This window comes from Methylomonas sp. MED-D (assembly GCF_050276835.1).
Taxonomy (GTDB): domain Bacteria; phylum Pseudomonadota; class Gammaproteobacteria; order Methylococcales; family Methylomonadaceae; genus Methylomonas; species Methylomonas koyamae_A.
The window spans coordinates 2,178,943-2,294,285 of sequence record NZ_CP189965.1; the positions used below are offsets into that span (position 1 = coordinate 2,178,943).

99 protein-coding genes, 2 tRNA genes and 1 riboswitch (2 of these 102 only partly in view) are annotated in these 115,343 nt (G+C 54.6%); of the genes, 52 read left to right on the forward strand and 49 right to left on the reverse strand.

The window, feature by feature from the left end; all coding sequences use genetic code 11:
* Positions 1–155, reverse strand: partial view of a PAS domain-containing protein gene (locus ACQE3E_RS09655; RefSeq protein WP_427501559.1) — the 5' end (the start) only. Its footprint begins 3,529 nt before the window's first position; the window shows 155 of its 3,684 coding nt (coding positions 1–155); the start codon lies at positions 153–155; its stop codon lies beyond the left edge, outside the window.
* 1,142 nt (positions 156–1,297) lie between these two features.
* Positions 1,298–1,375, forward strand: a riboswitch (cyclic di-GMP riboswitch).
* Positions 1,376–1,494: 119 nt separating this feature from the next.
* Here ACQE3E_RS09655 and ACQE3E_RS09660 point away from each other — a divergent pair.
* Positions 1,495–2,274, forward strand: a complete 780-nt coding sequence (locus ACQE3E_RS09660) for a hypothetical protein (RefSeq protein ID WP_427501560.1) — start codon at positions 1,495–1,497, stop codon at positions 2,272–2,274.
* A 551-nt stretch (positions 2,275–2,825) separates the two neighbouring features.
* Here the strand turns inward: ACQE3E_RS09660 and ACQE3E_RS09665 are convergent.
* On the reverse strand, positions 2,826–3,500 hold the full coding sequence (locus ACQE3E_RS09665) for a TetR/AcrR family transcriptional regulator (RefSeq protein ID WP_071159550.1): 675 nt from the start codon (positions 3,498–3,500) through the stop codon (positions 2,826–2,828).
* 162 nt (positions 3,501–3,662) lie between these two features.
* On the opposite strand from ACQE3E_RS09665, the gene ACQE3E_RS09670 reads away from it, so the two are divergent.
* The 7 genes from ACQE3E_RS09670 to ACQE3E_RS09700 all read left to right on the forward strand — a co-directional run bounded on the left by ACQE3E_RS09670 (position 3,663) and on the right by ACQE3E_RS09700 (position 14,801).
* The gene (locus tag ACQE3E_RS09670) at positions 3,663–4,424 is read left to right on the forward strand and encodes an MlaA family lipoprotein (protein ID WP_281023010.1); all 762 of its coding nucleotides are present in this window, start codon (positions 3,663–3,665) and stop codon (positions 4,422–4,424) included.
* Between the two features lie 223 nt (positions 4,425–4,647).
* Positions 4,648–5,286, forward strand: a complete 639-nt coding sequence (locus tag ACQE3E_RS09675) for a TetR/AcrR family transcriptional regulator C-terminal domain-containing protein (RefSeq protein WP_427501561.1) — start codon at positions 4,648–4,650, stop codon at positions 5,284–5,286.
* The gene (locus tag ACQE3E_RS09680; RefSeq protein WP_427501562.1) at positions 5,283–6,749 is read left to right on the forward strand and encodes an efflux transporter outer membrane subunit; all 1,467 of its coding nucleotides are present in this window, start codon (positions 5,283–5,285) and stop codon (positions 6,747–6,749) included. The genes ACQE3E_RS09675 and ACQE3E_RS09680 overlap by 4 nt, the downstream gene beginning before the upstream one ends.
* Positions 6,746–7,873, forward strand: coding sequence for an efflux RND transporter periplasmic adaptor subunit (locus ACQE3E_RS09685; protein ID WP_427501563.1), 1,128 nt, complete (start codon positions 6,746–6,748; stop codon positions 7,871–7,873). Before ACQE3E_RS09680 ends, ACQE3E_RS09685 begins: the two co-directional genes overlap by 4 nt.
* A gap of 151 nt (positions 7,874–8,024) precedes the next feature.
* Positions 8,025–11,129: an efflux RND transporter permease subunit gene (locus ACQE3E_RS09690; RefSeq protein ID WP_427501564.1), complete on the forward strand. Its 3,105-nt coding sequence runs from the start codon at positions 8,025–8,027 to the stop codon at positions 11,127–11,129.
* A 133-nt stretch (positions 11,130–11,262) separates the two neighbouring features.
* Positions 11,263–12,180: a phosphate/phosphite/phosphonate ABC transporter substrate-binding protein gene (locus ACQE3E_RS09695; protein WP_427501565.1), complete on the forward strand. Its 918-nt coding sequence runs from the start codon at positions 11,263–11,265 to the stop codon at positions 12,178–12,180.
* 17 nt (positions 12,181–12,197) lie between these two features.
* Positions 12,198–14,801: an ATP-binding protein gene (locus tag ACQE3E_RS09700; protein ID WP_427501566.1), complete on the forward strand. Its 2,604-nt coding sequence runs from the start codon at positions 12,198–12,200 to the stop codon at positions 14,799–14,801.
* 78 nt (positions 14,802–14,879) lie between these two features.
* On the opposite strand, the gene ACQE3E_RS09705 is transcribed toward ACQE3E_RS09700, so the two are convergent.
* Complete coding sequence (locus ACQE3E_RS09705) at positions 14,880–15,689, reverse strand: response regulator (protein WP_064031760.1); 810 nt, start codon at positions 15,687–15,689, stop codon at positions 14,880–14,882.
* A gap of 140 nt (positions 15,690–15,829) precedes the next feature.
* Between ACQE3E_RS09705 and ACQE3E_RS09710 the strand changes: the two genes are divergently transcribed.
* Positions 15,830–16,393 carry a DUF447 domain-containing protein gene (locus tag ACQE3E_RS09710; RefSeq protein ID WP_313728209.1) on the forward strand — a complete coding sequence of 188 codons (564 nt, stop codon included), beginning with the start codon at positions 15,830–15,832 and terminating at the stop codon, positions 16,391–16,393.
* Entirely contained in the window at positions 16,390–17,100 is a 711-nt protein-coding gene (locus ACQE3E_RS09715) for a (5-formylfuran-3-yl)methyl phosphate synthase (protein ID WP_313728208.1), read from the forward strand. The genes ACQE3E_RS09710 and ACQE3E_RS09715 overlap by 4 nt, the downstream gene beginning before the upstream one ends.
* Positions 17,101–17,192: 92 nt before the next feature.
* Here ACQE3E_RS09715 and ACQE3E_RS09720 read toward each other — a convergent pair whose 3' ends face one another.
* Positions 17,193–18,500: a DUF3422 family protein gene (locus ACQE3E_RS09720; protein WP_427501567.1), complete on the reverse strand. Its 1,308-nt coding sequence runs from the start codon at positions 18,498–18,500 to the stop codon at positions 17,193–17,195.
* 408 nt (positions 18,501–18,908) lie between these two features.
* On the opposite strand from ACQE3E_RS09720, the gene ACQE3E_RS09725 reads away from it, so the two are divergent.
* The gene (locus ACQE3E_RS09725; RefSeq protein ID WP_157198016.1) at positions 18,909–19,082 is read left to right on the forward strand and encodes a hypothetical protein; all 174 of its coding nucleotides are present in this window, start codon (positions 18,909–18,911) and stop codon (positions 19,080–19,082) included.
* Positions 19,083–19,178: 96 nt separating this feature from the next.
* Here ACQE3E_RS09725 and ACQE3E_RS09730 read toward each other — a convergent pair whose 3' ends face one another.
* Entirely contained in the window at positions 19,179–19,520 is a 342-nt protein-coding gene (locus tag ACQE3E_RS09730) for a hypothetical protein (RefSeq protein WP_313728205.1), read from the reverse strand.
* 404 nt (positions 19,521–19,924) lie between these two features.
* On the opposite strand from ACQE3E_RS09730, the gene ACQE3E_RS09735 reads away from it, so the two are divergent.
* From ACQE3E_RS09735 to pnp, 8 genes are all read left to right on the forward strand, one after another.
* Positions 19,925–20,000: transfer RNA gene (locus ACQE3E_RS09735), tRNA-Phe, on the forward strand.
* Between the two features lie 143 nt (positions 20,001–20,143).
* Positions 20,144–20,629 carry a ribosome maturation factor RimP gene (rimP, locus tag ACQE3E_RS09740; RefSeq protein ID WP_313728204.1) on the forward strand — a complete coding sequence of 162 codons (486 nt, stop codon included), beginning with the start codon at positions 20,144–20,146 and terminating at the stop codon, positions 20,627–20,629.
* The gene (gene nusA / locus ACQE3E_RS09745) at positions 20,619–22,130 is read left to right on the forward strand and encodes a transcription termination factor NusA (protein WP_064031754.1); all 1,512 of its coding nucleotides are present in this window, start codon (positions 20,619–20,621) and stop codon (positions 22,128–22,130) included. The genes rimP and nusA overlap by 11 nt, the downstream gene beginning before the upstream one ends.
* A 14-nt stretch (positions 22,131–22,144) precedes the next feature.
* Positions 22,145–24,814: a translation initiation factor IF-2 gene (gene infB / locus ACQE3E_RS09750; protein WP_427501568.1), complete on the forward strand. Its 2,670-nt coding sequence runs from the start codon at positions 22,145–22,147 to the stop codon at positions 24,812–24,814.
* A complete protein-coding gene (gene rbfA, locus ACQE3E_RS09755; protein ID WP_427501569.1) occupies positions 24,815–25,213 on the forward strand; it encodes a 30S ribosome-binding factor RbfA in 399 nt (132 codons plus the stop codon).
* Positions 25,213–26,124, forward strand: a complete 912-nt coding sequence (truB, locus tag ACQE3E_RS09760) for a tRNA pseudouridine(55) synthase TruB (protein ID WP_427501570.1) — start codon at positions 25,213–25,215, stop codon at positions 26,122–26,124. The genes rbfA and truB overlap by 1 nt, the downstream gene beginning before the upstream one ends.
* Before the next feature lie 105 nt (positions 26,125–26,229).
* Positions 26,230–26,499 (forward strand): 30S ribosomal protein S15, encoded by a 270-nt coding sequence (gene rpsO / locus ACQE3E_RS09765; RefSeq protein ID WP_064031750.1) that lies wholly within the window; start codon positions 26,230–26,232, stop codon positions 26,497–26,499.
* Positions 26,500–26,582: 83 nt separating this feature from the next.
* On the forward strand, positions 26,583–28,661 hold the full coding sequence (gene pnp / locus ACQE3E_RS09770) for a polyribonucleotide nucleotidyltransferase (protein ID WP_409521087.1): 2,079 nt from the start codon (positions 26,583–26,585) through the stop codon (positions 28,659–28,661).
* A gap of 706 nt (positions 28,662–29,367) precedes the next feature.
* On the opposite strand, the gene ACQE3E_RS09775 is transcribed toward pnp, so the two are convergent.
* The 9 genes from ACQE3E_RS09775 to ACQE3E_RS09815 form a co-directional block, all read right to left on the reverse strand.
* On the reverse strand, positions 29,368–30,054 hold the full coding sequence (locus ACQE3E_RS09775) for an HIT family protein (protein WP_313728200.1): 687 nt from the start codon (positions 30,052–30,054) through the stop codon (positions 29,368–29,370).
* A gap of 7 nt (positions 30,055–30,061) precedes the next feature.
* A complete protein-coding gene (locus ACQE3E_RS09780) occupies positions 30,062–31,846 on the reverse strand; it encodes a hypothetical protein (RefSeq protein WP_313728199.1) in 1,785 nt (594 codons plus the stop codon).
* Positions 31,847–31,867: 21 nt separating this feature from the next.
* On the reverse strand, positions 31,868–32,956 hold the full coding sequence (locus tag ACQE3E_RS09785; protein WP_313728198.1) for a dTMP kinase: 1,089 nt from the start codon (positions 32,954–32,956) through the stop codon (positions 31,868–31,870).
* 1,476 nt (positions 32,957–34,432) lie between these two features.
* The gene (locus ACQE3E_RS09790; RefSeq protein ID WP_313728197.1) at positions 34,433–35,782 is read right to left on the reverse strand and encodes an autotransporter outer membrane beta-barrel domain-containing protein; all 1,350 of its coding nucleotides are present in this window, start codon (positions 35,780–35,782) and stop codon (positions 34,433–34,435) included.
* A gap of 131 nt (positions 35,783–35,913) precedes the next feature.
* On the reverse strand, positions 35,914–36,987 hold the full coding sequence (gene modC, locus ACQE3E_RS09795) for a molybdenum ABC transporter ATP-binding protein (RefSeq protein ID WP_313728196.1): 1,074 nt from the start codon (positions 36,985–36,987) through the stop codon (positions 35,914–35,916).
* Positions 36,984–37,670, reverse strand: coding sequence for a molybdate ABC transporter permease subunit (gene modB / locus ACQE3E_RS09800; RefSeq protein ID WP_071159510.1), 687 nt, complete (start codon positions 37,668–37,670; stop codon positions 36,984–36,986). The genes modC and modB overlap by 4 nt, the downstream gene beginning before the upstream one ends.
* Positions 37,671–37,672: 2 nt before the next feature.
* Positions 37,673–38,443, reverse strand: a complete 771-nt coding sequence (gene modA, locus ACQE3E_RS09805; RefSeq protein WP_064026032.1) for a molybdate ABC transporter substrate-binding protein — start codon at positions 38,441–38,443, stop codon at positions 37,673–37,675.
* A 310-nt stretch (positions 38,444–38,753) separates the two neighbouring features.
* A complete protein-coding gene (locus ACQE3E_RS09810; protein ID WP_071159892.1) occupies positions 38,754–40,259 on the reverse strand; it encodes an alginate export family protein in 1,506 nt (501 codons plus the stop codon).
* A gap of 352 nt (positions 40,260–40,611) precedes the next feature.
* Positions 40,612–40,953 (reverse strand): cupin domain-containing protein, encoded by a 342-nt coding sequence (locus tag ACQE3E_RS09815; protein WP_313728194.1) that lies wholly within the window; start codon positions 40,951–40,953, stop codon positions 40,612–40,614.
* A 30-nt stretch (positions 40,954–40,983) separates the two neighbouring features.
* On the opposite strand from ACQE3E_RS09815, the gene ACQE3E_RS09820 reads away from it, so the two are divergent.
* Positions 40,984–41,628, forward strand: coding sequence for an HvfX family Cu-binding RiPP maturation protein (locus ACQE3E_RS09820; RefSeq protein WP_083386115.1), 645 nt, complete (start codon positions 40,984–40,986; stop codon positions 41,626–41,628).
* Positions 41,629–41,632: 4 nt separating this feature from the next.
* Here the strand turns inward: ACQE3E_RS09820 and ACQE3E_RS09825 are convergent, their stop codons facing one another.
* The gene (locus tag ACQE3E_RS09825) at positions 41,633–41,932 is read right to left on the reverse strand and encodes a DUF2288 domain-containing protein (RefSeq protein ID WP_064026028.1); all 300 of its coding nucleotides are present in this window, start codon (positions 41,930–41,932) and stop codon (positions 41,633–41,635) included.
* A gap of 87 nt (positions 41,933–42,019) precedes the next feature.
* Between ACQE3E_RS09825 and ACQE3E_RS09830 the strand changes: the two genes are divergently transcribed.
* Positions 42,020–42,727 carry a hypothetical protein gene (locus ACQE3E_RS09830; RefSeq protein ID WP_313728193.1) on the forward strand — a complete coding sequence of 236 codons (708 nt, stop codon included), beginning with the start codon at positions 42,020–42,022 and terminating at the stop codon, positions 42,725–42,727.
* Here the strand turns inward: ACQE3E_RS09830 and ACQE3E_RS09835 are convergent.
* Positions 42,712–43,263, reverse strand: coding sequence for a DUF1415 domain-containing protein (locus tag ACQE3E_RS09835; protein WP_064026023.1), 552 nt, complete (start codon positions 43,261–43,263; stop codon positions 42,712–42,714). The genes ACQE3E_RS09830 and ACQE3E_RS09835 overlap by 16 nt on opposite strands.
* Before the next feature lie 48 nt (positions 43,264–43,311).
* Between ACQE3E_RS09835 and ACQE3E_RS09840 the strand changes: the two genes are divergently transcribed.
* Positions 43,312–44,103 carry a thermonuclease family protein gene (locus ACQE3E_RS09840; RefSeq protein WP_313728191.1) on the forward strand — a complete coding sequence of 264 codons (792 nt, stop codon included), beginning with the start codon at positions 43,312–43,314 and terminating at the stop codon, positions 44,101–44,103.
* Here the strand turns inward: ACQE3E_RS09840 and ACQE3E_RS09845 are convergent.
* The 14 genes from ACQE3E_RS09845 to queF form a co-directional block, all read right to left on the reverse strand.
* Positions 44,100–44,408 carry a hypothetical protein gene (locus ACQE3E_RS09845; RefSeq protein WP_313728190.1) on the reverse strand — a complete coding sequence of 103 codons (309 nt, stop codon included), beginning with the start codon at positions 44,406–44,408 and terminating at the stop codon, positions 44,100–44,102. The genes ACQE3E_RS09840 and ACQE3E_RS09845 overlap by 4 nt on opposite strands.
* A 433-nt stretch (positions 44,409–44,841) precedes the next feature.
* Positions 44,842–45,345: a thiol peroxidase gene (gene tpx, locus ACQE3E_RS09850; RefSeq protein ID WP_313728189.1), complete on the reverse strand. Its 504-nt coding sequence runs from the start codon at positions 45,343–45,345 to the stop codon at positions 44,842–44,844.
* A gap of 66 nt (positions 45,346–45,411) precedes the next feature.
* A complete protein-coding gene (der, locus tag ACQE3E_RS09855) occupies positions 45,412–46,803 on the reverse strand; it encodes a ribosome biogenesis GTPase Der (protein ID WP_313728188.1) in 1,392 nt (463 codons plus the stop codon).
* Between the two features lie 3 nt (positions 46,804–46,806).
* Positions 46,807–48,018 carry an outer membrane protein assembly factor BamB gene (gene bamB, locus ACQE3E_RS09860; RefSeq protein WP_064026013.1) on the reverse strand — a complete coding sequence of 404 codons (1,212 nt, stop codon included), beginning with the start codon at positions 48,016–48,018 and terminating at the stop codon, positions 46,807–46,809.
* A 36-nt stretch (positions 48,019–48,054) separates the two neighbouring features.
* Positions 48,055–48,690, reverse strand: a complete 636-nt coding sequence (locus ACQE3E_RS09865) for a YfgM family protein (RefSeq protein ID WP_313728187.1) — start codon at positions 48,688–48,690, stop codon at positions 48,055–48,057.
* Positions 48,691–48,703: 13 nt separating this feature from the next.
* Positions 48,704–50,011: a histidine--tRNA ligase gene (gene hisS / locus ACQE3E_RS09870; protein WP_313728185.1), complete on the reverse strand. Its 1,308-nt coding sequence runs from the start codon at positions 50,009–50,011 to the stop codon at positions 48,704–48,706.
* A 7-nt stretch (positions 50,012–50,018) separates the two neighbouring features.
* The gene (gene pilW / locus ACQE3E_RS09875; protein ID WP_313728184.1) at positions 50,019–50,786 is read right to left on the reverse strand and encodes a type IV pilus biogenesis/stability protein PilW; all 768 of its coding nucleotides are present in this window, start codon (positions 50,784–50,786) and stop codon (positions 50,019–50,021) included.
* Entirely contained in the window at positions 50,776–51,897 is a 1,122-nt protein-coding gene (rlmN, locus tag ACQE3E_RS09880; RefSeq protein WP_064026005.1) for a 23S rRNA (adenine(2503)-C(2))-methyltransferase RlmN, read from the reverse strand. Before rlmN ends, pilW begins: the two co-directional genes overlap by 11 nt.
* Positions 51,872–52,303 carry a nucleoside-diphosphate kinase gene (ndk, locus tag ACQE3E_RS09885; RefSeq protein WP_064026003.1) on the reverse strand — a complete coding sequence of 144 codons (432 nt, stop codon included), beginning with the start codon at positions 52,301–52,303 and terminating at the stop codon, positions 51,872–51,874. Before ndk ends, rlmN begins: the two co-directional genes overlap by 26 nt.
* Positions 52,304–52,456: 153 nt before the next feature.
* The gene (gene secD / locus ACQE3E_RS09890) at positions 52,457–54,304 is read right to left on the reverse strand and encodes a protein translocase subunit SecD (protein WP_071159494.1); all 1,848 of its coding nucleotides are present in this window, start codon (positions 54,302–54,304) and stop codon (positions 52,457–52,459) included.
* Positions 54,305–54,379: 75 nt separating this feature from the next.
* Positions 54,380–54,721, reverse strand: coding sequence for a preprotein translocase subunit YajC (gene yajC / locus ACQE3E_RS09895; RefSeq protein ID WP_064025993.1), 342 nt, complete (start codon positions 54,719–54,721; stop codon positions 54,380–54,382).
* Positions 54,722–54,820: 99 nt separating this feature from the next.
* Positions 54,821–55,681, reverse strand: a complete 861-nt coding sequence (gene asd / locus ACQE3E_RS09900) for an archaetidylserine decarboxylase (RefSeq protein WP_427501571.1) — start codon at positions 55,679–55,681, stop codon at positions 54,821–54,823.
* A gap of 3 nt (positions 55,682–55,684) precedes the next feature.
* Complete coding sequence (locus ACQE3E_RS09905; RefSeq protein WP_064026042.1) at positions 55,685–55,963, reverse strand: EscU/YscU/HrcU family type III secretion system export apparatus switch protein; 279 nt, start codon at positions 55,961–55,963, stop codon at positions 55,685–55,687.
* 13 nt (positions 55,964–55,976) lie between these two features.
* Complete coding sequence (gene queF, locus ACQE3E_RS09910) at positions 55,977–56,366, reverse strand: preQ(1) synthase (RefSeq protein ID WP_064025988.1); 390 nt, start codon at positions 56,364–56,366, stop codon at positions 55,977–55,979.
* Between the two features lie 460 nt (positions 56,367–56,826).
* Between queF and ACQE3E_RS09915 the strand changes: the two genes are divergently transcribed.
* Positions 56,827–57,498, forward strand: a complete 672-nt coding sequence (locus ACQE3E_RS09915; RefSeq protein WP_427501572.1) for a TVP38/TMEM64 family protein — start codon at positions 56,827–56,829, stop codon at positions 57,496–57,498.
* Positions 57,499–57,599: 101 nt separating this feature from the next.
* On the opposite strand, the gene ACQE3E_RS09920 is transcribed toward ACQE3E_RS09915, so the two are convergent.
* The 5 genes from ACQE3E_RS09920 to ACQE3E_RS09940 form a co-directional block, all read right to left on the reverse strand.
* Positions 57,600–58,517, reverse strand: coding sequence for a TIGR03118 family protein (locus tag ACQE3E_RS09920; protein ID WP_427501648.1), 918 nt, complete (start codon positions 58,515–58,517; stop codon positions 57,600–57,602).
* The gene (locus tag ACQE3E_RS09925; RefSeq protein ID WP_427501573.1) at positions 58,518–58,739 is read right to left on the reverse strand and encodes a hypothetical protein; all 222 of its coding nucleotides are present in this window, start codon (positions 58,737–58,739) and stop codon (positions 58,518–58,520) included. It lies immediately after the preceding gene.
* A gap of 263 nt (positions 58,740–59,002) precedes the next feature.
* Entirely contained in the window at positions 59,003–63,601 is a 4,599-nt protein-coding gene (locus ACQE3E_RS09930; RefSeq protein WP_313728179.1) for a beta strand repeat-containing protein, read from the reverse strand.
* Between the two features lie 423 nt (positions 63,602–64,024).
* Positions 64,025–65,527 (reverse strand): TIM44-like domain-containing protein, encoded by a 1,503-nt coding sequence (locus ACQE3E_RS09935; protein WP_427501574.1) that lies wholly within the window; start codon positions 65,525–65,527, stop codon positions 64,025–64,027.
* The gene (locus ACQE3E_RS09940; protein ID WP_064025983.1) at positions 65,524–66,147 is read right to left on the reverse strand and encodes a TPM domain-containing protein; all 624 of its coding nucleotides are present in this window, start codon (positions 66,145–66,147) and stop codon (positions 65,524–65,526) included. Before ACQE3E_RS09940 ends, ACQE3E_RS09935 begins: the two co-directional genes overlap by 4 nt.
* Before the next feature lie 59 nt (positions 66,148–66,206).
* Between ACQE3E_RS09940 and ACQE3E_RS09945 the strand changes: the two genes are divergently transcribed.
* Positions 66,207–67,226 carry an SPFH domain-containing protein gene (locus ACQE3E_RS09945; protein WP_313728177.1) on the forward strand — a complete coding sequence of 340 codons (1,020 nt, stop codon included), beginning with the start codon at positions 66,207–66,209 and terminating at the stop codon, positions 67,224–67,226.
* Between the two features lie 144 nt (positions 67,227–67,370).
* On the opposite strand, the gene ACQE3E_RS09950 is transcribed toward ACQE3E_RS09945, so the two are convergent.
* From ACQE3E_RS09950 to mobA, 6 genes are all read right to left on the reverse strand, one after another.
* Positions 67,371–68,240, reverse strand: a complete 870-nt coding sequence (locus ACQE3E_RS09950; RefSeq protein WP_071159474.1) for an AraC family transcriptional regulator — start codon at positions 68,238–68,240, stop codon at positions 67,371–67,373.
* A gap of 352 nt (positions 68,241–68,592) precedes the next feature.
* Complete coding sequence (locus ACQE3E_RS09955; protein WP_313728175.1) at positions 68,593–68,850, reverse strand: hypothetical protein; 258 nt, start codon at positions 68,848–68,850, stop codon at positions 68,593–68,595.
* An 884-nt stretch (positions 68,851–69,734) separates the two neighbouring features.
* Positions 69,735–70,337, reverse strand: a complete 603-nt coding sequence (locus ACQE3E_RS09960; protein WP_313728174.1) for an REP-associated tyrosine transposase — start codon at positions 70,335–70,337, stop codon at positions 69,735–69,737.
* Between the two features lie 52 nt (positions 70,338–70,389).
* Complete coding sequence (locus ACQE3E_RS09965; protein WP_313728173.1) at positions 70,390–72,744, reverse strand: AAA family ATPase; 2,355 nt, start codon at positions 72,742–72,744, stop codon at positions 70,390–70,392.
* A 188-nt stretch (positions 72,745–72,932) separates the two neighbouring features.
* A complete protein-coding gene (locus ACQE3E_RS09970; protein ID WP_313728172.1) occupies positions 72,933–74,216 on the reverse strand; it encodes a DUF2130 domain-containing protein in 1,284 nt (427 codons plus the stop codon).
* A 75-nt stretch (positions 74,217–74,291) separates the two neighbouring features.
* Entirely contained in the window at positions 74,292–74,879 is a 588-nt protein-coding gene (gene mobA / locus ACQE3E_RS09975) for a molybdenum cofactor guanylyltransferase MobA (RefSeq protein WP_313728171.1), read from the reverse strand.
* A gap of 17 nt (positions 74,880–74,896) precedes the next feature.
* Here mobA and ACQE3E_RS09980 point away from each other — a divergent pair, with 17 nt between their 5' ends.
* From ACQE3E_RS09980 to ACQE3E_RS09990, 3 genes are all read left to right on the forward strand, one after another.
* Entirely contained in the window at positions 74,897–75,355 is a 459-nt protein-coding gene (locus tag ACQE3E_RS09980; protein WP_313728170.1) for a DUF302 domain-containing protein, read from the forward strand.
* A 28-nt stretch (positions 75,356–75,383) separates the two neighbouring features.
* Positions 75,384–75,785: a hypothetical protein gene (locus tag ACQE3E_RS09985; RefSeq protein WP_064025956.1), complete on the forward strand. Its 402-nt coding sequence runs from the start codon at positions 75,384–75,386 to the stop codon at positions 75,783–75,785.
* 382 nt (positions 75,786–76,167) lie between these two features.
* Entirely contained in the window at positions 76,168–77,913 is a 1,746-nt protein-coding gene (locus ACQE3E_RS09990; RefSeq protein ID WP_313728168.1) for an LTA synthase family protein, read from the forward strand.
* On the opposite strand, the gene ACQE3E_RS09995 is transcribed toward ACQE3E_RS09990, so the two are convergent.
* Positions 77,849–78,475 carry an alpha-ketoglutarate-dependent dioxygenase AlkB family protein gene (locus tag ACQE3E_RS09995; protein WP_313728167.1) on the reverse strand — a complete coding sequence of 209 codons (627 nt, stop codon included), beginning with the start codon at positions 78,473–78,475 and terminating at the stop codon, positions 77,849–77,851. The genes ACQE3E_RS09990 and ACQE3E_RS09995 overlap by 65 nt on opposite strands.
* Complete coding sequence (locus ACQE3E_RS10000) at positions 78,472–80,130, reverse strand: putative transporter (RefSeq protein WP_071159449.1); 1,659 nt, start codon at positions 80,128–80,130, stop codon at positions 78,472–78,474. The genes ACQE3E_RS09995 and ACQE3E_RS10000 overlap by 4 nt, the downstream gene beginning before the upstream one ends.
* A 208-nt stretch (positions 80,131–80,338) precedes the next feature.
* Here ACQE3E_RS10000 and ACQE3E_RS10005 point away from each other — a divergent pair, with 208 nt between their 5' ends.
* Both ACQE3E_RS10005 and ACQE3E_RS10010 read left to right on the forward strand, forming a co-directional pair.
* Positions 80,339–80,905 carry a c-type cytochrome gene (locus ACQE3E_RS10005; RefSeq protein ID WP_064025431.1) on the forward strand — a complete coding sequence of 189 codons (567 nt, stop codon included), beginning with the start codon at positions 80,339–80,341 and terminating at the stop codon, positions 80,903–80,905.
* 293 nt (positions 80,906–81,198) lie between these two features.
* The gene (locus ACQE3E_RS10010) at positions 81,199–81,912 is read left to right on the forward strand and encodes an EF-hand domain-containing protein (protein ID WP_313728166.1); all 714 of its coding nucleotides are present in this window, start codon (positions 81,199–81,201) and stop codon (positions 81,910–81,912) included.
* Between the two features lie 135 nt (positions 81,913–82,047).
* On the opposite strand, the gene ACQE3E_RS10015 is transcribed toward ACQE3E_RS10010, so the two are convergent.
* Complete coding sequence (locus tag ACQE3E_RS10015; protein ID WP_313728164.1) at positions 82,048–83,595, reverse strand: ATP-binding protein; 1,548 nt, start codon at positions 83,593–83,595, stop codon at positions 82,048–82,050.
* Positions 83,596–83,599: 4 nt separating this feature from the next.
* Entirely contained in the window at positions 83,600–84,283 is a 684-nt protein-coding gene (locus tag ACQE3E_RS10020; protein WP_071159443.1) for a response regulator transcription factor, read from the reverse strand.
* Between the two features lie 186 nt (positions 84,284–84,469).
* Between ACQE3E_RS10020 and ACQE3E_RS10025 the strand changes: the two genes are divergently transcribed.
* The 4 genes from ACQE3E_RS10025 (at position 84,470) to greA (ending at position 90,065) form a co-directional block, all read left to right on the forward strand.
* Positions 84,470–84,973 (forward strand): Spy/CpxP family protein refolding chaperone, encoded by a 504-nt coding sequence (locus tag ACQE3E_RS10025; protein ID WP_313728162.1) that lies wholly within the window; start codon positions 84,470–84,472, stop codon positions 84,971–84,973.
* Between the two features lie 221 nt (positions 84,974–85,194).
* A complete protein-coding gene (carA, locus tag ACQE3E_RS10030; protein ID WP_071159439.1) occupies positions 85,195–86,328 on the forward strand; it encodes a glutamine-hydrolyzing carbamoyl-phosphate synthase small subunit in 1,134 nt (377 codons plus the stop codon).
* A gap of 18 nt (positions 86,329–86,346) precedes the next feature.
* The gene (gene carB / locus ACQE3E_RS10035) at positions 86,347–89,568 is read left to right on the forward strand and encodes a carbamoyl-phosphate synthase large subunit (RefSeq protein WP_427501575.1); all 3,222 of its coding nucleotides are present in this window, start codon (positions 86,347–86,349) and stop codon (positions 89,566–89,568) included.
* 20 nt (positions 89,569–89,588) lie between these two features.
* A complete protein-coding gene (gene greA / locus ACQE3E_RS10040; RefSeq protein ID WP_427501576.1) occupies positions 89,589–90,065 on the forward strand; it encodes a transcription elongation factor GreA in 477 nt (158 codons plus the stop codon).
* A gap of 53 nt (positions 90,066–90,118) precedes the next feature.
* Here greA and yhbY read toward each other — a convergent pair whose 3' ends face one another.
* Entirely contained in the window at positions 90,119–90,385 is a 267-nt protein-coding gene (gene yhbY, locus ACQE3E_RS10045; RefSeq protein WP_175463738.1) for a ribosome assembly RNA-binding protein YhbY, read from the reverse strand.
* A 48-nt stretch (positions 90,386–90,433) separates the two neighbouring features.
* Here yhbY and rlmE point away from each other — a divergent pair, with 48 nt between their 5' ends.
* The 14 genes from rlmE (at position 90,434) to ACQE3E_RS10115 (ending at position 105,395) form a co-directional block, all read left to right on the forward strand.
* Positions 90,434–91,054, forward strand: a complete 621-nt coding sequence (gene rlmE / locus ACQE3E_RS10050; RefSeq protein ID WP_064025409.1) for a 23S rRNA (uridine(2552)-2'-O)-methyltransferase RlmE — start codon at positions 90,434–90,436, stop codon at positions 91,052–91,054.
* A gap of 117 nt (positions 91,055–91,171) precedes the next feature.
* On the forward strand, positions 91,172–93,088 hold the full coding sequence (gene ftsH / locus ACQE3E_RS10055; RefSeq protein ID WP_175463748.1) for an ATP-dependent zinc metalloprotease FtsH: 1,917 nt from the start codon (positions 91,172–91,174) through the stop codon (positions 93,086–93,088).
* 72 nt (positions 93,089–93,160) lie between these two features.
* A complete protein-coding gene (gene glmM / locus ACQE3E_RS10060) occupies positions 93,161–94,501 on the forward strand; it encodes a phosphoglucosamine mutase (RefSeq protein WP_064025407.1) in 1,341 nt (446 codons plus the stop codon).
* A gap of 54 nt (positions 94,502–94,555) precedes the next feature.
* Positions 94,556–95,302 (forward strand): triose-phosphate isomerase, encoded by a 747-nt coding sequence (gene tpiA, locus ACQE3E_RS10065; RefSeq protein WP_064025405.1) that lies wholly within the window; start codon positions 94,556–94,558, stop codon positions 95,300–95,302.
* A 21-nt stretch (positions 95,303–95,323) separates the two neighbouring features.
* Positions 95,324–95,728 (forward strand): preprotein translocase subunit SecG, encoded by a 405-nt coding sequence (secG, locus tag ACQE3E_RS10070; RefSeq protein WP_071159431.1) that lies wholly within the window; start codon positions 95,324–95,326, stop codon positions 95,726–95,728.
* Positions 95,729–95,750: 22 nt separating this feature from the next.
* Positions 95,751–95,835: transfer RNA gene (locus ACQE3E_RS10075), tRNA-Leu, on the forward strand.
* Positions 95,836–96,588: 753 nt separating this feature from the next.
* Entirely contained in the window at positions 96,589–98,160 is a 1,572-nt protein-coding gene (locus tag ACQE3E_RS10080; RefSeq protein WP_427501577.1) for an N-6 DNA methylase, read from the forward strand.
* Entirely contained in the window at positions 98,157–99,305 is a 1,149-nt protein-coding gene (locus ACQE3E_RS10085; protein ID WP_427501578.1) for a restriction endonuclease subunit S, read from the forward strand. The genes ACQE3E_RS10080 and ACQE3E_RS10085 overlap by 4 nt, the downstream gene beginning before the upstream one ends.
* Before the next feature lie 154 nt (positions 99,306–99,459).
* Positions 99,460–100,131 carry an abortive infection family protein gene (locus ACQE3E_RS10090; RefSeq protein WP_427501579.1) on the forward strand — a complete coding sequence of 224 codons (672 nt, stop codon included), beginning with the start codon at positions 99,460–99,462 and terminating at the stop codon, positions 100,129–100,131.
* A complete protein-coding gene (locus ACQE3E_RS10095; protein WP_427501580.1) occupies positions 100,128–103,382 on the forward strand; it encodes a type I restriction endonuclease subunit R in 3,255 nt (1,084 codons plus the stop codon). Before ACQE3E_RS10090 ends, ACQE3E_RS10095 begins: the two co-directional genes overlap by 4 nt.
* A 19-nt stretch (positions 103,383–103,401) precedes the next feature.
* Positions 103,402–103,992 carry a cold shock domain-containing protein gene (locus ACQE3E_RS10100; protein ID WP_427501581.1) on the forward strand — a complete coding sequence of 197 codons (591 nt, stop codon included), beginning with the start codon at positions 103,402–103,404 and terminating at the stop codon, positions 103,990–103,992.
* Positions 103,993–104,050: 58 nt separating this feature from the next.
* Positions 104,051–104,329, forward strand: a complete 279-nt coding sequence (locus ACQE3E_RS10105; RefSeq protein ID WP_427501582.1) for a YceK/YidQ family lipoprotein — start codon at positions 104,051–104,053, stop codon at positions 104,327–104,329.
* Positions 104,329–104,655, forward strand: coding sequence for a hypothetical protein (locus ACQE3E_RS10110; RefSeq protein ID WP_427501583.1), 327 nt, complete (start codon positions 104,329–104,331; stop codon positions 104,653–104,655). The genes ACQE3E_RS10105 and ACQE3E_RS10110 overlap by 1 nt, the downstream gene beginning before the upstream one ends.
* A gap of 350 nt (positions 104,656–105,005) precedes the next feature.
* Positions 105,006–105,395: a hypothetical protein gene (locus tag ACQE3E_RS10115; RefSeq protein ID WP_427501584.1), complete on the forward strand. Its 390-nt coding sequence runs from the start codon at positions 105,006–105,008 to the stop codon at positions 105,393–105,395.
* A gap of 423 nt (positions 105,396–105,818) precedes the next feature.
* On the opposite strand, the gene ACQE3E_RS10120 is transcribed toward ACQE3E_RS10115, so the two are convergent.
* Together ACQE3E_RS10120 and ACQE3E_RS10125 are read right to left on the reverse strand one after the other, a co-directional pair.
* A complete protein-coding gene (locus ACQE3E_RS10120) occupies positions 105,819–107,462 on the reverse strand; it encodes a methyl-accepting chemotaxis protein (RefSeq protein WP_064025567.1) in 1,644 nt (547 codons plus the stop codon).
* A gap of 925 nt (positions 107,463–108,387) precedes the next feature.
* Positions 108,388–108,885 (reverse strand): DUF3016 domain-containing protein, encoded by a 498-nt coding sequence (locus tag ACQE3E_RS10125; protein ID WP_427501585.1) that lies wholly within the window; start codon positions 108,883–108,885, stop codon positions 108,388–108,390.
* A gap of 736 nt (positions 108,886–109,621) precedes the next feature.
* Between ACQE3E_RS10125 and ACQE3E_RS10130 the strand changes: the two genes are divergently transcribed.
* Entirely contained in the window at positions 109,622–110,716 is a 1,095-nt protein-coding gene (locus ACQE3E_RS10130) for an L-dopachrome tautomerase-related protein (protein ID WP_427501586.1), read from the forward strand.
* Here ACQE3E_RS10130 and ACQE3E_RS10135 read toward each other — a convergent pair.
* The gene (locus tag ACQE3E_RS10135) at positions 110,713–111,648 is read right to left on the reverse strand and encodes a LysR family transcriptional regulator (RefSeq protein WP_427501587.1); all 936 of its coding nucleotides are present in this window, start codon (positions 111,646–111,648) and stop codon (positions 110,713–110,715) included. The two genes, ACQE3E_RS10130 and ACQE3E_RS10135, sit on opposite strands and share 4 nt — an antisense overlap.
* A 249-nt stretch (positions 111,649–111,897) precedes the next feature.
* On the opposite strand from ACQE3E_RS10135, the gene amoA reads away from it, so the two are divergent.
* The 4 genes from amoA to ACQE3E_RS10155 all read left to right on the forward strand — a co-directional run.
* Positions 111,898–112,650: a bacterial ammonia monooxygenase, subunit AmoA gene (gene amoA / locus ACQE3E_RS10140; protein WP_427501588.1), complete on the forward strand. Its 753-nt coding sequence runs from the start codon at positions 111,898–111,900 to the stop codon at positions 112,648–112,650.
* Positions 112,651–112,661: 11 nt separating this feature from the next.
* Positions 112,662–113,900 (forward strand): bacterial ammonia monooxygenase, subunit AmoB, encoded by a 1,239-nt coding sequence (gene amoB / locus ACQE3E_RS10145; RefSeq protein ID WP_427501589.1) that lies wholly within the window; start codon positions 112,662–112,664, stop codon positions 113,898–113,900.
* A gap of 16 nt (positions 113,901–113,916) precedes the next feature.
* Positions 113,917–114,690 carry a bacterial ammonia monooxygenase, subunit AmoC gene (amoC, locus tag ACQE3E_RS10150; protein ID WP_427501590.1) on the forward strand — a complete coding sequence of 258 codons (774 nt, stop codon included), beginning with the start codon at positions 113,917–113,919 and terminating at the stop codon, positions 114,688–114,690.
* 232 nt (positions 114,691–114,922) lie between these two features.
* A protein-coding gene (locus ACQE3E_RS10155; protein WP_427501591.1) for an MFS transporter crosses the window boundary here: on the forward strand, positions 114,923–115,343 show its 5' end (the start). Its footprint extends 833 nt past the window's final position; 421 of the gene's 1,254 nt are visible here — the first part of the coding sequence; the start codon lies at positions 114,923–114,925; the stop codon falls past the right edge of the window.

Genomic DNA, 115,343 nt, shown 5'->3' on the forward strand with positions numbered 1-115,343 from the left:
AGCGATTTTGTCAAATATTCGGCCAAGTTATTCCATCTCGCCTGTTCCTGTGGGATGGGCCGAGGGGATAACATCCCGATGGTTACAAGCTCTTCTGCCGAAATAGCGGTGCAAAAAAGCAGTATGCAAAAAAATGAAATGACTTTTGCCGACATATTCTGTTTATAGGTATACGAGAGCTCAAGGAAATTGAATATGTTTATAAGCGTCTAGTAAAAATTTAACCGGAATTCGTGCTCCCAGTCGTCTAAACGCCACCGATTGCGCATAAGCGCTTTTTATCGGTCGTCCGGGCCATGAGCTCATTATTTTGCGCGGTCTACTGTCGAATTTTCCTCAAAAACCCCGGCATTTCCGTTCACCGTCGCATGTTCTAGCTATTTGGCCGCTAATCGGCAACCGCAGATCGGCAGGGAAGGCGAGTGCTTTGATCGCGTCGCGTTCGTCGCGCTTATCCGCCCATCGACCACCGCTTCGATGTTGATGATGTCCAGGCATGTCCCACCAAGGCCAACGAGGAATACGAGGTGAATTCTGTTTTTAACGCCGTCGGTTTGAAGCGGGCCATGACCAGTACGGTTCAAGGAGCCAATGGTAATTGTCCTATATATATCGTTCTGATGACTCATAAGCCTCGGTCAATTTGAACAAACGCCCTGACTGGCATGGCGGAGTATTGGCCTCCGCGATAAAAAAACCTGATCATCATAGTCTTTGCAGATCGAATAGGTGGTTGAATCGATGCCAACACTCGGCTAGATGGCGCGGCGAATCTTTGGACTTGGATCGCCAGAAGCCACACCGTTAGAGGCCGTTTGGTACCTTCAAACGGCGTCCCCGTTGGTCAGTGGCGCTGGGTGATGACAGGCCGTACATTGACAAAGTTTGCGGGTCTTGACCACGTTAAAACGATAACCACCATAACTTGGGTATTGAAAACCGGCGGTCATCGTGCCTGAAATAGGGTTTCGGCGTACTGGGCATCGGTAGTTTACAGCTTCAGAACATCCATCAAATCGAAGCCTTTTTGAAATTGGATCGGGTTCTTCTTAATGTCAGGATCCTGCAGTCGGACTAATACTTTCATCCGACTTATCGGAGACTTCTAAGTTGTTGAGGCTTATCGATAATCAGCTTGGACTATGGCATATGCCGCAACAATTAATTAGAACTGTGTCAAATCCCGTAGAGCGGACGGTCGAATGAATTAACAGGGGTGTTGGGTTTTTAATAAGTACATGAAATTTATAGTGATTGTTCTTTGGTCTTTTTATTGCTTTCCAGTAAGTGCTCTATTTTGAGCGCTAGCCAAACCTGTCGCGAGGCAGGGCCGGAAAGCCACGGGTCTTGTAGGCAAGATAGCCGGGTTGCTGTGTCACGGGTAGGGATGCCGGGAAAGACTGCTTTTGCCTTGAAGAGGGTTAAAGCAAGTGACGCACACACAGTTGAGAAGTTTATCCAGTCAACCCTTCTTTTTTGAAACAAGGTAATTAAATGAATTTGGAAATTAACGCAATACGCAAAACTAAACTCGCGGGATTGGCTATGATGTTGGCCGCCGCGACTCTGGCCCCGCAAACCGCTAGCGCGGCCCTAGTCTCAGGAACAGCGACCATCTCGCTAAACGGTGTTTGGAACTCGGCGTTTCTCGCTTCAGGATGGGCTCCGACGACTTTTTTCGATTCGTCCTTTAATAACACGATGATAAGCGGCTCTCTCGCCGGCGGAACCGCGATTAGCGGCTTTACCGGTGCTTTCGAGGCACCGATTAACACCAATACGACGACGATCGTCATCGGTGGTTTCGGTACCGCCGGCACCATTCAGGCGACGACGATGGATACCAGCAATTCCTCGGTCGGGGTTATCGGCCTTAGCGGCGCCTTCCGGTTTACCGCTCCTTCGCTGTCAACCTATCTGTCGTCCGAGGATTGGACGTTGCAAAAAATCGGCGGTGCATGGAACCTAGTGGACCACTCACCCGGCTTTCCGGACAACACCTTATTCCAACTGGTAAACGTTGTCGATAATCTGGCGACGACCGGCATGCTTGACGGCGACCTGCAGTTTTTGCCTGATCCGGCCCATCAAGCGGGTGGCTTTTCCTACTCGGGCTTTTTGGGTGCTACCGGAGCAAAACTCAGCACGACTATAGGTCATCTGAGCATCGCGCCGGTCGCGGCGGTACCTCTGCCAGCCGCGGCATGGTTGTTTGGCACCGCTTTGTTGAGTTTGTTCGGTATCAACCGCCGCAAAAACAGCATCAGCGCCTAAGTCGTTCATGGAATACGGCGTGGATTTAGCGCTAGATTGCCGCACGATGAGGCTTGCGGTATTCAAGATTAGAATTATTCCAATCGTTCTTGAAATTCATACATTGACTACTGTTGTAGTAGCGGCGTAAACGTTGCGAGAGCACGTCCATGCTTCCCCCTGAGCAGGATTTGGGCCAGGGGGTTGTTTTTTAGCGCTATCCTCCGTTTAAACCTTTTCGAAGATTTCTGATTTGATGGGCCCCTGCTTCAACTAAATGCCACAACCCTGTCAAATCAAACCAACTTAACCCAAATTTTAAGGGTCTCGCGCGGTGTTAGCGGAGAGGCTTTCCACGGCGCCCGACGCAAGATCGTGCCGACATTGCCGAGGCGTTTATATCCAAAAGGACGTATATCGCCAAAATGGTCTACAACCAGACGACTCGGGTAATGCCGGACGGCCCGACGGATAGTGCCTCTAGGCGAATTTATGGTTGGGAGCGTAAGAATGTTTAGCGCCCGCGTTACATCCACCAACAAGCGGCCGTGCCAATCGCCGAGACCCTATGCTTAGTTATTTTGGTCGCGCTCCGGGCCGTACGCTCTCATGAAAACGTCGACGGCGCGTTCGACCACGCCTTCGATCAAATCCGGCGTCAGTTCGTGCAGGATATTCAGCAACCAGGGTTCGAAGATCTCCGACTCCAGCAAACCGTGAAAATGCGCGGCCACCAGCTTCGGATCGGCCGGGCGCAGTCGACCCGCCGCGATGACTTCGCCAAAATACTGCTCTAAATATTTCATGCCTAATCCCGGCCCGCGTTCGTAATACAGACGACCGATTTGGCCCTTGCCGGATTCGGCAACAATCATGCGTTTTAACGCTAGCCGTTGCGGCGTGAAAAACACGCTCAATATTCGCTCGCCAAGCCGCTTTAAGGTGAAGGCTACATCTTCCGACGGTTGAAGCAGGGCGAGGGTCGAGCGAATTTCGTCGGGATCGAAATTGGTTTGTTCGCCGACGTAGATCGAGTGCATCTGATCCAAATGTTGATCTGCGGACGCTTCTATCAATTCCACGAATAATTCGTTTTTGGCACTGAAGTAGCTATACAAAGTTGCTTTCGATACGCCCGCCAGAGCGGCAATGTCCGCCATCGTGGCCCGTTCGAATCCCAATTTCTCGAAGGTGGTTTTTGCCGCATCCAAAATCGCTTGGCGACGCGCCGGGCTTTTCTTTCTCAAGTTCGACTCCTTAACTAGACCAATCGGTATATTTTTGTTTGACAAGCGCGCGGGGTCAAGCCTAATCTTAACTATACCGTTTAGTTTAGTTATTATTCAAAATCGCTGGCAAACGGTTGTAGCTCTTAAGCGGGGTTTTTACCAACTATTACACAGGCTTATATGAATATGCGAGTTGAGTTTGCTAGAACACTGATCTTGAACGGCACGTTCGCCTTGTTGAGCGCCTGCGCCGCCACGCCAGCGACGGATCCGAGAGATCCTTACGAAAACTACAATCGAAAAGTCCAGTCGTTCAACGACGGACTGGACGATTACTTGATGAAACCGGCGGCGGAGGCGTACCGGTCGGTGACGCCGGATTTCGCTAACCGCGGCATCAGCAATTTCTTTAGCAACGTGGACGATATTGGCGTGATCGCTAACGAGGCCTTACAAGGGAGTTTTTCGCAATCCGGCCTGGACGGCGCCAGATTGCTGATCAATTCCACGGTGGGGCTGGCGGGATTTGTGGATGTCGCCACGATGCTGGATTTTCCCAAGCATGAGGAAAGTTTTGACAAGACGCTGGCGATTTGGGGTGTCGAAACTGGACCGTATTTGGTGTTGCCGGTGCTGGGGCCGAGTTCGGTTCGAGGCTTGGGTAGCGCGGTCGGCGACGCGGCGCTGAATCCGGTCACCTATCTCGGCCTGCCGGTGGCCGCGTCGGTGGGTTCCGGTGCCTTAAGCGCGGTCGACAAACGCGCCGATCACTTAGCGATCGAAAAAATCGCCAGTGAAGCGGCAATCGACCGGTACGACTTTTTCAAGAACGCCTTCCTATCGCATCGGCGTTATGCGGTCGAAGTGGGCGACTTGCGTGAAGACGATCCGCTCGAGTCCGCCGATTCGGACGATAGTCAAACAAAGGAGGCCGGAAATTAACGGCCGCGCGTTGGCATCGAGAGGCTCGTCAAGTCGGTGCGGTCCAGAGCGATGTGAGGCCGTCGGCAAGCCGCCGGCGGGTCGGACGCCTAGATCAGCGGGTTTTTGCGAAAAACGCCAATATTTTTTGCATTGGTACTTGTCGGGAGGCGATTCTTCGGGAATAATAAAAACGAAACATTTTATTTTTATTTTACCGGAGCAAATTATGGCAGCGGAAACGATGAACAAACCCAAAGTAGGGCGGCCGAGAGCCGGTACCGAAACCGAGCGGAACGACTATCTGCTGGATCAGGCTCTGGCGCTGTTCATGCGCGAGGGCTATGCCAACACCAGTATCGCTAAAATCGCGGCGGCGGCCGGGGCTTCGACCCGAACTATTTACGAACGCTATAAAAACAAAGCCGAATTGATGCTGGCTTCGGTGGACCGCTTGGTCGAAACCGATATTTCCGAACTGCAGCGTATCGATGGCTTGGCGACGATGTCTTGCAGCGAGGGTTTGACCGCGCTCGGCGAAACGTTGCTGGCTAAAGTCATGCAGCCCGACATGATTTCGTTTTACCGCATGGGCGTTGCCGAGGCGCGGCAATTTCCGGAGCTGAGCGATTTGATCGAAACCAGCGGTCCTCAACGGATTTACCAGATGATTGCCGAATATTTGCGCGGCCACGACGAGATAAGCGGGTTATCCGCTGCAGAGCGTCAGCGCGCGGCGGCCCTGTTCTTGGAAATGTTGGTCGCCGAGCCGAGAAACAAGGCGCTATTCGGTTGCCTGGCTGCCGACTGGGATGCCCGCGCCCACGTCGAATTTGTCGTTAAGGTGTTTTTGTTCGGCATTGCCGACGGGAGGTCTGCGTGAGAGCGACCTTATTGACTATTCTGGCCGGCGGCGCGTTAGCCGGATGCAGCGTGTTTCCAGACTATGTCCGGCCGAGCATCGACACGCCTGCCCAATGGCAAGCCCAAAGGACCGAAGCCGCCGGCGCGGCGGAGCGGCTGGACTGGTGGCGCCAGTTCAACGATCCGGTGTTGAGCCGTTTGCTCCAGGCCGCCGAACAGGATAATCCGACGCTGGAGCAAGCCGTGGCGAATATAGCGTCGGCGCGCGCCAGCCTGGCCGGCGCGGAGGCGGGCGGCATGCCCAGCTTGACCACCAAAGGGGCTTTCACTCGCTCCAAGGGTGGCACCTCCACCGGCACCGGCACGCAAACCACCAGCGCTAGCGGCTCGAGTTTCAATACCGGCATTACTCAAATCTTGTCCGGTAGTCTCGATGCCAGTTGGGAGTTGGATTTATTCGGCAAATTCGCCTTCAACCGGCAGGCCGAGCAGGCCCGACTGGCGGCGGCCGAATTGACGCTGCACAACGCTAAAGTGAGTTTGGCGGCCGAGGTAGCGAGCGATTACGTCAGTTACCGGGCCTGTCAACTGACGGCGACCGCCTATCAAAACGCGATCGCTTCCAAACAAGACACCGCGCGCTTGACCGGCGTGCTGGCCGGTGCGGGATTTTCGTCGCCGGCCGACGCGGTATTGGCCGACGCCAGCTTGCATGCCAGCGAATCCAGTCTGATCGCGCAACGCACGGAGTGCGACAACACCGTCAAGGCCTTGGTGGCATTGACCGGTCTGGCGGAAGCCGATTTACGCGCTTGGCTGGCGGCTGGCGGAGGCATACCGGTACCCGCGCAATTTCAAGTGGATAGTGTGCCGGCCGATTTGCTGACCCAGCGGCCGGATTTGGCCGCCGACGAGCGTAAGTTGGCGGCGGCCAGCGCCGACATTGGCAACGCGGTCGCCAAACGCTATCCCAGCGTCAGCCTGACCGGTTCTATCGGCAAGCGCAAAACCGAAACCACCGGATTGACCTTGAGCAGCAACACCTGGTCGATCGGACCGACCGTTACCTTGCCGATCTTCGACGGCGGCGAATTGCGTTCGAAGGTCGATAGCGCAGAAGCGGCTTATGCCAGCGCGCTGGCTACCTACCGGAGCGACATTCGCAGCGCGGTCAAGGAAGTCGAGCAAGCCCTGGTCAATCTGAGCGGTGCCGAGCAACGGGAACGCGTGGAAGGCCGTAGCGCCGAGCAATATCGCCAGTATTTTCGCGCGGCCGAGCTCAACTGGCGGTCAGGCGGTCTTAGTCTGCTGTCGCTGGAGGACGCGCGCGGCCAGATGATCACCCAAGAAATCAGTCACATTACCCAACAACAAAATCGCGTTCAGTATTGGATCGCGTTGTACAAGGCGCTGGGCGGCGGTTGGCGCGCCCAGGACACGCAATTAAGCGCCGGCGACACCCAGCGCGAGGAGTCATTATGAATATCAGCCAAACATTTTCGATACCGACCTGGATTGCCGGGTTAACCTTGGCCGGTCTAAGCATTGCGTTACCGGCTCTGACCAGCGCGCCGGCGCCGGCGGCGGTCGCCGCTAAATCCAAGGCGGTGCTGGCGGTCGAAACGCTGGTACCGACTAGACAGGAGTGGCCGGTGGCTATTAAGGTCAACGGCGCGGTGGCGGCTTGGCAAGAAGCCAAAATCGGCGCCGAAATCGGCAGTCTGCGCATCAAGCAAATATTAGTCGACGTCGGCAGCCGGGTTAAGCGCGGTCAGGACTTGGCGGCGTTGGCCGACGACACCGTCCTCGCCGAATTGCACAAACAACAAGCGAACGTCGACAAGAGTCGGGCCAATCTGGCTAAGGCCCAGGCCGATGCCGCCCGCGCCCGCGAAATTCAAGATAGCGGCGCCTTGTCGTCGCAAAAAATCGACGAATACGTGATTGCCGAGCAAACCGCCCGCGCCGATCTGGCCTTGGCGGAAGCGGAGCTGGAAAATCAGCGGATCCGCTTGAGCCAGACTCATATCGTCGCGCCGGACGACGGCGTGATTTCGGCGCGCGGCGCCGGCCTGGGCGACGTGGTGGCGGCCGGGACCGAGTTGTTCCGGCTGGTGCGCCAGGGGCGGGTGGAGTGGCGGGCCGAGGTCAATGCCCAACAGCTTGCGCAAATCCGCGTCGGCCAAGCGGTGGAATTGAGCTTGCCCGACGGCGGCGGTGTGATCGGCAATGTGCGGATGACCGCGCCGACCGTGGACGACAACACCCGCAACGCGCTGGTTTACGTCGATATTCCCAACGCCGGGGCCAAGCCGGGCATGTATTTGCAAGGCAGCATCGTCGTCGGCGCGCAAACCGCCTTGGTCGTGCCGCAGACCGCGTTGGTCTTGCGGGACGGCCGCGATTACCTGTTCGAAATCGCCAAGCCCTCCGGCTCGGCGGACCAAACCGCCAGGTCGGTGATTCAACGTAGCGTCGTCACCGGCCGCCGAGTCGGCGACTGGGTGGAAATTCGCGAAGGCATCTCCGGCGATGCCAGTTTGATCGCCGGTGGCGGGGCGTTTTTGAAGGATGGCGACATCGTCAACGTAACGCCTAAAACCTGAACCGCGCCGAAGCAGTCCGCCCGGTAGCGCGCCGGCCTGACGCCGGACCATCCGCCTGCCAACGGCGACTTTTTCAGCCGCGATGCCGAGCGCATCGCTATTTATCAACGTCCAAGCACCGTATCGCGGTCTTGGGCGTGGGAGCAAAATCATGAACTTTTCCGCATGGGCCATCCGCAAGCCGGTACCCAGTCTATTGTTGTTCGCGGTGCTGTCCATCCTGGGCGGCATGGGTCTCAAGCAACTGGGCAAACAAAACTTCCCGGACATCGAAGTGCCTATCATCACCGTCGCCGCCACGCTGGAAGGCGCGGCGCCGGCGCAATTGGAAACCGAAGTGGCGCGCAAGATCGAGGACAAGATCGCCGCCATCGGCGGCGTCGAGCACGTGCGCACCACGATCACCGACGGCTCGGTGGCGATTAAGGTGGAGTTCAACATCGACAAGAACTCCGAGGAGGCGTTGAACCAAGTGCGCAACGCGGTGGATGGCGTGCGCGCCGAATTGCCGTCGGCGATGGCCGCGCCCATCATTTCCAAGACCACGACGGCCGGTAACGCCATTCTGACGTATGTGGTCAGCGCCGAGAATATGGATGAAGCGGCACTGTCGTGGTTCGTCGATAACGATGTCAGCAAGCGTTTACTAGCGGTCAACGGCGTCGGCAGGGTGACGCGTACCGGCGGGGTCGATCGCGAGGTCCACGTCGATCTCGATCCGGTACGGATGGCCGGCTTGGGCGCGCAGGTCAGCGAAGTGGCGACGCAGCTGAAAAAAGTCCAGCAGGATGCGTCCGGCGGTCGCGGCGACATCGGCGGCGGCGTGCAGGCGGTGCGTACCTTGGGCCGGGTGGCGACGGCCGGCGAATTGCGTAACCTGGATATTCCGCTCGCCGACGGCAGCCACATCAAGCTGGATCAAATTGCCGACATCAGCGATACCATCGCCGAACGTTCCACTTACGCGACCCTCGACGGCCAGCCGGTTATCGGCTTCGATATCGTGCGCAACAAAGGCACTAGCGAAGTGACCGTGGCGGAAGCGGTGCGCGCGGCACTGGCCGAGTTTGGCGCCGCGCATCCGCAGGTACAAATCCGCGAGGCCTTCGACACCGTCCAGCCGGTCGAGGACAACTATACCGGCTCGATGCATTTGCTGTACGAAGGGGCCTTCCTGGCTGTGGTCGTGGTTTGGTGGTTTTTGCGGGACTGGCGGGCGACGCTGGTCGCGGCGGTCGCGTTGCCCTTGTCCATCCTGCCGACTTTCGCGGCGATGTGGTATTTCGGCTTCAGCCTGAACATTCTGTCCTTGCTGGCCTTGGCGCTGGTGGTGGGTATTTTGGTGGACGATGCCATTGTCGAAATCGAAAACATCGTGCGTCATTTAAGGATGGGTAAGACGCCGCTGCAGGCGGCAATGGACGCCGCCGACGAAATCGGCTTCGCGGTGATCGCCACCACCTTTACCTTGGTGGCGGTGTTCTTGCCGACCGCGTTCATGGGCGGGGTACCCGGCAAATTCTTTCGTCAATTCGGCATGACCGCGGCGGCGGCGGTATTGGCCTCGTTGTTGGTGGCGCGCTTGCTGACGCCGATGATGGCGGCCTATTGGTTGAAACCGCATCCGGAACGCGACAGCGGCGATAATCCGGCTATGCGGGCTTATCTGAAGGTGGTGGACTGGTGCCTAGGCCATCGCTGGATGGTTGGCGTCGGCGTGGTGGCGTTCGTGGCCGGTTCGCTGAGCCTGATGCCCTTATTGCCCAAGGGTTTCGTACCGGCTTCCGACAACAGTCAAACCAAGGTTTCGCTGGAATTGCCGCCGGGCAGCACGCTGGCGCAAACCCGCAACATCGCCGCCGAGGCCGAACGCCGTTTGCGCGAGTTGCCGGACGTCACCCAAGTCTTTACGGCGGACGGCGTTTCCAGCAGTGGCGGTGGTGGTCCGGACGCCGCAGCCACCAACTACGAGGTGCGCAAGGCGACCTTGACCTTGAGCCTGCGCGACCGTACCGAACGCCCGTATAATCAAACTACGATCGAGGCGGCGATACGCGACAAACTGGCCGATTTGCCCGGCGTGCGCGTGGCCGTCGGCAGTGGCGGTAGTGGCGAAAAGCTGCAACTAACGCTGGCTAGTGACGATCCGCAAGCCTTGCGCCGGGCCGCCGACGCGGTCGAACTCGAACTGAGGCAAGTGCGCGGCCTGGGCAACATTACGTCGAGCGCTAGTTTGCAACGCCCGGAGATTCAGATTACCCCGGATTTCAACAAGGCCGCCGAATTGGGCGTCACGGTCGAGGCCTTGGCCGAAGTGGTTAGGGTCGCCAGTTACGGCGACTATGCCAACGTGATGGCCAAGCTGAATCTGCCGCAACGGCAAATCCCGATTCGGGTGCGGCTGGCCGAGTCCGTGCGCCACAGTCTCGACGAAATCGGCCAACTGCGGGTGGCCGGACGCGCCGGCAGCGTCAGTTTGGCGACCTTGGCCGACATTCGTCTGGCCGGTGGCTTGCAGCAGATCGATCGCTTGGACCGGATGCGCAACACCACCTTCGAAATCGAGTTGGGCGAGCGCGTAGTCGGCGACGTGCTGGCCGAAGTCATGCAATTACCGACCATGCAAAACCTGCCGGCCGGCGTGCGCACGATTGAGTCCGGCGACGCGCAACGGATGAACGAGTTGTTCGGCAGTTTCGGCGGGGCGATGGCGATTGGCGTGTTGTGCATTTACGTGGTTTTAGTGCTGCTGTTCGGCGACTTCAGCCAACCGGTGACGATACTCGGCGCATTGCCGTTGTCGCTGGGCGGAGCCTTCCTGGCCTTGCTGATGACCGGCGGCAGTTTCGCGATGCCCAGCGTGATCGGGTTGTTAATGCTAATGGGCGTCGTCACCAAAAACTCTATCCTGCTGGTCGAATACGCGATGATCGCCCGCCGCGAGCGCGGCATGAGCCGGCTGGACGCGGTGATCGATAGTTGCCGTAAGCGGGTGCAACCGATTCTGATGACGACGATCGCGATGGGCGCCGGCATGTTGCCGATCGCGCTGGGCCTGGGCGCCGACCCGAGTTTCCGGGCGCCGATGGCGATTACCGTGATCGGCGGCTTGCTGACGTCGACCGCGCTGAGTCTGGTGGTGATTCCGGTGGCGTATACCGCGATCGACGATTTGATGAGCACGCTACGTCGCGGCTTGGTTTGGTTAGCGCGGTTACGGCTCCGGCCGGTTTGGCGGGGATCGCCGGCGCGTTGACGTCTCGCCAACGGTGCGCGGGCGGCGGCTATCACCGAAGTCCGCGTGGCGTCGTTGGTGGCCGCTTAGACTATCCTTAGTCAACGTAGGGTATGGAAGACCGGCGTGAATTGAAACTCTTGGGGGGATCGGGATGCCAACCATGCTAAGTCGCATGTTAAGGCGCGGTAGATCGTGGCTATTGCTGTCGTTAACGGCGATGGCTTGTCAGCGCGCTGAAGAACCGGCTTATAGTCCTAGTCTGAGCGATGTGCCGACGGAAATCGTCGAATATGTCGTCGGCATCCATCCCTTGCATAATCCGCAACGCTTGATGGAAATATACGGCCCCATCGTAGATCATATGAACCGGTACCTGCCCGACGCCCGCTTCAAGCTGGAAGCTTCGCGCAATTACGAAGAATTCGACAAAAAACTGTATGCGGGCCATTTTGCGTTCGCGATGCCTAACCCCTATCAATCGGTCGAGGCCCTGCAACACGGCTATCGAATCTTCGCCAAAATGGCCGACGACGAGAACTTTCGCGGCATCATCTTGGTACGCAAGGATGGCGGGATCCGTGAGCTAAGCGATTTGAAAGGCAAGGCGGTGGCTTATCCCGCTCCGACTGCGTTGGCGGCGACGATGTTACCGCAATATTTTTTGCAGACCCACGGTATCGACGTTAACCGCGACATCGAGAATCGCTACGTCGGATCGCAAGAGTCGGTGATTATCAACGTATTGCTCGGCCACGTCGCCGCCGGCGCGACTTGGCCGGTGCCTTGGACCAGCTTTTCCAAACAGCGTCCGGAGCAGGCCGCCGAATTGGAAGTGAAATGGCGGACGGATACGCTACCGAATAACGCCTGGGTCGTTCGCGCGGATATTCCAGGTGGGCTGGCCGGACGCTTCGCCGAGGAATTGCTGGCATTGCAGGATAGCGAGGAGGGCAGAGCGATTCTGGCTGGTTTGCCGGTATCGCGTTTCGAAGTGGCCGACGCCGAGACCTACCGGCCGGTTCGCGATTTTCTGGTGAAATTTTCGAGCGCGGTGAGGCCGTTAGACTGAATGAACGACAAATTTCGATGAAAGGGCTAAGCGAGTTGCTGTCCTGCGCGCACAGCTTTTGGGGGCGTTCTATCCGTCGCCAGATGGTTTGGTCGTTTTCGCTGGCGGCTTTGGCGACAGTCGCCGGTGCCGGAATATTATTGTTATCGGCGCAACGCGAATTTTTATATGAGCAAGGTCAGCGAAGCGCGTTCGAGTTGGCCAGGACGCTGGCCTTCGGTAGCGCTTCGTGGGTGTTGGCCAACGACCTGGCCGGCTTGCAAGAAGTCTTGAAAGGGGCGGCGGAAACCACCGATTTGAGTTTTGCCGTTGTCATTTCGCCGCGCGGAGAAGTCTTGGCCTCCACTCGGCCTGAGTATATCGGCCGATATTTCACCGATCCGGTCAGTCTGAGTTTGTTAGGCCGGTCCGCGGAGCCGCAAGTCCTCTTGAATCGGGATGACTTGATCGATGTCGCGGTCCCGATCAAGGCCAACAACGCACCGATCGGTTGGCTGAGAGTCGAATTGAGCCGGGTCGGTAAAATCCGTGAACTGCGCTCGTTGGCCTTTGCCGGCTTGGGGATTGCCGGATTGTTGTTGCTGAGCATCGTCGTGATTGCAACCGCGCTGTCGAGGGGATTGACCCGCGGCCTGAATCACTTGATGACCGTCGCGATCGATGCCGAGCATGGTCGGACCTTTCGGCGCGAGGCGCTGACCCGTCGAGACGAGGTTGGCGTTTTGGCACGCCATCTCTATCGTATGCTGGATGCGATCGAGTCCGAAAAAGCCGCCAAATTCGCCAGCGAGGCGCGTTTTCGCCGATTGGTGCAAGTCATGCCGATACCATTGGGTTCGGCCGACAAGGACGGTGTGATCCGGGAGTTCAACGATTGCTTCGCGGAATTGTTCGGATACTCGCGCGCCGATATTCCGACGTTGGATGATTGGTTCCAAAAGGCCTACCCGGATCCGGACTACCGAATCTGGGCTATGGCTACCTGGGATGCGGCCGTTCAAGAAGCCATCGAGAGCGGCGAGAGTATTCGTCCGCGCGAATACCGGGTGACTTGCAAAAACGGTGACGTGCGGGTCATGGATATTGCCGGCGTGGTATTGGGCGATGACGTGTTGGCGATCTTCATCGACATGACCGAGCGGATGCGGAATGCCGAGCAACTCCGGCGTTATAAAGACCATCTCGAGGACGAAGTGCAGCAGCGCACCGCGGATTTGGTGTTGGCCCGCAATGCCGCCGAAACCGCCAACAAGGCCAAGAGCACTTTTCTGGCAAATATGAGCCACGAGTTGCGCACGCCGCTGAACGCCATTATGGGCTTTTCCAATGTGATGCGCGGCGATCCGCAATTGCGCGACGATCAGCGTATGAATTTGGACATTATTAACCGCAGCGGCGAACATTTGCTAAATCTAATCAACGACGTACTGGAAATGGCCAAGATCGAGGCCGGTCGGTTTCAATTGGAAAACGTCGCTTTCGATTTGGGTGGTTTGATTCGCGATATCACCGAGATGCTGGACATTCGCGCCAAGGAAAAGGGCTTGCGCTTGTTGGTCGATCAGTCGTCGCGGTTTCCGCGTTACGTGGTTGGCGATCAGGCGCATTTGCGCCAAGTGTTGATTAACTTGGTCGGGAATGCGGTTAAATTCACCGAGCAAGGCGGGGTGATCTTGCGCTTGGGTGTGCGGGAGAACAGTACCTCGCACCTACTGATCGAAATCGAAGACACCGGTCCCGGTATCGAGCCGCGCGACCAGCAACGGGTGTTCGAGCCGTTCGAACAATTGGGCGAGCAGGGCGCCAACAAGGGCACGGGATTGGGTTTGACGATCACCCGTCAGTTCGTGCGGTTAATGGGTGGCAAATTGGAATTGCGCAGCAGCCCTGGGGTGGGTTCTATATTCGCAGTCGATCTGCCGCTGATCGAGGCGGACGAAGCCGACGTACTCAGTTCGCCGCGCCGAGAGCCGGCCAACGTGGTCGGCTTGGTACCCGGACAGCCGAATTATCGTATCTTGATCGTCGAGGACCAGATCGAAAATCAATTGTTGTTGAGCAAGCTCATGGAGTCGGTCGGTTTGCCGGTCAGGGTCGCCGAGAACGGCGAGCGCGGGGTAGCGCTATTTCGCGAATGGCGGCCGGATTTAATCTGGATGGACCGGCGTATGCCGGTCATGGACGGTCAGGAAGCGACCCGAATCATTCGCGGCCTGCCGGGCGGCGAGCTTGTCAAAATAGTGGCAGTCACCGCGTCGGTATTCGTCGAACAGCGCGAGGAGTTATTGCGATCGGGAATGGACGACTTTGTCCGCAAGCCCTACCGGTTCAGCGAAATTTACGATTGTTTGTCTCGGCAATTAGGCATCCGCTTTATTTACGAGGGTTCGTTCCGGCCGGAACAGCAAACCGCCGTTTTGACGCCCGGCAGTTTACTGGTGTTGCCGGCGTCGCTACGCGAAGAGTTGGCACAAGCCTTGGAGAGTCTGGAGGCGGAACGGATCGCCGATGTGATCGGCCGCATCACCGCGAGCGATCCGGGTTTGGGTAAAACCTTGACTCAATTCGCCGAGGATTTCGACTATCCAGCCATTTTGAAAGCCTTGCAGGCCTTGAATTAAACGGCGGCCGCTGTTCGCGGGAATTTGGCCGGCGGCGGGCTGGGTTGATCCAAGTTTGAGAATCCGAGCCGCCAACGCTCAATCCGGCTCCAGTACCCGGTAGAGCATTTCCTTGACCGTGTGCGGATCGAAGGGTTTGTCGCAAATCGCCGACACGCCGGCCTTGTGGACGTTGCTGAGGCGGGTTTGGTTATCTTCGCTGGTGACCATCAGAATCGGCACGATGGAATTGCCCAGGACCTGACGGATGTGTTTGATCAACTGCTGGCCATCCATGATCGGCATGTTGTAGTCGGTGACGATCAATTCGAAACCATCCTGATTTTGCTCGAACAGTTCGACGCCTTCCTTGCCGTCTCGGGCTTCGGTGATTTTTACGATGCCCATGTTGTTCAATACCCGGCAAATATGCTTACGGGCCAAATTGCTGTCGTCGACGACCAGGACCCTGACATTCTCGATGTCGTAATGCTCCAGGCTAATTTCCTGCGGATCGATGAATTCTATCGTCGCCCGTAGCGCATTTTTTAAGTCCTCGTGGGCGAAAGGTTTGGGCAGAATCGCGACCACGCCGGCTTGGCGGATAGCGTCCAGGACCGAGAAACTCGATTCGCTGGAGATCAGCATAAACGGAATGGTGTGTAGTTTAGGATCGTGACGGAGTTGTTCGACCAGTTCGACCGCCGTCATATCGGGTAAATACAGACTGCTGATGATTAAATCCGGCGGACTGCCGGTTTGCAGCAGTTTCAACGCGTCGGCGGCGCTTCCGACGCCTTCGATGGTGCTGACGCCCTCGCCGCGTAAATGCTGGACGATGACTTTCAGTTGAGTCGTGGAGGGCTCAATGAGTAGAATCGATAAGTCGGCTATGTTGATCGCATGCATGATGTCATTGCTTGAATAGTGACGCGAGGCGACGGCGATAAATAAATTACCCCCAAGAGCGGGCGTCGCGATTAGAATTGCGCGCTCGCCGGCCGATGGACTGGTGATTATTTCCCGATTCAGAATAGACCTTATTCCCTATGATTCAAGAAACCGTGGTGACGACGGTCAACCGCCAGGGTCGTCCGCATATCGCACCGATGGGTATTCACGTCGAGGAAGGCGGCTTGGCGATTCTGCCGTTCAAGCCGTCGACGACACTGGACAACATCCTGGAAACCGGGGTGGCCGTCGTCAATTATTGCGACGACGTACGGATTTTCGCCGGCTGCGTTACCGGTCGCCGCGATTGGCCGCTAACACCGGCCGAGCAAGTCGCGGGCATGTTTTTGACCGACGCGCTGGCGCATAGCGAAGTGCGCTTGAGCCGTCTGGAAGAGGATGAACATCGCCCAAAGTTGTTTTGCGAGGCGATATACACCGCCAATCACAAACCGTTTCGCGGCTTTAACCGGGCGCAATATGCGGTGTTGGAAGCGGCGATTTTGATTAGCCGTCTGGGTATGCTGCCGTGGGAAAAAATCGATGCGGAGCTAAGTTATTTGCGGATAGGTCTCGATAAGACAGCCGGCCCGGTCGAGCGCGAAGCCTGGGCTTGGTTGATGGCGGCGATAGCCGATTTTCGCGGCAAGGAGGCTTCATGACCGGGATGTTGGCTAGCGTCGATTGCTTGGACGAAGCGTTGCTGATTGAAGCGCTGGATGTCGATATCATCGATTTGAAGCAACCGGCCAGGGGGGCATTGGGTGCATTGGACGTGGCCGACGTGGCGGCGATCGTTGCCGCGCTACGACCGGACACCGTGGTCAGTGCGACAATCGGCGATTTGCCGATGCGGCCGGATCTGGTCGGCGCGGCGGTGGCCGGGATGGCGGCCACCGGCGTCGATTACGTCAAGATCGGCCTGTTTCCTGGCGGCGACTGGTCGGGTAGCATTGCCGCCGCCGGTCGATTCGCCGATAAGCAATCCCTGATAGCGGTCCTGTTTGCCGACGCTCAGCCGGATTTCTCGGTGGTCCCGCTACTGGCGCAAGCGGGCTTTCGCGGGGTGATGCTGGACACGATGGACAAAAGTGGCGGCTCGCTGACCGATTGGCAGAGCCTCGAGCGACTCGAGCGGTTTTTGAGCTTGGCACGCGAGCACGCACTGCTGACCGGCTTGGCCGGATCGTTGCGATTGGCGGACGTGCCCGGTTTATTGCCGTTGGCGGCGGACTATCTGGGCTTCCGCGGCGCCTTATGCCGGCAACACAACCGGGTGGCAGCGTTGGATCCGGCTCGTATTGATGCAATACGCGCGCTATTTTCCGGAGTCGAGGTTGGCGGATGCGTCGATTGCGGTCCGGCTTGAGTGGTCGTTATCGGTGTACCGTGAATCCTAGCCGAACGTTTTTGCTGGTGTAATCAACCACCAAGACGCTATTTCGCGGATCGGAGTTGCGTTTACAGGTCGGTCGTATCGGCGATGTTTTTATGGATGAGTTTGGTGCCGATCGCGATGATCACCAGAATAAACGGAATGGCGGCCGCTTCGACCAGCGCCGGGTCGATAGGCCAGCCGGCGGCGTGCAAACCTTCGGCGATTTTACCGGTCAGGCTGGCGGCGTAGTAGGCGATCGCGACGATGGAAATGCTTTCGACCGTTTGTTGTAAGCGCAATTGCATTTTAGCGCGTAGGGCCATCGACGACAGCAATCCTTGATTTTGCCGCTCGATGATAATGTCGACCTTGGTGCGCAACAACTGGCTGGCGTTGCTGACCCGCTCCGAGACCAGGTTGAAGCGGTGCGAGAGCGAGTTGCAGGTTGTCATCGCCGGATCGAGTCGCCGCTTTAAAAATTCTCCCAAGGTTTGAATGCCTTGAATCCGCACTTCGCGCAGATCGGTCAGGCGTTGGCCGACTAGCTGGTGATAGGCGCTGGCGGCGGCGAAGCGGAACTGGTGGCTGGAAATTTGGTTTTCGACCTCCGCCGCCAATGCGGTCAGTTCGTCCAGCAGTTTCGCGTCGTCGGCGTCGGGTTGGGTCATCGAGTTGGTGATCGCGTAGAGCTGGCGATCGGCCTTTTTAAGTTCCGGGTACTGTTTGCGGGCTATCGGGAAGGCCAACAAGGCGAGGACCCGATACACTTCAATATCGAACAAACGGTGCAGCAAGCGACCGGCCTGCGCGGTCTTCAATTCGTGGTTGACCACCAAAAAGCGGCTGAAGCCGTCGACGTGAATTCTAAAATCGGTAAATACCGACGCGGCACCGCCTGTCACTTTCGATCCGGCGACGGCATTGCCGACGAAGTAAGCGGTCAGTGGCGACAAGTCCGTTTCGTCTTGATACCGAATTTCTTCCGCCGAGACCACGGCGGCGTGCGCGGCGACGATGGTTTGGCCGCCGATTCGGGCTAGCCAGTCCACCGGCACTTTGCTCAAGGCCGGATCCTCGAAGGGTTCATCGGTGGCATCGTAGGCGTAAAACGTATACGTGCTGAATTCGCCGTGCTGCTCCCAACTCATCTGAAAAGCATCGAAGTTGGCGCTGAAATGATCGGCGTCGTTGCCTGGCGGAATGACGCCGAAACGTTCGCACAGCGCTTTTAGGTGCGGGCGTTCCAGGATTTTTTCGTCGTTCGACAAAGTCAGCGCTAGGTAACTGGCCCTCACCGGTAGGCGCGGAATCGACGACGCCCGGGCATGGACTTCGTTGTGCAGCACGAAGCGTTGCGGATGGTTTTGCGGGATTTGAAATAGCTTGGCCACGAGATCTGTAATAAAAGTCGAAGTGTTTAGGCAAGGTTGGTAGCCATTTTACTCGGAATTCGCCGGCTCAATGCATCCGGCCGGGCCGGCTGGCTTCCATGGATGGAAGCGAAGGTCCGCCAATTAAGCCACCTCGAGCCGCCGATCCGCACGAGTGGATGCTCGAAATCGGCGTCCGTTCCGCTAAATGAGCCTTGGGAAGCAGGTCCATGCCGGGCGAACGCCGATTGATTGTGCGAACCAACGCTCGGATACCGGAACAGATACGTTCTAATATTAAGCTTATACCGCTTATTGTTGCTTTTATGAAAACAATTAATCAATATCCAGCGGTATTGTGTAATTTTCTATCGGCGATATAGTGGAATCGTATTCACTCATCGACCGAAATACGGTTTAGGAGGCAAAATGACAATTCCGAAAATTGGAAAACCCGGCCCTGCTATCGGACTGTTGGCATCGGCAGGCGTATTAGCGGGTTTACCTTTAGAGTTCGTCGTGTCCGCGTTGTTATTTGCCGCGGTTATTCGCGGTAGCGTCTACATGATCGATCGGGCGATTCAAGGCGACCCGAACACCTAACGAGCGTTATCGGCTCAAATCCAAGTGGGTTAGTTCTTGTTTTACAGCGGATTCGGTTGATCCGCTGTAAAACGCCGTAAGTTTGCGTTCCGAGTTTTACCTTTGGAACGATTTCGAAAAGTCAATCGGCCAATTCCAATGCTGGCGCGTCGTTTTGAATACCTCCGCAATCAATATCTGTTGAGCGCTTAATTGCGGCATCGCCGGGACTTTCCAGGTCGTACTTATCAATTTGGCTAGCAAATTGCGCAGCCATCGTTCGTCCGAGCACGCGCGGCAAATAATGAAGCGGTAAGACTCTCCGTCATGAAATACTGCAAAATCCTCCAGACACAGCTCCAGCGAGTCTTTTTCGCCATATGGGCGCTTCTTAAGGCGGATTGTTCCGCCAACTAAATCGAGCTTGAATTCGGCTAATCCGACGATACCTTTTAGCATCTAGTTGGCGGCCATACCGGCAACAGATTGGGAGGCGTTGGCCGTTCGTATTAAAAGGGATTTTAGGCCTGTACTCGGATTTTTAGGGGAGTCAAAAATACCGAATCCATCCAGGTTTTGCTTGCGGGTCTGCGATTCGGCTCAACCTAACCACCGAGCCTATATTCGGGGGCACTCGGCTCGCTACGCCAGGATTAAATTCTTGAAATTTAAGATAGCTTTATCTCTCGCCAATTCGACGCGTCGTCGAGATCGCAGCGTTGTGTTTGTATTGCTTATCTAAAAAACGCTAGGCAAGGTCGTCCGATTTGGGTAGAATGGGCGCTTTAAGTTTGGCTGCGGTTAATCAGATTCGAAAGTTCGGCTGGTTCTTACGTATCTCAAATCTTATGGCCGAAAACATTGCCCAGGTAGCTCAGTCGGTAGAGCAGAGGACTGAAAATCCTCGTGTCGACAGTTCGATTCTGTCCCTGGGCACCACGTTCCGGTTGGTGGATCTCGAAAGCCCCTTTTAGGGGTTTTTTGTTTTGTGGGTCTTCGAAATGGCGAAGCTCGCAAGTTCTTGGTTGTTTATGGAAGAGCCTGAGGCTCTTTTTTTTTGGGTTTGAAAAGGTTAGGCGGTCATGAAACAAGCTCCCGAACATTTGGTCGAGTTGATAGAGCCGATTGTCGAAGGTCTTGGCTACGAGTGCGTGGGCATCGAATACAATCCGCATCCGCAGCACGGCATGCTGCGCATCTATATCGATCACGAAAACGGGATCTTATTGGACGATTGCAGCAAGGTCAGTCATCAGATTAGTGGCGCATTGGATGTCGAGGACCCGATACAAGGCAATTATCAATTGGAAGTTTCGTCGCCCGGCGCGGATCGGCCGTTTTTCAAGCTAAATCAATTCGAGCGCTACATCGGCAGCAGCGTTCAGGTCGCATTGTTCAAGCCGATAGACAAACGCCGCCGGATCACCGGGGAAATCAAGGCGGTCGAGGGCGACGCTGTCGTGTTACGGGAAGGCGAACGTTTAATCGCCATTCCGTTTCACACGATGAGTAAGGCGCGCTTGGTACCCGAATATTTACTGAATAAAGGAGGTCGCAATGGCAAATAAAGAAATTTTACTGGTGGCGGATGTTTTCGCTAACGAAAAAGACATAGACAAGGAGTTGATCTTTCAAGCCATTGAATCCGCTCTGGAAGCGGCGACCGTCAAACGTTACGAAAACCCGGTCAAGGCGCGGGTGGAAATCAATCGCCACACCGGCGACTATACGACTTACCGGCGTTGGCAGGTGGTCGAGGCGAACCCGGATATTAACGGCGACGTCGAGCATCCGGGCTGGCAAATCCTGTTGGAAGCCGCTCAGATCGAAGAGCCGAATATACAAATTGGCGACTACGTCGAGGAAGAAGTCGAATCGGTGGAGTTCTGCCGTATCGCCGCGCAGACCGCCAAACAGGTCATTATTCAAAAAGTTCGCGAAGCCGAGCGCCGCAAGATCGTCGAAGCTTACGAAGACCGGGTTGGGGAATTGGTGACCGGTATTGTCAAACGCGTCGAAAAAGGCAGCGTTTACTTGGACTTGGGCGGTCACGTCGAAGCCTATATTGCCCGCGAGGACATGATTCCCAAGGAACCGGTCCGAATGGGCGACCGGGTGCGCGGTTACTTGAAGGCCGTTCGTTCCGAACAGCGCGGTCCGCAATTGTTTGTTAGCCGTACCGCGCCGGAGTTGTTGATTGCGCTATTCCGGCTGGAAGTGCCGGAAGTCAGCGAAGGCTTGATCGACATTTTGGCGGCCGCCCGCGATCCGGGATCGCGGGCCAAAATCGCGGTCCGCGCCAACGACCCGCGGCTGGACCCGGTTGGTGCCTGCGTCGGCATGCGCGGCTCTCGGGTACAGGCTATTTCCAACGAATTGGCCGGCGAACGGGTCGATATCATTCTCTGGAACGCCAACGAGGCTCAATTCGTCATCAACGCCATGGCACCGGCCGAGATTCAATCGATCGTCGTCGACGAGGACAAACACAGCATGGACGTCGCGGTCGCCACCGACAGCCTGTCGCAGGCCATCGGGCGCGGCGGCCAGAATGTGCGCTTGGCCTCCGAGTTGACCGGTTGGGAGCTGAACATTATCGACGCCGCTCAGTTCGGCAAAAGCCACGACGAAGAGGCGGCCAAATCCAAGCAATTGTTTATGGAGCAACTGGATGTGGACGAAGAGATCGCCACGGTTTTGGTCGAAGTCGGTTTGAACAACATCGAAGAGATTGCCTACATCCCGGTCGAGGAAATGCTGGAAATCGACGGTTTCGACGAAGAATTGGTCGAGGCGCTGCGCAGTCGGGCCAAGGACGCCTTGTTGATCAGCGCGATCGCGTCGGAAGAAAAAATCGAAACCGCCGAGCCTAGCGAGGAATTGCTGGCGATGGAGGGCATGGACGAAGAGTTGGCTCGCGAAATGGCGGCCAAGGGCATTGTCACGTTGGACGATCTGGCCGAACAGGCCATCGACGATATCATCGGCTTTGCCGGCATGGACGAAGAACGTGCTGGTAAACTAATCATGAAGGCCCGCGAATCTTGGTTCGCAGAGGACAAGGGCTGAGACGGGAGGACACTATGAGCGATAAAACAGTTAGAGAGTTGGCGGAGGTTGTCGGCATACCTCTGGAGCGTTTCTTGGAACAGCTTAAGGAAGCCGGATTGAGCGCCAGTGATCCCGACGACGTGATAGACGACCAGGAAAAATTCAAGTTGCTGGCCCATTTACGCAAACGCCACGGTAAAGCGGAAACCGATCCGGAGGCCGCCGCGCCTAAGCGCATCACTCTGAAGCGCAGCACCAAAACCGAATTGAAGCAGGCTTCGCCGCCGGGCAGTGCCGTCAAGACCGTCAGCGTGGAGGTCCGTAAGCAAAAAACTTACATTAAGCGCAGCGAAGCGCATGTCAGCGATGACCAAAAAGAGGCCGAACGCGCCAAACTGGCGTTGGATGAGCAGAAAAAGCGCTTGGCGGAGGAAGAAGAGCGTCGTCGCCAGCAGCAGGCCTTAAAAGCCCAACCGGCCGGCGACGACAGTCAGCCGGTGGAAATCGCGCCGACTATCGTCGAGGAAGCCGCTCCGGTGGTTGCCGTCTCGCCCGCCATCGAGGTGTCCGCCGAAAAACCGGAAGCCGAAATCGTCGTCGAGCCTGTTCAACCGAAAGCCGAAAGCCCGGTCGTTGAATTGACCGAGGAACAGCGTCTGGAAAAAGAGAAGAAAGAGCGTCTCGAAGCGGCGGTGCAGCGCAACGCCGAAAAGGTCAAGAAAAAGGCCGAAGCCAAGCAGCAACAAACACTGCACAAGAAAAAGGCCGAATTCAAGCCGACCCGCGGCACCGTTCCGGAAGTGGATGTCGATAGCGCGCGTAGCGGCGATCCGCGACGCGGCAAGGGTAAAAAGGCCAAGCCGCAACCCAAGCGCGACAAATCCGATTTCGAGCCGGATATTCAGGCTCGCCATAAGTTCGAAAAACCGGTGGCGCCGACGGTCTACGAAGTGACAATTCCCGAGACTATCATCGTGTCCGATCTGGCGCAAAAGATGAACGTCAAGGCGGCCGAAGTCATCAAGCATTTGATGAAATTGGGCATCATGACCACGATCAACCAAACTATCGATCAGGAAACGGCGGTGATCTTGGTTGAGGAAATGGGGCATAAGCCGATCATGCAAAGCGAGGACGATTTCGAGAAAGAAATGCTCGCGGAAGTGATGGCCGAGTCCGACGAAGTCAAAGTGGTCGGCAGGGCGCCCATCGTTACCATCATGGGCCACGTAGACCACGGTAAAACGTCGTTGCTCGATTACATTCGGAAAACCCGCGTCGCCGCCGGCGAAGCGGGCGGTATCACTCAGCATATCGGTGCTTATCAGGTTAGAACCGATCACGGCGCGGTCACCTTCCTGGATACGCCGGGCCATGCCGCGTTCACCGCGATGCGGGCGCGCGGCGCCGAAGTCACCGACATCGTGATCGTGGTGGTGGCCGCCGACGACGGCGTGATGCCGCAAACCAAGGAAGCGATCGAGCATGCTCGCGCCGCTAACGTGCCTATTATCGTGGCACTGAATAAGATCGATAAAAACGAAGCCAACCCGGATCGGGTCATGCAAGAGTTGGCGACGCTGAACGTGGTGCCGGAAGAGTGGGGCGGCGACGTGCAGTTCCTGAAAGTATCGGCAAAAACCGGGGTCGGTATCGACGATTTGATCGAAGCCTTAATCGTGCAAGCCGAGGTGCTGGAATTAACGGCGCCTAAAGAAGGCGTTGCCTCCGGGGTTTGTATCGAATCGCGGCTGGATAAGGGGCGCGGCGCGGTGGCGACGGTGCTGATCCAGAAAGGTACGCTGAATAAAGGCGACTTCGTGCTGTGCGGTCACGAATACGGCCGGATTCGGGCCATGTTCGACGAAAACGCCCACGCCATCAAAACCGCCGGACCGAGTACGCCGGTTGAGATTCTGGGGCTTTCCGGCACGCCGGATGCCGGCGACGAGTTGCTGGTTGTGCAAAACGAACGGGTGGCCCGCGAATTGGCGGCCCACCGCGAGGAACGCAAGAAATCCAGCCGCCACGCGGCAATGGGTGCTTCCAAGCTGGACGACGTATTCTCACGGATGACCGCCGGCGAAACGTCGACATTGAATGTGGTGATCAAAACCGACGTGCAGGGCAGTTTGGAAGCGTTGCGCGAATCGTTGGTCAGTTTGTCGACCGACGAAGTTCAGGTCAAATGTATTTTCGGCGGCGTCGGCGGCATCAACGAGGGCGATGCCAATTTGGCGCTGGCGTCCAATGCGATTCTGATCGGTTTCAACGTGCGGGCGGATGCGGTGGCGCGTAAGCTGATCGAAGAAAAAGACATCGATCTGCATTACTACAGCATCATTTACGAAGCGATCGACGAAGTGAAACGCGCGATCAGCGGCATGCTGGCGCCGGACATTCAAGAGAAAATCGTCGGCTTGGCCGAAGTGCGCGACGTGTTCCGCTCGCCGAAGTTCGGCGCGGTCGCCGGATGCATGGTCATCGACGGTTTCGTCAAGCGCAATCTGCCAATTCGGGTGTTGCGGAACAACGTGGTGATTTACGAAGGCCAGTTGGAATCCTTGCGCCGCTTCAAGGACGACGTCACTGAAGTCAAGATGGGCATGGAGTGCGGTATTGGCGTGAAAAACTACAACGATGTGCAAAACGGCGATCAGATCGAAGTGTTCGAGCGTATCGAAGTCAGACGGGAAATCTAAATGGCGAGAGAATACGGCCGCAGCCAGCGGGTTGCCTCGGAAATGCAGAAGGAATTGGCGGCTATTTTGCAGCGCGACGTCAAGGACACTCGCCTGGGTTTCGTGACGATCAACGATGTCGAGCTGTCCAAGGATCTGGCGGTGGCTAAAGTGTATGTCACGGTGTTGAACGGCGACGACGCGGCCAAGCTCGCCAACGTCAAGGTATTGAATGAAATCTCGCCGTTCATTCGCCACGAGTTGGCGAAGCGGATGCGGCTCAGGCATATATCCGAGCTGCATTTCTACTACGATCATTCCTTCGACACCGGTATGCGCGTTGCGGAATTGTTGCATGATTTGGAAGATCGGCAGGATCAGAGCGACTCGTCCGTCACCGGCAAGTCCGAGGACGAGTAATGGCGAAGCGCAAATCCGGGCGCGACGTGCATGGCATCGTTTTGCTCGATAAACGCCAGGGCGTGTCGTCGAATAAGGCCTTGCAGGAAGTCCGGCATTTATTTAACGCCAACAAGGCTGGCCACACCGGCGCGCTGGACCCGTTGGCGACCGGATTGTTGCCGCTTTGTTTCGGCGAAGCCACCAAGGTGTCCGGCATGCTGCTCGACGACGACAAACGCTATACGGTATCGATGCGGCTGGGCGTGATGACCGACACCGGCGACAGCGACGGTAACATCGTTGCCGAAATGCCGGTTCCGGTGTTTAGCGAAGCGGTGTTACAAGCCGCCTTACTCCGCTTTACCGGTGCGATAGACCAGGTCCCGCCGATGTATTCGGCGTTGAAACATAACGGTAGGAAGCTTTACGAACTGGCGCGCGAAGGCTTGACGATCGAGCGCAAGGCGCGGCCGGTCTCGATTTATGCGCTGACACTATTGGCGGCTAGCGATCGGGAACTGACATTGGACGTGGTTTGCTCGAAGGGAACTTACATTCGTTCCTTGGTCGAGGATCTGGGGCAGGCGTTAGGCAGCTGCGCGACCGTGATTGCGTTGCGCCGAACCGAAGCCGGATTGTTCCGCTTGGCGCAAGCCCACACGTTTGAGCAATTGCAGGCCATGAGCAGCGAACAGCTTCAAGCGGTTTTGATCGCGCCGGACGAACCGTTGCGCGGCGTGCCGGCGCTAGCCGTGGCCGCTGAGGAGGCTGGTCGGATACGGCAGGGACAACAAATAGAAGTCGGCGGCGGCCGGCCGGGGCCGGTGAGAATCTACGGTCCCGAAACCTTTTTGGGGTTGGGCGAAATTCTATTGAATGGTAAACTAGCGCCTAGAAAACTGTTTCTGATGGATGATCGAAATGCTTGATTATCCTCGAAAACCGCGTACGCTCCTACACCCTATTGTGGAAGCGGCGCATCTTCGCCATCGTCCGATGGCATTCTTTTAATTGATTAATCGATAGGGATTAAAATGGCATTAACCGCAGAACAAAAGAAAGCAGTCGTCGAAGAATATCGTTTGTCGGATTCCGACACCGGTTCCACCGAAGTTCAGGTGGCTTTGTTGACCGCGAACATCAACCAGTTGACACCGCACTTTGCCGCTCACAAAAAAGACAACCATTCGCGTCGCGGTCTGTTGCGCATGGTTAACCAACGCCGCAAATTGCTGGATTATCTGAAAGAAACCGATGTGGCCCGCTACCGCTCCTTGATCGAGCGTTTGGGCATTCGTAAGTAATACCGCCCGGAAGAAACGGCGTGTCGAGCGCCGTTTCTTTTTTAGGCACATTTCAGCACAACCTTTAAAAAAGGAACCTTATAGTGAATCCTATCAGGAAACAATTTCAGTACGGGGATCGTCTCGTCACGCTAGAAACCGGCGAAATCGCCCGCCAAGCCAACGGCGCGGTGATCATTGATGTAGAGGGCACCACCCTGCTGGTGACTGTGGTCGGTAAAAAGGAAAGTAGCGGCGGCGACTTTTTTCCATTGACAGTGGACTACCAAGAGAAAGCCTTTGCCGCTGGCAAAATTCCCGGCGGCTTTTTCAAACGCGAAGGCCGTCCCAGCGAAAACGAAACCCTGATCTCGCGCTTGATCGATCGCCCGATTCGCCCATTGTTTCCCGAAGGCTTTACTAACGAAGTACAAATCATCGCGACGGTATTGTCGCTGAACCCGGAGATAGACACCGAAGCGCCGGCCATTATCGGCGCATCCGCCGCGTTGGCGGTTTCGGGCCTACCGTTCAACGGCCCGCTGGGTGCCGCGACTATCGGCTATATCGACGGTCAATACGTGTTGAACCCGACCTTGCCGCAACTGAAGGAATCGCGCTTGCGTCTGATGGTCGCCGGCACCCAAAAAGCCGTGTTGATGGTTGAGTCGGAAGCCGATTTGCTGCCTGAAGATGTGATGCTGGGCGCGGTATTGTTCGGCCACGAGCAAATGCAGGTAGCGATCAATGCGATCAACGAACTGGCCGCCGAAGTCGCTACGCCGGCCCTGAACTGGGCGGCGCCCGCCGACAACGAGGCCTTGAAAGCCGCCGTTGCCGCCGAAGCCGAAGCGCAAATCAAAGCTGCCTACCAAATTCCCGAGAAACTAGTCAGACAAGACGCCTTGAGCGCGATCCGCGCGGCCGTCGTCGAAAAATTGACCGCGGACGGTCTGTTTGCCGAAAAAGACATACGCGACGTTATCGAGACCTTGGAATACAACGTCGTTCGCGGAGCGATTCTGAACGACCGCACCCGTATCGACGGCCGCGATTTGACCACGGTCAGACCGATCACGATTCGTACCAGCGTATTGCCGAGAACCCACGGTTCGGCACTGTTCACCCGCGGCGAAACTCAAGCCCTGGTTGTCGCGACCCTGGGTACCGAGCGCGATGCGCAAATCATCGACGCACTGGCTGGTGAATACAAGGATACCTTCCTGTTTCACTACAACTTTCCGCCGTTCAGCGTCGGCGAAACCGGCCGCACCGGCTCGCCCAAACGCCGCGAAATCGGTCACGGCCGCCTGGCCAAGCGCGGCGTGCAAGCCGTGACGCCCACGATCGGCGAATTCCCTTACGTGATTCGCGTTGTGTCGGAAATCACCGAATCGAACGGCTCCAGCTCGATGGCTTCGGTGTGCGGTAGCAGCTTGGCGCTGATGGATGCCGGTGTACCGTTGAAAGCGCCGGTCGCCGGCATCGCGATGGGCTTGATCAAGGAAGGCGATCAATTCGCGGTGTTGTCGGATATTCTGGGCGACGAAGATCATTTGGGCGACATGGACTTTAAAGTGGCCGGCTCCGAAACCGGTATTACCGCGCTGCAAATGGACATCAAGATCGACGGCATTACCCCGGAAATCATGAAAGTCGCTCTGGACCAAGCCAAGCAAGGCCGCCTGCACATCTTGGGCGAAATGAACAAAGCCTTGTCCACATCGCGCACCCAAATGTCGGACTTCGCGCCGCGCATCATCACCTTCAAGATCGATCCGTCCAAAATCCGCGAAGTGATCGGTAAGGGCGGCGTGACGATACGGGCGATCACCGAGCAAACCGGCGCTAGCGTCGATTTGACTGATGACGGTACCGTGAATATCGCTTCGGTCGATAAAGCCGCCGGTGAAGAAGCCAAGCGCATGATCGAGGAAATCACCGCCGAGGTCGAAGTCGGCAAGACTTACGAAGGTAAAGTCGTTCGGTTGATGGATTTCGGCGCATTCGTGACGATACTGCCCGGTAAGGACGGCTTGGTACACATCTCGCAAATTTCGGAAGAACGCGTCGAAAAAGTCAGCGACAAATTGTCGGAAGGCGATGTAGTAAAAGTCAAAGTGCTGGAAATCGACCGCCAAGGCCGGGTGCGTTTGAGTATGAAAGAAGTCGATAACGCTTGATCTTCACGCGTTAAACGATAAGGAAAAGGGCCGAGAGGCCCTTTTTTTGTTCTCCGAGACCGGCGTGTTTTCACCTGTATTCGGACACTAAAGCTTACTCGGCGATGGCAGCGTTCAGATTGACCGTTCAGGTTTAGAACTGCCGAACATGCCTGGCCGCACCGCTCCTAGGGCGGCGAATGACGGGGCCGCTGCGGCGGTAAACTGAAAGCTTCGGGTCCTAGCGTCGTTGGAACGCGTTATTCCGGATTATCCGGCGGTGCTCGGCAGGTTGGAGACGCGTTACAGTGTAAGCTGTTGTTGCACCAGTCGGTAGGCCTTGAGTGAGTAGTCCAATTAAAACCACCAATCGTTCCGATCGCAAAGCCGCCACGGGTTACAATTCAAACCCCGCCAGATATTGAATGTCTGTGATCGGCCGATTGTGTTGAAAAAGTCGGTTTTTCGTGATTTTTGGCTAATTTCGCGATTTTGTTGACTTTTAAGGCATTGTTTTTATTATAAAATGGTTTTGTACTATAACCCGTTTTTCCAAGAAAGGGACTTTTTCAACACAATCGGCCAATTGCGGACGACTGCGTTTCTTCCATAAATGACGGCAGTTGAATGAATACCTGCCTGCCAATTTAGCTATCAATGCTTGATTGCAAAACCTGAACCTGAATTTCTCGTGGGTTGTCCAGGCTATACAACGCTTGAATAAAATTTAAATTTTTAAATTTTTCCAAGTTTCGATAACATCTGGCTGTTCCAAATATTTTTGGATATCAACTATTGTCTGCATCATTTCGTTAATACGCTGATCAATCACCCAATTCCAATAGCCAGTAAGATTCATTCTTTCAAATATTTCCTTCCTAAAATATTGAGAGATAATACTATCGGCTTCACTATAAAAAAAAGAATCACAGTCATCAGAATAAAGTAAATAATCAATTTTAATCTGTTCGCGATTAAGTTTATCAATATCAACTTTAATTCTGTTAAATTGTACGAAATCTAGCAAAGAAATCTCGCTAGGCATTAGATGAAAATGAGCGTGACTTACGCAAGCTCCGCTGTAACAGCGGTCGAATAAAGTTCCATGTTCCATCAGGATTATCTTTTTCCCATATATTTCAGACAAAATTCCAGCTAAAAACTTAACCAAATCTTTTAACTCTGTGAGCTCTGGCTCCATAAGGCGTGCCATAGCTGTAATATGTCTTTTTGGGGCTATTAATATATGACCGGGGACTAGGGCTCCAACACTCGGAAAAACTAGAAAACTTTTACTTGTTAATAAATCTCTTTTACTCACGCCTAAAGAAATTGCTACTTCACTTAGAAAAAAACTTCCTTCAACATCACCCTGCATCTCTGCACAATAACTGCAAGAATTTTTTGAAATCATCCAAGTATTACTGATTTAATTTTTTAATGAAATTTTTGAGGCTTTCAACTATCAACGAGTCAGTGCGCATAGGCTTGGCTATACTAATATGGTCGGCGTCTATCGGAGTATTGCGACTACCAGGAAACCCAAAATCGGATGATTCATTGTTGACCACTGTGAGTATGGCCGTTTTTTTTGTTTCGGAAAATGATATGTGTTTTATATTTAAATTATGCGCCAGATTTTTATACTCGGTATTTAGCGCTATAACTTCTTTATTGTTAGCTAACAAATCATTTATTGGTTGGGTTGTTCTTGCTAGTGGGTTAATGGTCTTAAATCTATTAGCCCACTTAGAACCAAAATGAGGGGTGGCAACAAAGCATACTCCAATTGTGTTCGCCAGTATTCTATATATTGGCGATGATTGTGGCTCATTCATATGTATGTCGCGAATAATACTTTTAATTAGTAATCCGCCAAAACTATGACCAACAAAAACAAATCTCCCAACTTCAAAGTCGAAGTTTTCCAATAGCTGAATGATGTTCGTAGTCCGATTTTTCAAAGACATAGCCTCGCCTAGCCAATAACTAAAAGCATTGTTGTAACCGACTGTATATATATTTATTTGAGGTATATCATCATTTACCAATGCATGAGGAAAATAGAGTTGAGTACTCTCGTTTAACCACGTATCAATCGGATGACCATCTAATCCGTGAAAAAACACCACATTAATTCCGTTTTTGTTGAATCTGTTGGACTTATGAACTTGGAAAACTTTAGGGAAATCAGATTCCTCCACAGACGACTTTAACTGATCTAAAGCATCTTTGATTGCTTCACCACCTTTTTTGCTGTCTGCGGGTTTTTCTAAAATTGACATAACAATATCATGAACCCCATAGGAGGTATCTTTTCCATCCATGGTTTTAGTCCCATTGAACACTTTATGGTTTTTCAACGCAGTAAGATACTGAGTGAAAAATATATGGTAGTCTTCTTCGTTAGCAAATTTTGAAAGACGGACAGCTCTAATTGCTAAAGGTGTGATGGGATAATAGAAGGTTGTTCTTACTGGCTTATTGTTTATAAGAACCTCAACTTCTTCATGGTTAAGAAGGTTTTCCCAAAAAAACTCTTGGTTATGCTTAGCTAAAAGCCAATTAGCCGCTCTATTGATTTCTACTGAAAATTTTTGTGGGGATAAATTATATAAAGCAAAAATAGCATACGAGGTTGCAGAAACACATGGATTTCCTGTTGAGTTTCGCCAAAAATACCCTTCGTTGCTATCCTGATTTCGTTCTAAATAACTTTTTGCCTTATCAATAGCTGGTAGAAAGTTATCATCTTTAGCAGCCAGCAGAGCTGATATCGCAATCGATGTACTAATAGTACGAGGGCTAGAATCTTTGATCAGCCCCCATCCGCCAGATTCAGTTTGGGTGCTAATTAACCAATCAAAGGATGTTTGTAGAAGATTCTTGTTTTGGTAATAAGGTGATACGTTTGATTGTAATGCCAGAAGAACCCACGCTGTCGAGTCAATAACACCAACATCGTTAATATTACTTATAAATGCCCAACTTCCATCTGGTAGGCGATTTTTCAGCAACGAATCGAATACTTCATTCTTATGGGGAATGTTGCTATTGGTTAAAGCATAAACGAGTATTGATTGTGCTGTAGCAACGTTTCCAATCCGATCTTCTCTACTTAAATCTCTATACCATCCAAATCCAAATTTATCATTTGCGACGATTTTGTTGTTTAGTAATGAAATGTACGAATTTATATCATCCATGTTTTCAGGGTTGAGCTTAAGCTATGCTGAGTAAAAAATATTGCCCCATTCTTTATCTAGGCTGATCATTTCACTTCTATTTATGTTGAGGGTATCGCATATTTCCTCTGCAATTTGCTCTCTCATATCTACAGGGTAATTTATCATGTCATTTATCGCGTTAGCTGAGTAGGAAATAGCTGACAGAAGTGCACTAAGTTCTATTGATTTTTCACAGCCAGGGCTATGTCTCTTCTTGACTCGATCTGCTATTAAGGCAAATGTAGTATATGATTTTATGCCACTGATTGAACTTTCAAGATTTTTATACTCGTCGGTGGATAGCGACTCTAATATGGTTTGAATACAACTAATGTCGAGTTTATAACCTTGCCTACATTCACTCCAAATTTTATCCGAAAGACTAATCAATGGAGCAATATCATTACTCGTTATCTGTTCAAGGTTAGTGAATTTCATTTTAGGAAAAATTTTTTTTACAATTTCTTCGTGAATATCATCTCGAGTCCTATAATTCCCTTCGGACAAGCAAGTGATAATTATTTTTTCAGAATAAGGGGTTTCTATTTCGCTGTATAAGGTTTGTGCCTTTTCGAGCAGCTCATCATTTTTTTCATAAATATCGTGGCTTTCTGTGTAATTTCTGGCGCCCTTTGAGGCAACCAACTTCCTAGATGCACTTAAACTGCCCATAAATACAATATAAAAGTCAGGCCTTGGCAAGCCTAACGCCACATGTTCTAGTGAATCGACCCATTTTGAAATATCCTCTCCTGCTCTAATAGTCTGAAACACACTGTTTGAAAGCGAATATCGATTGGTTATTACGACTTGTTTTTTAGCAATTGCATCTGTTATTTGTTTGTAAAATTGCATTCTATCCAATGAAAATAGCATTGCCATTAATTTCGGTGGAAGTGTTAGTGCATCATGTTCTTTATCAGCTGAGTCTGAACTCAGCAAAGAGCCTATTTCTTTGCCAACAAATGATTCATACGCCGGAAAATCAAAGTACACTGAATCGATTCCTTCGGCATTTAGGCGCTCCTGCAACAAGATTGCTTGCGTTGCTTTTCCTGTTCCGTCAATTCCTTCAAATGAAATTAGCATAAATTCGGTTAATATATGGTTGCGGCAATCGTTGGGGCGGCAGCGTTAAAAGAATCAATTTTAGTCAAGCTGACTGCTTTTATATCTGGCTGGTAAGTATGCCAGAATTTGCCCCTTATCTTAACGACTTTTAAAAAATGGATGGGCAAACCGTTGCCACCATAAGACTCTCGCATGTAAATCGTCAACCCTTGCGATCACTCATTGGCACACAGTCGATACGAAGAATGCAAATGAAGCGCCGATTAGCGATAGCGTGTCGGATGAATGTAGACATTCGAAATGTGGGATTGCGCACGCTAATCGCCTCGAAATTTGATCGGCAGCTTGCTTACCTTTTCCTGTCACCTTAAATTCAATCCTGTCTGTCAGAAACGGGTCGATCTCACTCATTGCGCCCGCGCCTTTGCTCCGTCGGAGAGCCAACGCTATCCACCAAAACTTCGACGAACCATACCGGCACCGTAACTTGTCGATCGCGGGGCTTGGCAAGGCGAGCGTCGGCGCGACGGACCCGGAGCTACATGTTGCCGCCGGTCTGGCGGGTTCTTGCTCGATCCTTCGCGGTTCGGGCGAATCGAAGCTGTCCTGGGTCCTTTATCACTCGACGAGTTGCCATTACAACACCGAACAATCCATTGCGGACACGGACCGATGTTAGATAAACACCCACCATCCTCTGTTGAACATAGAGCGACGTCTGATCAACAGACAAGCGTCTAATGCAAACACCGAGTGCCGCGTGTTTAACAGCGGCGCTCCGCAACTCGACACTGGGCGTCCGCCGATGAACAGGCGACGATCTCGACTAAACATCGAGCCGCCAGTGATTGACAGGCAGCCGTCTCTGCCGAACAGCGGCGCGTGTCCGATCAACAGCGGCGCTTGCGTGTTAAACAAGCGGTGCTGACTGTTTATATTAGAAGGCCGCGTGTTTAGCGTGAAGGTCTGCATGTTCACTGCGGAACCCTGGATGTTTGTATGGCGATACCGCGTGTTGAGATAAGAACGCTGCCGGTATCAACGGCAACCTAGCCTGTCGCGACGGCACCGCTGCCGGTCGAACGCGGACACCTGACCGTTCAAACCGCACCGCTGCCGGTTTCGATGGGAACGGTGCGATTGATCGGCGGCATTGTCAATGAAGATCATGCGAGGCCGGATTTATTTTCCCATTCTATTAAGCTCGCAATTCACGGAGCGCAATGACATTTTGAATGACCGCTTCTGCCTTTTTCGGCCGCCGTAACTTAAACCTTATTTGGCGGGAAGTGGGCGATTGCGACAATTCATCACTTCCAAAAGCGGTCATTCAACGCTGGCGCAATCATTTCGGAATCGATGGCTGGGTTTGCATCGGAACTGGTGGCGGCTTTCAAGCGGAATGGCTGGCTGATTTTGGTCGGAATACGGACTTGAGTCTTCGCGGCGATCCGATTCGTTCGGATTCGTTTGACTTGTCTCGGACCGGGCCGCTTAAAACTCCCAGCGCAATCCGCCTTCCAGGGCGTGATTGTAGGAGCCGGACATAATTAAAGCCTGATAGCCCAAATTCGCGGCCAATCCGTTCGGCAGATTGAGTTGCAGGCCGGCGCCCATGTTGCCCCAATCGCGTTCGGCGGCGCTAGAGACGATGCTCGCCGCCAAGCCGGAGCGGGTAAAGGCGCGGGTGACTCGCGGATCGTTGGCGTATTCGCGCACCCACTCGCCGTTGACGCGCGGCGTCAGCACGCCGAATGGCAGGCTCCAGGCATAGGTCAATTCGACGCCGAAGGTGCTGGTGACCGAGACTACGTATTGCTCCGGTACCGTCAGCAGGCCGCTGCCTGCACCCAGCAGGCCCTGTTCGCGGTAGCCGCCGATATTCATGTAAATCGTCGAGGCTTGACCGTAGCCGCGCAGGCTCCAGGCGCCGATGTTGTGGGTATAGCCGGTGCCGGCCAAAATGTTGAATTCGTCGGTTTCGAACTGGGCTTTGGCCCCGCCGCCGCAAGTCAGGCATTGCCGGTTCGCCGCGTTATCGTGTTTGGCGTAACCGGCCGCCAGATCGATATAAGTGTTTTCGGTGGGGGTTAAGGTTGCGAATGGCGAGAATCGAAAGATGTTCGCATCGAAACGGCCTTGCCCGCGGTCCAGCTCGGCGGCGGAACTGGTATAGCCGAACAGAACGCCGGTCGCGAAACGCTCGCTGATTTTGAAATCGAGCGCGGCGTTGAAATTGCGGTTGTACAACGCAAAGCCGGCACTGCCGGTGTTGCCGTCCACGTGGCCCCAGGAACCGCCGGCATTGACGAAAAATCCGAACGGTCCGACCATGCTGTACAGGTCGTCGCCGGCACCGCCGCCTTTCGCGGTGGAATGATCGATGCGCAGATGACGGAGCGACTGTAACGAGCTGGAAATCTGGGTGGTGCTGCGGTTGAGTTGCAAACCGATCGTGGTGGCGTCGTTGACGGCATTTAGGCTTTTCTGCTCTTGAGGAGTGGTGCCGGTCGCGAAATTGCCGGTCGCATAGGCGGTAAGACTGGCACAGTCCTCGATTGAGGTGGCGGTACGGCCTTGGTAGTAACAAGTCAGCAAGCCGCCCAGCGTGGCTTCCAAGGTAAAGACGTTGTCGGTGACGACGATTTTCGCGGCGGACAAGTCTAGATTGTTGCTGGTTTCGTAGTTCAGTAACTGAGTGTAGGCGGTTTCGATCAGCGAAGCGGACGAAAAGTCGTTAATCGAGTAGCTTTGCAGCGAATCGGAACTGATCAGACTGCCGGTGATCGTCGCGTGGGCGGACATGCTCAATCCTAAACCGGCCAGGGCCAATAGTGTTTTCACGGTTCAACTCCATGGTGTTGAGATGGTAAACCCTTCGGATTATAAGGCCTTAGGCAACTTTGTCACAGTCTAGTCGCCTTGAAACCGCGCGGGCTCTGGATGCCCGGTTTGGGCACGTCTCCCCAAGCGACTTAGTTCAGGATGGAAGTGCCCTTGATTTGTGCGTAGACCAGCATGCCGGTTTTTAAGCCCAACACGACGGCGGATTTTTGACTGACGTGCGCCAGTAGCGGCAACGGGCCGACTTGCAAGCCGACCACGCACAAGCCGTCGCATTCGGCGGCAAGTCCGGTGACCGTCGCGGGCAATACGTTGAGGATGCTGGTCGCCGCCGGTTTTTCCAGCGCGATGCTGACATCCCGCGCCTGAATTTGCAGGCGTAGCGGCGTGCCCGCGGCGGCGGGTAAAGCCGCCAAGCTCAGCGAACCGGCGGCGGTTTCCACGCGGGTTAGATGGTAATCGGATTCATGACTTTGAATTAGACCTTGCCAAACCGTGGCTGCTTCGCGGTCCTGAGCTAGCGGCATATCCAGTCGGCTCTGGGTTTCGGCGAGCGGGCCAGCGGCTAAAACGCGGCCGTTGGCCATTATTACCAGATGGTCGGCGAGTTGAGCGACTTCCTGTTGCGAATGCGTGACGTAGACCACCGGGATTTTCAGTTCCCGGTGCAGGCGGGACAAATAGGGCAGGATTTCTTGCTTGCGTTTGAAATCCAGTGCGGCCAGCGGCTCGTCCATCAGCAGTACTTTAGGGTTCAGGGCCAATGCCCGCGCTATGGCGACCCGTTGGCGCTCGCCGCCGGACAGCGCGTCCGGCATGCGTGCCAACAAATGGTCTATGCCCAGCAGTTCCAGAATGTGCGTCAGGTCGACGCCGGCTTGGCCGGTGCGTTTCAAACCGAATTGCAGATTACCCTTGACCGACAGGTGCGGAAATAGATTGGCTTCCTGAAATACGTAGCCCAACGAACGTTGGTGGGTTGGTAAAAACAGCCCGCGTTCGCTGTCCTGCCAGACTTCGCCGTTGATCTGCAAAAAGCCGCTATTGGATTTTTGCAAACCGGCGATGCAGCGCAGCAGCGTGGTCTTACCGGAGCCGGAATGTCCAAACAGCACCGAGACGCCGCTGCCGGGCAACACCAAATCTACATTGAGTCGAAATTCGCCGTAGTCGAGGTCGAATTCGGCGCGGATGGGTGCGGTCATTTAAGTTGATGGGCGACGGGGTGGGTTTTCAACGCGCTGTACAACGCCATTAGAACGGTAAAGGAAAACAATAGCAGGCCGCCGGCCAACCAGTGGGCTTGTTCGTACTCCATGGCCTCGACGTGGTTATAAATCTGTACCGATACTACTCGGGTCCGGTCCGGGATATTCCCGCCGACCATCAACACCACGCCGAATTCGCCGACGGTATGCGCGAAACCTAAAATCGTCGCGGTCATGAAGCCGGGTTTCGCCAATGGCAGCACGACGCTGAAAAAGGTATCCAACGGTCCGGCCCGTAGCGTCGCGGCGGCTTCCAAGGGTTGTCGTCCGATTGCGGCAAACGAGGCCTGCAGGGGTTGAACGACGAAGGGCAGCGAATAAAACACCGAGGCCACGACCAAACCAGGGAAGGTGAAAGGCAAGGTACCCAGTCCTAATTCGCCGGTCAGTTTGCCGATGGGGCCTTTCGGCCCCAGCGTCACCAACAAATAGAAGCCCAACACCGACGGCGGCAATACCAGCGGCAAGGCCACCAACGCGTTGCAGAATCCTTTGAAACGGGAATGGGTGCGCGCCAGCCACCACGCCAGCGGCGTACCCAGAATCAGCATGATCAGGGTGGCCAGGCAAGCGACTTTAAACGTCAGCCACAAGGTGGCGATATCGGCGGAGTTGAGCATGCTTAGGGTTGGCTGGGCAGGCTGTAGCCGTATTTCAAGATGATGGTCGAGGCCGCCGGCCCTTTTAGGAATTCCAGCAATGCTTGCGCGGCGGGATTCTCGTCTCCCTTGTTAAGCAGGATTGCATCTTGCCGGATAGGGTTGTAGCTATCGCTGGGCACGATCCAGCCCGAGCCGCTGCCGATCTTGCCGTTATCGATGACTTGAGACAAGGCGACGAAGCCCAGTTCGGCATTGCCGGTACTGACGAATTGATGGGTTTGCGAGATATTTTCGCCTTGAACGATCAGCGGCTGCAATTTCTCCCGCAAGCCGAGTTTTTTCAAAACGTCAATCGCCGCGGCACCGTAAGGCGCCAGTTTGGGATCGGCCAGCGCCAGATGTTTGAAACCGCCCTTGGCGAGGATTTCGCCTTGCTCGTCGACCAAGCCCGGCGTTGCCGACCACAACACCAGCTTGCCCAATGCATAAGTAAAACGAGTGTCGGCGACCGCCAACTCGGCGTTGACCAATTTGACCGCGCTTTCCTGATCGGCGGCCAAGAAGACTTCGAACGGCGCGCCGTTTTCGATCTGCGACACGAATTTGCCCGAGGAGCCGAACGACAGCTTGGCCTCGTGACCGGTGGCCTTCTGGAATTCGGCGGCGATTTGTTCCATTGGTTTGGTGAAGTTGGCGGCGACCGCGACCAGCGTGGTTGCGGCCCAGGCCGACGACGCGGGCAATAGCGAGGTCGCCAGAACGATGGCGCGAAGGGTAAGGCGATGTATCATAGGGTTCTCCCAAAGGTTTAAAACAGCAGGTTCAAAATTCAAACTGACGCAAATGGGTGCCGGCACGAATCGGCACGGCGAAAGCCTCGCCGATCAGGGATAGGGTTTCGGTCATCAACGTGCTTGGTGTGAAGCCGCGCCCACCGATCGATACTGGCTACCGGAGTTCGTGACTGCCGAATCTTTTTAGACCGAGCAATTTCGGGTCTGTCGCCGCCACCCGAATCAGGAATCCGTTACCGGTCATCTTACTAACTGGCCTTCTAAAAACCCTTGACCTATCGGATCAGTCGCGACGTGAGGTGGCGCGTTAAAACCGAAACAAACTTTGCACATAGAAGTAATCGATGTCCTGAGGTGCGGGTGCGTTGGTCGCCGTTTTGGCAAACGTTCCTTTAAATAAGTGAGTCCAGCCGGTTTCGAAATTCAGACTGCTGTTAAAGTCCCAGCGCGCGGTCAATTCGAGTTGCTGGCCGATGAAATTTTTGGTCTTCCCGGTTCTGTCGCGCAGCATGGTGGTCGCGGTGCCGGAAGTTGTCCAGCCGTCCTTGTCCTCGGCCAGCCAGAAAAAACGGTGGCTCAGGCCGAGCTGGACTGCCGAAGTCGGTGCAAGATTGATGCGGTAGCCCGGCGAGTTGATATTGCTGCGAGCGAAGGCGCCATAGATGCCGGTCGCGCCGAAGTCTCCCCGTCTGACGCCGTATAAGGTATCGAAGCGTTGATCTTTGTTGTCGTTGGGATCGTGGTCGCCGCTGGCGTAATCGTATTCCAGACCCAGTCGCGGAGACCAAGGGATTCCCAGGGTATAGCCGACATCCAGATGTTGGAACCAGGCGGAGTGTTCTTGATCTAGGCTGGCGGAGGCGGCGGTCGATGCGCGAACCGTCCCGAATTGGCCGATGGTTTCGGTTTGGAAGTCGAATTTGTCCTTGCCGGGTTTTCGGTAAAAACGCATGCCCGGCGTAAAATAACGGCGATTGCGAGTTTGATTGCGAATGCTGTCGCCCTCGTCGAGGTTGTACAGGTATACCTCGCTGTTGACGCCCCAGCCGATGTCGAAAACCTCTAAAAAGCCGCCGGAAAACCAAGTATGGGTGTCTTCCTCATCGAATTCGTGGGTCTCGTCGAGGATATCGACGGCAGTGTTCGGGTAGCGAAGCACCGGCATCGTCACAAAACTGGTGAATTGCCATTTGTCGTAATCCAGAACCCGCAGTTTTACCCCGGTGAAGGTGTTCATGGTGTTGCGCATCGCGTTACGGGCGACCAGGCGGCGGCTCCCCAAATTCAGGGTTTGCCGGCCGGCGACCACTTCGGTGCCTAAGCCACTGTAAAACACGTTTTGGTCCGCCCAAGCAATATAACCTTGTAGAAAATCCGCGGTATCGGCGTGAGTGTTGTTAACGCCGGAGCCGCTGTCGGCGCCTAAGGCCCGCGAATCCACGAATTCGGTCGCGAAACGGAATTGACCGAGGTGCGCTTGCAACCACAAGTCGGTTTGCAATGGAATTTGTTGGTCGCCTCCCTTGGCGTTTGCTGTGAAGCGTCCATCCAGGCTTTCGTAGCGGGTGCGCTGTTCAATCGATATGTCCAACCATTTGGGTAACTGCAACGCATCGTGCAGATTCCAGACCGGCTTTTCGAATTTACCGCCGCCCAACAACGCATCGTCCATTTGACTGGAGAAGGCTGTGACGGCGGGTTTGGTGTAGGTTTTTGCTTCGGCGCAGTCTGCCGGATTTGCGTTAACTCCAGCCAGCGCCATCGCAATCAGGTAGCGGCCGGAAGTGGGGGTGGAGAATGGGCAATTAATCATCACGGTATCCCTGGTTAGTTTGTCGGACGACGGCTCCTTCCGGCGGTCCGGTTTCGGAGTCTCGTGGTTAGCCGGCAAAGACTGGGCTCAAAGTATATCAGCCGTTATGTATCATTGATAATAACGTAGAGCAAATACACTATTGCCGGTCAGTTAATTTTAGTCGAGGCTGCGCAAATGGCTGGCTAGGGCGCGTTGCTAGGATTTTCAGGCGTTGGAACCGTATTCCGGGCGTAGCGGCGACCTCGATTGGGAGCGTCGTTTCCAAAACGTCGCCGGAACTGACGAGGCGGAGTAAGATGGCTGGCGGCTGTCGAGAAGTTCGGAAAGGTTGCGTGACCGAGAGCTGGATTTAGACGCTAGTCGATTTGGATTCTAGATGAATGGCCAGCCAGACGGTTTCTGTGTCGGGATCGGTCCAATCGACCCGATGCCGGCGGTGCGCCGGAATCAGCAAATAGTCGCCGGCCCGCATCTCCAATACCGCCCGGTCCGCGAACGCGAGTCTGGCTCGACCTTGCAGAACGATGACCCATTCGTCCTCGGCTTGATCGTACCAATCGTCTGGAGCGCTGGCATGGCCCCGCGAGACGATGCGCTCGATGCGGGCGGTAGGCGCGGCATGCAAGGTTTGGCATAATTCGGCCGGCAATCGGCTGGGAATGTCGGCGAAGATCGAAGAACAGCCAGTCATGATAAAAACGAACATTTCGAGGGGGAGAGCATGAATAATACGACGTTTGCCACGTTAATGAACATCGCGGCCGAAAAGGTGCCGGTCGCGGCGCGTTGGTGCCGAAGGGCTTGCGATGCCGCTAGGTGTCTGGATTTTCTGGCGCCGCTGCTGATCCGGCTGTATTTGGCGCCGGTATTTTGGATGGCCGGAACCAAGAAATTCGCCAACTTTACCGACACCGCCGCATGGTTCGGCAATGCGGAATGGGGCTTGGGCTTGCCAGCACCGTATGTGCTGGTGTTTCTGGTGGCCTTCGTCGAGACCTTCGGCGCCTTGTTTTTAGTGTTCGGTTTTGCAACGCGGGTGATCAGCCTGCCGTTGTCGGTCATCATGGTGGTGGCGGCCGTGACCGCGCATTGGCAAAACGGTTGGCTGGCCATCGCCACCGGTAGCGGCCTATTCGCGACCGATCGCACCGTGGCGGCGATCGAACGATTGGACAAGGCCAAGGAGATTTTGCAGGCTCAGGGCGATTACGCCTATTTGACCGAATTCGGCAGTCTGGCGATGCTGAACAACGGGATCGAATTCGCGGCGACCTATTTCGTGCTATTGGTTGCGTTGTTTTTTCTGGGCGGCGGCCGTTACGTCAGCGCCGATTACTGGCTTAAACGCAAATACCTGATCGATTGAGCACTCAGCGCGCTTGTACCAGCACCCACGGTTTGACGACGACGGCCCAAACCAGGCTGTCGTCGGCATACCAGCGTCCGGCTTGCTCGTCGCTAACATGGCCGATACGGCCGCTATTCAGCCATTGCTCGACTTGGGCCTTGTTGTCTTGGGAGAATTGCCAAGCCACGTCTACTAAATCCAAATCGGCGGCGACGGCAATCGCCAGTCCGGCCGCGAAGAAACGTTGCAATTCCCGCCAGGCGATGGCGGAGGTTTCCAGATTGATTTTGGCGAATTCGGTAGGGTTGGCGGTGTCGGTCATTAACATTTTCCGGCGGCTGGGCGATGGTGTAGTATGCACGGCTATTTTAACGCAACCCGATCGGTTAACCATCAGCGAGGATTTTAGATGTCGTTATTGAGTTCCATTAAAAAACGTTCGACGTTGGATGCGGCGATCAAGCAAGTTGCCCAAGCCCGCAAAGCCGACGGCGGTAGGGCCGAGCAATTGTTCAAGGGCGCTTATCAAGGTTTCGCCAGCGTGGTATCCGACCAGCCCCTGGTGGCGGACGGCTTGTATCATTGGGGTTTTGCGTTATTGCACGAAGCCAAGACCAAGCAAGGTCAGGAGGCGGTCGAAATCTACGAGGACGCGATTTCCAAGTTTTCGTTTTGTCTGTTGATCGCGACCAATTATCTGGGGGCAGCCATCGACGGCGGCGTGGCATTTATGGAATTGGCCCGGATCAGTCCGGACGAGAGCAAGCCCGGCTTGTATCAATTGGCCGAGAGTTTTTTCGAAAAAGCGTGCTACATTCAAACAGGTAGCGCCGCTTATAACTTGGCTTGCATTTTTGCGTTACGAGGCGACCAAGAGGCTTGCCTGGCGGCTTTGCGGACGGCCCGCGATTACGGCAGCCTGCCTGACGAGCCCAACATACTGCAAGACGAGGACATGGCGGACGTGATCGACCAGGCTTGGTTCAAGGATTTTCTGGAAGAAGTCCGAGCCAAGGTAGCCGAACCCAAGGAAAAGCTTAAAGACGTTCGAATCGATGTCGAGCCGAATTTTAAGTTGAAAAAGACCGAAGATTTCGACTACTACTCCAAATCCTGAAAGCAACCGGCGAGGATGTCGCGTAATTTCTCCACCCCCATTCGCCGGGTCAACGCAATATTGCGTTCCGGGATCGTTTCGGGATGGGCGTAATGGGCCAGGGCCGCCGCGATGCTGGCTTCTCGGATCAGATGCAGCATCGGGAACGGCGCGCGATTGGTGTAATTGGCGGCATCCTCGGCATCGACGCGGTCGAAGCAATAGTCGGGATGAAAGCTGGCCAGCTGGTAAATGCCTTCGTAGTCCTGATCGCTCAGCAACTGTTCGGCAATCGCCAACAGGTCCAGGAAATCGTCGAAATTCTGAAAGTCCTCGTTAAAAATCAACAAGGTGGTTTCGGTTTCCGGTTCGGCGTCCAGATGCAGGCACTCGCTAATCAAGGTTTCCAACGCGAATTCCAGGCTGTTGCCTGCGACGAGCCTGTATCGGATGCTGCCGCGTTGATGCTCGCGCCGGGCGAAAGGGCAGATGTCGTAGGCAATCACAAAGTGTTCCAGCCAACGGCGGGTGGCGGTAATCGCGGGGTGTTCAGTCATGGTTAGCGGTTAGTGATGGAGAAGCGGTGGGTATTATGCGCGTTGGGCATGCTGCTTGTCTCGGGGGTCCAGGGCGGCGACGTTTATCGTTGGACCGATGCGCAAGGTCGGCGACATTATTCGGACCGGGGTACCGAAACCGCCGAGGTCATGAGCGTCGATCCCGGTGTCGCGCTAGTCGAAGTCGAGAAGGTCTACGATGGCGACACTATTTTATTGGCAAACGGCGAAAAAATCCGATTTCTGGGAGTGAATACCCCGGAAGTCGCTGGTCGCAACAAGTCCGCCGAAGCGGGTGGAGAACAAGCCAAGGCCTGGCTGCGCGCAAAGTTGGAACGCCAAAAAGTGTATTTGGAAGGCGACGTCGAAAAGCAGGACAAATATCAACGCCGATTGGCTTACGTGTTTACCGAGTCGCGTGAGTTCGTCAATCTGGAGTTGATTCGGGCCGGTTTGGCAATGGTCAATATATTTCCGCCCAACCTGAAATATGTCGATAGTCTGTTGGCCGCCCAACGTGACGCCGAACGAGCCGGTTTGGGTATTTGGGGCCGGTCCGAGTACGCGGCGCAACCCTATGCCAGCTTGAACGCCGAAAATTATCACGGTTGGAAGCGGTTGACGGGCCGAATTAGCGGTATCAAACGCACCGCGAAATATAGCTATCTGCAATTTTCCGACGGGGTGGCCGTCGCGGTGGAAAATCGCTATGCGTCTTTGTTTCCGCCGCTTGCGTCCTATGTCGGCCGGCAAGTCGAGGCCAGAGGTTGGGTCCGGCGCAGCAAGGACAAATTCGCGTTGCAAGCGCGCCACGGCGGCGACATCCTGCTCGGCGACTAATCGTCGTCCGCGAACAGCTCGCGGATCATCTGTTTTTCGTCGTCGTTGAGCAGATCGTCGGCGGACAGCAGGCGAACCCGGCGGAAAGCGTGTTCGGTGGCGGCGGAGCGCAACGAGGCGCGCCTGTCCATCGCACGGCGTTCGGACTGACGCCTATCTCCCGCTCGCCGGTCGAATTTCGGCCAGAGCAGATATTGTTCCCGCATCATCGCAATCCATTCCTCGCTGTTGAAAGCATAGGGATTAGTTCTGCGTTCTGCTTGGCGACGTACGACGCTACGGCGCGCCGAGAGCTTGCTATCCATTAATGGCCGTTTTCCAGGCTGCTCCTACCCTGCTTGCTATTTGATCCGGCCGATTAAGGAACGACCGGATGGGTAGGCAATTGGTTTCGAATGCTGCTTTTTAGCGCGATTACCCTGGTAAATAGAGGTTTTTTCGCCTAAAAAAGCAACGGGCACCTTGATTTTATCTGGAAATCGACTAGCGGGCGAGACCTTCGGTCTCGGCGTTTTGAGGAGGAGCGTCCCGAGTCGCTTGGCGGCGGAACTGGAAAGTTATCCAGTAAGGGCGCAAGATTATGTTCCTAGGCCATTATTCGTGGGTTGGTCGCGCGTTCGAGTTGTACTGCCTTTAAAATGCAAAATTTGGTAAATTCCGCCGAAGCACAACGATTTCGACCGTGAAAGCGGTTGAAATCGTGGTTGCTCCTTAAGAAAGCGTTGCGAATTCGGCTGATCAGGCTTTGGAGAGAGCTGCCAGCGCTGCCGCGTAATCGGGTTCGTCGGCAATTTCGGCGACCAGTTCGGCATGAATCACGGTATCGGTTTCATCGAGTACCAAGACCGCGCGCGCGGTCAGGCCGGCCAGGATGCTGTCCAGCAATTCGACGCCGTAATCGCGCGCGAAGCCGGAGCGGAATGTCGAAAGCGCGCCGACATGTTTGATGCCTTCGATTTCGCAGAAGCGCACCTGGGCGAACGGCAGGTCGGCCGAGATCACCAAGACTTCGGTATTGTGAAGATGGGCGGCCTTCTCGTTGAACTTACGGGTCGAGGTGGCGCAGGTTGGGGTATCCAAACTGGGGACGATATTCAGTAATTTACGCTTGCCGGCGAAGCTGGTCAGACCGACATCTTGCATCTTTCGGTTGGTCAGCTTGAAATCCGGGGCTTTGGCGCCGATAGCCGGTAAATCGCCGCAAGTATTGATCGGTTTGCCTTGGAAGGTGATGGTGGCCATGCAGTTCTCCGAGAATGGCGGAACAGAACAGCCGGGCGTCGAAGCTCGGCTCCGTTCGCGGGTTTACTATTTGTTGCGCTTGCTGAAATCGATCAGCCGTTTGCGTTTTTTGACTTGGCGGTCGCTCAGCTGATTTTTCTGGCCGTGGAACGGATTCTCCGGCGATTTGAACACCAGCCGGACCGGTGTGCCGGCCAAGCGCAATTGCACGCGGAAATAGTTCATCAGATAGCGCTTGTAGGCGCCGGGCAGCACGTCGGTTTGTACGCCGTGAATCACGACGACTGGCGGATTGCGGCCGCCTTGGTGCGCGTATTTCAGCTTGATGCGTCGGCCGCCGACCAGCGGCGGTTGGTGGGCGGCGACCGCATCGCTCAAAATCCGCGTCAACAGCGGCGTGGACATGTCCACCATCGCCGAGTCGTACAAGGTATGCACCACATCGAACAGCTTGCCGACGCCGCTGCCGTGTAGCGCTGAAATCGGATGTTTTTCGGCGAAATCGAGGAAGGACAATTTCATCTCGATCTGCTTCTTGACGAAGTCCTTGTGTTCGGCGTTCAGGCCGTCCCATTTGTTCAAGCCGATAATCAGTGCCCGGCCGGCTTCCAATACCAAGCCCAAAATGTGGGCGTCCTGATCGGTGATGCCTTCGCGGGCGTCGATCAGATAAATCACCACGTGGGCTTTTTCGATGGCTTGCAGCGACTTGATGATGCTGAACTTCTCGACGGTCAGCGATACCCGCGAGCGGCGACGCATGCCGGCGGTATCGATCAGCGTGAATTTTTTGCCGTCGCGTTCGAACGGAATGTAAATGCTGTCGCGGGTGGTGCCGGCTTCGTCGAACACCACGACCCGTTCCTCGCCGAGCAGGCGATTGACCAGCGTGGACTTGCCGACATTGGGCCGACCGACGACCGCAATGGCAATGCCGGGATCGACTTCCTGAAACTCGTCGATTTGCGGCGGCAGCAGCGTGTCGATCTGGCCCAGCAATTCGTGAACGTTGCGGCCGTGGGCGGCGGCGATCGCCACCGGTTCGCCCAGACCCAAGCCGTAGAAATCGTTGGCGACGGTGTTGCTGTCGATGCCGTCGATTTTGTTGACGACCAGCACCACCGGTTTGCCCAACTTGCGCAGCATGTCGGCGATGGCTTCGTCCGACGCGTTGACGCCGTCGCGGGCGTCCACTAAAAAGAACACCACGTCGGCTTCTTGCAGCGCGATTTCGACCTGCTTCTTGGCGAACACGTCAATGCCGTCGCGCTCGTCGGTAATACCGCCGGTATCGACGACCAGGCAGTCGCGCTCGCCGCGCTTGACTCGGCCGTACTGGCGGTCGCGGGTCAGGCCGGGATAGTCGGCGACCAGCGCTTCGCGGCTGCGGGTCAGATAATTGAACAGCGTCGATTTGCCGACATTGGGACGGCCGACCAGGGCGATGACGGGTAGCATGATTTAGTGGACTCTCAATGCGGCCAAGGTGCCGTCTTTAGCGTAAACATAAACGGTATCGTCCACGACGACCGGCTTGGCCTCTATCGCGGCCTTGCCGACCTGGATGCGGCCCAATTGGCGGCCGTCGGTAATCGACAACCAATGCACATAGCCCTCGTAATCGCCGACCACCACATAGTTTTGGTAGGCCACCGCGGCGGTCAATTGCCGATTGTGCAAATCCTTTTGTTTCCACAGCGACGCACCGCTGCGTTGATCCAACTGCCAGACCTCGCTTTTGGTATCGCTGACGTAGAGATAACGGTAATCCAGACTCAAGCCGCTATACGACGACACGGCTTCGTTGCGCCACAGCACATCGCCGTCGACTTCCGACACCGACGAGGTGCCGCCTTGAAAGCTGGCGATATAAATCGCCCCGCGGGCGGCGACCGGATCGACGTCCAGATCGACCAAGCGTTCGACTTCGGAACGTCCGCTCGGAATCGCGATTGTCGCTTCCCACAAGGCCTTGCCGTCTTTTAACTGTAAGGCCTGCAATTTACCGTTGGCCGAGCCGATGACGACGCTGTCGTCGATGACGATAGGGGCGCCGGTACCGCGTATGCTCAGGGCCGGCACGCTGTGCTCGAACGACCACAACACGCCACCGCCGTTTTCCTGCAAGCCGAGAACCTTGCCGTCGGTGGTGCGGACCAGGACGATGCCGTGGCTGACTACCGGCGTTGCGAGTACTTCGCTGGGGACGTCGGTTCTCCAACGTTGCTCGCCGGTGCCCTTGTCGAAAGCTACCACTTCGCCGGTGCTGGTGCCCATGATGACGCTGTGCGGCCCCAGACCGGGGCCGGCCGAAAAGCTGTACTCGCTATTGTTTTCCCAGGTCAAACTACCGTTGCCGGCGCCGCGCGCTTGCAAATGGCCCTTGTGGTCGCCGACGTAGACGCTGCCCTCGGCGGCGGCCGGGATCAGTTTCAGATATTTTTCGTCGGCGCCGCTACCGATCGATTCCTTCCAGACGATTTCGGGCTGGACTTCCATCGTATATTCTTGCAACGTCGCCGGCGGGTCGGCGTTATCGTCGTCGCCGGTAATGTATTCGGTGATGCCGGAGATGAAGTCGCGGCCGGCATCCAGACCCGCGCAACCGCCGAGTAACGGCAGGCAGGCGATCAGAGCGGCCAGCGGGTGAAGTCGATAAATCCTGGTCGGCATATGCATTGAATGAGGGTTAGTTGGCGGCTGGCGGCGTTACGGCGTTTCGGTGCTCAGATCGTCCAGCTTGAATTGAGTCAGCGGCGTGGCTTGCCCGGTGCGGATCGCGCTTTGGTAAGCGTTGCGGGCCTCGTCCGGCCGGTCCAGGGCGACGTAAAAGTCGCCTTGCAGTTCGTCGTAGGCGGAGGCAAAGCCTTCCGATTTGGCGGGGTCCACCGACGCGATCAGTTGCAGGCCTTGTTCGAATTCGCGGCTGGCCAGCAGCAACTGGAGCAGACGCAGGCGAGCGACATGGCGCAGTTCGTCGCTGGTGGTGGTTTCGACGGTTTTTTTCAACAGGGTTTTCGCGCCTTCCAGATCGCCTTGTTCGACCTTGGATTTCGCCAATTCCAGGCCGGCGAACTCGGCGTAAGCGGTTGACGGAAACTCGCTAGGCAGGCGCTCGGCCAGTTTTTCGGTCGATTCGCGGTTGCCGGAATTCGCGCTTTCCAGCATCTGCTGAAACATCAGGGAAGCTTGGCTGTTTTTATCGGTTTGATGGTTTTGCCACAGATTCCAACCGGTCACCAGGACCAGCGCGGTGACGACGCCGGCAATCACGGCTGTCTGATTGGCTTCCCACCATTTTTTCAACTGTTCCAGTTGTTCTTCTTCGGTATCGTAAATTGCCACGGTAATTCTCTACTTAGTTTGCGGTTGTGTGAAATCGTTGCTGTTGCCAGGCGCGCAAGGTTTCGATGAGCGCCTGATGATCCAGCGTGGTTTGTTCCTGTTCAAGGCGCAACGGCTTTAGCGCCGCGACCTGGTTTTGCGCTTCGTCGTCGCCGATGATAATCGCGTATTCTGCGCCGGATTTGTCGGCCTTTTTGAATTGACTCTTAAAGCTGCCGCCGCCGCAATTGACCTGGATTTTCAAGCCGGGCAGGGCGTCTCTTAACCGCTCCGCCAAACGCATGCCGACGGTTTCGGCCTGTTCGCCGACCCGGATCAGATAAACGTCGACGCCGGCCGGAATGTCGACGTGTTCCAATTGTTCGATCAGCGCCAGAATGCGTTCCATGCCCATCGCGAAGCCGATCGCATGATTGGCCTTGCCGCCGAGTTGCTCGATTAGGCCGTCGTAACGGCCGCCGGCGCAAATCGTGCCTTGCGAACCTAGGCGTTCGGTGACCCATTCGAACACGGTTTTGCCGTAGTAATCCAGGCCGCGTACCAGACGGGTGTTGATCGCGTACTTCAGCCCCAAGTCGTCCAACGTGGCTTTCAGACGGTCGAAATGCGCCAGGCTATCTGTGCCCAGATGATCGAGCAGAACCGGCGCGCCGCGCAGCATCGCCTGCATGTCGGGGTTTTTGCTGTCCAGAATGCGCAGCGGATTGGAGTCCAGGCGGCGGCGGCTGTCTTCGTCCAGGCAATCCAGGTGTTGATTGAAGTATTCGACCAGCGTGCCGCGGTAGGCCAGCCGTTCTTCGGCGGTACCCAGCGAGTTGATTTGCAGTTCGACCATGTCGCGGATACCGAGGCGTTTCCAAAGCCGATCGGTTAACAAAATCATTTCCGCATCGATGTCGGGACCGGCCATGCCGTAGGTTTCGACGCCCAACTGGTAAAACTGGCGGTAACGGCCTTTTTGCGGACGTTCATGGCGGAACATCGGTCCGTAATACCAGAGCCTATGGCTTTGATTGTGCAACAAACCGTGTTCCAGACAGGCGCGCAGACAGCCGGCGGTGCCTTCCGGACGCAAAGTCAGCGAGTCGCCGTTACGGTCATCGAAGGTGTACATTTCCTTCTCGACAATGTCGGTGACTTCGCCGATCGAACGTTTGAACAGCTCGGTTTTTTCGACGATGGGCAGGCGAATTTCCTGATAACCGTAGGCGCCGAGCACGTCGCGGGCATGACCTTCCAGCCATTGCCAGTGCGGCGATTGCTCGGGAAGAATATCGTGCATGCCTCGGATGGCCTGTATGGCCTGCTGTTGTTTTGCCATGTTGGGTTTACTTGCTAATCGCGGATTTAACGAGTTGAGCTTCCTTCGAAGCCGGGAAAGCGGATAGGAGTTTGTCGCGGTACTCTTCGGCCAGTTTGCCGTTGCCCAGCGAGCGTTCGGTTTGAAAAGCCAGCCACAGGGTTTCCGGGGTGTGATTGGCGACGGCCAGATAGCGTTCCAGGAAGCCGCGCGCCGACAGATATTGGCGGTTCTGATAACTGATTTTCTGCATCTCCAGCAAGGCCGGAGCGTATTCGTTTTGGGCTTGCAAGGCTTGGCGGAAATAGCCTTCGGCCTGCTGCGCGTCGTTTTGCTTGAGCGCGCAAGCGCCGAGATTGGTCAGTGCGAACCACGGCCGGGTGTTCATTGCCGAGTCCAGCGCTTGCTTCAATAGTTCCACGCCTTGGTCGACCCGGTCGCGTTCGCATTGAAAGCGGCCGTAATTGTTCAAGGTGCTGAAATTGGCGGGGTCGCGGCTTAAGGCGCTACGATAGCTGTCGTCGGCGGCGTCGTAGTCCTTGACCCGCTCGTAAAACACCGCCAATGTGTTATGGATTTCGGCATTGCCGGAGTCCAGGCTGAGCGCGGTTTGCAATTTTTCGCGGGCGGCATCCAACATGCCCATGTCCAGATAGCGAGCGCCCATTTGCAGATTGAGCGTGGCCTTTTCGGCATTGCTCATCGACGGCTTGATGTCGGGCAGCAAGCCGCAGCCGCCGGTCAGAAGACCGGCGATGCCGCAGATAGCCCAGTATCGTATCGGTTTACGCGACATTGCCGCTGCCGTGCGCCTGCATCGCTTGGAGTTTTAGATGGCGGCGACTTTTATCCTGGACTTGGCCGACCAGTTGGCCGCAGGCGGCGTCGATATCTTCGCCGCGCGTTTTGCGTATCGTGGTCACTAGTCCCGCGTCCTGCAGAATGTCGCGAAAGCGCAGGATGTTGGCGCTGCTGGAGCAACGGTACGACGACTGCGGGAACGGATTGAACGGAATCAGATTGAGCTTGGACGGGACGTTCTTCAACAGTTTGACCAAGGCGCGCGCGTGCTCGGCGCCGTCGTTGATGCCGTCCAGCATCACGTATTCGAAGGTAATATGCTTGCGCGGACCGGTCTTGGCGTAGTCGCGGCAAGCGTCCATCAGTTCGGCGAGCGGGTATTTGACGTTGATCGGCACCAATTGGTCGCGCAGTTCGTCGTACGGCGCGTGCAACGATACCGCCATGCTGACGTCGCAGACGTCGCCCAGTCTTTTCATCGCCGGCACGACGCCGGAGGTGCTGACAGTGACCCGGCGTTTGGACAAGCCGTAGGCGAAGTCGTCCATCATTAGATTCATCGCCGCGACGACATTATCGAAGTTCAACAGCGGTTCGCCCATGCCCATCATCACGACATTGGTGATGCGGCGCTCGGGCCCGAGGCGTTGTTGGGCCAGATAAAGCTGGCCGACGATCTCGGCGGTACTTAAATTGCGGTTGAAGCCTTGCTGGGCGGTCGAGCAGAAACTGCAGGCCAGCGCGCAGCCGACTTGCGACGACACGCACAAGGTCGCGCGCCGATCTTCCGGAATATAGACCGTCTCGACCCGATTGCCGCAGCGCATTTGCATCGCCCATTTGCAGGTGCCGTCGCTTGCCAATTGTTCCGTGACGATGTCCGGCGCCCTGACTTCGCAATGTTCCCGCAAGTGCTGGCGCAACGATTTGCTCAGGTTGGTCATTTGCTCGAAATCGGCAACGCCTTCCTGATAAATCCACTTCAGTAATTGGGTGGCGCGAAACGGCTTTTCGCCGAGTTCGACAAAAAAGGCTTGCAGACCTTTTCTGTCGAAATCCAGCAAATTGACCAATGCCGGTTTAGCGGATGCGGTCGCAGAGTTCATTCGCGCTGAAGAAGTAAGCGATTTCTCTGGCGGCCGATTCCGGAGCGTCGGAGCCATGGACGGCGTTTTCGTCGATGCTGACCGCGAAATCGGCGCGGATCGTGCCCGGCGCGGCTTCTTTAGGGTTGGTCGCGCCCATCAGTTCGCGATTTTTCAGAACGGCGTTTTCACCTTCCAACACTTGTACGACGACCGGACCGGAAGTCATGAAGCTGACCAAGTCTTTAAAAAAGCCGCGTTCCTTGTGTTCCGCGTAAAAGCCTTCGGCTTGGTCTTGGGTCAATTGCAGCATTTTCGATGCAACGACGCGCAGTCCGTTTTTTTCGAAGCGGCTGACGATTTCTCCAATCACGTTTTTTGCGACGGCGTCGGGCTTGATGATGGAGAAAGTACGTTCGATGGCCATTGATTTAACTCCCGTAGGTTTATGATTAAAAAATAGAATAGGGCATTATAACCCGTTCGCCGGGGTGATGAGAAACCCGGCCAAGCATATGGAGCGCCTGTGCCGGAGTAGCCCAGCGTATCGGCCGGGCTTCCGGACAGCGGTGCGGGCGGATTAGATCGACAGCCTGCTGGGGTCGCTGTTGCTGCCGTAGAACCAATTGACGAGCATCCGGGTGCTGGTGACCGCGGTAAACACCGACGTGGCGATCCCGATTACCAGAACCAGCGCGAAGCCCTTGACAGGGCCGGTACCGAAACCGAACAGCAGGATCGCGACGATGAAGTGGGTCACGTTGGAGTCCAAAATCGTCGCGAAGGCTTTTTCGTAGCCCATGTAAATGCTGGTTTGCAAGCTGTTGCCGTGACGCAGTTCCTCGCGGATCCGTTCGTTGATCAAAACGTTGGCGTCCACCGCCATGCCCACCGTCAACACGATACCGGCCATGCCCGGCAGAGTCAGCGTCGCTTGTAGCACCGACATGATCGAAATCAGCAGTACCACGTTGAACAGCAGCGCAAAGTTGGCGATTAGGCCGAAGGCTCGGTAGTAAATCACCATGAAGACCACGACCAGCAAGAAGCCGGCGACGATCGAGTTCATGCCCTGATCGATGTTTTCCTGACCCAGGCTAGGGCCGACAGTGCGTTCCTCGACGATCTCGACCGGTGCGGCCAATGCGCCGGCACGCAGCAACAAGGCCAAGGTGCGGGCTTCCTCTGGGCTGTCCAGACCGGTGGTTTGGAAGCGTTTGCTGAAACTGTCGCGAATCGTCGCGACACTGATGACTTTTTCGACTTTTTCCTTGTGTTGAACTTTCTCGCCGTTGACGACGCGGGTCTCGGATTTGTATTCGATGAAGACGACCGCCATCGGCTTGCCGATATTTTCCTGGGTCAATTTGCCCATTTTTTTGGCGCCGGCACCGTCCAAGGTGATGAAGACCGCCGATTGGCCGTCCTGATCCATGCCGGACGAAGCGTCGGTAATTTGGTCGCCGGTGACGATGACCGAGCGTTTCAACAAAATCGGATTGCCGTTTTTGTCTTTGTAAAGGCGCGCGCCGGCCGGTTCGTGTCCGGACAGAGCCGATTGCACGTCGTGTTCGACGTCGACCAAGCGGTATTCCAGCGTCGCGGTGGTGCCGAGCAGTTCCTTCGCGCGAGTCGTGTCCTGTACGCCGGGCAGTTGGACGACGATACGGCTGTCGCCTTGCTGCTGGATGATCGGTTCGGCCACGCCCAGCTCGTTGACCCGATTACGCAACGTCGTGATGTTTTGGCCCAGCGCCGATTTTTTAATGTCGCGCAATTCGCGCTCGGTGATCGACAACGTGAATTCGTTGGGGCCGGTTTCCTTCAGGTCCAGATTGCGGAAATCCTTGTTCAATACCGCCGCCGCCGCGACCCTGGCCTCTTCGTTCGGCAACACCACCTTGATGCCGTTCGCTTCCTTGCTGACCGACTGATAACGGACCTTGGCGTCGCGGAAGGCGGTGCGGATGTCGTTGTTATAGCGTTCTTCGGTTTGCTTCAACGCGGAGTCCATGTCGACTTCCAGCAGGAAATGCACGCCGCCCCGCAAGTCCAGACCCAGATGCATCGGCTCCGCGCCGATCATGCGCAACCAATCCGGCGTGGCCGGCGCCAGGTTGAGCGCGACCGTGGCTTGCTCGGCCAGCTTGTCGCGCAACAGGTCGGCGACTTTCATTTGTTCGTCGGTATTGTTGAAACGGGCCAGCACCTTGCCGTCGGTAAATTCGAAGGCCTTGGTCGTGAAACCGGCGTCGCGGATGCTGGCGGCGACATCGTCCGCTTGGCGTTGTTGCAACGGCGTGGCGGAGGACGAAGCCACTTGCACCGCCGGATCGTTGCCGTACAGATTCGGCAATGAGTAGAGCGTGCCGATCACCAAAAGGGTCAGAACCATCAGGTTCTTCCAGACTGGAAAATGATTTTGCATAGGTTTCCGTTAATAGCTGCGCGAGCTAGGCCGCCGGAGGGGCGAGCGGATCGAGGGCGGCGTTGTGAGCAGTCGTTAGGCTTTTTTGTTCAGGGTTTTGTACGTGCCTTTTGGCATCATCGTCGCGACGGCGTGGCGTTGGACTTGGATGAAGGTGTTGTCTGAGACTTCCAATTTGACGAAGTTGTCGTCCAGATCGACGACTTTACCCAGTATCCCGCCGCTGGTGACCACTTCCGAACCCTTGCCGAGCGCGGCCAGCATTTGTTTTTGTTCCTTGTTGCGCTTGGATTGCGGGCGAATGAACAGGAAGTAGAAAAAGATCAGGATGCCAAGCGGAAACAGCATGCCTTCGATGCCGGGTTGTTGGGCGGCGGGTGCGGTTTGCGCAATCGCGTCTGAAATCAAGAAACTCATTGTTGTCCTCTAATTGTTATCGTTTTGTTAGCGGTCCGGCCGGGGGGCGGACAGGCGCGCATTATGCCATAGCCCGCCGCCGATCGCATTTTAAGGGTGTTAAACCAAATGCCTACCGATGCTTTCGCCCAGCCGGACCGCCCGGCCGGCGGTCAGATCGGCATGCCAGGCGACTTGCTCGGGGCCGAACAGGACGATGATCGTCGAACCCATGTTGAAGCGGCCCATCTCGGCGCCTTTAGCTAGCGTCAGTGCGTCGGCGCCGTATTGCCAAACCCGCGCTTGGCTGACGGTCGGTGGCGTGACGACGCCGTGCCAGACCGTTTCGACGCTGGACACGAAGATGGCGCCGACCAAAATCAAGGCCATCGGCCCGGCTTCGGTGTCGAAAATGCATGCCACCCGCTCGTTACGCGCGAACAGATTCGGCACCGCGCCGACCGTGGTGTTATTGACGCTGAACAACCGGCCGGGCACGTGGATCATTTCCTTCAGTGTGCCGGCCAACGGCATGTGCAGGCGGTGATAATCCTTGGGCGACAAGTAAATCGTGGCAAACCGGCCGTCACTGAAAGCCGCAGCGCGCTCCGCGTCTCCTCCCAGTAACTCCAGCACGCTGTAGTCGTGGCCCTTGGCTTGAAAAATTCGTCCGGCCTCGATCGTGCCGGCTTGACTGACTTCGCCGTCCGCCGGGCAAGCCAGCTCGTCGCGGCCCGACGCAAAAGTGCGGGCGCCGTCTTGCAATTCGCGGGTGAAAAACTCGTTGAAACTGGCGTAACTGTCCGGGTCTGGATATTTGGCTTCCGCCATGTTCACGCCGTACAGGCGGACGATGGTCTTGATGAACAGGTTTTTCCAGGTCGGGTTTCGGCAATGGGTCAGCTTGGCCATCAGATTCGACAGCGCGTGATGGGGCAAGCCGTATTGCGGCAGGACGGTTAACAATTCTTTTAAATTCATGGATTACAGGTCGGGCGTTTTGCCGGCGATCAGATAGGCGAAGGCGATGACTTCGGCGACGGCGACGTAGAGTTGTTCGGGAATTTCGTCGCCTAGCGGCACCTGGGCCAGAATGCGCGCCAGTTCGGGTTGATTTTGTAGCGGAATGTCGTGTTTTTCGGCAATCGCCAGAATTTGTTGAGCGGTAAAACCTTCGCCCTTGGCGGTGACCTTGGGCGCGTTCTTGCCGTCGTATTTCAGAGCGACGGCAATGTCGGCGTTGTAGAAGGTTCTACCGCTCATCGGACGGATCGGATCAGGGCAACTGGACCGGCGTCGGCGCTTGCCAAGCCGGGTTGCGATGTTCGACGACCACCGTCGTATAGATCCCGCCGCGTACATTGAAGTCGGCGCGCAAACGCATGAAATTCGGTTGGGTCGCCGCGGCGATGTGGTCGAGTATTTCATTGGTGACGGCTTCGTGAAAGGCGCCGCGCTCGCGGAAGGTCCACATATATAGCTTCAGCGATTTCAATTCGACGCACAGCCGATCCGGCACGTATTCGAGCGTCAATTTGGCGAAATCCGGTTGGCCGGTCATCGGGCACAAACAGGTGAATTCCGGAATGTCGATACGGATCGTGAAATCGCGCGCCGGTCTGGGGTTTTCGAAAGTGGTCAGGTCGGAACTGGGTTGGGTACTCATGATGGACTTATTGGAATTGATCGCTCGAAATGCCGCCGAATGTCGGCGATCCGCCAATTTTACCAGCTATCGGTTCACAATGACGGTTGATTGTCGCCAGTGGCGATCTTCGCTGGGTTTCAGTTCAAACGCACTTGGTCGAACGGCGTTGTCTTATTGTCGTCATCCTTGCGTGGTATTCATTCAGAGATTTCGTGCGGGGCTAAGTGGGAAGCGTTACTAGATAACGGCTCGGGCTCTGGAGGAGCCGCTAACGATCCCGATGCGATTTCCACCTCGCGGAAGAATCAAAGAAATCGGTGTGGGAGCGGCTTTAGCCGCGATCGAGTTCGTTCCAATACCGGAACTATCTTGTCTCGCGCCAAGAGTTTCAGGCCAAAATTCGATTGTCAGACCAAAATTGCTCTGGCTGAGTTTTCAGGGTAATACGGCTAAGAATTTATTCGGAAATGGCGGTTTTGTGAAAATAAAAAAATATACTTGGGCATTGTTATTTATTTTGTTTTTGGCGGTTTCAATCTATTATGCCGACAATTTGACGCTGGAAACGGTGAAAACTAATAAAGTTTGGTTAAGTCGGTTTATTCAAGATCATTACTCGTTTTCGGTGGTTTTGTTTTTTCTGGCTTGTGTCGTTTTCGTCAACTCCCCGGTACCGGCCGCCGCGGCGATAAAAGTGTTGGGCGGCTATTGTTTCGGGTTTTATCTGGGAGCTATCTATAATGTCGGGGCGACTATTTTAGCCTGTTTGGTCGGGTTCGCCATTAGCCGCTATGCGTTAAAAGGGTGGTTTGAAAAAAGCTATTACGATCGAATAAAAAATATCGATACCGAGTTGGAACATAATGGCTTTTATTATTTCCTGAGTTTACGACTGGTCATGGTGGTGCCGTATTTTATCATCAATATCACCGCCGGGATTTCCAGAGTATCGTTTCGGCAATATTGTCTGAGTACGATATTGGGCGTGTTGCCGACTTCGTTGATTTACGCCAACGGCGGCGAAAAATTGGAACGCATCGCGTCGTTTAGCCAGTTGTTGGAGCCGCAGGTACTTGCGGCTATTTTATTGGTCGCGGCACTGTCGCTGGTGCCGGTGCTGTTAAACAAGAAACATCCGAGTCGTGGTTGACTCCGGTCCGTCCGGTCGAGTTGCTCGGGACGGATGATGTCGGTAAAGCGCATCGTTCTCCGCCGATGCGCCTCATCCGTGAATTAACGAGAATGACTCAATCAACTTTTAGCTCGACCCAGGCCCATCAAACCTAGGATCGCTGGGCCGAACAGCCAAACGCTTGCCGGAACCGGCACGGCTGCGATCGAACCGAAAAGTCCGTGAGTCTCATCGTTTGGGCCGGCCGTGAAATAAAGCTTGTCGAGGCTGCCAGACGCCGTGCCATTTCCGATCGACAAAGCCCACAAACCGTCGATGGTCAGCGGATTGCCGTCGGTACCGGTCAATTGTCCGCCGAAGCTATGGTCCGATGCCTTGAACGCGCTGATGGTGCCGTCGCCGAAGTTGCCTACCAATAAATCGCCGGCGAATTCGCCGAACGATGCCGGCGCGATTGCCAATCCCCACGGTGCATTCAACGTCCCTTGGCTGGCGACGCGTTGCAGTAAATTGCCTTGTAAATCGAAGGCATCGACAAAGCCCAAGCCGGCGCCGGCCACTTCGTCGGGCGAGTTTGCGTCTTGCAAGGCGTAAGTGACGTAGAGCGTTCCGTTCAGGTTTTGAATATTAAAGGGCGCGTAACCGTTCGGCAAATTGGGGTCGGTAAATTGACCGCTTAAGTCGTCCGCCGCCGGCGTGCCTTTGAAAACGTCGATACGACCGGATTTAAAATTGGCGGCATACAGGTAGCTGTTTCCGGACAAGGCCGCTTCCGCCACGCCTTTGTAAAGATTTTGACTGGACCCGGTGATCAGCGTTTCAGCTGAGCTGCCCACGCCTCGCCAGCCAGATACGGTGCCGTCTTCGCTGACGAAGATAAACAGATTGCCGTTGAAGGCAGCGGCGTTATTGTTGAACACTTGGCCGGTCACGTTGCCGGCGCCTGGAATCGACAGGTTCAAATCCAGTTTCGTGGTGGCGTTGGTGCTCGGATTCACAATGTATAGCGTGGAGAGTCCCGTGCCGTTGTCGGAGATCTAAAACGGGCCGGTAGGCGCGTAAGAGATTCCCCAGGCATTGACCAAAGATGTGTCGGTAATTTGCGCCGGATTAGCCGCCTGATCGTCGGTGACTAAATCGACGCGCGAGAATGAGGTTGCCGCCGCCGTTGACAGCGAACCGAAGCTCAGCGCGGCGGATAACGGTAAAGTCCAAAGTGTTCTGCGAGAAAAATAAGAAAGCTTGGATAACGTACTCATAGCGATTTTCTCCAATTGAAAAGATAGTGACGAGGATATGTTGACTGGGGGCGTTTCGTTTGACAGGTGCTGATCGATCGGGAGTCGTCTTGTCAGCTAACAGGAGTGGCGGATTTGACAGCGTAGAGGTTATGTTATCCAAGTCGGCTGGTAAGGCGTCGCGCTGAAATGCCGGTGCGCGTCCGTCACTCGAAATGAAGACGGCGGTCTGTGTTACACCGCCGTCTTGCGGTCGTCAAGGTGACGAAGTGACATCGGAACGTTTAGTGGTTGCGACGAATGCGAGCAAAACCAAACAGAGCCGAAACGAATAGCCAGATGGATGTGGGGAGCGGAACGGGGGCGGGGCTAGAGCCCGCTATCAAACTAAAGTTCAGACCACTGCCGTTGGTTTGACTGTGCAGATTCAAGCTAAACGAAATACTCAATATTCGGTTGTTGTCGCTGATCCAACCATACCAATTGCCCATATCCAGAGTTTTGTTCGAGAAAAAATTAGCAGCGCTGTCCGGATCGGAGAAATCAGTTAGATCGGTGAAACTAAAGCTGTTCGAATAACCTCCGTTCGCTCCGGATACATTGATATCGAAATTCAACGATTCGCCGGCTGCAAGGTTATTGGATCCAAATACCGGGTTTATCAGACCTAGTAGCGAGTCTTGATGCATGTCGTAGGCGGAGGCGTCCAGATTGAGGCGCAAACTAGCATGATAGTCGTGAAAACCAGTATCGTTGGATTCGTTTGACACTCCTAGCGTACCTAGTAGCCATATTTGGCTGGCACCGCCTACATCGAAGTCATGTAGTACGGTGGGGCTGGTTGCCTGCAATGCCAAGGCGTCGTCATTATCTGGCAACACTGTGCCGAACGCTACCGCCTGCTTACCAGCCGCGTCGGCTTGTGTGGCCAGCGTCTGGCCTATGGCTGACTGGGCGTCGGCATTTCCTTCTACGCCCTTCGCCGTTTGCGCGGAAGAGACTAGCATCATATCGCGGAAATGCGTCGAAGCGTCGGCGCTTGCGCCGATGGCACCAACTGCCGAGGCGTCAGCCTTGATAACGCTGGGTCGATTGGAACCGCCGCCAGTACCGCCGTAGGCGTCGGCGTACGCGGTGGCGTAATCGTGATCACTGTCGGCACTGGCACGAGCAATGGCGTCGCCTCCGCTGCCGCGTTGCCCAACAAAAGAGCTGTTTCCACCCTGGCCGCCTGCCGCGTAAGAATGAGCGCTTGTGTAACCGGTTGCGTGGTTGGTGGCGGTGGCAACCGCGGTGCCGCCGTTACCAGCACTGCCGCGGCCTAAGTCGCCGCCGCCGTTGCCGCCGACGGCACTGGCGCCCGCGTCCGCCGAATAACCAGTGTTGGTTTCGGTGTATGTCACACTAGCTAGCGCATCGGCGTTACCGCCGTTGCCGCCTACACCTTCGCCAGTATCAACTTGACCGCCGTCGCCTCCGTGAGAGTTAGCAATTACGTAGTAGCCCGAGCCAGTTTGCGCTAGTGATTTAGCAGAACCACCGTTGCTGGCGCTACCACCGCCGTATGCGTTTCCGCCCTGACCACCGTAAGCAGAACTACTGAGGTCAAGTGGGCCGCCTCCGAGGATGATGTTTGTCAAAACGGATTCGGCGTTGCCTGCCGAGCCGGCGTTGCCGCCGCCGTTTGCGTCTCCGCCGTCACCGCCGTAAGCGAACTGAGTGAGAAGACCCGAGCCAGCCGAAGTCGGTCCGCTAACGAGGTTAATGCCGATTGAATCGGCGCCTGAGCCGCCGTTTGCGCCTTCCTCTCCGCTACCACCAGCACCGCCGTATTGATAGGTGTTGGCCTCCTCGTAGCCTCCTTTGAAGTTGACGGAGGTTTTCGCTGTTGCCGTGCCGCCATTCCCACCGGTATGGCCTATTCCCCGCCCAGATCCGCCGTTTCCACCGTGAGCGGTGGCGGTGGACCTAGTTTCCACCGTCTGCGAGTCGCCGAAAGTACTTTCGCTGGTATAAGCGCTGGCCGAGCCCCCGTTTCCACCTTGCACGCTCCCGCCTATTTCAGCGCCTCCGCCGCCGTTTCCACCGGTAGCTGATGAAGTAACAGAAGCCCTCCAATAGTTTACGTCGTTACTAGCGTTTGCGACAACGGTAGACGACGCCGAACCGCCGTTGCCGCCGACGCCTTTGCTAACTCCGCCACCTGCCCCCCCCTGAGCGGAACCGATTACGGAATCAATACTGCTGCCGTCGGCGATGACGGTATTCACACCGTTACCGCCGTTGCCGCCGTTTGCGCCGTTGCGTCCTGTACCACCACGACCACCATTTGCGGAGCCGGTGGCGGACGTTGAACCACTGTTTTTGGCATTGACGTATGAAGTGCCTGACGCACCCGCACCTGCGGTTCCGCCAGCCTTGGCGAGGTCACCGCCCGCACCACCGTATGAGTAGGAGCCGAGCGACAAATAACGTGCAGATGTCGATTTGCTCAGGCTGCTGGAAGCGCTACCGGCAATACCGGGGGTTCCACTCTCACTTCCGCCGCCTCCGCCGCCGGTGGCGATTTGGTTTAGTGTTAAAGTGCCGGCGGTTTTGCCATCGACGACATTATTTAACTTGACCGATACCCCGTTGCCGCCATCGTTGATGCGCTCGGACATGGTGCTATTGTACCCATTGCCCCCGTTACCCCCTGTGGCCGATCCGGAGATGTCCACTCCCCCGTCATCGGTGGATTCACCGTAGCCGCTGATCAGAGCAATTCCACCATCTCCACCGGCGCCGAAACCGCCATAATTAAAGCCTCCGTCGCCCCCCGTTGCGTTTGCCGAACCGAAGACGCTTCCTGCCTGAATCAATTCGACGGTTGATTTTGCTGAACCGCCGCTGGTAGCTAGACCACCGTTATTAGCTGAGCCGCCGAAACCACCGTAAGCGGAGCTATTCGAGCCGATGCCGTTGCCCCCGGTATTGCCGTTGTTCAAGACGGATATCGCGCTTCCGGCCAAACCAGCGTTGCCGCCGCCATAAGCTGGTCCACCGCCGCCACCAGTAACTTGTTGGCTCAATGATAAGAAGCCGAAAGTTGCGCCTTCGACGACGTTTTGGGCTGTAATATTCGCTCCGTTACCGCCATCGGCGCCTTCTTCACCGATACCTCCAAATCCGCCGAAAAGGTATGCCTGCGCGCCCACGTTGACTAATCCGGTTGACTGAGCATTAGCCGATCCTCTCGCCGTACCGCCGGAGCCGCCTTGCTTACCGATACCTTTGGCGCGACCGCCGTCACCACCGGTGGCTGATGAGGTAGTCATAATGGTAGCTTCAGAACAGATCAGTGTAACGCAGCTATTTCCGAGTGGATCATTGTTCCGCGCAGCACTGATCGCACTCGCGCCGCCGCCGTCTCCGCCGCTTCCAGCCAAAAAAGCCGATCCTCCGTTGCCTCCGTGCGCGGTAGTGGATGCATAGAGTTTTCTGCCTTTTTTGAGCGTGCCTTGGTTGCTAGATTCCGCGCGGGAGTCGGCATTACCCCCGTTTCCGGCGACTCCAGAGCCTTTATATAGCAGACCGCCGTCTCCACCGCGCGCTTGGTCGTAGGTGTAAACGTCGTTGCCGTCGTCGGAACGGCCGATACTTTCACTGGTTGCCGTGCCGCCATTGCCGGCAGCACTCGATTTAGAGTCGCCGCCATTACCACCTTGCGCATTGCCCTTGACTTCAATCGGTTGATCGGCGCCGCGGGTTTCCGCCTTACTCTCGTTCGTGGCAGCTCCGCCATTTCCACCAGCCGCTCCTCTATACCCAAAGCCACCCATTCCTCCACGTGCGTTACCGTTACTGATCGCGCGGCCAGCACTGTTGACCGCCAAACTGCTGCTAAACGCTAAGGCGCCGTCTGCGGCTTTGCCGGTAGCGGCACTTAACGCGCCGCCGTTACCGCCGAGAGCATTGCTAGTCACTTTCAACGATTGGGAGGCGCTGCTTTTAGACAGAAAGCTTTCAGCTAGGCCGCCCACTCCGGCACCACCGCCGTCACTGTCGCCACCCTTGCCACCGCTGGCGGTTTGGAAAAGATTAATTTTGCCGCTGGTGGCACCATCAACTTTGTTGATCAGCGTAACGCTTGCACCACTGCCTGCGTAACCGTGAGACGAGCCACCGTTGCCGCCGCTAGCAATGCCTGTGGCGGAAACATTGCCGATAGTCGAACTAGCCAACAGTGCTTCCGAGGGTGTTCCGCCCAGCGAGGCCGATCCGCCGTTACCCGCGTTTGCCGAGCCGTAATATCCGTTTCCACCCTGGCCACCGACCGCTTTTCCGTAGACATAGGCATTCCCGCTACCGGTGTTGATAGCGTTCGCTTGTATCACGGCATTTCCACCGGCCCCGCTAGCACCGGGCATACCACTAACGCCACCACCTGAAGTGGAACCACCCGAGCCGCCGCCGCCGCCGTTGCCGGCAATCGCCGTTGCAGAAGCACTGACAGTATTCGTAACGAATGCGCTGCTTCCCGTTTGAGAGCTGGCATTGCCCCCATTACCGCCAATGCCGCCGCGACCCGCGTCGGCACCGCTAGAATTTCCGTTTCCGCCACTACCGCCGTTGCCCCCATTACCGCCGTAAGCAATGGCGGAATTTTCGATGTCTGAATTGCCGACTGTAAAACCCGCGTCGGCAATCGCGTTTTGGCCTCCGCTAGCCGCCGCCCCGTCGCTTCCAGGGTTTCCAGAAACTCCGGTGTTGCCGTTGATACCGGGAGCAGCGTTGACTGAGATTATCGACGCCCGTGCCGCTTGCGTGTGGATCGTCAAACTGGCCGTCAGGAAAACTGCACAAATCGAATTGAGATTAAAACGTTGTGAATCCAGTTGCATAATTTCCTCTATTTGTTAAGGAATGTGGGCTAGCGACAAGTCTCGACTCTCACGTGCCAGTTAAGTTGCCACTGGCTGGCCCTAGGACGTATTTGTAGCGAAACGATCAGCACAAACAATTTGACGAAAGTGGCGACGAATGACGTTAAATCCTTTTATTTTGCATGGTATATCACGCAATTCGCCTTTGTCTATGGAAATTTTGTGGCGCCATTGCGATAAATACTGAGAAGCTTCTCGCTCTAGCACAATCTTGTTAAGGTCAGATTCAGGTGGTTTTGTCGGTTACTAGGATATGGGAGTATTCGAAAAAACAACTGATTATGGATGGGAGGCTCTGTTACATCAAAACTTAACCAACGGAATGTAAGAGCATTCCCATGTCAATCGCAACTAGGCACATAAATTCGGAGCTTCCCTGCCTCAACCCGCATACACCTCGTCCTGCTCGATCAAAAACAGCACCCAGGAAAACTGGCCGGTGCTGATCTTGCTGCCGCAATAACCGCATTCGCCGCTTTGGCCCATGTTGTCGGCCGGGGCGCCGCAACTGGGGCATTGGCTTAGCGCGTAGGGCTGGTCGCGGCGTTCGGCGGCGGTACGGCGGACGAAGGTCCAGTATTCGGAATAGCGCCGCAACTTGGATTTGGAGCCTCCGACCAGTTTGCCGTTGCCGTCTTCGGTGTAATCGTTGCAGGCGGCGAAGATGCGTACGGTGACGGCTTCGTAAAACAGGTCGCTATCGATTTTCGCCAAAACGACTTGCTCGATCCGCAGATTGTCCAACCGGTTGAACCAGCCGCGCGCGACGTACATTTTTTGCCAAAAGGCGTTGGTTTCGTAGAGCCGGTCCGACAGCAAATGCCGGGCCGCTTGCCATTCGCGCCGGCTCCAGCAGCCGTAAATGGTCAAGAAATATTGACGAACGACGTCTTTCTCGAACGGCGCCCAGAACGGCGTCCAATCGGCGAGGCCGTATCGTTGCTGCCAAGCATTGATTTGTTCGATCAGATCGCTTTGTTTGATCGTGACGGCTTGCGTGCCTTGCTCTTCGGCGTAGGCCGCCAAGCCTTCGTCCACCGGTACCGCGTGGGTACCGACCACGATGCGCTTGCCCAGACACCATTGCTCGCCGCCTTTTTGCACGGTCGCGCCGCAATAGCCGCACACGCCGGTATCGGTAAAATGCGCGGGGCCGCCGCATTGCGGGCAGCTCAGGGTCTGCATTTTTTCAGGTTCCGCCGACAGTAAGCCCTTGCGGCGGTATAGCCGCCAACGCTCGACGACGGCGTAGCGCGAATGCGCGTCTTGCAGGTCCAAGCTGTAGTTGGCGTCGATCTCGATGTCGATACTGTCGCTGTCGGCGCCGGTCGTGTCGACGGCGAGCCAGCGCATGCCGTTGACGACGATTTCGCTGACGGTCCAGGGTTGGGCTTTGCTGAAATGGCCTTGTAGCTCGGCGCTTAAGAATGGCGACAAGTACTCGAATTCCGGCTTGGTTGAGTATTCGTAAAATTTGCAATACAGGGAATGCACGAATTCCAGAAACACGATCGCCGAAAAGTGGCGGTCCAGCCGCTTCAGCGCGGCGACTTGCTCGGCAATGCCGTTTTGTCGGCGGACGCGGACTTCCGGCGGCGGGGTGGCGGGGATGGCGCGGGTTTGCGATTGTTGGTGGATGATGTAAATGACGATCGCGGCGATGATTAAAAACAGGACCAAGGCTTCCAGCGTCGACATCGGATGAGCGGCCGACGATCCGCCGCCGTGGGTGCTCCAACTGGAACTCGAATGGGAGCCGCCGCTAAAACTGTGCGAACTCGATGAGCTGTGCGAACTGCTGGAATGCCCGCCGCCCGGCCGGGCCGGCAGCGCTTGGGAAACGGTCAAACCGACCAACGTTACGATCGCAAGCCACTTTTTCATAAATCGACGTCCAGCCGGTCCGGCAATTCGTTGAGGTCGCCGGTGCGCACCGGCAGGTAGCGGGCGCAGGCGTCGGCGGTGTTCGCCAAGGCCGGCAGCAAGGCCTGTTCCGGCCGGCCGGCGGCGAAGACCGCGTCGAACTCGGCTTGCAGCGTCCGCCAAACCGGTTGCGGAATCGCCTGCTCCAGTCCCCGATCCGCCAACAGAAACACTCGCCGCTCCAACAGCGAGCAATACACTAGCAAGCCGGTCTTGCCGCTCGTATGCTGAATGCCGGCTTTTTGAAAGATCGCCCGAGCCAGGATTTCCACCGCCTTGTCCAGACGCGCCCGGCGTACGCTAAAGCGCTTGATGATCGGCAACGTGGCGACGGCGTAAGCAAAAGCGAAAGTCAGCAGCGGGGCGTAGTAGATTAGCCAGTTTTCGAACTCGACCGGCGCGTACATCAGCAGCGTAAAACACAGCCAGGCCGCAGCCAATCCCCAGACCAACGGCACCGAGCCGTATTCGGCCGAGCGCGCCCGGAACACCACCACGACTTCGGCTTGCGAACCGCGTTCGATATGCTTGATCGCCTCCCATAACCGGGCCTGATAGTCTGCCGCCAAATATCGTTTCATCGCTTTTTCACCGCCGTGCTCTATAGTTGGTTTCCAAGTTTTATTCTCAGGGGACAATCATGGGACTTTTCGACGGTTTGCAACGCCAACTGCGCTCGGTTATCGAATGGCAACAGCCGGCGCCGAACGCCTTGTTCGAACAATGGACCGACAACGGTGACGAAATCAAAAACGCTTCGACCTTGATCGTCGGCCCCGGCCAGGGTTGCATCTTCGTCTATCGCGGCAAAGTGCAGGCGGTGTTCGACACCGAAGGCTCCTACAACCTGCAGACCGACAACATCCCGTTTTGGACCACGATTGCCAGCTTCATGCAGTTTTTCGAAAGCCAGTACAAGGTCGGCATTTATTTCTACCGCAAGACCGTGATTTTAGATCAGAAGTGGGGTACCACTTCGATGATCAAATATCTGGACCCAACCTATAAATTTCCGGTCGGTCTGCGCGCCTACGGCAATTATAGTTACCGTCTCGCCGACCCCGCCGGGTTTTTCGTCAACGTGGTCGGCGAGCAAAAGACCTTCACCACCGAGCAATTGCGTACCGTGATCGTCGCGCGGCTCGGCCAGCCGCTGGCCGATTTTCTGGCCACCAGCCGCTTCGGTTATCTGGATATCGATACCAATCGCGAAGAAATCGCCGCCGGCGTGCTGCAAAAGTTGCTGCCGATGTTTGCGGAACTGGGCTTCGCGATCACCGACTTCAGAATCGAAGGTACCGACTTCGACGAAGACACCCTGAAACGCATCAACCGCATCGCCGACATGACCGCCGAAGCCCAGGCCGCCAAGGAAGTCGGTCTGGACTACGCCCGCATTCAGCAATTGGAGGCGATGCGCGAAGCCGCCCGCAACGAAGGCGGCGGTGCCGGGATGGGCATGGGCTTGGGCGCCGGCATCAGTTTCGGTCAGAACATCGCGCAAGCGATGAACAATCCCGCGGCCGGCGGAGGCACGCCCGCGCCGGTCGCCGCCGATCCGATGGAAAAACTCGCGCAACTGAAAAAAATGTTCGAAGCCGAGTTAATCACCGCCGAGGAGTACGCGGAAAAGAAGAAAAGCATTTTGGACGGGATGTAACGGCGCGCGGCGCTGTCGCCGGTCGTTTAAGCTCGACCGGATGATTGCGGGGCGGGCAGTTTGGCCGGAACCGAGCGCGATGCTGGACGCATTGGACGCAAGAGGCCGCGAATCGCGCTAACACGGCCGCTCGAGTGCTGGCGTTTAGGCCAATGGCAGGTAGATATCCGTGATCTGTTCGTGTTCCGGCGTTTCCGGCACGCGCTTGATATAGTGAAAAAACAGCGGAAAGTCCCGCAATTCCTCGCCGCTGCCGGGCAGCCAGTCGCGGAACAGGTAGTACACGCTATCGCTGATGCGGTCGGTCGAGCCGATATGGCGCACCACGGCGCAACGTCCTTCCGGAATCCGTTTGTTGACGACGCCTTGCGGGTTTGCCGGCACGGCTTGCTCGACCTCGCCGCAGACATCGAAGCGAAACTCGTCCGGCGGTGTGACGGCCGGGTCGTCATAGGCGATACCGAAGGTCCGGCTCGTGGCAATCGGCGACAGGCCGCTCTGCTTGCGCCAATCGATGAAGGTTCGAACCGTGTCCATCACTAGGCTGGGCGCGGCGCGGTGCTCCAGCACGGCAATCAGAGTTTCGGAAAATTCGACGATGTTGACTTGCATAAAGTGACTCCTGATACGTTGGGGTAAGCGCATGCGCTGGTTCCACGGCTGCCATGCGGGTTGGGTTCTGAATTGAGTCGGCGTTTGTCCGAAGCATTTTTTGAAGGCGCGAGAGAACGATTCCGCGTTACCGAATCCGGTTTCCAACGCAATATCGGTAATCGGCCGCCGTTCCTGAAACACCAGTTGATACGAGGCTTTGCGCAAGCGCAATAGCTGCACGTAGCGGGTCGTGCTCAGCCCGGTATAAGCGGAAAACTGCCGTTGAAAGTGGAAGCGGGAAAAATGTGCCTGCCGGCTCAATTCGTCAACCGACAGCGGCTCGAACAAGTGCCGGTCGATGTACTCGAAAACCCGATCGAAGCGCGCCGCATAGGCCGCGTTCGCTACTGTGTCTGTCACGGTAATACCTCCTGATTCGAGGCTTACTGTAACAAGCGCCGAATCCCGCCGCCTGACCGAACGTGCGGAGTTGAGTGGATTTACGCTGGCTCTCAAGCTCCGGCTTGGGAGCCCAAACCTGAGAAGTTCCAGCTTCCTAATTCAATCATCGGGAATCCCTGATTGTGCCGATGACTCGCTCTGCCTGGCCAATAGGGCCGGTTCCGGTCGGAACCCGATGGGTCAAGGGAGGGTAGGGGGTATTCGGCCGCCCGCCTGCGAACCGCTGCCTAAATAAAAAAGCCCCGAACGCCGGGTGGCGCTCGGGGCTCCTCTTAACAGTCCGTGGCCGGTTACCCGGCCGACTGGGCGCTTATTTCACGATTTCAGCGGCCGCCGCTTTCAACTTGGCGGTGTCGGCCTGCATTGGTTTCATCATGTCGTTTTTCGAGGCTTTCGCCCCGGCGACCAACTCGTCGGCCGTTTTGAACTTGCCTTTCAAGGTTTCGAAGCTGGGCGCTACCGAACCGTTGTGGCAACCCTTGCAGGTATCGGCGTCGCCCGCGTGCGACAACGACGGTAGCCAGGCAAGAAACAGCGATGCGATAGTGGTGATTAGAGCGTTCTTCATAACTCGGACTCCTCGGTTTTATAGTAATTATTGAGTTGAGAATCGGCGTTCGTTCCAATCGAATTTTCTCGACGGACGGACACCGAGCGCAGTCGGATTTTTTCCGATTGCGAAAAAATTTCTATCACACGACCTACCGCAATGCAAATCGTGGCGGCATAAAAGCGCGAGCGGACCGTGGCCAGACCGGCGCGGCGCTTCGCTAAACGATGCGGGTTCCAGCCTTGGACCAAGCGTCGAGTTTGGATTTCCAGGGCAAAGACGGTTAAAGATCTGAACCACGAGGGTATTAAACCATCGGCCCGACCAGCCAGCCGACGAACTCGGCCCTTCAATGCCGTTTGCCTGTCGAAGGGCGCGCCAGCCTGGGCCCAGTCCGAACGGAATGCCGGCGATACAAGGGGCCGAGTTAACCGCTCGATCCTTTTCTACCGGCGCGTCCTTAGAGGATGTCGCCAATCCAAGCGCCGCCAATCCTGTGCTGAATGCCGCTGAAACGCTCGGCTTGAACGGGCGTCCGCCGGAGCGCGCCGCGCGGACGCGAATGCCATCGGCAAATCCCGCCCGAGCACCGGCGATACTCGACGTCGAGTCTTTTTTGCTCGGCCGCGACCCGGCGATATGCGGCGTCGAGTCTTTTTTGCTAGGCCGAACCCAGCCATACGCGGTGCTGAGGCTTTCGCCGGAATCCGGTGTGGGTTTCATTCAACTTTGTCAGATGACTCAATAAGCATCGTCATTCCGGCAGGGAAGGGCGGACCCGTTAGAGCTCGGAGCGAATCCGGACGCCATGGACGGATTTAAGCCATACCATCCATGGTACTGGATGCCCGATTCCCGGCGCGCATGACGGCCTTGAACAAATCCGGGGCGATGGCGCCGGATCACGTTTTCGCTAAACCGATGTAGGCTGCCTTTCGAACCAGGTCCGGAAGCGCCAGCTTCCCAAATTCTCGCCAGTCTTTGACCGCTTCGATCAATCCCTCCGCGCCCGCATAATGCCGCGAACCGGAATAACGCCAATGCTCCGGCAAACCCACATAGCCGCGTTTGGCCGGATCAAGGTGGATGTAAACCGGCTTCCGCCGCCTCGCCGCCTCGGATTCGATCCGCCGCGGATGACTACCTTCCTCCCAAACCCGATATTCGTTCTCGATCTTATGCGGCCGCTTCAACAGCGCCAAGAATTCCAGCACCCGCGCCGAACCGTTTTGTTGCAAATGACCGATGATTTGCTTGGCGGTGTAAGTCTTAAACCGCTGCATATCCCGGCTCAAATCCGGAGAAGCGGCGATCAGGTGCAAGTGATTTTCCAGGATCACGTAACCGTACAGCTGAAACCCGCTGTCCCGCTGCAAGAACCGCCAGGAATCCAGCACGATATTCACCGTCGCCGGGCGAGTAAACAGCGGCAGCCACTGATTGATCGTCGCGGTCAGGAAGTGCGGGCTGGGGTTTTGCAGGACTCGGTAGCGGCTGCGGGGCATGGGCTATGGTGAGTTGGGTGGAACGGAAGCAGGGGTTTGGGAACTAGCAACACTAGCAAAGTGGTGTTAATCGGTAATAAATAAAGCTCATAAACTGGGTGGCGGTTTGCCTTTGGTCTTCTATGTCGTTACCAGTCCAAATATGGTGTGCAGGATTTAAAGTTTCTCTCCATTGATGTGCTTCAGAAGTTGTAATCTCGGAAATAGCTCCAATCTCCTTCAGTTTGTCTATTCTGTCAGAAAGATTTTGTTCGTTGATACCTAGAAGTTGTTTGGCAAAACGAAGATTAATTTCGATTTCCAGAAAAATTCTTAAGTCTCCAGCGTTATGGGTATTAGTAGTTCCTTGAACAAAATGAAAAATGTTTTGTGCTACCTTTTCATGGTTCGTCTTTATGAAGTTTTCAATTTCTTCAACGTGAATATCTGAAGAATTTACTTTACGTTCAATAGAAAGAAGCTTGACCGGTTTGTTATACCTATAAGTATTTAAAAAGTAGGTGACCCCTTGTTCAAAATGGCTAAGCAATATGATTTGCCTAATATTGTCGGATAGCTTGATAATTTCCTGATACACCATTGATATTCTATGATTGTCAAATGATGTGACTGGATCATCTAAAACCACAATACAATTTCTCTTTTCCTCATCGCTTAGACCGTCCACTCCAGCCCAGAATACCGATAAAGCTAGAGATCTTCTGTCCGACTCACTAAAAACACGCTCTAAGTTTTTCTCGGAAATATCATGTCCATTAAATTTAACTTTTAAATAGTAAATTGGCTTATACCCTTTAGTATCCAAACCTTTTTCAAGCTGAAAATCATGGCTACCGAAAAGATTAAAAAAAGCATTGAGGCGACCAAAAAACTTATCAAGAAATTGACTTTGTTCTGCTTCTAACTCCTCTTCAAGTTTAGGTATTTCTTCTTTTAATCTCTTAATGGTGCTATCAAAATCCTTATAGTTTTCACATTGTTCCGACAACTCAAGGCGTTTGAGCTTTTGTGCTTCTATCTTTCCTTCGCGACCTATCGCGGAAAGCCGATTTGCAATAGTATCATCTAGCACTGATGCCTTAAAGGCGTAAAAAATAGAATTTATCTTTGCAATTACGCCGTTGTATGAATCAATTATTTCTTCGATTTTAGTGTTGACTTGCAATAGAGTATTAAATTGTAAAGTATCAACAGTCCTATGCGGTGAAGCCAGTTTTTTCTTTAATGCAAAATCTAGTTCATTGTTTGAATCAATTATCAGTTGCTCCCACTGAGAAAATAAATTTTCTAGCTGAAAAGTCAAGGAATTTATTTGAGCTTCAAAAACCTTAATTTCTTGATTATCTTCTAATAGTTCAGGATAGCTCATTACTGCCGCTTTATTGCTTTCAATGGCAATTCTCAACGGACTGATTCGGTCTTTGATAAACGTAGCTTGGCTGCTTTCCAATTCTTGTTGTATTTGCTTATCATGTTCGTCGTAAGCGGTATCGAAGCTTTGCCGATAAATCTCCAATAAGGCCAATGCTTCTGAGCTAAGCGTTTGTCCGCAAAATTGGCAGGTTTCTGAATTATTTTGATCTAAACCTTGGCGTATCCAATTTTCGGCATTCTGGTTTCCATTGAAATTGGTCTTAATGTGTTCAATGAGTTTTTGTTGGGCTTCTTGATGGCAAGATTGCAGTGATGATTGTAGGGTATCATTTAGCTTGGTTAATGCTGCGGAAAAGTTGTTATTCCATTCAAGGGTTCCACATTCTTTTCGTTGTTGAATTGCTGCGGCACTTTTTTGTTGCTTACTTAGTTTTCCATACTCATTGCGCAATAAGTCAATTTTTTGATTAAGCTCTTCGCATGATTCTGTTGGTGACAATGCAATGAAATTCGATAAATTATCAACATCTTTAAATGCTGCTTTCTGTAAGTCATTACGTTTTCGTGTCGCATCACCTTTTTGCTTGTTTTTGCTTTCAATTTCCAGTCTTTTGGCGACACCTTGTTCGCCAAGTACGAATAAACTGAAGTTGCCTTTAGTTTCCCTGGAAAACTGTCGTCCTGCAAAAAGGTTGTTGTGATAAAAACCATCGTCGAAAATTTTTATTTTAAATCCAGCAGGTGGAACAGATAGCCAAGTCCCATTTAAATATTTAATTGTTTGCTCGCCTTGTAATTCGTCAACAGAAAATGAAATTTCAGCTTGTTGCGATTGTCCGTCGCCAGGTATGGTTTTTCTTTGTTTGACGGCATCGGTGTTTCCGCTTTCCAAGCTTGATAACAAATCACCCAAGGTTGATTTACCATAAGTGTTTCTACCGAATATCAATGTAATCTTTTCAAATTGGGCATTCCCTGGTTGGCACGACTTAAAGCGACCGATATTTTGAATTTTCTTTATTCTTTTTAACATGGCAATTAATCCTATGTTTCTGAATATTCGCTAATATTCAGAGCTGAGCTAGTTCCCAAGCTCCAGCTTGGGAATGCAACCTCGGAAGCTCTAGCTTCCTATCCACAACTAGACTGGAAACTAGAGCTTCCAAGGCCGGGGTTCCCAAGCTGGAGCTTGGGAACCAGACCGACCGGCTGGTCGATAGCTCAATCCAACTCATCATCCATTCCAAGCGCCCGCATTTCCAAGCCCTCGATCTCCTGCAAAGACTTGCCGGCGATGCCTTGCAAATCGCCGTACATACCCACCGTGGCATTCATCACCCGCTCGATTTGCGCTTCGCGTTTGGCCCATTGTTTGGTGATGGCTTTGCGTTCCTTGTCCAGGTCTTCCTGCATGGTGGAGAAGGCTTCGACGATGGCTTCGACGCGGTGACGGAAGCGCGGGCCGGTCAGGTATTGGTAGACCATCTCGGTTTTGCCGTGTTGGCCTTCGGCGGCGAGGCGGGCCATGCCCACTTCCAGCAGCGTGTGGCGCAGTATCGTGGCGACCGGCAAGGCGGCGCGCGGGGCGGTGACCCAGATACCATCGATGACGTCGAAGCTGTCCACGCCTTTGGGCAGGGCGTGGCTGACCAGCACGGCGATGTCGGCCTTGGCGCTGCGCTGGTCTGCGCGCAGTTTCACCAGCCAGCCGTCGCTCCAGTTTTTGGTGCGTTTGGCTTCCCAGAGAATGCTGCCTGCGGCTTGCCCGGAGCCGCCGACCACGCGTTGCAGCAGGTCGCCGCCGAATTCGCCTTTGGCGACCGGTTCGATGTTGTCGAACGGAAACTTGGCGCGCAACAGGTTTTCCAACTCCAGTTCCTGCACTTCGCCTTGCAGTTGCTGCGAGCCTTGTTCGGCTTTTTGTTTCAATTCCTCGATTTTTTGCTGCATGGAAGCGATGGTCTGGTCTTTTTCCATCACCCGCAGTTTCAGGCCTTCCTCGGCTTCGCGTTTGGCTTGGTTGCGCACTTCGGCCAGATTGGTTTGTACGCGTTTTTCGATGGTCAGTTCCAGCTCGCGCTTGGCGTCGTCCAGTTCCCGTTGTTTTTTGATCAGCTCGGCCTGGGCTTGTTGAGCTTCGGCGAGCTTGGCGTCGCGGACTTTCAATACTTCGTTCAGTTCGGCCAGCTCTCGGCTTTTGTGCTCCAGTTCGGCGGCGGCAGACTGTTTGGCTTTGCGGGTTTCTTCCTCGATGACCCGCTGACGCTCGGCTTGCAATTGTTTGGCGACTTGCTGCGCGACTTGATCGTCCAGGCCGCGCTTGGCTTCTGCCAGTTGTTTTTCCTGGTCTTTAATACCTTGTTCGCGCAGGGCGATGGCTTGGTCTTTTTGCTGTAACTGCTGCTCGAACTGTTTGCGGGTGGCGGCGAGCAGCGGCGCGGCTAGCGATTCGGTCAACGGTACTTGAGTGTTGCAATTGGGGCAGGTGATGGTGGCTTCGGTCATGTGGGTTGGAAAGTCGGCGGATTTGGGAGCGGCATGATACCGGCACGGACCGGTTTCGTCTAACGGGAACACTACTTAGGTGTGTCGGTCCAGCTCGGCCAGGTCCAGTGCGGTATTCACGTTGGCGAAGATGCCGGGCCGATCCGAGAAATCTACTAGGACTGGGTTGTGCTCGGCAAACCACAGTTGCAATTTGCGCTCGCCGCGGTCCAGATAGGCTTGCAGATCGGCGGCAAGGTGGGTGCGTAACGCGGCGACGGTCGGATGCCAGCGATTGCCGTCGTGGGCGGCGGCAATCGCTGGCTCGTCGCTTAACGCGGTTAGCAGTCGCTGTAAATCGGCGGTTTCGATCAACGGCGTATCGCAGGGTAAGATCAGCAGAATCTCGCTATCGCAGGCTCGCATGCCGGCCAGAATACCGGCCAGCGGGCCGTCGAAGTCGGTGTTGGCGTCGGCAATTACCGGATAGCCGAGTTGACGGTAGGCGTCGCGATTGCGGTTGGCGCTGATCCAGGTAGCGCCCACCAAGGGTTGCAACGCGGCCAAACCGTAAGCGGCCAGCGGCAAGCCTCGGAAGGGCAGCAAGCCTTTGTCGCGGCCGTCCATGCGTCTGGCGCGGCCGCCCGCCAGGACCAAGCCGGCGACTGTGTTTTGCCCGTTCATGATGATAAACTTTGCCGATGTTGAAGAGAGCCGTCATTGTCGCAAGCCTGCCGCTGTTTGCAAGCTGCGCGGCGCTGCCGCCGAATACCGAGTTGGTGCCGTATTACCAGGTCGAAACCGTCAAGCCTTACGACGAGGTGCTGGCGGAACTGGAAGTGGCGATCGCCGAGCACAACTTTCGGATCACCGGCCACAGCCGGGTCGGCAAGGTGATTCGCGATCGCGGCGCCCAGGGTTTTCCAGAATACGACACGGTCCAATTTTGCAATCTGACGCTGGCGAAGGTGGTGTTGGAGATTACGCCGCACGCGATCGGCTTCATGCCTTGCAATGTGGTGACCTACCAGTTCGACGGCAAGACCCGAGTCAAAACCCATTTGCTGCCCGAGGACACCGATAATTCGGCCTTGAACGCGTTTGCCAAGGAAATGAATCCGCAATTGCGGCAAATCGTCGATTTCGCCGCCCAACCCTGATTTCAATCAACCCCATCCGAAATACACCATGAAAAAAACCTTGTTTTCGACCATTGCCGCGATCGCGCTTTTGACCGGTTGCGCCGCCCAGCAGGAAAATACCCAAGCCGAAGCCTCGGCCACCGAAGCGGCGCCGGCCAGGATTAACGACTTTCCGACCCGCGACCGGGTGGAGTACGTGTTGGAATGCATGGCCAAGCGCGGCGGTAGCGGCAGTTACATCACCCAATACGCCTGCGGCTGCAAGGTGGATAAGATCGCCGAGAAACTGACTTTTGCCGAATACGAGGCGGCGCGCACCTACACGCAAATGCAGAAAGCTCCCGGCGAATCCGGCGCGGCCTTCCGCGATGCCAAACAGAGTAAGGACTTGCGCGCCAAATTGAAGGAAGCCGACGCCGAGGCCGAAAAAGCCTGCTTCGTGAAATAAGCTGTTGTCGCCAACCGATACGTGGGCGGGCTTGCGTTCAGCGGCGGTTCCGCGTTCCGCTCGGCGGCCAATTGCGTATCGGCCGGTTTGCCGGCGTCTCCGAACTGAATGCCGGAAACCTGGACTATCTGCCTCAATCACCTATTATCCTGGCTTTTGAATACCGTTCGCCCTGGGCCTGTCGAAGCACCCACCAGCCTAGGCTTCGACGAGCTTAGCCCAAACGAAATACCTGTGATCAATAGGGCCGGGTTAATAGTTCCGTCTTGTTCCGATGATGCGGTGCTGGATCGCCGGTCACCGCTGACGGCGCGCTATTGCGGATCGCTTTTCGTCGTGGATGGTGTCGATTTCTCCGTCTCAAACGCCGTTGAAGGCCAAAATGCTTAAATTACTGGGTTGGCTGCTGTTGGCCGCGCCGCTGGCATTGAAAGGGCTGTACGTCGATCGCTTTATTTACGACTACACCGGCACCCGCTGGCTGGGTCTGGGGCAGGTAATCGCCAACGACGCGGTACTGTTTTTCGCGATCTTGTTATTGGGATATGTGTCGCTGTCGCCGCGCTTGCCGCGTCCGGCGGTAGCGCTGTTACGCCTGACGGCCTTGGCGATATGGGCGGTGTATTGGATCGATTACGCGATCATCGTTAATTTCAATACCCATCTAGCGCTCGGCGATGCTATTAAATACACCGATTATTCGCTGAAATACATTCGGCAAATTTACGGGTTGAGCGATGCCGGGCTGGCCTTGCTGGGCGCGGCGCTGGCGATATTGCCGGCTTACTGGGTTCTGGCGCGGTTTCCGGCCGTCGCGACCCGCCGGAAGTGGCCGCTGGCACTGATTTGCAGTCTGCCGCTGGCTACCGCCTTCGCGGAAAACGAGCGCTACGCCCACGCCTGGATTTACAAAAACGTCATCGACTACAACCTGACGATCCTGTCCGAAGCCTCGCCTTACAGTCCGGCTTTCCGTCATGCGCTGCGGTATCGCGAAACCTTGAGTTGTCAAACGGCGGCGCCGGCCGGGCCCAACGTCATTGTCCTGATGGTCGAGTCGCTGTCGGCCTACCAGAGTCGATTCTTTTCCGGTATCGAGGACTGGACGCCGAATTTGGACGCGATTGCCGCCGAACAACGGGCCTACACCCAGTTTTACGCCAACGGCTTTATTACCGAGGACGGCGAAATTGCGTTATTGACCGGGATTTTGCCGCTGTATCCGCCGTCCAGCTACAGCGACGACGGCGGCACGTCATTCCATAGTTTTTACGATTTGCCGGAGGCCTTGCCGCGTGTGTTGAAACCGCTCGGTTACCGTAGCGAGTTCCTGACCACCGCCGATCTGGAGTTCGGCAATACCGGCGATTGGGCGCGGCGCGCCGGTTTCGATGGTGTCGAAGGTCACGATCATCCGGAATACGACCGCTGGGAGCGTTTTCACTTTCAGGCCGCGCCGGACGAAGCCTTGTACCGGCGGCTTATGGATCGCGTCGCGATGCAACGCGGACCGTATTTACTGTTCGCCAAGACCGTCAGCAGTCACCATCCCTACATCAATCCCGAGACCAAGGAAAAATCCGAGTCGGCGGCGATTCGTTATACCGACCAACAATTGGGCCGGTTTTACCGGCAATTGCGGGCCTCGGGATTTTTCGACAACGGGGTGTTGGTCATTGTCGGCGATCATCATTCGATGACGCCGCTGAAAAAAGCCGAGGGCGAGCGCTTCGGGCCGTTCAAGGCCTCGGCCAGAGTGCCGTTGGTACTGGCCGGCCGCGGCATCCCGCCCGGTGTGGAAGCTCGGCCGTTTCAGCAAATCGACGTGTATCACAGCCTGCGAGGCCTGATCGAAGGCCGGCAATGCCACGGCGATTGGATCGGCGATTTGCTGGCCGGCGCACCGCCGCGTTTCATTTTGCATCGGCGCGGCGACAATCGCGATATGGTCAGTTTGTTTAGCGAGGACGCCGATTATCTGATCAAGCTGGACGGCGGTGCGACCCGCTTGGCCGGCAAGGCGCCGGCCGATCCGAATTTGGCGCGCGAGTGGCTGGACAAGGTCAATTCGGCGCGGATTGCCCGAGCGGACTGGGCGGCGCGGCAATCCGCCGAAAGGTCAAATTGATGCGCGCTTGCTTGGCTAGACGGGTTTTCGGCAATTCGTGACGCCAGTGGTGTTGCAGGCTGCCGGCCATGATCAGCAAGTCGCCGTGCGCCAAATCGATGTCCAGGGTTTCGCGGCCGCGCTTGTGCCTAAAACGTAGTAGCCGGCTGTCGCCGAAACTCAGCGAAGCGATCAGCGGATTGCGGCCCAATTCGGGTTCGTCGTCGGCGTGGAGGCCCATCGAGTCGCGGCCGTCGCGGTACAGATTGGCCAACACGCTATTGAAGGGATGGTCGCAAGCCGTCTCCAGCTCGCCGCGCAGGGCTTGCAAGTGGGCGGTCCACGGCAGAGGAGGGTGATCGACGCCGGAATAGCGGTAATGGGCGTCGGCGTCGCCGTACCAGGCCATCAAGCGCGGCACGGTCACCCAGCGGCCGAACAGGTGGATTTGTTCGGATTGCCAGGCCAGTTCGGTTAACAAGCGCGCGAAATGATCGTCGGCCACCGCCGGCGGATAAAAACCGCGTAGCCAATACAGTTCGCCGTCGAACGGCGCCAGATTGTCGGCGATCGCCTGTTTCAATGGACCAGCAGGACCAACATTTGCGCGGCGACGATGCGCAGGATCATGACTAGCGGATACACGCTGGCATAGGCTACCGAGACCGCCGGCGACGGGCTGAAGCTGTTGGCGAAGGCCAGCGCCGGCGGATCGGTCATGCTGCCGGCCAACAAACCGCATAGCGACAGAAAGTTCATCCGATACACCAGCCTCGCGATGCCGGCGACGATTAACAGCGGCAACAAGGTAATCGCCGCCGCGCAGGCCATCCAGTAAACGCCGTCGCCGTGCACCAGCGTGGCGACGAATTGGTCGCCGGAGTTCAGGCCGACGCAGGCCAGGAACAGCACGATGCCGATGTCCTTCAAAATGATGTTCGAGCTTTTCGGCAAGTGCCAGGTGACCGTGCCCCAATTGCCGATGCGGCTCAACACGATGGCGACCAACAGCGGCCCGCCGGCCATGCCGAGTTTGATCGCCGACGGCACGCCGGGCACGTACAACGGAATGCTGCCCAGCAAAATACCCAGAGTCAGGCCGATAAAGATCGGGATGATTTGCGGGTGGTCCAGCGTCTCCAGCGAATTGCCCAAGGCCGCCGCGATGTTCGTCAGCGCCTGTTTACTGCCAACCACGTGCAACTCGTCGCCGTATTGCACCTGCACGTTGCTGGCCGGCGAGAATTCCACGTCTGGGCGATGTACCCTGGAGATCGTCACGCCGTAGAGCAGGCAAAGCTCGCCGATGGTAACGCCGATCGCCGAGCGGTCGGTCACGACCATGCGCTTGCTGTCCAGATGGCTGGGGATTTGCTTTAGGTCGACGTCGGATTCCGGTCCGATTAGCATTTTGAGCTGTTCCAACGGCTCGCGCGGACCGACCAGGCGTAGGATGTCGCCGACCGCCAGTTGGCTTTGGCGCTTGGCCAACTGCACTTGGCCTTCGTGCAGAATCCGGGTGGTCACCACGTTATGCTCGTGAATAAACGGAATCTCTTCCAGCGTCTTGCCGTGCAAATTCAGGTTTTCGACGCGCAAGTCCTTCCAGATCGGTACATCGTTTTTTTGTTGGCTTTCGGCGTATTGTTGGGTTTCGGCGTCGATGTCCACCTGGCAGAGTTTTCGATAGATCAGCATGGTCAGGATGATGCCGATGATGCCGAACGGGTAGGCCACCGCGTAACCCAGACCGGGCATTTTCAAGGTTTCCGGGTTGATGCCCGGCGTGCCGCCGAGCACTTGCTGAGCCGCCGCCAGCGAAGGCGTATTGGTGGTGGCGCCGGAAAACAGGCCGACCGCGACCGGCATCGGAATCTCGCCGAAGTGCGCGATCGCCACCACCAACAGTGCGCCCAAGCCGACGATGGCGGCGGCCAGACCGTTCAGCCGCAAGCCGTAACGCATGAACGAGTTGGCAAAGCCGGGACCGACTTGCAGGCCGATCGCATACACGAACAAAACCAAGCCGAAATCGCGCAAAAAGTGCATCACTTCCGGATTGATCGTTAATCGGTAATGGCCGAATAGTAAGCCGGAGAACAGTACGCCGGCGATGCCGAGCTGAATGCCCGCCAACGACAGCCGGCCGAGTATCAACCCGCTGGCGACGACCAGCGCGATGATCAGCAGCGTATGCGGCACCGAATCTTGTTCGATCAGAGTCAGCAGCCAGTTCATCGGCGCTCTGCTCCAATCTGGATTCGGCCGGTTTGTCGGGCAAATCGATACCTGTTGCCTAAGCGGCGCGGCCGCGCCATGCGGGCGGGTTTGCCTAGCCGGCCGAGGCTGACTATGATGGTCGCGCGCAGGGTAGCGGCAACGTCAAAAACCAATTGGGATACCATCATTTAATTCGCGAGTCCATTATCCAAACCGGGAGAAGTCTATGAAGCGATCTTACAATATCAAAATTCAATGGCTGGCGTTATTCGCCTTGTTCGCGGGGGCCGCGCAGGCCGCCGATGTCGGGGCCGGCAAGGCGAAGTCGGCCGCCTGCCAAGCGTGTCACGGGCCGGTTGGCGTGAGTAGCGGGCCGTTGTGGCCGAGCTTGGCCGGTCTGAATGCCGGTTATATTGAAGGTCAGCTGGTCAAATTTCGCTCCGGCATGCGCGATGACCCGGTCATGCGGCCGATTGCCGAGGAACTTAGCGATGCCGATATGCAAAATTTGGCCGCCTATTTTTCCAGCTTGCAAGGCAAATCGGCCGGCGGCGATCCGGCATTGGCCAAACTTGGCAAGGATAAGGCCGGCATGTGCCTGGGTTGCCACGGCAATAACGCTCAGGGCGTCGGCATGGCGCCGAAACTGGCCGGCCAGCTACCCAAATACTTAGCCAAACAATTGACCGATTTCAAGAAAGGCGCCCGTAAAGCACCGCAAATGAATGCGATGGCTCAGTCGCTTTCAGACGATGACATCAAAGCGCTGGCGGCCTATTTGGCGTCCTTGTAAGCTAGGTCCGCGCGGGGTGGCAAAGACTTGCCGGCCGGCGGCAAACCGACTTGCCACCGGCCGGTTTTTTGTTGCAAATCGGCGAATTCATTCGATTTCGAGGCTTCTTCCTCGACATTTCTTAACCAGCTTTTACTCATCTTTACCAAAACTGTCGTCCAGAACGGCGGATTTAGGCCGATAGTTTGCACTAGCTCTAGTGCGGCGCGGCCAGACAGGCCGATTTCCGCGTTAATCGGCGGCAACCTTGGCAGGTTGCCCGGTCACTACCTAGCAAAGATGAGGATACAGCGATGAGTAGCATCAGCAGCATTAACGGTTCCGGCGCGGGAGCGATGTACGGCGGCACGAAAGCCTTGCAAAAACCCGATACCGCCAAAATGGCCGAGGACTTGTTTTCCAAGCTGGACACCAAGGGCCAGGGCTATATCGAAAAGAGCGATTTACAAGCAGCGTTGAGCAATGTGTCCGGTTCGGATTCGAGCTCGAATAGCAGCGCCGACGACCTGTTTGCTAAGTTGGATGGCGATGGCGACGGCAAGGTAACCCAATCGGAAATGCAGGCAACCCTGGAAAAATTGGCATCGGAGTTAGACGGCCCGTTTCCGAGGATGCGGATGCAAGGGCAGGGCGACATGCCGCCGCCACCGCCGGGCGGCGAGGACGATTCAGGTTTGACCAAGGATCAATTATCCAGTATGTCGGAGAAATTGAGTGCCACCGACAACGAAGGTTCGCAAACGCTAAGCGATATCGCCGCCAACTTTGACGCCGCCGACAGCAACGGCGACGGCAAGGTCAGCGCCAGCGAGGCCAAGGCTTACGAAGACGCCAAAAACACGTCGGGGTCGGATAGCGCTTCGGCCGATTCGGCCACGACAACAGCGTCCGCCGGCACTTCCAGCCTCGACCAACAATTCATGAAACAAATGATGCAACTGATTCATGCCTATGGCGGCGGAGGCGATAGAGACCGCAATGGCGCCGGGATTTCTACGACCGCTTGAGGCATCCTCCCATGCAGGCGGCAAGCGGCTTGGTCGGCACGCGCCGGTCTTTACGCCGTTGCCGCCAATCGCACGGTTGATGGGCACGCAGACTGTTCGGTCGTGCTCCCGACCGAGGCCGGCTTGGCCGGTGGGTCAAGCGTGGGGGCTTGCAGAGGTTGGGCCGCCGAGGGGAAATTCCAGGATGATTTTCAAGCCTCCGCGCGGCCGGTTGACCGCTTTGATGCGGCCGCCGTGGGCCGCCACGGCCCGCAACGCAATCGTCAAACCCAGGCCGGTACTGCCTGCCTTGTTGTGATTACGGCTGCGGAAAAACGGCTGAAATATTGTTTCCAGTTCGGCTTCCGGCACGCCGGGGCCGTCGTCTTCGACCGAGACGGTGGCGAGCTTGCCGTCCGAGTTGGCCGCGACCGTGACCGCGCCGTCGGTACGGCAGTGCTGAACCGCGTTGCGGATGACGTTCTCGAAGGCGCGGTGCAGCAACTCGGCGTCGCCGCGCAACAGGATTTCGCCGCCCGCCCGGTAGACTAGGCGGATGCGGCCGGCCGCTTCCAGTTCGGCGTCGGCGACGATGTCGCCCAGCAATTCGTCGAGGTCGACGGTTTCGGTCGGTTTCGCCGACACGCCGCTTTCCAAGCGCGATAGCATCAATAGCTCGCCGATCAAATCGCTCATGCGCTGCGATTCGCGTTCGATGCGCTCCAATGTGGCCGGCAATTTGGCGGGCATTTGCTGTACCAGACCGATCGCGGCCTGGATGCGGGCCAGCGGCGAGCGTAGCTCATGGGAGACGTCGTGCAACAAGCGCTGTTGAGCGTGGACCAAGTCGCCGATTTGTCCGGCCATGTGATCGAAGTCGCGGCCCAGATCGGATAATTCGTCGTGGCGATGTCCCATGCGATCGGCGATGCGGGTGTCCAGCTTGCCTTGGGCCAGCGCGGCGAACGCCGCGCGCAAGGTGCGGATCGGTTTGGCGAAGTACCAGGCCAACAGGCTGCTGAACAGCAGACCGGCCAGGGTGCCGGCGGCGATAGGCAACACCGGCGGTGGGTGCTCGCGCAACGGCGGTCCGCCGTCGCCGAATTCCGGCGGCGGACCGCCCGGGTGTTGGTGGTCGTCGCGCGGCGGCGGACCGAGTTCGGCGAAGTCCGATTTTGGTCCGAGACCGTCGTGGCGATCGAAGTCGGGAGGACGCGGCGGCGGATCGTCGAAAAAATGCGGTTCGCCGGCGCGTAGCAACGGTTTCAGGACGTCTGTCAGACCGAATTCGCGCGCCGGAATAAACAGCAGATACTGCCGACCATCCCCGGCGGAAATTTCTCGCAACGCGTCGGGATAAGTGCCTTTGTCGTGCAATTCGCGCGCTTGCTTCAAGACCTCCGGTGACAGTTCGCGATTCAACACGTCGCGGCCGTCGTTATCCACCGCGAAAATTGCCGGAAATCGGGTTTGGCTCAAGGCGCCGAGAAACTCGCGTAACGCGTCGGAGCCGCCGTGAGTCAGAATCCGCGCGGCGACTTCGATCAACGCCGCTCGGCGGACGTCGATCGTTTGGTTGCGCGCTTGATTCTCGGCCGCGTGTTGGGCGTTATGGCGCAACCAGACCACGCTACCGACACCGAAGCCGGCGGTCAGCAAGGCCAGCCAGAAGGCGAAAAAAAACTTCCAGAACAAACGGTCCATCGGGTCAGGCTTTAATCATTTGATAGCCCTGGCCGCGCACGGTCTGGATATAGGAGCGGCCGTCCTGTTGAGTGCCGAGTTTCTGGCGAATACTGCTCATGTGTACGTCGATGCTGCGGTCGAAGCGCGCCAGCGGCCGGCCCAGGGCTTTCTCCGACAACTCGTTTTTACTGACGATATGGCCGACGTGGCTGGCCAGGGTTTCCAGCAAATTGAACTCGGTGCTGGTCAGTTCCAAGTCGCGCTCGAACCACAGCGCTTTGCGTTTCTCGCTCCAGATCTTCAGCGGTCCGGCAACGATAGGGCCGGATGAGGTCGCGGTATCGCGCTGAACCCGCCGCAAAATCGCACGTATCCGCGCCACCAATTCGCGGGGCGTACACGGTTTGGGGACGTAGTCGTCGGCACCGGACTCAAGGCCGATGATTCGGTCGACATCGTCGCCCTTGGCGGTAAACATCAGAATCGGCAAACGGCTTTCGGCGCGAATTTTTGCGAGGACTTCGGTGCCTTTGATGTCGGGGAGCATGATGTCCAAGATCGCCAGTTGATACCCGCCGGACAGGGCTTTTGCCAGGCCGGTGGCGCCGTCGTTGGCAATGTCCACGCCAAACCCTTCCTGTTGCAGGTATTCGCCGAACAGCGCGGCCAGTTCGGTGTCGTCGTCGATAATCAGTACAGTGTTCATAACGGGGAATCTCTAAGCTAGACCGGTTCATGATAACGGCCAGCGTCGGCGCGCGCCAGCGTCGGATCGCCGCATTTACCTGAATTTACATCGCTCTAACGCCACTTAACTTAGCGATTGGCATACTGGATTCCGACGCCGCCCGCTAGGCGATGTCGAATTCTTAATCGACTTCGAGGAAACTCTATGAACAAACCATTTTCTATTTTAGTACTGATGTTGGCGCTACCGGTCGCCGCCCAGGCTCAACCGACGTTCGGCGCCGCGCCGCGCGACTGGGCGGTCATGTACGCCAATAACGATGTTGATCCTGAATTGGAGGGGCCCGCGCACGGTGGGCGGCCGCCGCATCATCAGGCTAAACATCCCGGTGGTGAGTTGCCGCCTTATTTGGCCAAGTTGGAGCTGTCCGAGCAGCAGAAAACCGCGATTAAGGCGCTGATCAAGACTACGCTCGGCGAACCCGGCGCCAAGCGCGACGAATTTCGGGACGCGGTGCGCGAACAGCATAAACTGTCGTTTTCCAGCGAATTTTCCGAGGACGCCGCCGCGAAGTTAATCGACAATCAATTGGCCGAACAACGTCGTGCCATGCTGCAAAAAGCCAAATTGGATAACGGTATTTTCAAGCTGTTGACCAGCGAACAACAGCAAGCGATGTTGGCCGACATGGCCAAGCGCGATCATTGAACAGATCTGCTGATCGCTCATAGCCCAACCCTCTGGATTGGCGCTACGGCGATCGAATTCGATTGACCGTCCGCCGCATCGGGATTTTCCTCAATGCACCAAAATAGAAAATTATTAATGACCAAACTGGCATAATTTCGTAAAATTGGCCTGTTTTTATCTCTCTGGAACGGGATGAGTCGCAAGACTTATCCCGTTTTCTACATCTAAGGTGGCCAATCTTGAATAAACCTGCATTACTGGTATTGGAAGACGGGACGGTGTTTCACGGGGCGTCGATCGGCGCCGACGGTTGTTCCGTGGGGGAAGTGGTATTTAACACGGCACTGACCGGTTATCAGGAAATACTCAGCGATCCGTCCTACGCCAAACAGATCGTCACTTTGACCTATCCGCATATCGGTAACGTCGGCACCAACGCCGAAGACGACGAATCGGCCAAGGTCTACGCCAGCGGTCTGGTCGTGCGTGATTTGCCGCAATTGGCCAGCAACTGGCGTATCGAAAAAACCTTGCCGCAATACTTGCGCGAACAAAACGTTGTCGCGATCGCCGACATCGATACCCGGCAATTGACCCGTCTGCTGCGCGATAAAGGCGCACAACGCGGCTGCATTATGGCCGGCGATGCCGTCGATGTCGAGGTTGCCAAGGCCGCCATCGACGGTTTTCCAGGCTTGCAGGGTATGGATCTGGCTAAGGAAGTCACGACCGCGCGAGCCTACGAATGGACCGAGACGGTCTGGAAATTGGGTGAAGGCCACGCGCAAGCGTCGAATTTAACCAAGCACGTGGTGGCTTACGATTTCGGCGTCAAACGCAACATTCTCCGCTTGTTGGCCAGTCGCGGATGCCGGGTCACCGTCGTTCCGGCCCAAACGCCGGCCGAGCAGGTGTTGGCGATGAATCCCGACGGCGTGTTCTTGTCGAACGGCCCTGGCGATCCGGAGCCGTGCGATTACGCAATCGCCGCGATCCGAGCCATCATCGAGAAAAAATTGCCGGTGTTCGGCATCTGCCTGGGACACCAATTGCTGGCTTTGGCCAGCGGCGCTAAAACCGAGAAGATGAAATTTGGTCATCACGGCGCCAACCATCCGGTGCAGGAGTTGGCGAGCGGTCGGGTCATGATCAGCAGTCAAAACCACGGTTTCGCGGTCAGCGCCGACAGCCTGCCGGCTAACTTAAAGCCTACCTATGTGTCGTTGTTCGACGGCAGTTTGCAAGGCATTGCCCGTACCGACGTGCCGGCCTTCAGTTTTCAAGGTCATCCGGAAGCCAGCCCCGGCCCGCACGATGTCGAGTCCTTGTTCGACGTTTTTCTGGAAATGATGAACCAGCCTCGTTCCGCTTAAAGATTTCCCTAGAGTGATATGCCAAAAAGAACCGACATAAAATCGATTTTGTTACTGGGCGCCGGACCGATCGTGATCGGTCAGGCCTGCGAGTTCGACTACTCCGGTACCCAGGCCTGCAAAGCCTTGCGCGAAGAAGGCTACCGAGTGATTCTGGTCAACTCCAATCCGGCGACGATCATGACCGATCCGGACATGGCCGACGCGATTTACATCGAGCCTATCGACTGGCAAACCGTCGAGAAAATCATCGAAAAAGAGCGTCCCGACGCGGTGCTGCCGACGATGGGCGGCCAGACCGCGCTGAATTGCGCGTTGGCCTTGGATAAGCATGGCGTTCTGGCCAAATACGGCGTCGAAATGATCGGCGCCACCAAGGAAGCCATCAACAAGGCCGAGGATCGCGATCTGTTCAACCAGGCGATGCGTAAGATCGGCCTGGAAGTAGCGCGCTCGCAAGTCGCCCATAGCATGGAGGAAGCTTTCGCGGCTCAGGAAAAAGTCGGCTATCCGACCATCATCCGGCCGTCGTTTACGATGGGCGGTAGCGGTGGCGGTATTGCCTACAATCGCGAGGAATTCATTGAGATTTGCGAGCGCGGCTTGTATTTGTCGCCGACCAACGAACTGTTGATCGAAGAATCGGTTTTGGGCTGGAAAGAGTTCGAGATGGAGGTGGTCCGCGATTCCAAGGATAACTGCATCATCATTTGTTCTATCGAGAACTTCGACCCGATGGGCGTGCATACCGGCGATTCGATTACCGTCGCGCCTGCGCAAACCCTGACCGACAAGGAATATCAGATTCTGCGTAACGCTTCGCTGGCGGTATTGCGGGAGATCGGGGTCGATACCGGCGGTTCCAACGTGCAGTTCGCGATCAACCCCGACAATGGTCGTTTGATTGTCATCGAGATGAATCCGCGCGTGTCGCGCTCGTCGGCATTGGCTTCCAAAGCCACCGGCTTTCCGATTGCCAAGGTTGCCGCCAAATTGGCGGTCGGTTTTACGTTGGACGAACTCAAAAACGAGATCACCGGCGGTAAGACGCCGGCGTCGTTCGAGCCGACTATCGACTACGTCGTCACGAAAGTACCGCGCTTTGCGTTCGAAAAGTTTCCGCAAGCCAACGATCGGTTGACCACTCAGATGAAATCGGTCGGCGAGGTGATGGCGATAGGCCGCACCTTTCAGGAATCGCTGCAAAAAGCCTTGCGCGGCTTGGAAGTCGGAGTTGACGGTCTCGACGAAATTGCCGATCTTGGCGACGCTAACAGCGAAGACATCATCCTGCGGGAATTGCGCTATCCCGGCCCGCAACGCTTATGGTATTTGGCCGACGCTTTTCGCAGCGGTTTGAGCTTCCAAGAAATTCATCAAGCATCGAAAATCGACCCTTGGTTCCTGGCGCAAGTCGAGGATTTGATCAATACCGAAAAAACCTTGGCCACCAAAACCCTGGCGACTTTGGAGCCCGGCGAATTGCTACGGCTCAAACGCAAGGGGTTTTCCGACAAACGATTGGCGAAGCTGCTGGAAACCAAGGAATCGGAAGTGCGCAACGTGCGTCACAAGAAAGGGGTGCGTCCGGTCTACAAGCGCATCGATTCCTGCGCGGCTGAATTTGCATCGGATACCGCCTACCTGTATTCGACTTACGAACAAGAGTGCGAGGCGAATCCATCCTCCAGGGAAAAAATCGTTATTTTGGGCGGCGGTCCTAACCGGATCGGGCAGGGTATTGAATTCGACTATTGTTGTGTACATGCGGCGCTGGCCCTGCGGGAAGACGGTTACGAAACCATCATGATCAACTGCAATCCGGAGACGGTATCCACCGACTTCGATACGTCGGATCGCTTGTATTTCGAGCCGCTAACGCTGGAGGACGTGCTGGAAATCATCGATCTGGAAAAACCCAAGGGTGTCATCGTCCAATATGGCGGGCAAACCCCGCTGAAACTAGCGCGAGCGTTGGAAGCGGCCGGCGCGCCGATTATCGGTACTTCGCCTGATTCAATTGACTTGGCCGAAGATCGCGAACGCTTTCAGAAATTGCTGGAACGCTTGAATTTGCTGCAGCCACCGAATGCCACCGCCCGTTCGGTCGAACAGGCCGTCGCGTCGGCGAAGGAAATCGGCTACCCGTTGGTGGTAAGGCCGTCCTACGTATTGGGCGGTCGTGCGATGGAAATCGTGTTCAACGAGGAAGGCCTGCGCCGTTACATGAAGGAAGCGGTTAGCGTTTCCAACGATTCGCCAGTATTGCTGGATAGATTTTTGGACGATGCCGTGGAAATGGACGTGGACGCGATTTACGACGGCGAAACCGTTCTGATCGGCGGCTTGATGGAGCATATCGAGCAAGCGGGCGTGCATTCCGGCGATTCGGCCTGTTCTTTGCCGCCTTACGATTTGCCGCTGCATATCCAGGATCAGTTGCGGGCGCAGGTTGCGAAAATGGCCGAAGCGTTAGGCGTTCGCGGCTTGATGAATACCCAGTTTGCGATTCAAGGCGAGACAATCTTTGTGCTGGAGGTCAATCCGCGAGCTTCGCGGACCGCGCCGTTCGTGTCCAAGGCGACCGGCTATCCATTGGCGAAAATCGCCGCGCGCTGCATGGCCGGTAAATCCTTGAAAGAGCAAGGGGTTACCGAAGAGCGTATTCCCGAATATTTCTCGGTCAAGGAAGCGGTGTTTCCTTTCATTAAATTCCCCGGCGTAGACCCGTTGTTGGGGCCGGAGATGAAGTCTACCGGCGAGGTAATGGGCGTCGGCAAGACCTTTGGAGAAGCCTTCGCCAAGTCGCAAAGGGCTTCAGGCGTGGATTTGAGCCATAGTGGTAAGGTGCTGATCAGTATCCGCGACGCCGACAAGGCAAAATTGCCGGAATTGGCGCGAATGTTGATCGCCAAGAACTACGAGATCGTCGCGACGCGCGGTACCGCGCGGGTTCTGAGGGAAGCGGGCATCGCCTGCCAGGAAGTGTTCAAGGTGAACGAAGGCCGGCCGCATACCGTGGATATGATTAAAAACGGAGAAATCCAATTAGTCGTCAATACCACCGAAGGGGCCAAGGCGGTGGCGGATTCGTTCACGATGCGCCGTGAGGCCTTGCAGCGCAGGGTCACCTATTACACGACGATGGCCGGCGCTCGCGCCGCGTGCTACGCCTTGGGCGAACTCGAAGCCGGCGATGTTAATTGCCTGCGGGATTTACATCAAACCTTTAACGGATGAATTGAAGAGGGGAAGAGGAAATGCAGAAATTTCCGTTGACCGTGGTCGGCGCCAATAAATTGCGCGCCGAACTGGAAGAGTTGAAAACCGTGGTTCGACCGCGCATTATTCAGGCGATCGCCGAAGCGCGCGAGCACGGCGATTTGAAGGAGAACGCCGAATATCATGCCGCGCGCGAACAGCAAAGTTTTGCCGAGGGCCGAATTGCCGAGATCGAAGGCAAGTTGTCGAATGCCAATATTATCGATGTGACCAAAACCGATGCCAACGGAAAGGTGGTGTTCGGCGCTACCGTCGAAATCGAGGATACCGGTTCCGGCAAGGTGGTTATCTATCAAATCGTCGGCGAGGACGAAGCCAATATTAAGGAAGGGCGAATTTCGGTCGGTTCGCCGATAGCCAGGGCTTTGATCGGCAAGGAAGTCGAAGATGTAGTAGTCGTCAAGGCGCCGGGCGGCGATATCGAGTACGAAATTATTTCAGTAAAATATATTTAGCCGGCGTTCGCCGTTGAGAGGGGCTGGCTTTCTCAACGGCTGCTAGGTCGCTGTTACTTCTTAGGGTTGGGCCTGAACAACACCGCGATTTGGCCTATCGATTGCACCAGTTCGGCACCGGTTTCCCCACAGATTTGTTCGCTGATCGCGGCGCGATCGTCTCTTTCGGCGCGGATTTTGACTTTAATCAGTTCGTGGGCGAGTAGCGCTTGATCGACTTCTTTCACTACGGCGGGCGTCAAGCCGGCTTGTCCGACCATCACTACCGGGTTGAGGGCGTGCGCCTGGGCTTTCAGTTGTTTTTTTTGGATCGGATTCACTCTGTTTCCTTCTGTGGTATTTCCGCAAATTTTACATGAATCGGGCATATGGCACGCAGCAAAAGTAGTCATCAATGGATGCAGGAACATTTTCAAGACGAGTATGTCAAGAAGGCCCAAGCTTTGGGATATCGTTCCCGTGCCGTCTTCAAACTGATTGAAATTCAAGAAAAGGACAAGATTTTACGGCCGGGAATGAATGTCGTCGATTTGGGCGCCGCTCCCGGCGGCTGGTCGGAGTACGCTCGCAAGATGCTGGCGAAAAGCGACAAGGTGGTCGCGCTGGATTTACTCGCCATCGAGCCGATTGCCGGCGTTGACTTTATCGAAGGCGATTTTCGCGAGGACGAGGTGTTACAACAACTTTATCAAGTGCTGGATGGTCGACCGGTACACTTGTTATTGTCGGACATGGCCCCCAATATGAGTGGTAGCCGGGAGACCGACCAACCGCGGGCCATCTACTTAGGCGAGCTGGCATTGGATGCCGCCGAGCAGTTTCTAATCCAAGGCGGGACCTTTTTAATAAAAATGTTTCAAGGCGCTGGTTTCGACGAGTACTATAATCAGGTGCGGCTACGCTTCAACAGCGTGGCAATCCGTAAGCCGAAAGCGTCGCGACCCAGGAGTAACGAGGTCTATATCCTGGCGAAAGGATTTAAAAAATAAGGAAAGTCCCCGCTGATCGAGCTATGATGGGCGGCGAGCTACGAGTATACCTGATACAATTACTCGGTTTATAAACGTTTGGAGCCATTCCTGGCCGGAGCGCGTACTTTGAGCGATATGATTAAAAATTTGGTTTTGTGGGTGGTTATCGCCGTTGTATTGATGGCCGTATTCAACAATTTCGGCGCGCGCTCGGCGCGTAGCGATTCGAACTTGTCGTATTCGCAGCTGATTGATGCGGTAAAAGCCGGACAAGTCCAGCAAGTAGTGATAGCCGACAACACGGTTAAGGGACGGATGCAGACCGGCGATAAATTCAAGACTTATATGCCCAACGATCCGCATTTGATCGATGATTTGTTGGGCAACGGCGTCGAAATCAACGTGCAGCCTCCCGAAGAACCTTCGATGCTAATGCAGGTGTTCGTGTCGTTTGGACCCATCCTGCTGCTGATTGCGGTTTGGGTGTTCTTCATGCGCCAGATGCAAGGCGGCGGAGTCGGTGGCCGCGGCGGTGCGATGGGCTTTGGTAAGAGCAAGGCCCGCATGCTGGATCAAGACCAGAACAAGGTGACCTTCGCCGACGTTGCCGGGTGCGACGAGGCCAAGGAAGAAGTTCAGGAAATGGTCGACTTCTTGAAAGATCCCGCCAAATATCAACGTCTCGGCGGTAAAGTACCGCGCGGCGCATTGATGGTCGGACCTCCGGGTACCGGTAAGACCTTGCTGGCTCGCGCGATTGCCGGCGAAGCCAAAGTGCCGTTCTTCACGATTTCCGGTTCGGATTTCGTTGAGATGTTTGTCGGTGTCGGTGCTTCTCGGGTCAGGGATATGTTCGATCAAGCCAAGAAACATGCGCCTTGCATCATTTTCATAGACGAAATCGATGCGGTTGGCCGTTCCCGCGGTGCCGGTTTGGGTGGCGGTAACGACGAGCGCGAACAAACCTTAAACCAGTTGCTGGTCGAAATGGACGGTTTCGAGGGGCACGAGGGTATTATTGTCATCGCGGCCACCAACCGTGCCGACGTCCTCGATAAAGCATTGTTGCGTCCCGGTCGTTTCGACCGTCAAGTGGTCGTGGGTTTGCCAGATGTTAAGGGTCGCGAACAGATTCTGAACGTGCATTTGAAGAAAGTGCCGGCCGCCGAAGATGTCAAGATCAAATACATCGCGCAAGGCACGCCAGGGTTTTCCGGGGCTGATTTGGCTAACTTGGTCAACGAAGCGGCTTTGTTCGCGGCGCGTTTGAACAAGCGTCTGGTCAGCATGATGGACTTGGAAAAAGCCAAGGACAAATTGATCATGGGCGCCGAGCGGCGCTCGATGGTAATGGACGAGAAAGAAAAGAAAATGACTGCCTACCACGAAGCCGGTCATGCGATTGTCGGCCGCTTGGTTCCGGAGCACGACCCGGTGTACAAAGTCAGTATCATGCCGCGCGGACGCGCATTGGGCGTGACGATGTTCTTGCCGGAGCGCGACCAATACAGTGCCAGCAAATGCAAGTTGGACAGCATGATCTCCAGTTTATATGGCGGTCGGATTGCCGAAGAGTTGATTTTTGGCTGGGAACAGGTGTCGACCGGTGCGTCCAACGACATCGAGAGAGCGACCGAGTTGGCCCGCAATATGGTCACCAAATGGGGCTTGTCTCAGCGCTTGGGGCCGTTAGCATACAGTGAGGAAGAAGGCGAGATTTTTCTGGGTCGTTCGGTGACTCAACATAAGTCCGTCGCGGAAGAAACCTCCCATACGATAGATGAGGAAATTCGCTCCATCATCGACCGCAATTACGAGCGTGCAGAGAAGATCTTGAAGGACAATATGGATATCCTGCACGCGATGGCCGACGCGTTGATGAAATACGAAACGATCGACAAATATCAAATCGACGACTTGATGGAAAGACGGCCGGTACGGGAGCCAAAGGGTTGGGATGATACTCCGTCCTCCAACACCGACGCGCAAACCGGTCCTTGGGATCAAAAAACACCCGATTCTTCGATCGGCGGCGCCGCGGAACAAGGCTAAGTAATTTTCGGCAAAACCAAGAGAGGCTTCGGCCTCTCTTTTTTTTGGTCATATCAAGGTAGAACTAGCACTATGGCAAAAAAATATTTCGGAACCGATGGCATCAGGGGCAAGGTGGGCGAGCCGCCGATTACCGCGGATTTTTTACTCAAGTTAGGTTGGGCCGCCGGTAAGGTGTTTGCCAAGGAGAGCAACGGATTCGTATTGGTAGGTAAAGATACCCGGATCTCGGGTTATATGTTCGAATCGGCGCTGGAAGCTGGTTTGTCCGCGGCGGGCGTCGATACTCGCTTATTAGGACCCATGCCTACGCCGGGAATCGCTTACCTGACTCGAACCTTTCGTGCCAGCGCCGGCATCGTTATTAGCGCCTCGCACAATCCTTACTACGATAATGGCATTAAGTTCTTCTCGGTTGACGGTACCAAGTTGCCGGACGATGTAGAACAGCAGATTGAGCAATATCTCGACATGCCGATGACAACCGTGGAGTCGTCTAGATTAGGTAAGGCCAAGCGGGTTAACGATGCGGCCGGTCGGTACATCGAATTTTGCAAGGCCTCGGTGCCGGCGCATTTGGACTTCAAGGGCATTCGTATCGTGATCGACTGCGCGAATGGCGCCACCTATCACATCGCGCCGCATGTTTTCAGCGAGTTGGGCGCGGAAGTCGTAACGATCGCCGCCGAGCCGGACGGCTTGAACATCAACGACGAATGCGGCGCCACCAAGCCGGAACTGTTGGCAGCCAAAGTCATGGAGTTTCGCGCCGATGTCGGAATTGCCTTGGACGGCGACGGCGATCGCATCATCATGGTCGACCACAAGGGCGAAATCGTCGATGGCGACGAATTAATTTATATCATCGCCCGTTCCCGTCAGGCTGAAGGTAAATTGGTCGGTCCCGTGGTGGGTACCCTGATGTCCAATCTTGGCATGGAGCACGCGCTAAAATCCGTGGGCGTGCCGCTGCTCCGCGCCAAAGTCGGCGACCGCTACGTGATGGAAATGCTGACCGAAAATAAGGGTATGCTGGGGGGAGAAGGTTCCGGCCACATCATTTGTCTGGATAAGACCACGACCGGCGACGGTATCGTCTCGGCGTTGCAAGTACTGGCGGAAATGCAGAAGTCGGGCCAGAACTTGCATGAACTCAAATCCGGCATGAAAAAGTACCCGCAGGTTTTGATTAACGTCAAAACCGATAAAAAAGTCAAAATCGATGAAATTGCCAGCCTGAAACAGGCCGTCGAAAACGTGGAAAAGAAGCTCGGGGAAAAAGGCCGGGTATTGCTGCGATCTTCGGGAACGGAGCCGCTAATTCGCGTGATGGTCGAAGGCGTGGACGAAGACGACGTCAATAAATATGCCAATCAATTGGCGAGCGACGTCAAGAAAGCCATCCCGGCTTGAACAAAAACACGTTAGCCGATATGATATGCGGTCTTATTTAGCTCGGAGGAAGTAATGCGTCGGTCTTTGATTATGGGAAATTGGAAAATGAACGGCACTAGGGAAGACGGCCAAAAACTCGCGAAAGCCTTGGCCGACGGCTTGGGCGATGTCGCGCAGGAAATCGCGGTCTGCGTCCCGTTCGTTTACTTATCCGATATCCGCGCAACTTTGGCAGGTTCACCCATCGCTCTGGGTGCCCAAAACGTTGCCGACCAAGCCTCCGGCGCCTACACCGGCGAAGTATCGGCGGCGATGCTGGCCGAATGCGGCGTTAAGTACGCGCTGGTCGGCCACTCCGAACGGCGTAGTTATTACGGCGACAGCAACGAGTCGGTTGCCAAGCGTTTTTGTCAGGCGCTGAGCCAAAACGTTCTACCGGTACTCTGCGTTGGCGAAACGCTGGAAGAGCGCGAGCAAGACAGAACCTTCCAAGTTGTCGACGAGCAGCTTGATGCCGTCATCGCCGCCGCCGGCATCGAAGCATTCGAGCGAGCCGTTATCGCTTATGAGCCGGTTTGGGCCATCGGTACCGGTAAAGTCGCCAGCGACGAGCAAGCCCAGGAAGTTCACCAATATATTCGGAAACGGATTGCCGATAGAAGCCCGGCCATTGCCGAGAAAGTGCAAATTCTGTACGGCGGCAGTGTTAAGCCGGACAACGCGAAAGGCTTATTTGCAATGCCCGACATCGACGGCGGTTTGGTGGGCGGCGCATCGCTGGATGCCAAAGGCTTCCTGCAAATCTGCCATTCGGTCTAGTCCAACCCTTTAAAGGTTTTTATGTTGTACCAAATTATAATAATTATTCATATATTTCTGGGAATAGGCATCGTCGGTTTGGTGCTGATGCAGCACGGTAAAGGTGCCGATGCCGGTGCCGCCTTCGGTAGCGGTGCATCGGGCTCTGTCTTCGGTGCTCAAGGCTCCGCATCGTTTTTATCCAGGACCACCGCGATATTCGCGACCTTGTTTTTCATTACCAGTTTGGGTTTGGCCGCGTTAAGCGGTTATCAAGGCAAAAAAACCGACGTGATGGACGTAGCGCCTGTCGCAGCGCCGGTTAAATCGGACGTGCCTCTGTCGCAAGTCGCCCCTGGCTCCGATAGCGCTCCTGTCGTCGATGGCAAATTGCCGGAAGCGCCGGCAATCAAAGAGGTTGAGAAGCCGGCCGGAGCCGCTCAATAAAAGGCTTGGCACTTAAAGTTATGCCGACGTGGTGAAATTGGTAGACACGCCATCTTGAGGGGGTGGTGACGCAAGTCGTGCCGGTTCAAGTCCGGCCGTCGGTACCAAATTAGGGTTTGAAGAAGCCCAAAGAAGTACAGAAACCCGCAAGTTATAAGGCTTAGCGGGTTTTTTGTTGTCCGAAGCAATTCGGGTGGGTTCGCCTAAATCCGAGCAAATACGCCACGCTGAGAGCCACCTCAAGATATTCAGCGCGAAGTAAAAACGCTTTCTCCCGACAGAGCAGGGGAATGAACACCTCAATTTCGGCTAAGCCGTTCGCAGAGCGGAGTCGAAGCGAAAGCGCTGGCTTCGGCTCCGCGCAGCCAACGCCTTATTTCGGCTCCACTCGGCCAATGCCTTATTTCGACTCTGCTCAGCCAACTTCGTACATCGACTGTATCCTTGCATTCCTGAGTGCCGCGTAACCTGATACTCAAGTCGCGTTCGGATCAAGAGTCGTCAGGATATTACCAGTCCAACGACGGCCATGGAGAAACAGGCGACCCGTCTCGCTGGTCGGTATCCATGCGCTGAAGATGCTGGGTTTGTTCGTACTGCGACCGGTGAGCATGTTTTGGCCGTCCATGCTTCGACATTGCTCTCAAGAAACCGCTCAAGATGGCATCGCCCATTTATCGGATAATGCCGCTTACGCAGACATGACCACCACGCCGATTAGCGACCACGCCAACAATACGCAGCATGATGATCAACGTTGCATTATTATCGTTTAGCGTAACTGGCGGAGATCGGTATACGATTGACTAAACTAAATATTACTTGCAGGCAGCAAGCGTTAGAAATAATAAGGAACCCGCATGGCCAAAGCCCCAAAAGTCGTCAAAGAAGAACCGCTGGAAACCCAACTCTGGAAAGCCGCTGACAAACTCCGCAAAAACATAGATGCCGCTGAATATAAGCACGTGGTGCTTGGACTGATCTTTCTCAAATACATATCCGATGCGTTTGAAGAACATTTTGCCAAACTGCAAGCAGGCGAAGGCGAATACGCCGGTGCTGATCCAGAAGATAAGGACGAATACCAAGCCGAAAATATTTTCTTTGTGCCAGCAGAAGCGCGTTGGTCGTTTTTAATAGCCAAAGCCAAACAGCCTGATATTGGCAGCTTTGTTGACGGTGCGATGGATGCGATTGAAAAAGAAAATCCATCATTAAAAGGCGTATTGCCCAAAGTCTTTGCCCGACAAAATCTTGATCCCACCAGCTTAGGCGGTTTGATAGATTTAGTTGGTAACATTGCCCTGGGCGATGCGAAAGCCCGCAGTGCCGATGTGCTAGGTCATGTGTTTGAATATTTTCTCGGCGAATTCGCACTGGCGGAAGGTAAACAAGGCGGCCAATTCTATACGCCGCGTAGCATCGTTGAATTGTTAGTGGCGATGTTGGAACCCTATAAAGGCCGGGTGTTTGATCCGTGTTGTGGTTCCGGCGGTATGTTCGTGCAATCGGAAAAATTCGTTGAAGAGCATCAGGGCCGCATCAACGACATTTCCATCTATGGACAGGAAAGCAACCAAACCACTTGGCGATTAGCCAAAATGAATCTGGCGATTCGCGGTATAGACAGCTCGCAAGTCAAATGGAACAACGAAGGTTCGTTTCTCAATGACGCACATAAAGACCTGAAAGCGGATTTCATTATTGCCAATCCACCGTTCAACGTCAGCGACTGGAGCGGTGAACTGTTGCGTACTGATGGTCGTTGGCAATACGGTACACCGCCTGCGGGAAATGCCAACTTTGCTTGGCTACAGCATTTTATCTATCACCTATCACCGACTGGCAAAGCGGGCGTCGTTTTAGCCAAAGGCGCATTGACCAGTAAAACCAACGGTGAAGGCGAGATTCGTAAAAGCCTGATTGCGGATGGCAATTTGATTGACTGTATCGTCAACTGTCCAGCCAAGCTGTTTTTGAATACGCAAATTCCAGCAGCGTTATGGTTTATGAATCGCGCCCGGCAACAACCCTCTCCCACAGGGAGAGGGCAGGGTGAGGGTGAATATCCACGCAAAAACGAAATTCTGTTTATAGATGCGCGTAACTTAGGGCATTTAATTAACCGTCGTACTCGTGAGCTATCGCATAAGGATATTCAGCAAATTGCTGATACTTATCATGCGTGGCGTACTGGTGAAGGCCATTACGAAGATATAAAAGGTTTTTGTGCGTCTGTGCCGTTAAAACGTGTCGCTGAGCTGGATTACGTTTTAACCCCTGGTCGTTATGTTGGCCTACCGGATGAAGAAGATGATTTTAATTTTGCTGAACGCTTTACTGCGTTAAAAGCGGAGTTTGAAGCGCAGTTGTTGGAAGAAGATGAACTCAATCAGGCTATTGCTGAGAATTTGGCGAAGGTTGAGTTATGAGTGAGTGGCAGGAATATCTTTTAGAAGATGTTATTGAAAAGTTTATAGATTATAGAGGTAAAACGCCGACGAAAACTGATTCTGGAATACCTCTTATTACTGCAAAAGTTGTAAAGTCTGGAACTATACTTCCTCCAAATGAATTTATTGCGCCAGAAGATTATGATTCATGGATGACTAGAGGGTTGCCAGAAATAGACGATGTTGTTTTAACAACAGAAGCACCTCTTGGAGAAGTTGCTTTAATTAAAGATAAAAACGTTGCTTTAGCTCAGCGGATTATCACTTTAAGAGGGAATAAAAAATTACTTTTTAATCCATTTTTAAAGTATTACTTTCAAAATCAAACTGGACAACATGAGCTTCAAGCCAGAGCATCAGGTACAACAGTTTTTGGTATTAAAGCTTCCGTACTAAAAAAAGTTCCAATTTCAATTCCTGATCTTGCCGAACAAAAAGCTATTGCCAACCTACTCAGCAGTCTTGATGAGAAAATTGACCTGTTGCACCGGCAAAATAAAACCCTTGAAGCTATGGCGGAAACGTTGTTTCGGCAGTGGTTTATTGAGGAGGCAAAAGAGGATTGGGAATTTGTTGAGCTTGGTAATTATGTAAATTGCTTTAATGGAGTTTCTTATAAAAGTGATGATTTGAACGCATCAACTACAGCAATGGTAACTTTGAAAAGCTTTGACCGAGACGGCGGTTTTAGGCTTGATGGATTTAAAGAGTTTACTGGAAAATATAAAGATCAGCATGTGGTAGTTCAGGGTGATTTAGTAGTCGCTCATACCGATATAACTCAAAATGCTGAAGTAATTGGAAATCCGGTGTTAGTAATATCTAATCCATTATATGAAACTTTAGTCATTTCAATGGACCTGGTCAAAGTCACGTCAAAATATGAATGGCTTTCTCACGAATTTCTTTACCGAATGATGAGAACAAGAGAGTTTAAACAGCACTGTTTGGGGTTTTCAAATGGTTCAACGGTTTTGCACCTGAGTAAAGAAGCTATTCCCACTTACGAGTTTTTATTACCACCTCAAGAAAAAATAAAAGAATTTACTAGGTTGACAAAGCATGTGTTAGGTAAAAAATATCAGAATATTACACAAGCACGTAAGCGCCTTACAAAAAGTTAGCATGTGTTTTCGGTGTCGCGTCCCTGGGTGGATGCTGGACTGAGAGCCATCTATACATTCAGACTTGTTGTTATTCGCTTACCCTAGAAAAACTCCGTGATACCTTGTTACCAAAGCTGATGAATGCTGAGGTACGGGTACGGGCGACAAACTGATGGAAAAGCTGCGCTCATTGATTGCCCAACATCAGAGATGGGATGTCTTGGAAGAATACATAGACCGTATTGAAGTTTCAATTACTATTGATTTCAGCTTAGCGCTTGAAAACGCCAAAGCACTTATTGAAACAATTGGTAAAGAGCTTTGTGATGCAAATGGAGTAGTACTAAAAAATGAGGATTTTCACCAAATAGTTAAAACTGCTTTTTCTGCCCTCGGATATAGTAATACTGAAAAAGTAAATCAAATATCCAGAAGTCTTGCAACAATCGCCCTACAAGTAGGCACATTAAGAAATCAAATTAGTCCAACATCGCATGGTCGAACTTTGGAAGAGCTGAGAAATCGGAACAACCAATTTGATGAGATGACAAAAGAGTTTCTAATTGACAGCACAGTATCAATTGCAGTTTTTTTAATCCGCGCTTTTGAAGAAAGGAAATCTATCGTCGCGTTAAACACTGGCGCTGATAAAGACTTAATACCTGACTATGAACTCAATGAAGAATTTAATACTTTTTGGGATGATTCTTTCGGGGAATTTTCAATGGGAAGTTATTCATATACCGCCAGTGAAATATTGTTTAATGTGGATTTTCAGGCCTATGTTACCGAATATAAAGAGTTCTTAGGGACTGAGCAAGATATACGAGGAGATGATGCGTGAGCCGGTTAACCGAATCAGCTATTGAAGATTTTGCCATTAAGCTATTTGAACGACTAGGCTTTGAATATTTGTATGGTCCTGATATTGCGCCTGACGGTGAACATAAGGAACGACAACATTACGATGAGGTGTTGTTAGTTGGTCGTTTGCAAGCGGCGCTCAAACAGATAAATCCGACTGTATCGCACGACGTATTACAAGCAGCATTAAAAGATGTGCAACGCGTCCACTCACCTGATTTGTTGGCGAATAACGAAACTTTCCATCGTTTGCTGACTGAAGGCGTCAAAGTCAGTTATCAGCATGATGGCGCAGAGCGCGGCGGATTAGTATCGTTGATAGATTACGCCAATCCCGTCAATAACGATTTTGTCGTCGTCAATCAGTTTACCGTCATTGAGAACCATCAGAACAAGCGTCCGGATTTGATACTGTTCGTAAACGGTATGCCGCTGGTCATCATTGAGTTAAAAAATGCGACTGACGAAAACGCGACGATCAAGTCTGCGTATAAACAGTTGGAAACGTATAAGCACACCATCCCCTGTTTATTCACCTCCAATGCGCTGCTAGTCATTACCGATGGTCTGGAAGCAAAAGCCGGTTCCTTGTCAGCAGGTTATTCGCGCTTCATGGCGTGGAAAACTGCGGATGGCAAAGTAGAAGCGTCGCATTTGGTCAGTCAGTTGGAAACGCTGATTAAAGGCATGTTGAACAAAACCACTTTGCTGGATTTGGTGCGTCACTTCATTGTCTTTGAAAAGAGCATACGGGAAGACAAGGTGAATGGCGCAGCCAGAGAAGGCACCCTGGGGTGTCCTGATACCGGCATCATCAGTATTCACACCGTCAAAAAAGTTGCAGCCTATCATCAGTATTACGCGGTGAATGCCGCTGTCGCCTCTACTTTACGCGCTGCGGATATGGGCGTAGCGTTACTGGTTCAGGAAAATCCTGCCAGTTATGGCTTGCCTGGTGTCACGCAACAACCGCGTGGCGATAAAAAAGCCGGTGTGGTGTGGCATACGCAAGGTTCCGGTAAGTCACTGTCTATGGTGTTTTATACCGGCAAAATTGTGTTGACCATGGATAATCCAACGGTGCTGGTCATTACTGATCGTAACGATTTGGACGACCAGTTGTTTGATACCTTTGCGTCGTCCAGTCAGTTATTACGGCAAGACCCGATACAAGCGGAAAGTCGTCAGCAATTAAAAGAGCTGTTGCGTGTGGGTTCTGGTGGTGTGGTGTTTTCCACTATCCAAAAATTCCAGCCTGATGAAGGCAATGTCTACGAGCAATTATCAGACAGACGCAATATCGTGGTGATTGCGGATGAAGCGCATCGCACACAATACGGTTTTAGCGCCAAAACCATCGCTGAGAAAGATAAAGACGGTAACGAAATTGGCAGCAAAGTGGTGTATGGCTTTGCCAAATATTTGCGTGATGCGTTACCGAATGCCACCTATCTAGGTTTTACCGGTACACCGATTGAAAAGACCGATGTGAATACACCGGCTGTGTTTGGCAACTATGTCGATATTTACGATATTGCACAGGCGGTTGAAGACGGTTCCACGGTGCGGATATATTACGAAAGCCGTTTAGCGAAAGTAGGCTTGAGTGAGGAAGGCAAAAAACTGATTGCTGAATTGGATGAAGAGTTAGATCAAAACGATTTAACGGATACCCAAAAAGCTAAAGCCAAATGGACCAAGATGGAGGCGTTGATAGGCAGCAGTCAACGCATCAAAAACTTAGCGAAGGATATTGTCAGTCATTTTGAAGCACGGCAGGAAGTGTTTGCCGGTAAAGCCATGATCGTTTCCATGTCGCGGCGGATTGCGGCAGAGCTGTATCAAGAAATCATTCGTCTCAAACCAGACTGGCATTCCGATGATTTGAACAAAGGTGTGATTAAAGTCGTCATGACGGCAGCGTCTAGTGATGGCCACGAATTAGCGAAACATCACACCACCAAACAGCAGCGTAAACAATTAGCTGAACGCATGAAAGATGATGACGATGAATTAAAACTCGTCATCGTTCGGGATATGTGGCTGACAGGCTTTGACGCACCGAGTTTGCACACGCTGTACATTGACAAGCCGATGAAGGGCCATAACTTGATGCAAGCGATTGCGCGGGTCAATCGGGTTTATAAAGATAAACCGGGTGGTTTGATTGTTGACTATTTAGGTATCGCCGCTGATCTAAAAGAAGCGCTGTCGTTTTATTCTGATGCTGGTGGTAAAGGTGATCCGACCTTAGTGCAAGAGCAAGCGGTACATCTGATGTTGGAGAAATTGGAAGTGGTTTCTGGCATGTATCACGGTTTTGCTTACGAGCATTACTTTGATGCGGATACCTCGCAAAAACTGTCGCTGATACTGGCTGCTGAAGAGCATGTGCTGGGTTTGGATGATGGTCGTAAACGCTATATCAACGAAGTGACTGCGCTGTCTCAAGCGTTCGCTATTGCCATTCCGCATGAACAAGCGATGGACGTTAAAGATGAAGTGGCGTTTTTTCAAGCCGTTAAAGCCAGACTAGCGAAGTTCGATGGCACAGGTGAAGGCCTGAGTAACGATGAAATTGAAACCACCATCCGCCAAGTTATAGATCAAGCATTAGTGTCCGAACACGTTGTAGATATTTTTGATGCGGCAGGTATTAAGAAGCCGGACATATCCATTTTGTCTGATGAGTTTTTGGAAGAGCTAAAAAATCACCAGCATAAAAACGTCGCACTAGAAGTATTGAAAAAACTATTGAACGACGAAATTAAAGCCCGCGCTAAAAAGAACTTGATTCAAAGCCGTTCGCTGATGGAAATGCTGGAAACGTCCATCAAGAAATATCAAAACAAAATTCTTACTGCTGCTGAAGTCATTGAAGAGCTGATTAAAATCAGTAAAGAAATCGTCGCTTCAGATGACAATGCCAAAAACATGGGCCTGACGGATTTTGAATATGCCTTTTATACCGCTGTTGCCAATAACGACAGTGCTAGAGAGCTGATGCAGCATGAGCAGCTGCGGGAGTTAGCGGTGGTGCTGACACAACGAGTGAGAGAAAACGCCTCGATTGACTGGCCGATTAAAGAAAGCGTCAGAGCAAAATTAAAAGTTATCGTCAGGCGTACTTTGCGACTATATGGCTATCCGCCGGATATGCAATTGCTTGCGACTGAAACCGTGTTAAAGCAGGCTGAGATGATTGCAAGTGAATTGGCTGCTGAATCCTAAAATGACAAATGACTAAGCGATGGAAACGGAAAAGGGCAAACTGGTTCGTTGGGTAGAAGAAAGAGGCTTCGGTTTCATAAAACCGGAGTCAGGCGGCGCCGATATTTTTATCCACATATCGGCTTTGAAAAGTATGAGCCGTTCTCCGGTTGTTGGAGACATTATTTATTACGAAACAAATCTTGATGATAATGGCAAGCTACGCGCGATCAACGCAAAAATAGAAGGTGTGTCTCCGGTTTTAACAGTCGTTCCAATTGGCAGAAAGCGTAAAACACCGAAATCCACTTTACCGGAACAAAGACCTCACGGAAGCCGCAACACCTATAGACCACCGTATAAGAAATCAGGATATAGATTTATTCCTGTGCTGCTTATAGTTGCCGCTGTTTCAATCTTCAGCAAGTTTGCGAATCAAAATGGCTCTAGTGGTCAGCCGGTATTGCCAATTGCTGAACCCGAAAAACCCATTCAACATTTTCAGTGTCAAGGTAAGGTGTATTGCTTGGAAATGGGGTCGTATGAGGAAGCTGTTTTTTATCTCCGGAATTGCCCTGGTACGAAGATGGACGGTGACAATGACGGCATTCCTTGTGAGCAACAGTTTTAGCTTATTTGACGTGATAAGCTAAATGGTAGGTTGAAGACAATCATATAACAGGAATAAGTTGAAAACATTCGAGAATATCGTCATTTGTGTTTTTTGCAGTGTGGGACTGTCCGGCTGCGCAACGTTCAAGAGCTTAAATGCCGAAGTTCCGTTGTATGAGCGCGTCTTCATCTACAGCGGAACCAGACTGAATTGGGCAGCGTTAGAAAACGACAATGCGACTATCCGAAAATTAAAGGCTGAAGCTCCACGCTATCCGCTGGTCGATCTGCCGTTCAGCTTTGCGATGGATTCCGTGTTTTTACCGTTAGCGATCAGTGCGGAGATTTTTCACTGATGGGCGATAAGACCGAAGCGTTTTGTCGGCAGACGCTCATCGTCTCCGGTCAAAATCCGCAAGCGCTGCCGTCCAGCCTGGATGTCAACGAAGCCGTGGCCGATTTTACCGCGCTGGATCAATTACGCCCGCGCCTGCATCGCTTGCGGGATTTGTTGAGTCGCGGCGAGGATACCGACATGGCCCTGGGCAGCGATATTTACAATTTTAGTTTGGATGCCTATGCCTCGTTAAAGATTGCCGGCAAGGGCGCCGCGTTGGAAACGCTGCGGCAAGCAATGTCGGTCCGTTTTAATCGCGGCGCTAAACCGAAAGCGGCTACTTAAGGACTGCCTATCGCCGAAAATCCTGCATTACGCGGCGAGCCGGCCGGCCCGACTCGCCGCAAACCGTTTTAACCACGCCGCGACCGCTGATTGGGTATCGGGTTGGCCGCCGGAGTAGCGCTTTCAACGCGAATCCGGCAATTAACGCGGTTTCCAGTCTTGATCGCAACGCAAAAAGTCTATCCCGCAACACTAAAATTGATTCTCGCAACGCTTCGAGCAATACACGCAAGGCTCCAAGCCTTGCGCACAACACTCAAAGCCTTGCGGGCAAGGCAAATAGTGATTCCCGTAATGCTATAAGAGTTGCGAGCGACGCTCCGAGCAATAAACGCAAGGCTTCGAGCCTTGTGCATAACACTAAAAGCCTTGCGCGCGAGGCAAATAGTGATTCCCGTAATACTAAAAGAGTTGCGCGCAATTCTCCGAGCAATAAACGCAAGGCTCCGAGCCTTGCGCATAACGCTAAAAGCCTTGCGCGCAAGGCGAATAGCGATTTCCGCAACACTAAAAGAGTTGCGGGCAATTCTCCGAGCAATAAACCCAAGGCAAAAGCGGGACGGACGGGGATTTTCATTTACGGCGGCAAGTATGTTGCCATTCAGGCTTCGATAGGACGCTTGCATATTCCGATCAAACCCACTGGCGATTCCGACTTCAAAACCCCAGGTATTCCGGTCGCAAAGCGGCCGGCGGTTCCAACCCAAAGTCGGCCATCGATTCCGATGCCATTACGCTAGTAAAGAATGACGGCTTTTGGGAATGGCGAATTTCGGCGCTTAGCGAGCGAGCGCGGGGCGAGATTTGCACCCCGCCTCCAGAGGTTTTAGCAATCGCAAATGTCCCCTGAACACACATTCTGAAACGTTATGAGCGGCAGTGAACCATCAGCGGCAATGTGCCGGTTCCCAATCTGGGCTTATTGGGGCGAATGTTTTCCGCAGCCCGAGGAACGGCAAAAATTCGATTCCAATTCTACTTTGTCAGATTTGTTCAAGATCGGCATGCCTGTCGGGAAACGGGCATTCGGTGCCATGATGGGTAGGCTTAAATCCGTCCATGGCGTCCGGATTCGCTCCGCGCTCTAACGGGTCCTGCGATCCAGGCCGGAATCACGAGGTTTATTCAGTCATCCGACAACGTAGAATTGGTGTCAGACCCTATCAGACCACGGTAAAGCCGGATACGATACTTTCCAAGTTGCGGGCCAACGCCGCCAATTCCTGAGCCGAGCGCGCGGCGCCGCCGGCGGTTCGGCTATTTTCGGCGGCGCTATCGGCGATCAGTTTAATCCGGTGAGCCATTTCTCGGGTCGCGGCGGATTGCTCAGCTAGAATCCGAGTCATGTCGCCGATCGCTTCGGCCACTTGTTGGCTGCTATCGCGGATTTCCGAAATCGAGTCGGCGGCCTGGTTCGCCAAGTCAACGCCGTCGCCGACCCGACTGACGCCGGCTTCGATTTCCTTGGCCGCGCGTTGCGTGTTGACTTGGATTTTTCCGACCATATCGGTGATTTCCTGCGTTGAACTGGCCGTGCGTTTCGCCAACTCCCGGACCTCTTCGGCCACCACGGCAAAGCCGCGGCCTTGTTCGCCGGCGCGAGCGGCCTCGATCGCGGCATTTAGGGCCAGCATGTTGGTCTGATCGGCTATACCGCTAATGATGTTGACGATGCCGTAAATTTGCCGGGAAAAGTCTTCCAATTCCTGTATGGTCGTGGCAGTGGATTTGACCGCCGCCGCGACGTTCCCCATTTCGCTGGAGGTCTGATGTATGATACGGCCGCTGGCGAGCGATAGGTTGCCGGACTCTTCGGCGATTTTATGCACCTGTTTGGCTTGCTGGCCGATTTGCTCAAAGGACACCGACAGTTGTTCGACCGCGCTGGTCATCATTTCCGACGATTCCGCCTCGACTATACTGGCGCGCTCGCTTTGAACCGCGGCGGTCGCCAGCGAGTCGGCGGATAAATTCAAGGTCTTGGTGTTATTGACGATGACGCCTATGATCTCCAACAACCGCAAACGCATGCTATCCAACGTTCTGACCAGTTGGGCAATTTCGTCGCCTCCGGTCGTATCGGATGTCTTGGTTAAATCGCCGGTTTGGATGCGCTCGGCGATCTCCACACATTGCCGCAACGGCGTGGTAATTGAAATGGTCGCTATTCTTCCCAGCAATAATCCTAGGACTAACGCAGCGCCTATCAGCGCAATCAATATCAATTTACTTTCAGCGTCGGTGGCTTTGAGGTTTTGCAACGATAGTTTAACGTCGCCTTGAATCGCCGTTTCCAGCTTGTCGATTTCCTCGATAAAATCATCGAACGCCGCATCGAATTGGGCGTCCAGTTGATGAAACTCGGTCTCTCCCAGGTTTTGGCCCAAGGTCGCGTACCGGTTTTCCAGTGCCGTACGTAAAGTCCGGAACTTTTCGTTTGAAATACTTAATTGGGCCAGCGTCGCGGGATTATCCACCGGGAAGTATTTGCCTTCGGCATTTTCGCCGCCCTTGCCGATCACGTTTAGATACCATTCGGCCTGATCCATTTTACTCTTAACGACAGTTATGGATTCATTCGCATCGCCACCCATGATTTCTTCGAATTTCAAATGCGCCTCGGTCGCGAGCAATTTGGATTCCATTACCGCATCGACCAAGGGTGCGGCGGATTCGCCGACGTAAATCCCGGTATTACCTACCTTGTCGACAAAGTAAATGCCGAACAGCCCGGTGGCCAAGGTAATCAGGGTGCTTACCAAAAATGCGCCGGTTAGCCGTGTGCCGATACCGATATTCTGAAACATATTCACCTCTAACTAACACGCTTTGCAATTAGTATTGCCGATAAACGGAATTTGCCAATGATAAGGCGGGTGATCGCCTTGGATTTTCCTCAACCACTCTACAATCGCAGCTGGAGCTTGGCTGATAGCCCTAGCCTAGTGGAATAGACGCTAGAATTGAGGCGAAGTCAGGGCAAGCGGTTTCGCATATGCCCAACTTCTGTTTAACACGCCAACCTGGGGAGCAAGTATGAGTACGACAATCGCTCCGATACCGCTGGCCGAGCATGGTGGAGGCAATTGTGGGCTTTTGGCCGGATTTTTTGCCGAAACTGTTGGAAGCCGCAACAGCTCGTGCCTGGTCCGGGTTGGAGAACAGCTTAGCCGAGAATTGACAAACCACCGTCAGACATGGCCGGTTCCGGGCGTTGCATGTCGTGCTTGGAGTCAACGAATCGGATCGAGAAATGGCAAATAATTGGAACATACCCGCTTGGCTGGAAGCGGAAGTCAGAGCAAGAGACAAGACTTGTGTTTACTGCGGCATTGAATTTACACCGGCCAAGGTGTCTTATAAATCCGCGGCCAGCTGGGAACACATCGTTAACGATGAGACGATTGTCACCAGAGAAAATATCGTTCTTTGTTGCCGTGGCTGCAATGCCAGCAAGGGACCGAAGAGACTGTCCGTATGGTTGCAGTCTAAATATTGCACGGAGCGAGGTATCACGTCGGCTTCGGTGAGTCCAATAGTCCAATAGGTAATTGCCAATGGTCAATAAGGCCACGGGTTACCCGGCGCTCAAAGGACGCTCCCCTCGGTTATTTACCCTTGGCTTTGAGGTGGGTCGCTTGCGAAATCCGATGAATCTTATCCTTGAACTTACCGGGTGCGGGCGGTACCGTTTGAGCAATTGTCGCCTCCACGAAGCGGTCAACAGCGGTGCTAACGTTTTCCAAAGCTATCGGCGAACCATCGATCCAGCATCGCCTTTTCGTAACGCAAGGGATCGTTGTTTGGGTAGCGTGCCGACTCCTGTAGCATCAGGTAATTCAGATCGCTGATCTGTTCCTGCTTCTCGGCTTTGATTTGGCCGTCCGGGCCGTACCAGCGGTAGTTCAATTTGATGCGCGGATAGTATATGTCGCGGATGAAGCGGGTATTGGTGGCATTGGGTGTTCGCCAGGGTTCGAAGGCGCCGGCCATGTCGATGTCCTCGACCACCAAATCCAGGCTGTCGCCGGCCGGCAAATATTGCCCCGCCAATTTGCGAAAATGCGCTTCGAATTGCTGGAGTAAATCCGCCTGTACTCTTGGGGTAGCGGCGCCGGATAAGGCCAAGTCGGTGTAATGCTCGACATTCTCGAAGCGGATGCTGATGTCCGCGCACGCTGCTTGAGCCATGACCAGCATAGCTATTGCCAGCAAGGTAAGTTTTGGCATGGAATTCCCCCGTCATATTGCGGTTATCGTAGCGCCGCCGCACACCTTATTAACCCGGCCCTAAAATACCGCTGGATTGTCGAAGGGCTGGCCAGCCTGGGCTTCGGCCAGCTCGGCCTGAACGGAATACCCGTAATAAATAGGACCGGGTTAATAGGCCAATGTGCCTATCGGTTGCTACTTGCGCGATATCGACCCGGAAATTCGATAAAAATTTCGTCGATGCGCAAATCCAGGCGGGATTTAGCGTTCTCAAGTTGAATAGCAATTTTCGCGCGGCTGGTTGGAAGACGCTAGTCAGTCGCCGGAAACTTAAAACAGCCGGCTTCCGCCCGATCATGACCGCCACCAAATGGGCGGGGGCTTGGTAAGGCCATCGTCATAATACCCAAGAGTATTGGCATGCCGGGGTTGGAAATCAACACGCTCCATGGTTCCGATCTGAGCCGAGTCACGCAAGAGTTGGTTGGGCTGGCAATCGGCCACTTTGGGACATTCGAATATTTCAGCGAATTTCGGCAGTAACGCCTGAATCTCACAGGTTAACCCGTACGCTGGAACAAACCGGAGGGAATTCTTATCCCGAACTGATCGAATGAAAGCACGGTTTTGGCAAGATTAAACACTCAAATCGTCATCAATGTATTGAATGATGCGTGATTAAATTATGTCATTTAACAATGGTTTAGCGATCCAGTATGGTGTTGTCCAACCCAATAACATACCGGAGAGGGTAGTGAATCTTGTAACTCTATTTTGCGCGGCCATGGTGTTTGCGACCAGTGACGCCTTGGCTGACGGCAACTCGAATTTTGATGTATTCGCCAACCTCGAGACCGGGCCGGGCAATGTCACGGCGACAGCCAACGGCCGGATCATCATGAGCCAGCATCAGTTTTATCAGCCGCAATACACCGTGGTTGAATACAAGGATCAAGCCTTGCTACCTTTTCCAAATAAGGAAATGTCCGCGGCCGATTCGACTGCGCCGATCAAGCTCGACTCGGTACTAGGTATCCGCTCCGACAGCAACGGTATCGTCTGGATGCTGGACAACGGCATGCGCAGCGGCGTGACGCCCAAATTGGTCGGCTGGAATACCAAAACCAACAAGCTCCAGCGCTTGATGTATTTACCCGCACCGATCGCACCCAAGGATGCGTTCGTCAACGACTTTGCGTTGGATGCCATCCACAATCATGCCTTCATCAGCGATCCGGCGGGGGGCGCGAATGCGGCCTTGATCGTGGTCAACTTGTCGACCGGCGCCGCTCGGCGGGTGCTGGAAGGTCATAAAAGTGTGGTGCCGGAAAACGTCGATTTAGTCATCGACAATGTACCGATACAGCTGAAAACGCCGTCGGGCGAATTGGTGAAACCTCATATTGGCGTGAATCCCATTACCGAGGATTTAGCCAACGAATGGGTTTATTTCGGGCCGATGCACGGCCTTAGTCTTTACCGGATTAAAGCGGCGGATTTGGTCAATGAGTCGTTAATGCCGCAAGAACTTGCACAGCGGGTTGAACGCTATAGCGACAAACCGATCTCGGACGGCATCAGCATTGACGAGAACAACAATATTTATCTGGGGGACTTGGCCAATAATGCGATTGGCGTGATCGCGCCTAACCGACAATACCGGCAATTGGCGCAATGCCCAAGATTGTCTTGGGTCGATTCCTTCAGTTTTGGCGCTAACGGACAACTCTTTGCCGTCGTTAATCGCTTACATCGTTCGGCCACACTGAACGGCGGCGACAATCAATCCAAACCGCCTTATTTTTTGCTAAAAGTCAAAGCCTTAGCCGCAGGCTTGCCAGGACGTTAAAGACTGATTTGGGATGCGCTTATTTTCCGGCCTATGCTGCTGATTTGCTCGCGCAACCAGCCATGGGCCGGGTCTTTTTCCCACAACGGATGCCAAATCATCGCCAAATCGTAGTCCGGCAAACTCACCGGCACCGGCAACACTTGCAGTGGCACCAGTTTCTGAAAGGCGATGGCTAAACGATAGGGTAAGGACAAAATCATATTGGACTGAGCCACGATCAAGGGCGCCGATAAAAAATGCGGCACGATGAAGTTAATCCGGCGCTCCAGGCCCAACTCGGTCAATTTCTCGTCTATCACCCCCAATTTATCGCCGGTTCTGGAGATCAGCATGTGCGTGGCGGCCAAATACGTCTCCAGCGACGGTGGCGCTTTTATGCTGGGATGATCCTGCCTAACCACGCACGCCATGCGATCAATGAATAAATGTTCGCAGTACAAATGCGCCGGCGGATTCAATACCGAGGCAAAGCCCAACACCACATCCAGACTGCCGTTTTCCAACTGCGCCAACGGAAACGCAGATTCCGTGCGTTTGACATGAATATCCACGCCCGGTGCCGACTGCTCAATCGATTGCGACAACTCGGGCAAGATCAAAAACTCCATGTAATCGGTCGCGGCGATAGTGAAACGGCGCAGACTGGATGCCGGATCGAAGGCTTGCGGCGCCTCGAGCAAACGTTCCATTTCCTGCAAAAGGCTACGTACCGGCTCCACCAATGCTAGTGCCAATGCCGTCGGCTGCATGCCGGCGGGCGATTTAACCAAGACCGGATCGTTCAATTGCTGTCGCAAGCGATGCAAGGTATGGCTCATCGCCGACTGGGTGACGAACATGGATTCCGCCGCGCGGGTGACATTGCGCTCCCGCATCAATATATCGAAAGCCAGCAACAGGTTTAAGTCGAAGGTGCGCAGGTTGGCCATGTGGATATTCCATAAAAAATTCGGCTGCATACTAAACAAAATCGCTGCTGGCCAGCATGAACAGTCTTGATGATAACGGATGAAATTTGACCATTTCACAGCTCATCAAATTCTCCTTACCTTATATCGCGAGCGTGTCGTTCAACCTATATGACGTTACTCCCCCAAGGGTAGTTTTCGGTTGGCGACACGCCCAGTTTCGATGGCTATCGCCGTCATTTACTACAAAACGTTACGGGGGAAGCACACATGTCCGCACAAATTCCTATTTCCACGTTCAAACCCTACCGCGGCGAGAAAGCCCGGTTGGCAAGAGCCTACGACTATTTGATACTGGTCCTGGCTTTATTTCTGTTCATCGGCTCATTTCATCTACATTTTGCCCTGACTGTCGGCGACTGGGACTTCTGGATCGACTGGAAGGACAGGCAATGGTGGCCATTGGTCACGCCGCTGATCGGCATTACCTTTCCAGCCGCCGTACAGGCGGTGTTGTGGGATAAATTCCGTTTACCGTTGGGCGCCACTCTGTGCGTAGCGGCCCTATTGATCGGTACCTGGGTAACCCGGGTATTTGCTTACCACTACTGGAACTATTTCCCCATCAACATGGTGTTGCCGGCGACTATGGTGCCGGGCGCCTTGGTATTGGATACCTTGTTGATGCTCACCAATAGCCTGACCATCACCTCGATTTTTGGCGGCGGCGCGTTTGCCTTGTTGTTTTACCCGACCAACTGGCCGATCTTCGGCATGTTCCACCAAGCTGTCGAATACCACAACAGCCAGCTGACGGTGGCCGATTTATTCGGTTTTCAATATATCCGCACTGGCATGCCGGAATACTTGCGCATAATCGAACGCGGCACCTTACGCACCTATGGCCAGTACGCCACGCCATTGTCGGCATTTTGTTCAGCGTTGTTGTGCTCGTTGATGTATCCGCTGTGGTGGAAAATCGGCAAATTGTTCGCTGATACCCGTTATCTGAAAAAAATCTAAGGAGAACAGCCATGAAATCATTTTTTAAACCTTGGCTGTTGGCAGTGCTTTGCATCAACGTATTGTCGATATTTGCAGTACCCACCGCGCAGGCCCATGGCGAAAAAGCCCTGGAGCCGTTCATCAGGATGCGCACCATCCAGTGGTATGACGTGCAATGGTCCACGCAAAAATTCAACGTCAACGATGAAGTCAGCGTCAGCGGCAAGTTTCACGTCGCCGAAGACTGGCCGATCAGCGTGCCGAAACCGGAAGCCAGCTTCTTGAATATCTCCACCCCAGGACCGGTGCTGATCCGTACCGAGCGTTACCTGAACGGTAAGCCTTGGACCAACTCGGTGGCCCTGGAGCCGGGTGGTGACTATGAGTTCAAAGTGGTCTTGAAAGGCCGTTTGCCGGGCCATTATCACATCCATCCGTTTTTTAATTTAAAAGACGCCGGTCAGGTGATGGGACCTGGGGTGTGGCTGGACATTGGCGGCGATCCCGCCGACTTTAGCAATACGATTCAAACCATCAACGGTGAAATGATCGACATGGAAAGCTTCGGCTTTGCCAACGGCGTGTTCTGGCATCTGTTCTGGGGCGCGTTGGCGGCTGCATGGTTGCTGTGGTGGGTGCGTCGGCCCTTGTTCATCAGCCGCTACCGCATGCTGGATGCCGGTTTGGAACAGGAGTTGATCACCGATCAGGATAAAACCATCGCCAAGGCGGTGTTAGTCGGCGTGCCGGTATTGGTATTGGCGCTGAATGCCGTCACCGCCAACCAGTATCCGGACGCCATCCCATTGCAAGCGGGCTTGGATCGAATTTTGCCTCTGCCGGCTCAAGTGAATGCCGGCATGGTCAATGTCGACACGCTAAAAGCGGAATACAACGTGGCTCAACGCGCGATGCTGTTGCAGTTTAGTATCGACAATCGCAGCCAAGGCGCGGTCAGGATCGGCCAATTTTCCAGTTCCAACGTGCATTTCATGAACGCTGATTTAGCGAGCGTCAACAGCAAACCCGGCAAGGATGACGTCAGTAATAACGGTCTGAGCTTGAGTGACAATACACCTATCGCCCCCGGCGAACAACGCACCGTCACCGTAGAAGTGCGCGATGCGGCCTGGGAATCGGAGAAGCTGGATGGGCTGATCAAAGATGCGGACAGCCGGCTGGGTGGCTTGCTGTTTCTTTACGACGACGTGATGGGAAAACGCTATATCTCCAGCATTTCCGCCGCCGTCATTCCCAAATTCAATTAATTCAGGAGCACACATCATGGCTACCACGACAGAACACGTTAGCTTGAGCACCGAAAACCCCAAATCATTGCCTTGGTATTTGCTTGACTTACCCAAATATTTAAAGGGATTTGGCTTTTTAACCGTTATGTACATCAGTTTACGCCTGTATCAGGGGGCTTTTGCCATAGCGCACGGTCTGGATTCCTCGGAACCGGCGTTCGAACAATACTGGATGCGGCTGTTTTATATCGAACTGGCGGTCATCGCCGCCGTTGCCAGTGGTTTTTGGGGTTACTTATGGACTACGCGCGACCGGAATCTGGATCAACTGGCACCCAAGGAAGAGATACGCCGCTATTTCACGTTGACGATGTGGATCAGCATCTACACCTTTGCCGTGTACTGGGCGGGCAGTTATTTTGCCGAGCAGGACAATTCCTGGCATCAGGTGGCGATCCGCGACACGCCGTTTACCGCTAACCATATCATCGAGTTTTACTTCAACTTCCCGCTGTACGTGATCCTAGGCGGCTGCGCCTGGCTGTATGCCAGAACCCGCTTGCCTTTGTACGCCAAAGGCATCTCGCTGCCGTTGACCCTGGCGGTGTTCGGACCATTCATGATTTTGGTCAGCGTCGGTTTCAATGAGTGGGGACATACCTTCTGGTTTAGAGAAGAATTCTTCGCCGCGCCGATTCATTGGGGATTTGTGATTGGGGTGTGGTTTGCATTGGGCGTCGGGGGTATCTTGCTGCAAGGGGTAACCCGACTGATCGAACTGATGGACAAAATCGAAGACGCCGAATAGATCTGTATTAACCCGGCCCTACCAATACTAGTACGCCGTTCGGGCTGAGCCTGTCGAAGCCTGATGTGGCGCGTCCTTTGACAAGCCTGTCCTGAGCGCAGCCGAAGGGCTCAGGACGAACGGTATTTAAAGGCCGGGTTAATAATCAATAATCGCTTCCCGTTTAGGCTGGGATTAAGCCTTTATGTGTCCCGCATTAAACGGAAAGCCTCACAATTAAAACCACACGACCATGTTTCAGCCAAAGTCCGATGTCATCATGCCCAAGAGTCGTTCCGATTCAGTTCACTATGCCTGGGTAGTTCTCGCGGTCACGTTTCTGTGCTTGTTTGTTGCATCGGCGCTGCGTTCTGTTCCAGGGATCATCATGATGTCCCTGGAACAGGAGTTTGCCTGGAACAGAGAAACCATTAGCGGCGCGATTTCAGTCAACCTGCTGTTATTCGGCCTGGCCGGTCCCTTTCTAGGCCGATTGATGGATGTCTACGGCGCTAAACGGATCAGTGTTATCACGTTGATTTTGTCGGTGGCAGGCGCCGGTGGCAGCGTTTTCATGCAGGAATACCGGCAACTGTATTTGTTTTGGGGATTGCTGATTGGCGCGGGTTCGGGCGGCACGTCGATGATTATGGGGTCGGCGTTGATCAATCGCT

Bases quoted from the DNA above. Each gene is read 5' to 3' on its own strand.
- ACQE3E_RS09660 (WP_427501560.1), top strand. From the start codon at position 1,495: ATGAATTTGGAAATTAACGCAATACGCAAAACTAAACTCGCGGGATTG.
- ACQE3E_RS09670 (WP_281023010.1), top strand. From the start codon at position 3,663: ATGAATATGCGAGTTGAGTTTGCTAGAACACTGATCTTGAACGGCACG.
- ACQE3E_RS09675 (WP_427501561.1), top strand. From the start codon at position 4,648: ATGAACAAACCCAAAGTAGGGCGGCCGAGAGCCGGTACCGAAACCGAG.
- ACQE3E_RS09685 (WP_427501563.1), top strand. From the start codon at position 6,746: ATGAATATCAGCCAAACATTTTCGATACCGACCTGGATTGCCGGGTTA.
- ACQE3E_RS09690 (WP_427501564.1), top strand. From the start codon at position 8,025: ATGAACTTTTCCGCATGGGCCATCCGCAAGCCGGTACCCAGTCTATTG.
- ACQE3E_RS09695 (WP_427501565.1), top strand. From the start codon at position 11,263: ATGCCAACCATGCTAAGTCGCATGTTAAGGCGCGGTAGATCGTGGCTA.
- ACQE3E_RS09700 (WP_427501566.1), top strand. From the start codon at position 12,198: ATGAAAGGGCTAAGCGAGTTGCTGTCCTGCGCGCACAGCTTTTGGGGG.
- ACQE3E_RS09705 (WP_064031760.1), bottom strand. From the start codon at position 15,689: ATGCATGCGATCAACATAGCCGACTTATCGATTCTACTCATTGAGCCC.
- ACQE3E_RS09710 (WP_313728209.1), top strand. From the start codon at position 15,830: ATGATTCAAGAAACCGTGGTGACGACGGTCAACCGCCAGGGTCGTCCG.
- ACQE3E_RS09715 (WP_313728208.1), top strand. From the start codon at position 16,390: ATGACCGGGATGTTGGCTAGCGTCGATTGCTTGGACGAAGCGTTGCTG.
- ACQE3E_RS09725 (WP_157198016.1), top strand. From the start codon at position 18,909: ATGACAATTCCGAAAATTGGAAAACCCGGCCCTGCTATCGGACTGTTG.
- ACQE3E_RS09730 (WP_313728205.1), bottom strand. From the start codon at position 19,520: ATGCTAAAAGGTATCGTCGGATTAGCCGAATTCAAGCTCGATTTAGTT.
- rimP (WP_313728204.1), top strand. From the start codon at position 20,144: ATGAAACAAGCTCCCGAACATTTGGTCGAGTTGATAGAGCCGATTGTC.
- nusA (WP_064031754.1), top strand. From the start codon at position 20,619: ATGGCAAATAAAGAAATTTTACTGGTGGCGGATGTTTTCGCTAACGAA.
- infB (WP_427501568.1), top strand. From the start codon at position 22,145: ATGAGCGATAAAACAGTTAGAGAGTTGGCGGAGGTTGTCGGCATACCT.
- rbfA (WP_427501569.1), top strand. From the start codon at position 24,815: ATGGCGAGAGAATACGGCCGCAGCCAGCGGGTTGCCTCGGAAATGCAG.
- truB (WP_427501570.1), top strand. From the start codon at position 25,213: ATGGCGAAGCGCAAATCCGGGCGCGACGTGCATGGCATCGTTTTGCTC.
- rpsO (WP_064031750.1), top strand. From the start codon at position 26,230: ATGGCATTAACCGCAGAACAAAAGAAAGCAGTCGTCGAAGAATATCGT.
- ACQE3E_RS09775 (WP_313728200.1), bottom strand. From the start codon at position 30,054: ATGATTTCAAAAAATTCTTGCAGTTATTGTGCAGAGATGCAGGGTGAT.
- ACQE3E_RS09780 (WP_313728199.1), bottom strand. From the start codon at position 31,846: ATGGATGATATAAATTCGTACATTTCATTACTAAACAACAAAATCGTC.
- ACQE3E_RS09785 (WP_313728198.1), bottom strand. From the start codon at position 32,956: ATGCTAATTTCATTTGAAGGAATTGACGGAACAGGAAAAGCAACGCAA.
- modC (WP_313728196.1), bottom strand. From the start codon at position 36,987: ATGACCGCACCCATCCGCGCCGAATTCGACCTCGACTACGGCGAATTT.
- modB (WP_071159510.1), bottom strand. From the start codon at position 37,670: ATGCTCAACTCCGCCGATATCGCCACCTTGTGGCTGACGTTTAAAGTC.
- modA (WP_064026032.1), bottom strand. From the start codon at position 38,443: ATGATACATCGCCTTACCCTTCGCGCCATCGTTCTGGCGACCTCGCTA.
- ACQE3E_RS09810 (WP_071159892.1), bottom strand. From the start codon at position 40,259: ATGATTAATTGCCCATTCTCCACCCCCACTTCCGGCCGCTACCTGATT.
- ACQE3E_RS09815 (WP_313728194.1), bottom strand. From the start codon at position 40,953: ATGACTGGCTGTTCTTCGATCTTCGCCGACATTCCCAGCCGATTGCCG.
- ACQE3E_RS09820 (WP_083386115.1), top strand. From the start codon at position 40,984: ATGAATAATACGACGTTTGCCACGTTAATGAACATCGCGGCCGAAAAG.
- ACQE3E_RS09825 (WP_064026028.1), bottom strand. From the start codon at position 41,932: ATGACCGACACCGCCAACCCTACCGAATTCGCCAAAATCAATCTGGAA.
- ACQE3E_RS09830 (WP_313728193.1), top strand. From the start codon at position 42,020: ATGTCGTTATTGAGTTCCATTAAAAAACGTTCGACGTTGGATGCGGCG.
- ACQE3E_RS09835 (WP_064026023.1), bottom strand. From the start codon at position 43,263: ATGACTGAACACCCCGCGATTACCGCCACCCGCCGTTGGCTGGAACAC.
- ACQE3E_RS09840 (WP_313728191.1), top strand. From the start codon at position 43,312: ATGCTGCTTGTCTCGGGGGTCCAGGGCGGCGACGTTTATCGTTGGACC.
- ACQE3E_RS09845 (WP_313728190.1), bottom strand. From the start codon at position 44,408: ATGGATAGCAAGCTCTCGGCGCGCCGTAGCGTCGTACGTCGCCAAGCA.
- tpx (WP_313728189.1), bottom strand. From the start codon at position 45,345: ATGGCCACCATCACCTTCCAAGGCAAACCGATCAATACTTGCGGCGAT.
- der (WP_313728188.1), bottom strand. From the start codon at position 46,803: ATGCTACCCGTCATCGCCCTGGTCGGCCGTCCCAATGTCGGCAAATCG.
- bamB (WP_064026013.1), bottom strand. From the start codon at position 48,018: ATGCCGACCAGGATTTATCGACTTCACCCGCTGGCCGCTCTGATCGCC.
- hisS (WP_313728185.1), bottom strand. From the start codon at position 50,011: ATGGCAAAACAACAGCAGGCCATACAGGCCATCCGAGGCATGCACGAT.
- pilW (WP_313728184.1), bottom strand. From the start codon at position 50,786: ATGTCGCGTAAACCGATACGATACTGGGCTATCTGCGGCATCGCCGGT.
- rlmN (WP_064026005.1), bottom strand. From the start codon at position 51,897: ATGAACTCTGCGACCGCATCCGCTAAACCGGCATTGGTCAATTTGCTG.
- ndk (WP_064026003.1), bottom strand. From the start codon at position 52,303: ATGGCCATCGAACGTACTTTCTCCATCATCAAGCCCGACGCCGTCGCA.
- secD (WP_071159494.1), bottom strand. From the start codon at position 54,304: ATGCAAAATCATTTTCCAGTCTGGAAGAACCTGATGGTTCTGACCCTT.
- yajC (WP_064025993.1), bottom strand. From the start codon at position 54,721: ATGAGTTTCTTGATTTCAGACGCGATTGCGCAAACCGCACCCGCCGCC.
- asd (WP_427501571.1), bottom strand. From the start codon at position 55,681: ATGAATTTAAAAGAATTGTTAACCGTCCTGCCGCAATACGGCTTGCCC.
- ACQE3E_RS09905 (WP_064026042.1), bottom strand. From the start codon at position 55,963: ATGAGCGGTAGAACCTTCTACAACGCCGACATTGCCGTCGCTCTGAAA.
- queF (WP_064025988.1), bottom strand. From the start codon at position 56,366: ATGAGTACCCAACCCAGTTCCGACCTGACCACTTTCGAAAACCCCAGA.
- ACQE3E_RS09925 (WP_427501573.1), bottom strand. From the start codon at position 58,739: ATGAGTACGTTATCCAAGCTTTCTTATTTTTCTCGCAGAACACTTTGG.
- ACQE3E_RS09930 (WP_313728179.1), bottom strand. From the start codon at position 63,601: ATGCAACTGGATTCACAACGTTTTAATCTCAATTCGATTTGTGCAGTT.
- ACQE3E_RS09935 (WP_427501574.1), bottom strand. From the start codon at position 65,527: ATGAAAAAGTGGCTTGCGATCGTAACGTTGGTCGGTTTGACCGTTTCC.
- ACQE3E_RS09940 (WP_064025983.1), bottom strand. From the start codon at position 66,147: ATGAAACGATATTTGGCGGCAGACTATCAGGCCCGGTTATGGGAGGCG.
- ACQE3E_RS09945 (WP_313728177.1), top strand. From the start codon at position 66,207: ATGGGACTTTTCGACGGTTTGCAACGCCAACTGCGCTCGGTTATCGAA.
- ACQE3E_RS09955 (WP_313728175.1), bottom strand. From the start codon at position 68,850: ATGAAGAACGCTCTAATCACCACTATCGCATCGCTGTTTCTTGCCTGG.
- ACQE3E_RS09960 (WP_313728174.1), bottom strand. From the start codon at position 70,337: ATGCCCCGCAGCCGCTACCGAGTCCTGCAAAACCCCAGCCCGCACTTC.
- ACQE3E_RS09965 (WP_313728173.1), bottom strand. From the start codon at position 72,744: ATGTTAAAAAGAATAAAGAAAATTCAAAATATCGGTCGCTTTAAGTCG.
- ACQE3E_RS09970 (WP_313728172.1), bottom strand. From the start codon at position 74,216: ATGACCGAAGCCACCATCACCTGCCCCAATTGCAACACTCAAGTACCG.
- mobA (WP_313728171.1), bottom strand. From the start codon at position 74,879: ATGAACGGGCAAAACACAGTCGCCGGCTTGGTCCTGGCGGGCGGCCGC.
- ACQE3E_RS09980 (WP_313728170.1), top strand. From the start codon at position 74,897: ATGTTGAAGAGAGCCGTCATTGTCGCAAGCCTGCCGCTGTTTGCAAGC.
- ACQE3E_RS09985 (WP_064025956.1), top strand. From the start codon at position 75,384: ATGAAAAAAACCTTGTTTTCGACCATTGCCGCGATCGCGCTTTTGACC.
- ACQE3E_RS09990 (WP_313728168.1), top strand. From the start codon at position 76,168: ATGCTTAAATTACTGGGTTGGCTGCTGTTGGCCGCGCCGCTGGCATTG.
- ACQE3E_RS10000 (WP_071159449.1), bottom strand. From the start codon at position 80,130: ATGAACTGGCTGCTGACTCTGATCGAACAAGATTCGGTGCCGCATACG.
- ACQE3E_RS10005 (WP_064025431.1), top strand. From the start codon at position 80,339: ATGAAGCGATCTTACAATATCAAAATTCAATGGCTGGCGTTATTCGCC.
- ACQE3E_RS10010 (WP_313728166.1), top strand. From the start codon at position 81,199: ATGAGTAGCATCAGCAGCATTAACGGTTCCGGCGCGGGAGCGATGTAC.
- ACQE3E_RS10015 (WP_313728164.1), bottom strand. From the start codon at position 83,595: ATGGACCGTTTGTTCTGGAAGTTTTTTTTCGCCTTCTGGCTGGCCTTG.
- ACQE3E_RS10020 (WP_071159443.1), bottom strand. From the start codon at position 84,283: ATGAACACTGTACTGATTATCGACGACGACACCGAACTGGCCGCGCTG.
- ACQE3E_RS10025 (WP_313728162.1), top strand. From the start codon at position 84,470: ATGAACAAACCATTTTCTATTTTAGTACTGATGTTGGCGCTACCGGTC.
- carB (WP_427501575.1), top strand. From the start codon at position 86,347: ATGCCAAAAAGAACCGACATAAAATCGATTTTGTTACTGGGCGCCGGA.
- greA (WP_427501576.1), top strand. From the start codon at position 89,589: ATGCAGAAATTTCCGTTGACCGTGGTCGGCGCCAATAAATTGCGCGCC.
- rlmE (WP_064025409.1), top strand. From the start codon at position 90,434: ATGGCACGCAGCAAAAGTAGTCATCAATGGATGCAGGAACATTTTCAA.
- ftsH (WP_175463748.1), top strand. From the start codon at position 91,172: ATGATTAAAAATTTGGTTTTGTGGGTGGTTATCGCCGTTGTATTGATG.
- glmM (WP_064025407.1), top strand. From the start codon at position 93,161: ATGGCAAAAAAATATTTCGGAACCGATGGCATCAGGGGCAAGGTGGGC.
- tpiA (WP_064025405.1), top strand. From the start codon at position 94,556: ATGCGTCGGTCTTTGATTATGGGAAATTGGAAAATGAACGGCACTAGG.
- secG (WP_071159431.1), top strand. From the start codon at position 95,324: ATGTTGTACCAAATTATAATAATTATTCATATATTTCTGGGAATAGGC.
- ACQE3E_RS10080 (WP_427501577.1), top strand. From the start codon at position 96,589: ATGGCCAAAGCCCCAAAAGTCGTCAAAGAAGAACCGCTGGAAACCCAA.
- ACQE3E_RS10085 (WP_427501578.1), top strand. From the start codon at position 98,157: ATGAGTGAGTGGCAGGAATATCTTTTAGAAGATGTTATTGAAAAGTTT.
- ACQE3E_RS10090 (WP_427501579.1), top strand. From the start codon at position 99,460: ATGGAAAAGCTGCGCTCATTGATTGCCCAACATCAGAGATGGGATGTC.
- ACQE3E_RS10100 (WP_427501581.1), top strand. From the start codon at position 103,402: ATGGAAACGGAAAAGGGCAAACTGGTTCGTTGGGTAGAAGAAAGAGGC.
- ACQE3E_RS10110 (WP_427501583.1), top strand. From the start codon at position 104,329: ATGGGCGATAAGACCGAAGCGTTTTGTCGGCAGACGCTCATCGTCTCC.
- ACQE3E_RS10120 (WP_064025567.1), bottom strand. From the start codon at position 107,462: ATGTTTCAGAATATCGGTATCGGCACACGGCTAACCGGCGCATTTTTG.
- ACQE3E_RS10125 (WP_427501585.1), bottom strand. From the start codon at position 108,885: ATGCCAAAACTTACCTTGCTGGCAATAGCTATGCTGGTCATGGCTCAA.
- ACQE3E_RS10135 (WP_427501587.1), bottom strand. From the start codon at position 111,648: ATGGCCAACCTGCGCACCTTCGACTTAAACCTGTTGCTGGCTTTCGAT.
- amoA (WP_427501588.1), top strand. From the start codon at position 111,898: ATGTCCGCACAAATTCCTATTTCCACGTTCAAACCCTACCGCGGCGAG.
- amoB (WP_427501589.1), top strand. From the start codon at position 112,662: ATGAAATCATTTTTTAAACCTTGGCTGTTGGCAGTGCTTTGCATCAAC.
- amoC (WP_427501590.1), top strand. From the start codon at position 113,917: ATGGCTACCACGACAGAACACGTTAGCTTGAGCACCGAAAACCCCAAA.